The organism is Chromobacterium sp. LK1 (assembly GCF_001043555.1).
GTDB classification, from domain to species: Bacteria; Pseudomonadota; Gammaproteobacteria; order Burkholderiales; family Chromobacteriaceae; genus Chromobacterium; species Chromobacterium aquaticum.
Map to the genome: position 1 here is coordinate 55,883 of NZ_LDUI01000018.1, position 112,433 is coordinate 168,315.

General features: G+C 63.9%; 104 protein-coding genes (2 of these 104 running past the window's edge). 52 read left to right on the plus strand and 52 right to left on the minus strand.

Annotated features, from left to right (window positions below; all coding sequences use genetic code 11):
• From paaK to VI26_RS08885, 10 genes are all read left to right on the plus strand, one after another.
• Positions 1-1,121 carry the 3' portion of a phenylacetate--CoA ligase PaaK gene (gene paaK, locus VI26_RS08835; protein ID WP_048409374.1) on the plus strand. Its footprint begins 190 nt before the window's first position, so only the last 1,121 of its 1,311 coding nucleotides appear in the window; its start codon lies beyond the left edge, outside the window; the stop codon is at positions 1,119-1,121.
• A gap of 123 nt (positions 1,122-1,244) precedes the next feature.
• Positions 1,245-2,228: a 1,2-phenylacetyl-CoA epoxidase subunit PaaA gene (paaA, locus tag VI26_RS08840; protein ID WP_048409375.1), complete on the plus strand. Its 984-nt coding sequence runs from the start codon at positions 1,245-1,247 to the stop codon at positions 2,226-2,228.
• A 12-nt stretch (positions 2,229-2,240) separates the two neighbouring features.
• Complete coding sequence (locus tag VI26_RS23220; protein ID WP_053074333.1) at positions 2,241-2,744, plus strand: hypothetical protein; 504 nt, start codon at positions 2,241-2,243, stop codon at positions 2,742-2,744.
• 11 nt (positions 2,745-2,755) lie between these two features.
• Positions 2,756-3,538 (plus strand): 1,2-phenylacetyl-CoA epoxidase subunit PaaC, encoded by a 783-nt coding sequence (paaC, locus tag VI26_RS08855; RefSeq protein ID WP_048409376.1) that lies wholly within the window; start codon positions 2,756-2,758, stop codon positions 3,536-3,538.
• On the plus strand, positions 3,538-4,053 hold the full coding sequence (gene paaD / locus VI26_RS08860; protein ID WP_048409377.1) for a 1,2-phenylacetyl-CoA epoxidase subunit PaaD: 516 nt from the start codon (positions 3,538-3,540) through the stop codon (positions 4,051-4,053). Before paaC ends, paaD begins: the two co-directional genes overlap by 1 nt.
• 13 nt (positions 4,054-4,066) lie before the next feature.
• Positions 4,067-5,134 carry a 1,2-phenylacetyl-CoA epoxidase subunit PaaE gene (paaE, locus tag VI26_RS08865; protein ID WP_048409378.1) on the plus strand — a complete coding sequence of 356 codons (1,068 nt, stop codon included), beginning with the start codon at positions 4,067-4,069 and terminating at the stop codon, positions 5,132-5,134.
• Positions 5,135-5,257: 123 nt separating this feature from the next.
• Positions 5,258-5,890: a TetR/AcrR family transcriptional regulator gene (locus VI26_RS08870; RefSeq protein WP_048409379.1), complete on the plus strand. Its 633-nt coding sequence runs from the start codon at positions 5,258-5,260 to the stop codon at positions 5,888-5,890.
• Positions 5,859-6,632 (plus strand): enoyl-CoA hydratase-related protein, encoded by a 774-nt coding sequence (locus VI26_RS08875; RefSeq protein WP_048409380.1) that lies wholly within the window; start codon positions 5,859-5,861, stop codon positions 6,630-6,632. The genes VI26_RS08870 and VI26_RS08875 overlap by 32 nt, the downstream gene beginning before the upstream one ends.
• A 215-nt stretch (positions 6,633-6,847) precedes the next feature.
• Positions 6,848-8,062: a 3-oxoadipyl-CoA thiolase gene (gene pcaF / locus VI26_RS08880; RefSeq protein WP_048409381.1), complete on the plus strand. Its 1,215-nt coding sequence runs from the start codon at positions 6,848-6,850 to the stop codon at positions 8,060-8,062.
• On the plus strand, positions 8,062-8,835 hold the full coding sequence (locus tag VI26_RS08885; RefSeq protein WP_048409382.1) for an enoyl-CoA hydratase-related protein: 774 nt from the start codon (positions 8,062-8,064) through the stop codon (positions 8,833-8,835). Before pcaF ends, VI26_RS08885 begins: the two co-directional genes overlap by 1 nt.
• 226 nt (positions 8,836-9,061) lie before the next feature.
• On the opposite strand, the gene VI26_RS08890 is transcribed toward VI26_RS08885, so the two are convergent.
• From VI26_RS08890 to arsC, 5 genes are all read right to left on the minus strand, one after another.
• Complete coding sequence (locus VI26_RS08890; protein WP_048409383.1) at positions 9,062-10,594, minus strand: DHA2 family efflux MFS transporter permease subunit; 1,533 nt, start codon at positions 10,592-10,594, stop codon at positions 9,062-9,064.
• Between the two features lie 12 nt (positions 10,595-10,606).
• Complete coding sequence (locus tag VI26_RS08895) at positions 10,607-11,767, minus strand: EmrA/EmrK family multidrug efflux transporter periplasmic adaptor subunit (RefSeq protein WP_048409384.1); 1,161 nt, start codon at positions 11,765-11,767, stop codon at positions 10,607-10,609.
• A gap of 12 nt (positions 11,768-11,779) precedes the next feature.
• Positions 11,780-13,186, minus strand: a complete 1,407-nt coding sequence (locus VI26_RS08900; protein ID WP_048409385.1) for an efflux transporter outer membrane subunit — start codon at positions 13,184-13,186, stop codon at positions 11,780-11,782.
• A gap of 109 nt (positions 13,187-13,295) precedes the next feature.
• Positions 13,296-13,796, minus strand: coding sequence for a MarR family transcriptional regulator (locus tag VI26_RS08905; protein WP_048409386.1), 501 nt, complete (start codon positions 13,794-13,796; stop codon positions 13,296-13,298).
• Positions 13,797-13,932: 136 nt separating this feature from the next.
• Positions 13,933-14,280, minus strand: a complete 348-nt coding sequence (gene arsC / locus VI26_RS08910) for an arsenate reductase (glutaredoxin) (protein ID WP_048409387.1) — start codon at positions 14,278-14,280, stop codon at positions 13,933-13,935.
• A gap of 189 nt (positions 14,281-14,469) precedes the next feature.
• On the opposite strand from arsC, the gene VI26_RS08915 reads away from it, so the two are divergent.
• Positions 14,470-15,666, plus strand: a complete 1,197-nt coding sequence (locus tag VI26_RS08915; protein ID WP_048409388.1) for a multidrug effflux MFS transporter — start codon at positions 14,470-14,472, stop codon at positions 15,664-15,666.
• Here VI26_RS08915 and VI26_RS08920 read toward each other — a convergent pair.
• From VI26_RS08920 to VI26_RS08950, 7 genes are all read right to left on the minus strand, one after another.
• Complete coding sequence (locus tag VI26_RS08920; RefSeq protein WP_048409389.1) at positions 15,663-16,850, minus strand: Wzz/FepE/Etk N-terminal domain-containing protein; 1,188 nt, start codon at positions 16,848-16,850, stop codon at positions 15,663-15,665. The two genes, VI26_RS08915 and VI26_RS08920, sit on opposite strands and share 4 nt — an antisense overlap.
• A gap of 34 nt (positions 16,851-16,884) precedes the next feature.
• Positions 16,885-18,864, minus strand: coding sequence for an SLBB domain-containing protein (locus VI26_RS08925; RefSeq protein ID WP_231580984.1), 1,980 nt, complete (start codon positions 18,862-18,864; stop codon positions 16,885-16,887).
• A gap of 11 nt (positions 18,865-18,875) precedes the next feature.
• On the minus strand, positions 18,876-21,710 hold the full coding sequence (locus VI26_RS08930; protein ID WP_048409390.1) for a YjbH domain-containing protein: 2,835 nt from the start codon (positions 21,708-21,710) through the stop codon (positions 18,876-18,878).
• A 193-nt stretch (positions 21,711-21,903) separates the two neighbouring features.
• Positions 21,904-22,173: a hypothetical protein gene (locus VI26_RS24480; RefSeq protein WP_019101144.1), complete on the minus strand. Its 270-nt coding sequence runs from the start codon at positions 22,171-22,173 to the stop codon at positions 21,904-21,906.
• A 173-nt stretch (positions 22,174-22,346) separates the two neighbouring features.
• Positions 22,347-23,291 carry a homoserine kinase gene (gene thrB, locus VI26_RS08940; RefSeq protein ID WP_048409391.1) on the minus strand — a complete coding sequence of 315 codons (945 nt, stop codon included), beginning with the start codon at positions 23,289-23,291 and terminating at the stop codon, positions 22,347-22,349.
• Positions 23,292-23,302: 11 nt separating this feature from the next.
• Positions 23,303-23,650: a DUF2782 domain-containing protein gene (locus VI26_RS08945; RefSeq protein WP_231580985.1), complete on the minus strand. Its 348-nt coding sequence runs from the start codon at positions 23,648-23,650 to the stop codon at positions 23,303-23,305.
• A gap of 9 nt (positions 23,651-23,659) precedes the next feature.
• On the minus strand, positions 23,660-24,388 hold the full coding sequence (locus VI26_RS08950) for a TIGR00730 family Rossman fold protein (RefSeq protein WP_019101898.1): 729 nt from the start codon (positions 24,386-24,388) through the stop codon (positions 23,660-23,662).
• Between the two features lie 15 nt (positions 24,389-24,403).
• On the opposite strand from VI26_RS08950, the gene polA reads away from it, so the two are divergent.
• The 6 genes from polA to VI26_RS08980 all read left to right on the plus strand — a co-directional run bounded on the left by polA (position 24,404) and on the right by VI26_RS08980 (position 30,255).
• Positions 24,404-27,172: a DNA polymerase I gene (gene polA, locus VI26_RS08955; protein WP_082150969.1), complete on the plus strand. Its 2,769-nt coding sequence runs from the start codon at positions 24,404-24,406 to the stop codon at positions 27,170-27,172.
• A 172-nt stretch (positions 27,173-27,344) separates the two neighbouring features.
• Positions 27,345-27,881 carry a GspH/FimT family pseudopilin gene (locus tag VI26_RS08960; RefSeq protein WP_048409392.1) on the plus strand — a complete coding sequence of 179 codons (537 nt, stop codon included), beginning with the start codon at positions 27,345-27,347 and terminating at the stop codon, positions 27,879-27,881.
• Positions 27,865-28,302: a hypothetical protein gene (locus tag VI26_RS08965; RefSeq protein WP_048409393.1), complete on the plus strand. Its 438-nt coding sequence runs from the start codon at positions 27,865-27,867 to the stop codon at positions 28,300-28,302. The genes VI26_RS08960 and VI26_RS08965 overlap by 17 nt, the downstream gene beginning before the upstream one ends.
• 2 nt (positions 28,303-28,304) lie before the next feature.
• Positions 28,305-29,147, plus strand: a complete 843-nt coding sequence (locus VI26_RS08970; protein WP_048409394.1) for a prepilin-type N-terminal cleavage/methylation domain-containing protein — start codon at positions 28,305-28,307, stop codon at positions 29,145-29,147.
• Positions 29,144-29,830, plus strand: coding sequence for a hypothetical protein (locus tag VI26_RS08975; protein WP_048409395.1), 687 nt, complete (start codon positions 29,144-29,146; stop codon positions 29,828-29,830). The genes VI26_RS08970 and VI26_RS08975 overlap by 4 nt, the downstream gene beginning before the upstream one ends.
• Positions 29,831-29,844: 14 nt before the next feature.
• A complete protein-coding gene (locus VI26_RS08980) occupies positions 29,845-30,255 on the plus strand; it encodes a type IV pilin protein (RefSeq protein WP_231580986.1) in 411 nt (136 codons plus the stop codon).
• Between the two features lie 325 nt (positions 30,256-30,580).
• On the opposite strand, the gene VI26_RS08985 is transcribed toward VI26_RS08980, so the two are convergent.
• Genes VI26_RS08985 through VI26_RS09000 form a run of 4 tightly spaced genes read right to left on the minus strand, consistent with a single transcriptional unit; the run spans position 30,581 to position 33,998 of the window.
• Positions 30,581-30,934 (minus strand): MliC family protein, encoded by a 354-nt coding sequence (locus tag VI26_RS08985; RefSeq protein ID WP_048409397.1) that lies wholly within the window; start codon positions 30,932-30,934, stop codon positions 30,581-30,583.
• A complete protein-coding gene (locus VI26_RS08990; RefSeq protein ID WP_048409398.1) occupies positions 30,931-32,199 on the minus strand; it encodes an AmpG family muropeptide MFS transporter in 1,269 nt (422 codons plus the stop codon). The genes VI26_RS08985 and VI26_RS08990 overlap by 4 nt, the downstream gene beginning before the upstream one ends.
• 54 nt (positions 32,200-32,253) lie before the next feature.
• Positions 32,254-32,859: a methionine biosynthesis protein MetW gene (gene metW, locus VI26_RS08995; RefSeq protein WP_048409399.1), complete on the minus strand. Its 606-nt coding sequence runs from the start codon at positions 32,857-32,859 to the stop codon at positions 32,254-32,256.
• The gene (locus VI26_RS09000) at positions 32,856-33,998 is read right to left on the minus strand and encodes a homoserine O-acetyltransferase (RefSeq protein ID WP_048409400.1); all 1,143 of its coding nucleotides are present in this window, start codon (positions 33,996-33,998) and stop codon (positions 32,856-32,858) included. Before VI26_RS09000 ends, metW begins: the two co-directional genes overlap by 4 nt.
• Before the next feature lie 149 nt (positions 33,999-34,147).
• On the opposite strand from VI26_RS09000, the gene VI26_RS09005 reads away from it, so the two are divergent.
• From VI26_RS09005 to ybaK, 5 genes are all read left to right on the plus strand, one after another.
• Positions 34,148-34,414, plus strand: a complete 267-nt coding sequence (locus tag VI26_RS09005; RefSeq protein ID WP_231580987.1) for a hypothetical protein — start codon at positions 34,148-34,150, stop codon at positions 34,412-34,414.
• An 89-nt stretch (positions 34,415-34,503) separates the two neighbouring features.
• Positions 34,504-35,439: a TIGR01212 family radical SAM protein gene (locus VI26_RS09010; protein WP_048409401.1), complete on the plus strand. Its 936-nt coding sequence runs from the start codon at positions 34,504-34,506 to the stop codon at positions 35,437-35,439.
• Between the two features lie 73 nt (positions 35,440-35,512).
• Positions 35,513-36,430 carry a protein-methionine-sulfoxide reductase catalytic subunit MsrP gene (msrP, locus tag VI26_RS09015; protein WP_048409402.1) on the plus strand — a complete coding sequence of 306 codons (918 nt, stop codon included), beginning with the start codon at positions 35,513-35,515 and terminating at the stop codon, positions 36,428-36,430.
• Between the two features lie 10 nt (positions 36,431-36,440).
• Positions 36,441-37,070, plus strand: coding sequence for a sulfite oxidase heme-binding subunit YedZ (locus VI26_RS09020; protein ID WP_048409403.1), 630 nt, complete (start codon positions 36,441-36,443; stop codon positions 37,068-37,070).
• Between the two features lie 105 nt (positions 37,071-37,175).
• The gene (gene ybaK / locus VI26_RS09025; RefSeq protein WP_048409662.1) at positions 37,176-37,658 is read left to right on the plus strand and encodes a Cys-tRNA(Pro) deacylase; all 483 of its coding nucleotides are present in this window, start codon (positions 37,176-37,178) and stop codon (positions 37,656-37,658) included.
• On the opposite strand, the gene VI26_RS09030 is transcribed toward ybaK, so the two are convergent.
• From VI26_RS09030 to VI26_RS09060, 7 genes are all read right to left on the minus strand, one after another.
• Positions 37,642-38,403 carry an ABC transporter substrate-binding protein gene (locus tag VI26_RS09030; protein ID WP_048409404.1) on the minus strand — a complete coding sequence of 254 codons (762 nt, stop codon included), beginning with the start codon at positions 38,401-38,403 and terminating at the stop codon, positions 37,642-37,644. The two genes, ybaK and VI26_RS09030, sit on opposite strands and share 17 nt — an antisense overlap.
• Before the next feature lie 73 nt (positions 38,404-38,476).
• Positions 38,477-39,835, minus strand: a complete 1,359-nt coding sequence (locus VI26_RS09035) for a 4Fe-4S binding protein (protein WP_048409405.1) — start codon at positions 39,833-39,835, stop codon at positions 38,477-38,479.
• Between the two features lie 80 nt (positions 39,836-39,915).
• Entirely contained in the window at positions 39,916-40,740 is an 825-nt protein-coding gene (locus VI26_RS09040) for an FTR1 family protein (protein WP_048409406.1), read from the minus strand.
• A gap of 43 nt (positions 40,741-40,783) precedes the next feature.
• Positions 40,784-41,119 carry a cupredoxin domain-containing protein gene (locus VI26_RS09045; protein WP_048409407.1) on the minus strand — a complete coding sequence of 112 codons (336 nt, stop codon included), beginning with the start codon at positions 41,117-41,119 and terminating at the stop codon, positions 40,784-40,786.
• A gap of 125 nt (positions 41,120-41,244) precedes the next feature.
• On the minus strand, positions 41,245-41,787 hold the full coding sequence (locus VI26_RS09050; RefSeq protein WP_048409408.1) for an iron transporter: 543 nt from the start codon (positions 41,785-41,787) through the stop codon (positions 41,245-41,247).
• Positions 41,788-42,121: 334 nt separating this feature from the next.
• Positions 42,122-43,978, minus strand: coding sequence for an asparagine synthase (glutamine-hydrolyzing) (asnB, locus tag VI26_RS09055; protein ID WP_048409409.1), 1,857 nt, complete (start codon positions 43,976-43,978; stop codon positions 42,122-42,124).
• 114 nt (positions 43,979-44,092) lie between these two features.
• Entirely contained in the window at positions 44,093-45,289 is a 1,197-nt protein-coding gene (locus VI26_RS09060; RefSeq protein ID WP_082150999.1) for an MFS transporter, read from the minus strand.
• Positions 45,290-45,389: 100 nt separating this feature from the next.
• Here VI26_RS09060 and VI26_RS09065 point away from each other — a divergent pair, with 100 nt between their 5' ends.
• Positions 45,390-46,169, plus strand: a complete 780-nt coding sequence (locus VI26_RS09065) for a helix-turn-helix domain-containing protein (protein WP_048409411.1) — start codon at positions 45,390-45,392, stop codon at positions 46,167-46,169.
• Here VI26_RS09065 and wrbA read toward each other — a convergent pair.
• Positions 46,166-46,765 carry an NAD(P)H:quinone oxidoreductase gene (gene wrbA / locus VI26_RS09070; protein ID WP_048409663.1) on the minus strand — a complete coding sequence of 200 codons (600 nt, stop codon included), beginning with the start codon at positions 46,763-46,765 and terminating at the stop codon, positions 46,166-46,168. The two genes, VI26_RS09065 and wrbA, sit on opposite strands and share 4 nt — an antisense overlap.
• A gap of 126 nt (positions 46,766-46,891) precedes the next feature.
• On the opposite strand from wrbA, the gene VI26_RS09075 reads away from it, so the two are divergent.
• Positions 46,892-48,094: a YihY family inner membrane protein gene (locus VI26_RS09075; RefSeq protein ID WP_082150972.1), complete on the plus strand. Its 1,203-nt coding sequence runs from the start codon at positions 46,892-46,894 to the stop codon at positions 48,092-48,094.
• Here the strand turns inward: VI26_RS09075 and VI26_RS09080 are convergent.
• Both VI26_RS09080 and VI26_RS09085 read right to left on the minus strand, forming a co-directional pair.
• Positions 48,046-48,858, minus strand: coding sequence for a DUF3025 domain-containing protein (locus VI26_RS09080; RefSeq protein WP_048409664.1), 813 nt, complete (start codon positions 48,856-48,858; stop codon positions 48,046-48,048). The genes VI26_RS09075 and VI26_RS09080 overlap by 49 nt on opposite strands.
• Positions 48,859-48,896: 38 nt before the next feature.
• Positions 48,897-51,158, minus strand: coding sequence for a diguanylate cyclase (locus VI26_RS09085; protein ID WP_156183817.1), 2,262 nt, complete (start codon positions 51,156-51,158; stop codon positions 48,897-48,899).
• Between the two features lie 149 nt (positions 51,159-51,307).
• On the opposite strand from VI26_RS09085, the gene cysG reads away from it, so the two are divergent.
• The 10 genes from cysG (at position 51,308) to msbA (ending at position 62,778) form a co-directional block, all read left to right on the plus strand.
• Positions 51,308-52,720 carry a siroheme synthase CysG gene (gene cysG / locus VI26_RS09090; protein ID WP_048409413.1) on the plus strand — a complete coding sequence of 471 codons (1,413 nt, stop codon included), beginning with the start codon at positions 51,308-51,310 and terminating at the stop codon, positions 52,718-52,720.
• A 71-nt stretch (positions 52,721-52,791) separates the two neighbouring features.
• Positions 52,792-53,199, plus strand: a complete 408-nt coding sequence (locus VI26_RS09095; protein WP_048409414.1) for a PTS sugar transporter subunit IIA — start codon at positions 52,792-52,794, stop codon at positions 53,197-53,199.
• Positions 53,186-53,455 carry an HPr family phosphocarrier protein gene (locus tag VI26_RS09100; RefSeq protein WP_048409415.1) on the plus strand — a complete coding sequence of 90 codons (270 nt, stop codon included), beginning with the start codon at positions 53,186-53,188 and terminating at the stop codon, positions 53,453-53,455. The genes VI26_RS09095 and VI26_RS09100 overlap by 14 nt, the downstream gene beginning before the upstream one ends.
• Positions 53,456-53,476: 21 nt before the next feature.
• Entirely contained in the window at positions 53,477-55,216 is a 1,740-nt protein-coding gene (gene ptsP, locus VI26_RS09105; protein WP_048409416.1) for a phosphoenolpyruvate--protein phosphotransferase, read from the plus strand.
• An 18-nt stretch (positions 55,217-55,234) separates the two neighbouring features.
• Positions 55,235-56,317, plus strand: coding sequence for a putative lipopolysaccharide heptosyltransferase III (gene rfaQ / locus VI26_RS09110; RefSeq protein WP_048409417.1), 1,083 nt, complete (start codon positions 55,235-55,237; stop codon positions 56,315-56,317).
• Entirely contained in the window at positions 56,314-57,459 is a 1,146-nt protein-coding gene (locus VI26_RS09115; protein WP_048409418.1) for a glycosyltransferase family 4 protein, read from the plus strand. Before rfaQ ends, VI26_RS09115 begins: the two co-directional genes overlap by 4 nt.
• 23 nt (positions 57,460-57,482) lie before the next feature.
• The gene (locus VI26_RS09120; protein ID WP_053074335.1) at positions 57,483-58,601 is read left to right on the plus strand and encodes a glycosyltransferase family 9 protein; all 1,119 of its coding nucleotides are present in this window, start codon (positions 57,483-57,485) and stop codon (positions 58,599-58,601) included.
• Positions 58,594-59,865 (plus strand): O-antigen ligase, encoded by a 1,272-nt coding sequence (locus VI26_RS09125; RefSeq protein WP_048409419.1) that lies wholly within the window; start codon positions 58,594-58,596, stop codon positions 59,863-59,865. The genes VI26_RS09120 and VI26_RS09125 overlap by 8 nt, the downstream gene beginning before the upstream one ends.
• Positions 59,862-60,965, plus strand: a complete 1,104-nt coding sequence (locus VI26_RS09130; protein ID WP_048409420.1) for a glycosyltransferase family 4 protein — start codon at positions 59,862-59,864, stop codon at positions 60,963-60,965. Before VI26_RS09125 ends, VI26_RS09130 begins: the two co-directional genes overlap by 4 nt.
• A gap of 52 nt (positions 60,966-61,017) precedes the next feature.
• Positions 61,018-62,778, plus strand: a complete 1,761-nt coding sequence (gene msbA / locus VI26_RS09135) for a lipid A export permease/ATP-binding protein MsbA (RefSeq protein WP_048409421.1) — start codon at positions 61,018-61,020, stop codon at positions 62,776-62,778.
• A gap of 69 nt (positions 62,779-62,847) precedes the next feature.
• Here msbA and VI26_RS09140 read toward each other — a convergent pair whose 3' ends face one another.
• The 8 genes from VI26_RS09140 to VI26_RS09175 all read right to left on the minus strand — a co-directional run bounded on the left by VI26_RS09140 (position 62,848) and on the right by VI26_RS09175 (position 70,026).
• Positions 62,848-63,309 carry a FimV family protein gene (locus VI26_RS09140; protein WP_231580988.1) on the minus strand — a complete coding sequence of 154 codons (462 nt, stop codon included), beginning with the start codon at positions 63,307-63,309 and terminating at the stop codon, positions 62,848-62,850.
• A gap of 118 nt (positions 63,310-63,427) precedes the next feature.
• Positions 63,428-64,507, minus strand: coding sequence for a 3-dehydroquinate synthase (gene aroB / locus VI26_RS09145; protein WP_048409422.1), 1,080 nt, complete (start codon positions 64,505-64,507; stop codon positions 63,428-63,430).
• Between the two features lie 2 nt (positions 64,508-64,509).
• Positions 64,510-65,070, minus strand: a complete 561-nt coding sequence (gene aroK, locus VI26_RS09150; RefSeq protein ID WP_048409423.1) for a shikimate kinase AroK — start codon at positions 65,068-65,070, stop codon at positions 64,510-64,512.
• 70 nt (positions 65,071-65,140) lie between these two features.
• A complete protein-coding gene (pilQ, locus tag VI26_RS09155; protein ID WP_048409424.1) occupies positions 65,141-67,264 on the minus strand; it encodes a type IV pilus secretin PilQ in 2,124 nt (707 codons plus the stop codon).
• A complete protein-coding gene (locus VI26_RS09160) occupies positions 67,261-67,779 on the minus strand; it encodes a pilus assembly protein PilP (protein WP_048409425.1) in 519 nt (172 codons plus the stop codon). The genes pilQ and VI26_RS09160 overlap by 4 nt, the downstream gene beginning before the upstream one ends.
• 11 nt (positions 67,780-67,790) lie before the next feature.
• Complete coding sequence (locus VI26_RS09165; protein ID WP_048409426.1) at positions 67,791-68,402, minus strand: type 4a pilus biogenesis protein PilO; 612 nt, start codon at positions 68,400-68,402, stop codon at positions 67,791-67,793.
• Entirely contained in the window at positions 68,399-68,989 is a 591-nt protein-coding gene (locus tag VI26_RS09170) for a PilN domain-containing protein (protein ID WP_048409427.1), read from the minus strand. The genes VI26_RS09165 and VI26_RS09170 overlap by 4 nt, the downstream gene beginning before the upstream one ends.
• Positions 68,989-70,026, minus strand: a complete 1,038-nt coding sequence (locus VI26_RS09175) for a pilus assembly protein PilM (protein ID WP_231580989.1) — start codon at positions 70,024-70,026, stop codon at positions 68,989-68,991. The genes VI26_RS09170 and VI26_RS09175 overlap by 1 nt, the downstream gene beginning before the upstream one ends.
• A gap of 364 nt (positions 70,027-70,390) precedes the next feature.
• Between VI26_RS09175 and VI26_RS09180 the strand changes: the two genes are divergently transcribed.
• On the plus strand, positions 70,391-72,580 hold the full coding sequence (locus VI26_RS09180; protein ID WP_231580990.1) for a penicillin-binding protein 1A: 2,190 nt from the start codon (positions 70,391-70,393) through the stop codon (positions 72,578-72,580).
• Positions 72,581-72,790: 210 nt separating this feature from the next.
• Here the strand turns inward: VI26_RS09180 and gdhA are convergent, their stop codons facing one another.
• Positions 72,791-74,131, minus strand: a complete 1,341-nt coding sequence (gene gdhA, locus VI26_RS09185) for an NADP-specific glutamate dehydrogenase (protein ID WP_048409430.1) — start codon at positions 74,129-74,131, stop codon at positions 72,791-72,793.
• Positions 74,132-74,600: 469 nt separating this feature from the next.
• On the opposite strand from gdhA, the gene VI26_RS09190 reads away from it, so the two are divergent.
• Entirely contained in the window at positions 74,601-78,605 is a 4,005-nt protein-coding gene (locus VI26_RS09190; protein WP_053074336.1) for a PAS domain-containing hybrid sensor histidine kinase/response regulator, read from the plus strand.
• A gap of 93 nt (positions 78,606-78,698) precedes the next feature.
• A complete protein-coding gene (locus tag VI26_RS09195; protein ID WP_048409431.1) occupies positions 78,699-79,055 on the plus strand; it encodes an NADH-quinone oxidoreductase subunit A in 357 nt (118 codons plus the stop codon).
• A gap of 72 nt (positions 79,056-79,127) precedes the next feature.
• Here VI26_RS09195 and VI26_RS09200 read toward each other — a convergent pair whose 3' ends face one another.
• From VI26_RS09200 to cobA, 10 genes are all read right to left on the minus strand, one after another.
• Complete coding sequence (locus VI26_RS09200; protein ID WP_048409432.1) at positions 79,128-79,574, minus strand: type IV pilin protein; 447 nt, start codon at positions 79,572-79,574, stop codon at positions 79,128-79,130.
• Between the two features lie 22 nt (positions 79,575-79,596).
• Complete coding sequence (locus VI26_RS25240; protein WP_053074337.1) at positions 79,597-82,986, minus strand: pilus assembly protein; 3,390 nt, start codon at positions 82,984-82,986, stop codon at positions 79,597-79,599.
• A gap of 19 nt (positions 82,987-83,005) precedes the next feature.
• A complete protein-coding gene (locus VI26_RS09210) occupies positions 83,006-83,515 on the minus strand; it encodes a PilX N-terminal domain-containing pilus assembly protein (protein WP_053074338.1) in 510 nt (169 codons plus the stop codon).
• Positions 83,516-83,538: 23 nt separating this feature from the next.
• Entirely contained in the window at positions 83,539-84,321 is a 783-nt protein-coding gene (locus tag VI26_RS09215; RefSeq protein ID WP_048409434.1) for a prepilin-type N-terminal cleavage/methylation domain-containing protein, read from the minus strand.
• Positions 84,318-84,824, minus strand: a complete 507-nt coding sequence (pilV, locus tag VI26_RS09220) for a type IV pilus modification protein PilV (RefSeq protein WP_053074339.1) — start codon at positions 84,822-84,824, stop codon at positions 84,318-84,320. The genes VI26_RS09215 and pilV overlap by 4 nt, the downstream gene beginning before the upstream one ends.
• 2 nt (positions 84,825-84,826) lie before the next feature.
• Entirely contained in the window at positions 84,827-85,393 is a 567-nt protein-coding gene (locus tag VI26_RS23225; protein WP_053074340.1) for a GspH/FimT family pseudopilin, read from the minus strand.
• A gap of 270 nt (positions 85,394-85,663) precedes the next feature.
• A complete protein-coding gene (locus tag VI26_RS09230) occupies positions 85,664-86,926 on the minus strand; it encodes a hypothetical protein (RefSeq protein WP_048409436.1) in 1,263 nt (420 codons plus the stop codon).
• A gap of 70 nt (positions 86,927-86,996) precedes the next feature.
• The gene (locus VI26_RS09235; protein WP_082150978.1) at positions 86,997-87,278 is read right to left on the minus strand and encodes a DUF2249 domain-containing protein; all 282 of its coding nucleotides are present in this window, start codon (positions 87,276-87,278) and stop codon (positions 86,997-86,999) included.
• Positions 87,275-87,703: a hemerythrin domain-containing protein gene (locus tag VI26_RS09240; RefSeq protein WP_048409437.1), complete on the minus strand. Its 429-nt coding sequence runs from the start codon at positions 87,701-87,703 to the stop codon at positions 87,275-87,277. Before VI26_RS09240 ends, VI26_RS09235 begins: the two co-directional genes overlap by 4 nt.
• Positions 87,700-88,596: a uroporphyrinogen-III C-methyltransferase gene (cobA, locus tag VI26_RS09245; RefSeq protein WP_082150979.1), complete on the minus strand. Its 897-nt coding sequence runs from the start codon at positions 88,594-88,596 to the stop codon at positions 87,700-87,702. Before cobA ends, VI26_RS09240 begins: the two co-directional genes overlap by 4 nt.
• A 90-nt stretch (positions 88,597-88,686) precedes the next feature.
• Between cobA and VI26_RS09250 the strand changes: the two genes are divergently transcribed.
• The 6 genes from VI26_RS09250 (at position 88,687) to VI26_RS09275 (ending at position 94,325) form a co-directional block, all read left to right on the plus strand.
• Complete coding sequence (locus tag VI26_RS09250; protein WP_269473792.1) at positions 88,687-89,178, plus strand: cytochrome c; 492 nt, start codon at positions 88,687-88,689, stop codon at positions 89,176-89,178.
• Between the two features lie 33 nt (positions 89,179-89,211).
• Entirely contained in the window at positions 89,212-90,639 is a 1,428-nt protein-coding gene (locus VI26_RS09255; RefSeq protein WP_048409438.1) for a cbb3-type cytochrome c oxidase subunit I, read from the plus strand.
• Between the two features lie 37 nt (positions 90,640-90,676).
• Positions 90,677-91,252 (plus strand): cytochrome c oxidase subunit 3, encoded by a 576-nt coding sequence (locus tag VI26_RS09260; protein ID WP_048409439.1) that lies wholly within the window; start codon positions 90,677-90,679, stop codon positions 91,250-91,252.
• 332 nt (positions 91,253-91,584) lie between these two features.
• Positions 91,585-92,292, plus strand: a complete 708-nt coding sequence (rquA, locus tag VI26_RS09265) for a rhodoquinone biosynthesis methyltransferase RquA (RefSeq protein ID WP_048409440.1) — start codon at positions 91,585-91,587, stop codon at positions 92,290-92,292.
• 159 nt (positions 92,293-92,451) lie between these two features.
• Positions 92,452-92,985 carry a hypothetical protein gene (locus VI26_RS24985; protein ID WP_048409441.1) on the plus strand — a complete coding sequence of 178 codons (534 nt, stop codon included), beginning with the start codon at positions 92,452-92,454 and terminating at the stop codon, positions 92,983-92,985.
• A gap of 212 nt (positions 92,986-93,197) precedes the next feature.
• Positions 93,198-94,325 (plus strand): alanine--glyoxylate aminotransferase family protein, encoded by a 1,128-nt coding sequence (locus VI26_RS09275; protein WP_048409442.1) that lies wholly within the window; start codon positions 93,198-93,200, stop codon positions 94,323-94,325.
• 103 nt (positions 94,326-94,428) lie between these two features.
• On the opposite strand, the gene VI26_RS09280 is transcribed toward VI26_RS09275, so the two are convergent.
• A complete protein-coding gene (locus tag VI26_RS09280) occupies positions 94,429-95,211 on the minus strand; it encodes a ferredoxin--NADP reductase (protein ID WP_048409443.1) in 783 nt (260 codons plus the stop codon).
• A gap of 45 nt (positions 95,212-95,256) precedes the next feature.
• On the opposite strand from VI26_RS09280, the gene VI26_RS24485 reads away from it, so the two are divergent.
• Together VI26_RS24485 and VI26_RS24490 are read left to right on the plus strand one after the other, a co-directional pair.
• A complete protein-coding gene (locus VI26_RS24485; protein WP_156183819.1) occupies positions 95,257-95,427 on the plus strand; it encodes a hypothetical protein in 171 nt (56 codons plus the stop codon).
• Between the two features lie 174 nt (positions 95,428-95,601).
• Entirely contained in the window at positions 95,602-95,778 is a 177-nt protein-coding gene (locus VI26_RS24490) for a hypothetical protein (RefSeq protein WP_156183820.1), read from the plus strand.
• Between the two features lie 150 nt (positions 95,779-95,928).
• On the opposite strand, the gene VI26_RS09285 is transcribed toward VI26_RS24490, so the two are convergent.
• On the minus strand, positions 95,929-96,969 hold the full coding sequence (locus VI26_RS09285) for a glycosyltransferase family 1 protein (RefSeq protein ID WP_048409444.1): 1,041 nt from the start codon (positions 96,967-96,969) through the stop codon (positions 95,929-95,931).
• A complete protein-coding gene (locus VI26_RS09290) occupies positions 96,957-97,787 on the minus strand; it encodes a UDP-2,3-diacylglucosamine diphosphatase (protein WP_048409445.1) in 831 nt (276 codons plus the stop codon). The genes VI26_RS09285 and VI26_RS09290 overlap by 13 nt, the downstream gene beginning before the upstream one ends.
• Before the next feature lie 226 nt (positions 97,788-98,013).
• Here VI26_RS09290 and VI26_RS09295 point away from each other — a divergent pair, with 226 nt between their 5' ends.
• Complete coding sequence (locus tag VI26_RS09295; RefSeq protein ID WP_048409446.1) at positions 98,014-98,676, plus strand: response regulator; 663 nt, start codon at positions 98,014-98,016, stop codon at positions 98,674-98,676.
• Entirely contained in the window at positions 98,673-100,025 is a 1,353-nt protein-coding gene (gene qseC, locus VI26_RS09300) for a quorum sensing histidine kinase QseC (RefSeq protein WP_048409447.1), read from the plus strand. The genes VI26_RS09295 and qseC overlap by 4 nt, the downstream gene beginning before the upstream one ends.
• Before the next feature lie 273 nt (positions 100,026-100,298).
• On the opposite strand, the gene VI26_RS09305 is transcribed toward qseC, so the two are convergent.
• A complete protein-coding gene (locus VI26_RS09305; RefSeq protein WP_048409448.1) occupies positions 100,299-100,700 on the minus strand; it encodes a hypothetical protein in 402 nt (133 codons plus the stop codon).
• A 270-nt stretch (positions 100,701-100,970) separates the two neighbouring features.
• Entirely contained in the window at positions 100,971-102,947 is a 1,977-nt protein-coding gene (locus VI26_RS09310) for a TonB-dependent copper receptor (protein WP_048409449.1), read from the minus strand.
• Between the two features lie 120 nt (positions 102,948-103,067).
• Between VI26_RS09310 and VI26_RS09315 the strand changes: the two genes are divergently transcribed.
• From VI26_RS09315 to VI26_RS09330, 4 genes are all read left to right on the plus strand, one after another.
• Positions 103,068-104,345 (plus strand): ATP-binding protein, encoded by a 1,278-nt coding sequence (locus tag VI26_RS09315; RefSeq protein WP_048409673.1) that lies wholly within the window; start codon positions 103,068-103,070, stop codon positions 104,343-104,345.
• Positions 104,345-104,869 carry a response regulator transcription factor gene (locus VI26_RS09320; protein ID WP_048409450.1) on the plus strand — a complete coding sequence of 175 codons (525 nt, stop codon included), beginning with the start codon at positions 104,345-104,347 and terminating at the stop codon, positions 104,867-104,869. The genes VI26_RS09315 and VI26_RS09320 overlap by 1 nt, the downstream gene beginning before the upstream one ends.
• A gap of 205 nt (positions 104,870-105,074) precedes the next feature.
• Entirely contained in the window at positions 105,075-106,703 is a 1,629-nt protein-coding gene (locus tag VI26_RS09325; RefSeq protein WP_082150980.1) for a 3-(methylthio)propionyl-CoA ligase, read from the plus strand.
• Between the two features lie 401 nt (positions 106,704-107,104).
• The gene (locus tag VI26_RS09330; protein WP_082151001.1) at positions 107,105-108,982 is read left to right on the plus strand and encodes a methyl-accepting chemotaxis protein; all 1,878 of its coding nucleotides are present in this window, start codon (positions 107,105-107,107) and stop codon (positions 108,980-108,982) included.
• Between the two features lie 63 nt (positions 108,983-109,045).
• On the opposite strand, the gene VI26_RS09335 is transcribed toward VI26_RS09330, so the two are convergent.
• The gene (locus VI26_RS09335) at positions 109,046-109,417 is read right to left on the minus strand and encodes a CesT family type III secretion system chaperone (RefSeq protein WP_048409453.1); all 372 of its coding nucleotides are present in this window, start codon (positions 109,415-109,417) and stop codon (positions 109,046-109,048) included.
• 11 nt (positions 109,418-109,428) lie between these two features.
• Positions 109,429-111,138 (minus strand): type III secretion system effector inositol phosphate phosphatase, encoded by a 1,710-nt coding sequence (locus VI26_RS09340; protein ID WP_048409454.1) that lies wholly within the window; start codon positions 111,136-111,138, stop codon positions 109,429-109,431.
• Between the two features lie 122 nt (positions 111,139-111,260).
• On the opposite strand from VI26_RS09340, the gene VI26_RS09345 reads away from it, so the two are divergent.
• On the plus strand, positions 111,261-112,433 hold the 5' portion of the coding sequence (locus VI26_RS09345; protein ID WP_048409455.1) for a tetratricopeptide repeat protein. It continues 687 nt past the right edge of the window; the window shows 1,173 of its 1,860 coding nt (coding positions 1-1,173); it begins with the start codon at positions 111,261-111,263; its stop codon lies beyond the right edge, outside the window.

Here is a 112,433-nt window from a genome sequence, read left to right on the forward strand (position 1 = left end):
TGTCCCGTTTTCCCTTCACCAGCAAGGCGGATTTGCGCGACAACTACCCGTTCGGTCTGTTCGCGGTGCCGCGCGAGCAGGTGGCGCGCATTCACGCCAGCAGCGGCACCACCGGCCAGCCCACGGTGGTGGGCTATACCCGCGGCGATATCGATGCCTGGGCCACGGTGGTGGCGCGTTCCATCCGCGCCGCCGGCGGCCGTCGCGGCAGCATGGTGCACATCGCTTACGGCTATGGGCTGTTCACCGGCGGCCTGGGCGCGCATTACGGCGCCGAACGCCTGGGCTGCACCGTGGTGCCGATGTCCGGCGGCCAGACCGAGCGCCAGGTGCAGCTGATCCAGGATTTCCGCCCTGACATCATCATGGTCACGCCGTCCTATATGCTGAACATTCTCGATGAAATGGAACGGCGGGGCATGGACGCCGCGCTTTCCTCGCTGCAGGTCGGCATCTTCGGCGCCGAGCCGTGGACCGGACTGATGCGGCAGGAGATCGAGCGCCGCGCCGGCATCGACGCGGTGGACATCTACGGCCTGTCCGAGGTGATGGGGCCGGGCGTGGCCAGCGAGTGCGTGGAAAGCAAGGACGGCCCGGTGATCTGGGAGGATTTCTTCTACCCGGAAATCATCGATCCGCACAGCGGCGAAGTGCTGCCGGATGGCGAGGAGGGCGAATTGGTGCTGACCTCGCTGACCAAGGAAGCGATGCCGGTGATCCGCTACCGCACTCGCGACCTGACCCGGCTGCTGCCGCCCAGCAGCCGCTCGATGCGGCGCATCGGCAAGATCGTCGGCCGTTCCGACGATATGTTGATCATCCGTGGCGTCAATGTGTTTCCCACGCAGATCGAAGAGTTGATCCTGCAGCAGCCAGGCTTGGCGCCGCACTTCTATCTGGAGGTGAGCAAGGATGGCCATCTGGATCAGCTGGTGGTCTATGTCGAGCGCGAACCCAGCGGGCCGGCGCGAGACGATGCCAAACAGCTGGCGGCGCGACAGTTGCAGCACGGGATCAAGAGCCATGTCGGCGTGACGACCACAGTGCAGGTGGTGGAGCCGATGGCGATAGAGCGTTCGGTGGGCAAGGCGCGGCGGGTGGTGGACAAGCGCCCGCGCTGACAACTTCGCCGCATGGTTCGCATTTTCGCTTGTTATTTTATCGAACGGTCGGTAAATTAATTGGGAGTTGTCACCGCATGCCGGGCGGCGAGGCCTGGCGGCGTTCATCAAGGAGGATGGGCGATGTATACCCAAGCATTGGATCAGCCGGACATCAGCGCGCCGACAGCGGCGCCATCGCCGCGGCAGCAGGCGTTCGACGCCAAGCTGGACGCGGATGAAAAGATCGAAGCGCGCGACTGGATGCCGGAGGCTTACCGCAAGACCTTGCTGCGGCAGATTTCGCAGCACGCGCATTCCGAAATCGTCGGCATGCTGCCGGAGGGCAACTGGATCACGCGCGCGCCCACGCTCAAGCGCAAGGCCATCCTGCTGGCCAAGGTGCAGGACGAGGGCGGCCACGGTCTTTATCTGTACGCGGCGGCGGAAACGCTGGGCGCTTCGCGCGACGAGATGGTGGCGGCGTTGCTGTCCGGCCAGGCCAAGTATTCCAGCATCTTCAACTATCCGACGCTGTGCTGGGCCGATATCGGCACCATAGGCTGGCTGGTGGACGGCGCCGCGATCATGAACCAGATCCCGCTGTGCCGCTGCTCCTATGGTCCGTATGCCCGCGCGATGGTGCGCATCTGCAAGGAAGAAAGCTTTCACCAGCGCCAGGGTTACGACCTGCTGCTGGCGATGATGGACGGCAGCCAGGCGCAGCGCGCCATGGTGCAGCGTTCGGTGAATCGCTGGTGGTGGCCGGTGCTGATGATGTTCGGCCCGCCGGACCGGGATTCGGTGCATAGCGCCAGTAGCATGCAATGGGGCATCAAGCGCATTTCCAATGACGATCTGCGGCAGAAGTTCGTCGACGCCATTGTGCAGCAGGCCGAAGTGTTGGGCGTCAGCCTGCCGGACCCGGCGCTGGCCTGGAACGCGGAGCGCGGGCATTACGATTTCGGCGAGCCGGACTGGGAGGAGTTCAAGCGAGTGCTGGCCGGCGACGGTCCCTGCAACCGCGAACGCATGGCCGCGCGTCAGCGCGCGCATGAAGAGGGCGGCTGGGTGCGCGCCGCCGCTCGCGCCCACGCCGATAAGCAGGCGGCGCGCGCCGCCGCCTGACCAGGAGCTCGCATGTCTGATCGTTCCAGCGCCGGCTGGCCGCGTTTCGAGGTCTTCGTCCTCGGCCGGCACGCCTTGCAATACAAGCATTCCAGCAGCTTGCACGCCAGCGATGCGCGGCATGCGCTGCTGCTGGCCCGCGATGTCTATTTCCGCCGCCAGGAAGGCGTGAGCCTGTGGGTGGCGCTCAGCAGCAGCTTGCAGGAAAACGGCATGCCGGCGGTCGTGGTCCGGGAAGCGGCGGAACCGCAGCAGTTCGAGCTGTTCATCCAATTCAAGCCGGGACTGGACCACCTGCACGTCGCCAGCCTGCTGGCCGAGTCGGCGCCGCAGGCCTTGGTGCAGGCCGAGAGCGCTTTCGGCGCCTTCCCGCCCGGCGCGGTCTGGGCGCTGCCCAGCGCGGCGTTGAGCTGCAGCGAGCCGGAGCAGCGCCGGCTGTTTATCGAGCCGATGGCCAGCAAGCCTTATCGCTTGCCGACTTTCTTCCAACTGCCGGAAGCCGTGAACCATATGTGAGGAGAACGCGCATGCGCGTGCAAGCGGAGACGCCGGCAACGGCGGAGGTGAGCCAGGATTTGATCGAGTACGCATTGCGGCTGGGCGACAGCGCATTGCTGCTGGGCCAACGTCTGGGTGAATGGTGCGGCCACGCGCCGGAACTGGAGGACGATATCGCGCTGAGCAATATCGCGCTGGACCTGATAGGCCAGGCGCGGCTGTTGCTGGGCCTGGCCGGCGAATGGGAGGGGCGCGGCCGCGACGAGGACGCGCTGGCTTTTCTGCGCGATGCGCCCGAATACCGCAACCTGACCCTGGTGGAGCTGCCTAACGGCGACTTCGGCCAGACCGTGCTGCGCATCGCCTTGTTCAGCGGCTATCAAGTGGCGCTGTGGCAGGCGCTGCGCAGCGGCGGCGAAGCGCGGCTGGCGGCGATCGCCGACAAGGCGCTGGCGGAAAGCCGCTACCACCTGCGTTACGCGGCGGAATGGGTGGTGCGGCTGGGGGACGGCACCGATGAATCGCGTCGGCGCATGCAGCAGGCGCTGGCGCATTGGTGGCCATATCTGGCCGAGATGTTCGACGACGACGCGCTGGAGCGGCGTCTTGACGGCATCGCGCCGCCAGCGCGGCAGCTGCGGGCGGCGTGGGAGGCGCTGATCCTGCCGGTGCTGGCGCAAGCCACGCTGCAGCGGCCCGAGGCCAGCGCGTACCGCTCCGGCGGCAAGCGCGGCGAGCATAGCGAATTCCTCGGGCATGTGCTGGCGGAAATGCAGTTTCTGCAGCGCGCCTATCCAGGCGGAAACTGGTGATGGCCAGGCGCGAGCTGACGGTGGCGCAGGCCTGGCGGGCGCTGGAGCGGGTGCCGGATCCGGAAGTGCCGGTGGTGTCGCTGTGCGAACTGGGCATCGTGCGCCGGGTGCGCAGGGTGGACGGCGATCTGGAGGTGACGCTGACGCCGACCTATTCCGGCTGCCCGGCCACCGAGGCGATCGCAGCCTCGGTGCGCCAGGCGCTGGGCCGGGCCGGAGAAACGCGGGTGGTCTTGCGCACGCAGCTTAGCCCGCCCTGGACCACGGATTGGATCAGTGCCGCCGGCCGCGACAAGTTACGTCGCTACGGCATCGCGCCGCCGGAACCGGGCGGCGCGGCGGAGGTCGGCGGCAAGGACTGGCAGCCCCTGCGCTTTCAGCCGGCATCGCCGGCGTGTCCACGGTGCGGCAGCCGCCGCAGCCGGCGGCTGAGCCAGTTCGGGGCCACCGCCTGCAAGGCGCTGTACCGCTGCGAAGCGTGTCTGGAGCCGTTCGAGTATTTCAAACCGATCTGAACAAGGAGGCCGGATGAGACTCGCTTTTCATCGCCTGCGCATTGTCGATGTGCGCAGGGAAACCGCCGACGCCGTGGTGCTGACCCTGGAGCCGCCAGCCGAACTGCAGTCGCAATTCCACTTTACCCAGGGCCAACACCTGGTGTTTCGGGAGCATATCGACGGCGCCGAGGTGCGCCGCTCCTATTCGCTGTGCGGCGACGCCGACGAGGACGGTTTGCGGGTGGCGGTGAAGAAAGTGGACGGCGGCGTGTTTTCCAGCCATGTCCACCAATGCTGGCTGCCGGGGCGCTGGGTGGAGGCGATGCCGCCGACGGGGCGTTTTTTCACGCCGCTGGCGGAGGCGCAGCGCAAGCATTATCTGGGCATCGCCGCCGGCAGCGGCATCACGCCCTTGTTGTCCCTGATCAAGACCACGCTGCGGCGCGAATCGCACAGCCGCTTTACTTTGTTTTACGGCAATCGGCGGCGGCAGGACATTCTGTTCGCCGAGGAACTGGCGGCGCTGAAGTCCAGCTATCCGGCGCGGCTGGCGGTGCATCATTTCCTGAGTCGCGAGGCGCAACAGCCCGAGCTGTTTCATGGCCGGCTGGACCGGACGCGGCTGCAGCGGGCGTTGGCGGCGCTGCTGCCGCGAGGCCTGGTCGATGAAGCCTTCGTCTGCGGGCCCAACGATATGATAGATCAGGCCTGCGCCTGTCTGGAGATCGCCGGCCTGGCCGCGTCCCGTATCCATTGCGAGCGCTTCGGCGAACCCGTGCGCGGCGCGGCGCCGTCACCGGCGCGGGAGGAGGAGAACCCGGCGGCCAGCGTCACGGTGATCATCGACGGCCAGCAGCGGCAGCTGGCGCTGCGTGCCGGCGAGCGCATACTCGCGGCCGCGGTCGCGGCCGGGGTCGACCTACCTTACTCTTGCCAAGGTGGGGTATGCTGCACCTGCCGAGCCAAGGTGCTGTCCGGCGCGGTGTCCATGGACAAGAATTTCGCCCTGGAACCCGCCGAGGTGGAACAAGGCTTCGTGCTCGCCTGTCAGGCGCGGCCACGAACCCAGCAAGTGGTGCTCAGTTTTGATGAGCGTTGACGGTTGCTTGCCTAGAGCCGCCGGCAAAACCCGGTTAACCCCGGTTTTGCCCGGTGGTTCGTAGTCATCGGGGAGGTTCGTTGCTGCCGCGTCTGGCCTTTTCACTCAATCTGATATGCGGATATGGCCAGAACAAAATCTCCCAATTACGAGGCGCAGCAGCAAAACATATTGGAAAACGCGGCCAGGCTGTTTGCCGAGCAGAGTTTTCCCAGTGCTTCGATAGCCCAGCTGGCTGAGTTGTGCGGCATGTCCAAGCCGCTGTTGTATCACTACTATCGCGACAAATCGCATCTGCTGTTCGATATCGCCGACACCTATGTGGATAAGCTGGTCGGCATCGTCGACGCGGCGGCGCGGCAAGGCCTGCCGGCGGACGCGCATTTGCGGCTGCTGATCGAGCGTTTCATGGAAGAGTACGCGTCCTCGCGCCATTACCACATGGTGTTGGTGCAGGATGTCAAATTCCTGGGCGAGACGGAGCGGAAGCAGGTGAAGGCCAAGCAGGCCGGGGTGGTGGCGGCGTTCGCCGAGTTGATCGCCCGCCTGCGGCCGGAGCTGCCGGCGGCGCAGGTCAAGCCGGTGACGATGACCTTGTTCGGCATGATGAACTGGACGTTTACCTGGTTCCGCGCCGATGGCGCGATAGATAGGGCGGGCATGGCGCGCATTGTCAGCCAGTTGTTTCTTCACGGCGTGTATGGATGTGGAGAGGGAACTGACCATGAGCGAGTATCTGAGGGAGCACCGCGCTGAGCGGATCTGCCATCTGGAAATTCACCGGCCGGCGCGGCACAACGCGCTGAGCGCCGAACTGATGCGGGAGCTGGAGGCCGCGCTGGACGCGGCGGACGGCGACCCCGCCATCAGCGTCATTCTGCTGTCCGGCACCGAGCAGGCCTTCGCCGCCGGCGCTGACATCGGTCGCATGGCCGAATGGGACTATCAGCAGGTCTTTCTCGACGATTACGTGAGCCGGCACTGGGAGCGCGCGCGCAGCGTGCGCAAGCCGCTGATCGCGGCGGTACGCGGCCTGGCGATAGGCGGCGGCTGCGAGCTGGCGATGATGTGCGATGTGATCATCGCCGGCGAGTCCGCCCGCTTCGGCCAACCGGAAATCAAGCTGGGCACCTTGCCCGGCATGGGCGGCACCCAGCGGCTGCCGCGCGCGATCGGCAAGGCCAAGGCGATGGAGTGGTGTCTGAGCGGCGAGCTGTACAGCGCCCGCGAGGCGGAGCAGGCCGGCCTGGTGTCGCGGGTGGTGGCCGACGCCGAAGTGCTGGCGACGGCGCAGACGCTGGCCGCGCGGATGGCCGGCTATTCACTGCCGGCGCTGCTGCTGATCAAGGAGTCCTTGAACCGCGCTTTCGAATCCAGCCTGACCGAGGGCCTGCTGTTCGAGCGGCGCGCCTTCCACGCCAGTTTCGCGCTGGATGATCGGCGGGAAGGAATGCGGGCCTTTCTCGACAAGCGGCCGCCTCGTTTCCTGCACCGCTAGGCGCGCCAGGAGCGAGGTGAAGGTTTGAGGCCTAGATGCTTCGCTCGTCGTTGTTTAAGAACCTGCCCAATGCTTAGCGAGCACGCGCGAGGCAAGGCGTCATGGCTGGGAAAGCCGCGATGGCCGAGCATGCGGAACGCCTCTGGCGTGTGACGCCTGATGAAACGCGGCAGGCGCTGAATCACTTCTTAATTTGTTCAATAAGGAGTCACACCATGCCCCATGCCTATATCTGCGATGGCATCCGCACCCCATTCGGTCGCTACGGCGGCGCGCTTTCCGGCGTGCGCGCCGACGATCTGGCGGCCTTGCCGCTCGCCGATCTGATGCGGCGTCATCCGTTGCTGGACTGGTCTTGCCTGGACGAAGTGATTCTGGGCTGCGCCAATCAGGCTGGCGAGGACAACCGCAATGTGGCGCGGATGGCGGCCTTGCTGGCCGGCCTGCCGCAATCGGTGCCGGCGCTCACCGTCAACCGCTTGTGCGCGTCCGGCCTGGACGCGGTGGGCATCGCCGCGCGCGCGATCGCCGCAGGCGAGGCCGACCTGGCGCTGGCCGGCGGCGTGGAGAGCATGTCGCGCGCGCCTTTTGTGCTGGGCAAGGCCGACGGCCCGTTCGCGCGCAATGCGCGGCTGGAAGACAGCACCATAGGCTGGCGCTTTGTCAACCCGGCCTTCCAGCGCCAGTTCGGCATCGACTCGATGCCGGAAACCGCGGAAAACGTCGCGCGCCAGTTCAATATCTCCCGCGCCGATCAGGACGCGTTCGCGTTGCGCAGCCAGCAGCGTTACGCCACGGCGCGCGAGCGCGGTTTTTTCGATGCGGAAATCCTGGCGCTGGAGCTGCCGCAGCGCAAGGGCGAGCCTCTACGGGTGGCCCAGGACGAACACCCGCGGCCGACCACCACGCTGGCGGAGCTGGCGCGGCTCAAGGGCGTGGTGGCGGACGGCTCGGTCACCGCCGGCAACGCCTCCGGCGTCAACGACGGCGCGGCGGCCTTGCTGTTGGCCAGCGGCGCTGGCATCAAGCGCCACGGCCTGCGCCCCAGGGCGCGGATTCTGGGTCAGTGCTCGGTGGGGCTGGAGCCGCGCATCATGGGCATGGGGCCGGCGCCGGCGGCGGAAAAGCTGCTGCGGCGCTTGGGCCTGAGCGTGGCGGAACTGGATGTGATCGAGTTGAACGAGGCCTTCGCCTCGCAATCGCTGGCGGTATTGCGGCAATTGGGCCTGGCCGACGATGACGCCAGGGTCAATCCCAACGGCGGCGCCATCGCGCTTGGCCATCCGCTCGGCGCTTCCGGCGCGCGGCTGGTGTTGACCGCCTTGCGCCAATTGGAGGCCAGCGGCGATAAGCTGGCCTTGTGCGCGATGTGCGTCGGCGTCGGCCAGGGGGTGGCGCTGATATTGGAACGGGTGGAGGGAGAGGGCTGATGGACGAGCTGGTGTTGTTGGAATACCCGGCTCCCGGTGTGGCGCGGCTGCGTTTGAATCGTCCGCAGGCATTGAATGCCTTGAACCTGGAGATGCGACGGCAATTGGCGCGCCATTTCCACGCGGTGGCGGAACAGCGCGACATACGGGCGGTGGTGTTGTGCGGCGCCGGGCGCGCGTTCGCCGCCGGCGCCGACCTGGCGGAGCTGGCCGATTGCGGCAGCATCGAACTGATGCAGCGCCAAGTGCATAAGCTGTGGCAGGCGATAGCCGATTGCCCCCAGCCGGTGATCGCGGCGGTGGCGGGCTATGCGCTGGGCGGCGGCTGCGAATTGGCGATGCACGCCGACATCATCGTCGCCGCGGAATCGGCGCAGTTTGGGCAGCCGGAAGTCAAAGTGGGCGTGATGCCGGGCGCTGGCGGCACCCAGCGCTTGCTGCGCGCGGTGGGAAAGTTCCGCGCGCTGAAGCTGCTGCTGACCGGCGAGCGCATCGGCGCGGCTGAGGCGCTGGCGATGGGCTTGGTCAGCGAGGTGGCGGCGGACGAGGCGCTGGAGACGCGGGCGCTGGAACTGGCGATGCAGATCGCGGCCTTGCCGCCGCTGGCGGTGGCGCAGATCAAGGAGGTGGTGCTGGCCGGCGCCGACGCGCCGTTGGCGACGGCGCTGATGCTGGAGCGCAAGGCATACCAGCTGCTGTTTTCATCGCGGGATCAGCAGGAAGGAATGCGGGCGTTTCTGGACAAGCGCGCGGCGGTGTTCCGCGGCGAATAAAAAAATCGGGCGGCAATGATCTTGCCGCCCGGTCCACTTGACTTGCTTAGAACCTGTTCAAAGTCTGCTGCGCTTCGGCGATACGGCGTTGAAACCAAGCTCAAAATGCTCATGTACCACTTGTACATTCCGCTTTTTCGCTCGTTTTCGCCTTGTCTCGCTCTTGCTCGCGAGACTTTGAACAGACTCTTAGAACCTGTTTACGATCCGCATCGTAAACAGGTTCTCAATGCGCGCCGCTATCGCCGCCAGCAGCGGTGAACGGCGGCTTGGCGAACCACACCAGGCCGATCAGCAGCACGAACAACACGCCGGACAGCCAGAAAATCTCATTGGCCGCCATGATGTAGCCCTGCTTGGTGATTTGCAGCGAGGTCAGCGCCGCCTGCTGTCCGGAGGATAGGCCGGCCATGTCCAGCAGCCGGAACCAGGCGTTGGACGCCTGATCGTAGAGGCTGACATGCTCGGTCAGGCGCGCGTGGTGCATCGCCTCGCGACGGTCCCACATCGTGGTGGTGATCGAGGTGCCTATGCTGCCGGCCAGAATCCGCAGGAAGTTGGACAGGCTGGACGCGCTGGCGATCTGGCTGGGATGCAGGCCGGACAGGGTGATCGTGGTCAGCGGCATGAAGAAGCAGGCCACGCCTATGCCTTGCACCACCTGCGGCCACACCACGTAGGCGAAGTCCATCTGTGGGTTGAAGGTGCTGCGCCAGAAGAAGCAGATCGCGTACACGCTGAAGCTCACCGTCACCACCCAGCGCATGTCCAGCCGCTGCGCGTACTTGCCGATGATGGGCGACAGCACCACCGGGATCAGCCCGATGGGGGCCGCGGCCAGGCCGGCCCAGGTGGCGGTATAGCCCATCTGGGTCTGCAGCATCAGGGGCAGCAGCACCACGGTGCCGAAGTAGAGCATGAAGCCCAGGCTGATGGCGACGGTGCCGACGGTGAAGTTGCGCTGCTTGAACAGGCTCAGGTCGACGATGGGATGTTTCTCGCCCAGCTCCCAGATCACCAGATAGACCAGCGCCAGCACCGCGATCACCGCCAGGGTGACCACCTCGGTGGAGTTGAACCAATCCAGTTCCTTGCCGCGGTCCAGCACCATTTGCAGCGCGCCGACGCCGATCACCAGCAAGGCGAGGCCGATGCGGTCGATGGGCAGGTCCACGGTGTCGGTTTCGCGCGGCTTGAGGATGCGCCAGGAAATGAAGGCCGCCGCCAGTCCCACCGGCACGTTGATGAAGAAAATCCAGCCCCAGTGCCAGTTGTCGCTGATCACGCCGCCCAGAATCGGGCCGAACACCGGCGCGACGATCACCGTCATCGCCCATAGCGCCAGTGCCATGCCTTTCTTCTCCGGCGGGTAGCAGGACAACAGCAGGCTTTGCGACAGCGGAATCATCGGGCCGGCCACCGCGCCTTGCAGCACGCGGAAGAAAATCAGCATTTCCAGGCTATTGGACATGCCGCACAGCCAGGAGGTGAGCACGAACAGCAGGGTGGAGGCGGTGAACAGCTTCACCTCGCCCAGGCGCTTGGCCAGCCAGCCGGTCAGCGGCACCGCGATGGCGTTGGCCACCCCGAAGGAGGTGATCACCCAGGTGCCCTGGCTGGTGGCGGCGCCGAGGTTGCCCGAGATGGTGGGCAAGGCCACGTTGGCGATGGTGGTGTCCAGCACTTGCATGAACACCGACATCGACAGCGCCAGCGTGATCCAGACCAGCTTGGAGCCGGTCAATGGTGGATGATTCATGGTCCGGCCTCCTTATTCGGCCTTGCCTTCACCCGCGTTGGCCGCCAGCAGCGTCCGCACCAGTTCATCGGCCTGTTTCAGGTCCGGCAACTGGCCGGAGACATCCTGATGGGCGACGAAGGGCTGGGCTTCCGCCACCGCCTTGCCATCCTTGCTGGAGGTGTCCACCACCACGTCCATGGACAGGCCGACACGCAGCGGATGCGATTGCAGGTCTTTCGGGTCCAGCTGGATGCGCACCGGCACGCGTTGCACCACCTTGATCCAGTTGCCGGTGGCGTTCTGCGCCGGCAGCAGCGAGAAAGCGCTGCCGGTGCCGGCGGACAGGCCGACCACTTTGCCGTGGTAGACGATCTTGCCGCCGTAGAGGTCGGACTTCAGTTCCACCGGCTGGCCGATGCGGATCTTGGCCAGTTGGCCTTCCTTGAAGTTGGCGTCCACCCATAGGTTCTGCAGCGGAATCACCGACATCAGCGGGGTGCCGGCGGCCAGGCGCTGGCCAACCTGTACATTGCGGCGGGCGACGGCGCCGTCCAGCGGCGCCTTGATCTCGGTGCGCTGCAACGCGAGCCAGGCTTCCTTCAGCCGGCTGGCGGCGGATTTGACCGCCGGCTGCTGCGCCAGCGCGTCCTTGCCCAGCAGCGCGGCGCTGGCTTTCTGCTGTTCGCGCGCGGCCTCCAGCGCGGCCTTGGCTGTGGCGACGGCGTCATTGGCGTGGCCCAGCTCTTCCGCCGACAGCGCATCGGTGCCGGCTAGCTGCTTGCGGCGCTTCAGGTCGGCATCGGCGCGGGCCAGCTCGGTTTCGCGCAGGGTGACCTGGGCCGCCAGTTGCTGGGTATTGCTCATCAATTGGCGCGTTTGACGCACGGCTTGAGCGAACTCATTGCGGGCGCGGTCGAAGTTCAGCTGCGCGTCGTTCTTGTCCAGGCTAACCAGCAGTTGGCCGGCCTTGACGTGCTGGGTGTCGTCCACCAGCACTTTGGCGACGGTGCCGCCCACTTCCGGGGTGACTTGCACCAGGTGGCCGCTGACATAGGCGTCGTCGGTGCTTTCCTCGTGGCTGAGCACCAGCGCCCAGTAAGCGCCGTAAGCGATGGCGATGGCGGCGAACAAGGTGGTGGCGACAATCAGATTGCGCTTGCGGCCTTGCGCGGTTTTGGTTTTCTTATCCATGACGATGGTGTCCTAGTGGGTGGCGGGGGCAGCGGTGAAGCCGCCACCCAGTGCGGTGTTCAGCGAGGTCCAGGCCAGTTTGCGGCCGGCTTCGGCGTCGATGCGCGCGGATTGTTGCGCCAGCGCGCTGTCCTGAGCGTCCAGCAGGTTCAGCTTGTTGATGATGCCGGCCTTGAAGCGGGCGCCGGCGGAGTCCGCCGCGCGCAGGCTGCTGTCCTGTGCTTGATGCGCCTGTTCCAGTTGCTTGCCGCTTTGCTGCCAGCCGCTGACGGCGTCGGCGGCGTCGCGCAGCGCGTCCAGCACGGTCTGGTTGTAGCTGAGCACAGCCATGTCATAGCTGGCCCGTTGCTTGCCCAGATTGGCCTGGATCGCGCCGGAGTGGAAAATTGGCAGGCTGATCGCCGGCATGAAGCCCCAGAACGAGGAATCACCATTCATCAGCTTGTTGAATTCCAGCGAAGTCTGGCCGGCGAAGGCGGTCAGCTTGATATTGGGATAGAACTCGGCGCGCGCGGCCTTGACCGCGCCGGCCATGGCTTCCACTCGCGCGCGTTGGGCGGCGATGTCCGGGCGCTTGCCCAACAGATCGGCGTTCAGGCCATCGGCATCCATGGCAGGCACCGTCAGCGCCTTGCCCGGCTGCAGATCGCGCAAGGCGTCCGGGCCTTGGCCGGTCAGCGCCGCCAGCGCGTGGCGGGCGCGGTCGCTGTCTTGCGCCAGCGCGCTTTGCTGCTGACGCAGGCGGTGCAGCGAGACTTCATTGCCGCGCTGATTGTCGCCTGGCAGCAAGCCGGCGTTGATGCGGGCCTGGGTCAGCGTCTGGCGGCTTTCCGCCAGCTGGATGCGCTTGGCCAGCACCGCGCTTTGCGCCTGCAGCCGCTGCAATTGGGTGTATTGGGCGATGACGGCCTGGGTCAGCGTCAACCGGGTTTGCGCGCCCTCGAAGGCGATCGCGGTCTGCTGGCCGACGGCCTCGTCGATCTGGCCACGGTGCTTGCCCCAGAAGTCGAACTCCCAACTGCCCATCAGCATCGCGGTATAGGCGTTGACGTAGTCGCGCGAGATCGGCGCCGGGAACTCGTAATTCAGCTGGGTCATATTGGCGCTGAAGTCGAGTTTGGGGCCGCTATTGCCTTCGACAATACCGACGGCGGCGCGCGCCTGGCGCAGCCTGGCCTCGGCCAGCTTCAGCGACGGCGCGTCTTGCAAGGCGCTGGCCACCAACTGGTTCAAAGCGGCGTCATTCAACTGGGTCCACCAGTCGCTGGCGAGCTGTCCGCCCTGCTTGTTGGCCAGGCGCAGTTGCTCGGCATTGAGCTGGCTGGCCGGGACGCTGTCGGGGCCGAAGCTCGCGCAGCCGCCCAATAGGGCGCTGAGCAGCAGGGCGCTGACGCCGTGCTGCCATTGAGTCTTTTTCACCTTGAGGGTCTCCCCGTGTTCACTTGCTTTATTAGCAATTGATGAAGTGATTGATGATGTGATAGTCACTTAAGTTATTATTGGGACGAAAAAAACCGCGTATGCGGCCTTAACCGCCCAGGCTGCAGAGCAGCTTGCGCAATAGGCGTTCGAACTCTTGTTTTTCCGCGGCGTCGAAATCGGCCCACAGCTCGCGGTGGCATTCTCGGGAGATGGGTAGCAGCGATTCCACGAGTTGAACGCCGCCCGGTGTCAGCTCCAGCAGAATCTTGCGCCGATCTTCCGCGCTGGGCGAACGCGCGGCCCAGCCGTTTTTGACGAGTTCGTCGGCAATGCGCGTGGCGTTGGTGCGTGATGAATCCAGCGTATCGCTGATTTCAGACGGGTAGAGCGCCTGCTGCGGACAGGCGTACAGCGCCAGCAGGGCCATCCATACCGTTTCGTTGAGGCCGTGCTGCTTGAGCTTGTCGCACAGGTGAGCGGACAGGCGCGGCAGGATGTGGTACAGCAAGCGCGCCAGAATCACCTCCTGGCGCGGCACTCCTGGAAAACGCGCTTCGATCCGATTGACCGCCTGCTCTAGCGTTTGAAAAGACTTGGTTGGATTCATGAACGCTATTTTAGTAACTTAGGTTACTATTCCGCAAGTGATAATTTAGAAGGAGATGGGACGGTTGCGTTGAAAGCCGATGTGGCGGAAATAAATATGCCCAGCCGGAGGGGCTGGGCGCGGGTGGGAATGCCGGCTAGTCCAGCAACTGCAGCACGCGTTCCGGCGGCCGTCCCACCACGGCGCGCTCGCCGCGGACGGCGATGGGGCGCTCAATCAGCTTGGGATTGTCCACCATCGCGGTAATCAGGTGTCTGGGTTCCAGTGTGATGTCGTCCAGATAGAGTTCGGCGTACTCCTCCTCTTTCTGGCGCATCAGGTCGCGCGGTTCCATGTTCAGCAGCGCCAGCAGGCGCTCCAGCTCTTCATAGCTGGGCGGGTGTTTCAGGTACTCGACGACTTCGACTTCCGCGCCGGCGTTTTCCAGCAGGCTGAGCGCCTCCCTGGATTTGGAGCAGCGCGGATTATGGTAGAGGCGGATCATGGTATCTCCTTGTTATGGCTTTGCGCGGAGCGAATTGATCGTGGCACGAAATCGCGATTGGCGCCAGCGTGCGTGGCGGCTTATGGCTAGCACAATATGCACCGATGGCGTTTAATTTGAATCAGTCTTGTTTGGCAAGTTCCGGCCCAACCGTTACCATGCATTGACTCTCATTGTTATTTATTCGCCATGCACGCCTCCACACGCAGCCACTTCGGGCTGGCAATCCTATTGGCGGCCCTGTCCACGCTGGGGCCGTTTTCGATCGACACCTTCTTGCCGGCGATGAGCGCGATCGGGCAGAGCCTGGCGGTCACGCCGCTGCAGATGCAGCAGGCGCTGACGGTATATCTATTGTCTTACGCGGTGATGATGCTGTGGCATGGCTCCATCTCGGACGCGGTGGGCCGCCGTCCGGTGGTGCTGGTCACCACCTTGCTGTTCAGTCTGGCGTCAATAGGCTGCGCGTTGGCGGACAGCCTGGGCCAGCTGTTGCTGTTCCGCGCGCTGCAAGGCTTCTGCGGCGGTGCCGGCCTGGTGGTGGGGCGGGCCATCATCCGCGACAAGCTGGACGGCGCCGACGCTCAGCGGCTGATGTCGCAAGTGACGATGTTGTTTTCCCTGTCACCGGCGATCGCGCCGGTGGTGGGCGGCTGGCTGTTCGGCGCCTTTGGCTGGCATTCCATCTTCGTGTTCATGGCGTTGATCGGTCTGGCGCTGTTCCTGATGAGCTGGTTCGCCTTGCCGGAAACCCATCATGAATCGGCGCGCCAGCCCTTGAAGATCAAATACCTGCTGGCCAACTACTGGCAGGTGGGGCGCAAACGCGAGTTTCAACTGCTGACTGCGGCGGTGTCTTTCAATTTCGCCGGCTTTTTCCTTTACATACCATCGGCGCCGGTATTCCTGATGCAGCACTTGCACCTGGGGCCGGGGCAGTTCTTGTGGATGTTCGGCCCGGCGGTATCCGGCATCATGTTCGGCGCCTATCTGTCCGGCAAGATGGCGGGACGCGTGGAGCAGAAGGACATCGTGTCGCGCGGCTATGCGGTGATGTTCATCGCCGCCGGCTGGAACCTGTTGTACAACCTGCTAGCCCCGACCGCGGCGATGCCGTGGGCGGTGCTGCCGCTGGCGCTGTACACCACTGGCATGTCGATCGCCGCGCCGTCCATCACCCTGAACCTGATGGACCAGTTTCCGTCCTTGCGCGGCACCGCCTCGTCGCTGCAAGGCTTCTTCCAGACCATGATGTCCAGCGTGGTGGCCGGCCTGATCGCGCCGCTGGTCTGGGGTAGCCCGCTGAGCCTGGCGGCCTGCATGATGGTCATGCTGGTGCTGGGCTTCGTGTTCCGGATGGGGTATAGGCGGCGGGTGACGCGCTAGCGCTCTTTCAACACCCAGTTCAACTCATGCAGGCGGCCGGACTGTTGCGCGATCCGGAAACGTTCGCGCAGCAGGGCCAGCGCGATGCCGAGCACCAAGCCGCTGAATAGTCCCGTGGCGGTGATCAAAGAGCGAATTGGCTTGCTCCTGAGTTCGGGTATTGCCGCGCTGTCCAGTATCTGGATTTGAGAGGAATCCTTGGCTTCGTCGATTCTGGCCAGTTCATATTGTTTGGCCAGCAGTTCGAAAATCGTCTCCTGGTACTTTACCTCGCGCAGCCGTCTCAGGTATTCCAGCCCAGATTGCGGCATTTTGCCGGTGGGCACCATCACGTCGCCGGCGATTTCAGCTCCGTTTTCCAGTTTGGCCAATTGCGTTTTCAAACCGGCCAGTTCCTGCCGGCTGCGTTGATAGAGCGGGTTCTGTTCTGTGGCGTAGCTGCGCAGGGCCTCTAATTGCACTTCCTTGGCGGCAATGCTGGCTTTCAGCTGGGTGACGGTGTTCATAATGGCCTGCACCTGACCATCCGGCTGAATCATGCCGGTGCGCTCCTGAGTCTGGCGCAGCGCGGTTTCCGCGGCGGTCAATTGCTCCTTGGTCTGCTTTAGCTGGGTCTCGAAAAACAGCCGGCGTTTGGCCGCGTCGGTGACCGCTAGGGATTGATTGAGCCGGATCAATTGGGCGATATAGCCATTGGCCAGAGCCGCGGCGAATTGGGGGTCCTTGTCTTCCACGTTGATGCTGATCAAGCCGTCCTTGCCGCTGCTGATGGCGCTGGCGCTTTGCAAGGCTTTTCTGGTTTCGTCCATCGTTTCCGTGGCGTAGCGCTGTTTCAATTTGAACTGCTGAATCAAATTGTCCGCCACCGTGCGGCTTTGCAGCAGGCCGATATAGAGTTCGCCCGGATTTTTGAGGCCGGCAATGCCTCCGGCTGCGCCGGCCAGCCCACCCAGTTGGCCCAGCAGCATATTCATGCTCGAGTTTTGCGGCTGGGGCGGCAGGATCTTGGCGGTGGCGGTATACAACGGCGGTAGCGTCAGGCTCAGGATCAAGGCGCCGCTGCCCAGCGCGATAACGCTGCCGATGACCCAGCGCCTGTGTTTCAGCGAGGTTTTCAGCACGGTGATGAGATCAATGTCATCGGAAGGTACGGTTTGAGCTTCTGCCTTGTCGTGTGTGGACATGTCTGAATCCCGAGTTAAGTGATGAAGCCTTGTCTTATTTCAAGACTTTCAAGCCGGCGGCACCCAGCCCGAACTGATAGAGAATCGAAGTCCATTCCTTTAGCGATTGAGTCCAGCTGCTGACAACGAGCTCGTCGGGAACGACGATGGTGTCGCCCGGATTGATGCGCTTGCCGCCCAGGCTGTTGAACCAGCCCGCATTATTATTGCTGGCCACGGTGCCATCGGCGCGGATCACATAGGTCGCGGACTTGTCGCCGGTCTGGCTGATGCCGCCGGCCAGGTCCAGATAGTCTTTCACCGAGCGTTGCGGCCTGTAGATGAAGGCATTGCTCTGGTAAACCGAGCCCAGGACATTGACAGTGCCGGGCCGGCGCGGGATGGTGATGGAGTCGCCGTTCTGCAGGGGAAGATCGGGTAGGTCTTTGACTTGGGCGCCGCTGCCGCTCAGTTCCAGCACGACGCGCCCTTCCGCTTTGATGGTGCGCATTTTTTCCGCCAGCTTGCGCTGACGTTCGACTTCCGCGGTAATGGCCGCGACATTGTCTTTATCGGTCTGTTTGGACAGGCGCGCGGCGGAGGCCTGCTCCAGTTCCTTTTCAAAGCGATTGGCCACCTCATCCAGCTTGGCCTGTTGTTCTTTCTTGATGTTCTCGCGCTGTAAATTGGTGGCGAAGACATAGCCGTTTTCCGTGGAGCCGCCCAGGCGCATGACCAAATCGCGCAAGGTCTCGCCTTTTTGCAGCAGGAAGGTGCCGGTTTGCCTCACTTCTCCGCTGACGCGGACGTATTCGGTGTCTTGCTGGATGTTTACCGGCAGCGCATTGGGCGCGAACACCCGGAAAATATCGCTGGCCGCCAGCTTGAGTTGTCTTAGGGCGACGTTATCAAGACCGCTTTTTTCGTTGGGCGTCTGCCATTGCGATTCGAAGCGATTGTCTACGCTTTTCTCCAATTGCCAGGCCTTGCCTTCCGCCGCCGACTCCAGTCCGCCGGCCCAATGTAATAGGTCGGCGACGCTGTCGCCGTCGGCAAACTCATAGATGGCGGGGTGTTTGACGTCGCCCTGCAGGGCGACCCGTTTGCCCGTCGGCCGGATTTGAATCACGTCGCCGTCGCGCAGGGTTAGATCGCTGGACTTATCCCCATCTACCAGAATCTTGTAGAGATCAAGCTGACCGACGGCCTTGCCGTCGCGCATCAATTGGATATGACGCATTGATCCATTGTCGTTGGGGCCACCGGCGGCGAACAGCGCGTTCAGCAAGGTGCTCATCCCGCCCAGGGTATAGCTGCCGGGCGTGCGCGCATTGCCGACGACGTATACCTGCACGGCGCGGGTTTGCAGCAGGCTGGCGCTCAGATCGAAGTTGTGGAATACGCGTGAGACGCTTTTTTTCAACGTGTCTTGCAAATCCCTGAATTTCACGCCGGCCACCGCGATGGCGCCGACCCTGGGCAGATAGACCGTGCCGTTGCGTTCCACGGTCAGGGTCAGATCGATATCGACCATGCCCCAGCCCTTGACCTGGATCTGGTCGCCGGTGCCGATCACATAGTCCGGATTGACCTGGGCGGCGCCGCTGGGGGCAAAGGTTGACGGGGGGTTGTCGAACAAGTCCGCGCCAAAGACCGGCAGGATGTTGCCGGTGGCGACTTTCACGTATTCGACGAAGGGCGGTAACTTTTCTTCCTGCTGCTCATTTTGCAGCGGGTCGCGTTTGCCTGGTTTCGCGCCGGGAGGCGTCGGCAATCTGCGCTGCTGCTGCCATTGCGTTTGTGGCGTTTGCTGCGGCCATGGCTGCGGTTGAGCAAGCGGGGCCTGATTGTTGATGCTGGGTTGTCCGTACATCATGGGGTCCGGCTCATAGCTGGGCATCATGGTGCTGGAGAAATTGCCGGCGGCGTTTGCGGCCGCGTAGACGGGACTGGCGACGCACAGGGCGATAAGCAGCGGGATCATCTGGCGGCGGAGGCTTGGATAAGCAGTCATGGTCGCGAGCGGATGGGTCATGGGAGGTCGTTTCAATCCAGTGGTTTCGAAACTTGGATGCCGGCCTGCTTGGGGCCCAGCATCAGCGAGGTGCGATAACGGGACTCGTCCCGCTGGGCGTGCCAGAGCCAGGTGCCTGAGGCGTAGCCGAGCAGGCTGCCGGCGGCGACGTCGGACAACCAGTGGTCCTTGCCGGCGACGCGGCCGAGCGCGCCGATGGCGGCCAAGCCATACAGCCAGGGCTGGTCGTACTCCTTGGCAAACGGCGTCAGCGCGCCGAACAGCACTGCGGCGTGATTGGAGGTGAAGCTGCTTTGGAAGCGGGAACTGCCTGCCGGCTGCTGTTGCCAGGGCTTATCGCTGGCGTTTGGCCGCACGCGATTGCCCAAGCCCTTCAGCGCGACGCTGCCGGCGGCGGACAGCGCCGAGGACTCCAGCGCGATCAAGCCGGTGTTGCTCAGTCTGTCGTCGCCCAGCGCGAAAGCGCCGCCCGCCAGACCCAGCGTGGCGATAGGCAGGGTCTTGCCAATTTGCTTCCAGCCCTTGAGCAGGCGGTTGTCCTGATGCCGGCCCACCGCCTGGTTCACCGGCTTGTCCAGAGCTATCGCCGCCAGGGTCATGCCGGCGGCAATGGCCACAGCGCCTGGCTTGTCCTCCATGGACGCGAATTGCTTGGAGGAGTCGCTCAGCCGCAGACGCACCGAGGGCCAGGGATGGAAAGACGGAGCGAGCGGGTTGACTTGAGGCAGGTCTTGCTCATCCGGCCGTTCGGCGAAATTGCCCAGGCCGTCGTAGGCGTTCACATCGCTGCGCGGGTCGTTGAGCTGGTCGTAGAGGTCTCCGGGCGACAGCACCATCTGGCCGACATCTCGCGTCCATGGGGACAGGGCGAAATTGCCCACCGCCTGGGTGTCCAGCGTCAACATGCTGTTCAGCGGGATGGAAATGAACAGGCCCTTGTCCTTATAGGGCGAACTGGGCGCGCCGGGCGAGGTGATGTCGTTGCCGTTGGTGCTGGTGTACCATGCGCCGATCTCGATGCCGGAACGAAAGCGGCGTTTCAGCTCCAGACGGGCGCCGCTGTCTTTGGCGAGAAAGCGGCCCGCCCGCACCGTGGCGGTGACGTTCATCGGCAATTTATAGTGCAGTGAGGCCAGCGCGGTGACGGTCTGGTAATCGCGCTTGCCGAGCCAGCCCTTGAAGTCGCGTTGCTGCAAGGCGTCCACGGCGAGGTCTATCGCCCAGTGGCGGGTTTCGGGGTAATAGATGACCTGGCCGCCGGCGCCGCGGAACATTTCCTCGTAAATACCGGCGGAGGCGCGGGCATAGGTATTCGGTCCCAAGCTCAGATACTGGTTCAGCAGCAGGCGGTCCAGCTTGGGTGAGTTGGTTTTCTTGTATTCGGCCACGTCGGAGCGGACATGAGGCAACAGGCTGTTGGATGGCTGTTTGACGCCGGAGACCGTGTTGTAGAGATTGGTGCTGAGTGCGCTATTCAGAAACAAGCCGGTTCCCATACGTCGCGTATAGGTGGCGGCGGCGGCGATTTCATAGCGGAAGGCGCCGCTGGGGTCATTGAAGTAAACCCCGGTCTTGGGTACCAGCCGGAAGCGGTTGGCCTCGTTGTCCTCGGCGTTAAGCTGGACAATGTCGCCGTCCTTGCCCGCCAAAACCTCCAGGTTGACGCTGTCTTTGATGCTGGCGCTGAGCTGTTGCGTGTCGACTTCTTCCAACTCCAAGTTCTTGCCCGGCGTGATGCTGACGCTTTCCAGAAAGCGCTGGCGATCGATCTTGCCCAGCAGGTAGTCGTTCAAGGTGGACAGCTTGAAAAAACTATAGGTCGCGATCGGCTGTTCCTGCTTGGTGTAGACCACGCGGATGCTGCGCGTTTCAATCGGGGTAAAGTACAGCGCGGTGCGAACCGCGCGGCCCACCGCGCGGCCCACATTGGAAATGCGGCTATTGTTCAGTTCCAGCACGAACTCGTCGCCGCGCATGCTGATGCGGATGTTTTTGAAATCCTGTTTGCTCAGCGCGCTGACCAGGCCGTGGCCATAGGTGCTGTCGGCATGCCATTGTCGCAAGGTGGGGCGGAGCGGTACTTCGGGGCCGCCGCTGAAATAAGCGGGCTCGCTGATTTTGGGAACGAATTCGCGCTCATTCAAGGGGATTTCGATAGAGGCGTTCAGGCTGGCATGGTTTTTTTGCTTGGCCAATTGCAGCCCCAGCCAGCCCCATCGATATTCAAGGCCGACCGCAGGCCCTTTTTCCCTTTGCGCGGCGGAAGTGTCTTTGGCGCGGAAATCCGATGCGTAGTGATTCGCGTCGTATTCCGCGACCAGCGACCAGCGGGGGAAGCGTTCCGGGGTCCAGCGCAGGCCGCCGAAATGGCCCTTGATCCGGCCGGAGCCGCCCCCCGCCGAGACTTCTAGGTTGGGTCGGAGGCGCTTGCTGGCCACCAGATAATTACCGCGCCATAGGGCTGTGCCGAAGATATCCGTTCGGCCATAGGAGAGCGCGGGCCAAAAGTCGGACTCTTCGAGCAGACGCCATTTGGTGTCAATGGCTTTGTCTTTAAAACTGCCGTAGCCGCCGCCGTATTGCTGATCGTCAAAGCCGGCAATGCCGGCAATAGAGATATAACGCCCCGAAATCTGCAGAAAGGGAAGCGCCGTCGCCGAGACCCACAAGGTGCTGTATGGCTTGTCGGAGCTGAAACCAAAGCTTAAGGAGCCATCGCGGCCAAGGTCCGCCGACGGCATATTGATGTAGCCGGATTGGCCATTGAGCGACGGTTGCGCGTAAACCGGTAACAGCAGGCCGCAACTACCCCCGAAAACGATCCCTTTTATCAGAATGCCACGCATGGATTGCTTTATTTAGAGTTATTGATTTGGTCTTGCAAACAACAAGTGAATATCAATAAAGAACGTCAAGCTTACGCAGCGCCGGTGTCAGACGCAGGCAGAAACACAGGCAGCCTGTTGCGGGTGCAGGCAGGCTGCCTGTTCGGGACGAACGCCAGTGTCCGGTCAAGCCGCAGTGCATAGGCACGGCGGCTTAATGGTGGGTGGTGGCGGAGTGGGAGGTAGAAGAGTCGCTGTTGCTGGAAACCGCAACCGCTGCGGCAACCGCTGCGCCGATGGCGGCGATGGTGCCTACGCTCAGGCCGGCAATGCCGGCGGTGGTGCCGGCGGCGCCAGCGGCTGCCGCGGAGGTGGTGCCGGCGGCACTACTGCCCGCGGCCGAGGTCGCTGCGGCTTCCTCTGCGGCAAACACCGGAGCAGAGAGCAGGCCAGCCAAGGCAAGAATAAAGACTTTCTTCAACATGATAGTGTGCCCTTGTGTATTTGTGCTTCGAAGTTAATCTAAGTGCAACATTTAAAACAGGAAAACTATCAAAATCATAAAACCAATAATACTTGCCATCAGCATAGTGCAAGACTGTAAGTCTGCAAAGTGACAACTGGGGATTTGTCAACGCGACGGGAATGAGTGTGCCATTAATGTCGCAGCCAGCAGTCGCTGCGCGAGCGATGCGCCTCCAGCACGGTTTGGAAGACTTTGGGATCCTTGGTGTAGGTCATCTCGCCCGCCGTCGGGAAATGCAGATCCTGCAACCGCGACACCCAGAAACGCAGCGCGGCGGCGCGCAGCATCAGTGGCCAGGCTTTTTTCTCTTCCGCGGTGAGCTCGCGTTCCGACTGGTAACCGGAGAGCAGCGCGGCTGCGCGCTCGTCGTCGATGCTATGGTCGTCGTTGCGGGCCCAGTCGTTGACCGCGATGGCCAGGTCGTAGAGCAGTACGTCGTTGCAGGCATAGTAGAAGTCGATGAAGCCGGAGATGCGATCGCCGTCCAATAGCACATTGTCGCGGAACAGATCGGCGTGGATCACGCCGGAGGGTAGATGGTCGAAGCGGTGGTTGTCCTGAAACAGCACCTCTTCGCGCAGCATGGTGGCATCTTCCGCGGGCATCCGGGAGTAAAGCTGGGGCGCGGTCGCGCTCCACCAGCGCGGACCGCGCGGATTGTCCATCTTGCCGGGGAAGGTGGCGCCGGCGATATGCATTTGCGCCAACATCTCGCCGACCGCGCGGCATTGGGCCGCGCTTGGACGTTCGATATCGGCGCCTTGCAGACAACTAACCAGGCAGGCTGGCTTGCCGGCCAGCATGGAGGCGAACTGATCGGTACTATCCGCCACCGGCGCCGGGCAGGCGACGCCGTGACGCGCCAGGTGGCTCATCAGCGTCAGGTAATAGGGCAGTTCCTGTGGCTTCAGCGTTTCGAACAGCGTCAGCACATAGCGGCCATGCGTGGTGGTGACAAAGTAATTGGTATTGGTGATGCCGGAGGCAATGCCTTGCAAGTCCAGCAATTGGCCCAAGGTGTAGCGCTTGAGCCACTCCTGCATTTGGTCGTGGCCGACCGTGGTGTAAACCGACATGGCTTTCCTCGTCAGAACCGGATCAGCACCCAGCGTGGGATGATGATGCGGTTGGCGGGATCGATTTGCTTCATGGTGCCGGAGCCGTTGTCGTCCATCAGGTAGTAGGACACGCCATGCGACGGAGTCACCTTGACCATGTATAGATGGCCGTTGAGCCGGTATTCTTCGATCTTGTCCTCGCCCTTCTGGATGATGCGCACTTCCGGTTCCGCAGTGGCGGCGTTCTGCTCGCTGATGGCGGGCGGCGGCGGCACCGGGGTTTTGGCGGGAGGGGGCGTATCTGCCCAGGCGGCTGTCAGGGGCAGCAGGGCGAGGGCGGCGAGCAGGCGGCGCATGGCGTGGTCCTTGATTGTCATCAGTTTAGTTTAAAGGTGCAGCAGTTGTTCGCGCTCTTCTGGCAGCGCTTCAAAACCGCGGGTTTCGTAATGTTTGAAGATAGTTTCGACGATTTGCCGCGGGTCGTCGATCAATTGGATCAGATTCATGTCGTCGGGATTGATCATGCCTTCGCTGATCAGCCGGTCCTTGACCCAGTCCAGCAGGCCTTCCCAGAACTCGCGACAGCACAGGATGATGGGGATCTTGCGGCTCTTGCCGGTCTGGATCAGCGTCAGCGCCTCGAACATCTCATCCAGAGTGCCGAAGCCGCCGGGCATCACCACATAGGCGATCGCATGTTTGACGAACATGACCTTGCGGCTGAAGAAATGATTGAACTTGATGCTGAGGTCTTGGTATTCGTTGGGTTTCTGTTCATGCGGCAGCACGATATTCAACGCCACCGACGGGCTTCTGCCGTAGAATGCTCCCTTATTGGCGGCCTCCATGATGCCGGGGCCGCCGCCGGACACGACGGAGAAGCCTGAATCCGACAGCAGGCGCGCGACTTCTTCGGTCAATTTGTAATACTTGTGGTCGCGCGGCGTGCGCGCGCTGCCAAAGATGCTCACCGCCGGCATGATGCCTTGCAAGGCCTCGGCCGAATCGACAAACTCCGACATAATCTTCATCACATGCCAGGCTTCGCGGGAACGGAAACGCTGCATCATCGCGTGACGATCGCTGGTTTGCGGTAATTTATCGGACAAGCTCATATTCTGCCTCTTTTTATGAAAACACTGTTATTGATCGACGGCTCTTCTTATTTGTACCGCGCCTTTCACGCGATGCCCGATTTGCGTTCTCCGGATGGCCGCCCGGTGGGGGCTGTCTATGGCATGGTGAACATGCTCAGGCGGCTGGAGAAGGAAGTGCAGTTCGATTATAGCGCCTGCGTTTTCGACGCCAAAGGCAAGACGTTTCGCGACGACCTCTACCCCGAATACAAGGCCAATCGCCCGTCGATGCCGGAGGAACTCGCCTCCCAGATTACGGCGGTAAACGAGGTGGTGCAAGCATCGGGCTGGCCGATGCTGGTGGTGCCCGGGGTGGAGGCCGACGATGTGATCGGCACGCTGGCGCGGGCCGGCGCGGCCGCCGGCATGCGGGTGATCATTTCCACCGGCGACAAGGACATGGCGCAGCTGGTGAACGAGCTGGTGTCCATCGTCAACACCATGACCAATGAAACCTTCGACCGCGACGGGGTCAAGGACAAGTTCGGCGTGCCGCCGGAATTGATCGTCGACTACCTGACCCTGATCGGCGACAAGGTGGACAATGTGCCGGGCGTCGACAAGTGCGGCCCCAAGACCGCGGTCAAGTGGCTGGAGCAGTACGGCAGCCTGGACGCCGTCATCGCCCAGGCCGCGGAAGTGGGCGGCAAGGTGGGTGAGAACCTGCGCGCGGCGCTGGACTGGCTGCCCAAGGGCCGCGAACTGATCACCATCAAATGCGATGTGGACCTGAGCACCGACATGCCCTATGGCCTGGACAGCCTGCAGCATGGCCTCAAGGACAAGCCGCGGCTGGCCGAGCTCTACCAGGGTTTGGGCTTCCGCACCTTCTACCGCGAAGTGACCGAGGGCGAGGAAATGCCGGCGGTGGCGCAGACCGCGCCCGGCGTGCAGGGCGATGACTTGTTCGCCATCGAAGCCGCGCAACACAGCCCGGCCCTGCCGGAGGCGGTGGCGGAGCGACGCTATGAAACCATTTTGGAGCCCGCGCAGCTGGATGCCTGGCTGGTCAAGCTGGCGGCGGCGGAAGTGGTGTCGCTGGACACGGAAACCACCAGCCTGGATCAGATGCAGGCGCGCATCATCGGCGTCAGCTTCTCGGTGCGCTCCGGCGAAGCCGCCTATCTGCCGCTAGGCCATCACTATGCCGGCGCGCCCGAGCAGCTGGACCTGGAGCAGTGCCTGGCCAAGCTCAAGCCCTGGCTGGAGGACGCCGCCAAGAAGAAGTGCGGCCAGAACCTGAAGTATGATCGTCATGTGTTCGCCAACCACGGCATCCGGCTGGCCGGCGTGGTCGATGATTCCCTGCTGGCGTCCTATGTGGTGGAAAGCCATGAGCGCCACAATATGGACGATTTGGCGCGCCGCCACCTGGGCGAAACCACGGTCAGTTACGAGGAAATCTGCGGCAAGGGCGCCAAACAGATCGGTTTTGGCGAGGTGGACGTGGATACCGCGTCCAATTATGCGGCGGAGGATGCCGATATCACCTTGCGCCTGAACCAATACTTCGCCGGCCAGTTGAGCGGGCGCTTGCGCGAGGTCTACCGCGACATCGAACTGCCGGTGGCTGAAGTATTGTTCGCGATGGAACGCAACGGGGTATTGATAGACCGCGACAGGCTGATGGCGCAGAGCCATCAATTGGGCACCGAGATGCTGCGCCTGGAAAGCGAGGCTTACGAACTGGCCGGTCAGCCGTTCAACCTGAATTCTCCCAAGCAATTGCAGGAAATCCTGTTTGGCAAGCTGGGTATTCCCACCAAGGGCGTGAAGAAAACGCCTTCCGGTGGCTATTCCACCGATGAATCGGTGCTGGAGGCGCTGGCGCTGGATTATCCGTTGCCCAAGTGCATCCTGCAGTACCGCGGCCTGGCCAAGCTCAAGTCCACCTATACCGACAAGCTGCCGCAGCTGATCAATGCCGATACCGGCCGCGTGCACACCAATTACGCGCAGGCGGTGGCGATCACCGGCCGGCTGGCCAGCTCCGATCCCAATCTGCAGAACATCCCGGTGCGCACGCCGGAAGGCCGCCGCGTGCGCGAGGCCTTCATCGCGCCGCCGGGGCATGTGATCGTCAGCGCCGACTACTCACAGATTGAACTGCGCATCATGGCGCATCTGTCCGACGACGCCGGCATGCTGCAAGCCTTCGCCAGCGGCGAGGACATTCACCGCGCCACCGCCGCCGAGGTGTTTGGCGTGGCGCTGGACCAGGTTAGCGCCGATCAGCGCCGCGCCGCCAAGGCGATCAACTTCGGCCTGATCTACGGCATGAGCGCGTTTGGTCTGGCCGCGCAACTGGATATAGAACGCAGCGCCGCCCAGCAATACATAGATCGTTACTTCATGCGCTATCCCGGCGTGGCCGAGTATATGCAGACCACGCGCGAAACCGCGCGCGAGCAAGGCTATGTCGAAACCGTGTTCGGCCGCCGGCTATACCTGCCGGAGATCAAGCTGTCCAATCCGACGCGTCGCGCCGGCGCCGAGCGCGCGGCGATCAACGCGCCGATGCAGGGCACGGCGGCGGACCTGATCAAGCTGGCGATGATCGCGACGCAGGACTGGCTGCAGCGCGAAGCCCTGGGCAGCAAGCAGATCATGCAGGTGCATGACGAACTGGTGCTGGAAGTGCCGGCAGCCGAGCTGGAGCAGGTCAAACGCCGCCTGCCCGAAATCATGGCCGGCGTGGCCAGGCTCAAGGTGCCGCTGCTGGCGGAAGTGGGCGCCGGAGATAGTTGGGAAGCCGCGCACTGAGTCGTCGCGCTCATCTGACGCAAGCCAGCCTCCGGGCTGGCTTTTTTATTGGCCGCCGGCCCGCCTGGCCTTAATGCCTGGCGTAGCGCGGGCGAACGGGGACAAGATCGATTTCATCGTCGCCGCTTGGTGAATATATTAGCCATATTCCAGCCCAGGCGGAGATTCTGCCATGCGCAGCCAGAGCGGTTTCACCCTGATCGAAGCGATGACGGCGCTGGCCGTCATGCTGCTGTGCCTGGCCTTGGCCGCTCCGGGGCTGAGCCGCTTTTTGCTGGCGCAGCAACTGCGCAGCCATGCGCAGGCAGTGGCCGGCGTGCTGCATTATGCTCGCGGCGAGGCCTTGCGCGGCAACCGCCCGGTCTATCTATGCGCGGCCAATCTGAAACGGAATCTGCAATTGCAAGGCTGTGCCCGGCAGCGGCAAGTCTGGGACGCCGGCATCCTCGCGTATGCGGATGGAGGGGGTGGCGGCACGGGCGCCTACGATAGTCAGGAGCGCTTGCATTTGCTGGTGTTCGCGGCGGGCAAGCTGCGGATGCGGGTAGGGCGAGATCAGTTGCAATTCATGGCCAATGGTCGGCTGGAACGCGGCCAGGGCGCGCGCCTGCTGCTGGAGAGTCCGCTTTCCGGCCAGTGTCTGACATTGACGGTCAGCGGTCATGGCCGGCCGGACATAGGCGAGGTCCGCGGTGATTGCCCGGCATAAATCCGCGTCCGGCGGCGCTTTGCTGGAAACCATGCTGGCCTTGTTCGTGCTCATGGTGGCGATGCTGGCGCTGTCTTCGGTGCAACTGCGGGCCTTGCTGCAAGGACGCGATGCATTGTTGCGGGCGGAAGTGATCGCGGAGGCGCTGGCGCTGGGCGAGGCCGCCTTGCTGTGGCCAGAGCCGGACGCCGCGGCGCAACGGGGAGAAGATTGGGAGCGCGGGCAGCAGCGGTTGGCGCAGCTGGCGGGAGACGGACTGCTCGAGGCCCGCTTGTGCCGTGGCGCGGCGGATGACTTGACTGGCCGCTGCGCGCAGCTGGGGACCGGTTCCTTTTTGTCGCTGGCCTGGCGCGGTGCGGCCGCCGGGGAGGGCGCCGCTCGTTTCGAGTACCGCTACGCCTTGGTCATGGAGGCTCCCTAGCCATGGTGCCCGCTGTGCGTCCTCGGGGCTTCTCCCTGGTGGAGATGATGGTGGCGCTGAGTCTTGGGCTGCTGGTGCTGGCCTTGGCCTTGCAGGGCGCGTTGACGATGCAGAACAGCCTGTACGCGATAGAGCGCCGGCTGCGCCTGCACCAGGATGGGCAGTTCGCGTTGCTGCAATTGGCCGATAGCTGGCGCAAGCATGGCCGCTTCGCCTGTGCGCAACTGGGCTCGTCGCCCGGAGCCGGATTTGAGACGTCGGAAGGCATGCGCTTTCGCTACGGGGTCAGGCCCGCGGTAGTGACACGGAGGGAAGGCGGGGTCGTCATCCGTTGGTCGGGCAGCGCGGATTTGGCGGAGGCGGCGCTGGCCAGTTGCGCCAGCCTGCTCATTGTGCGGCGCGGGGACGGCGCTTGGCAGTGGCGGCGGGAATCCGGAGACCAACTGCTGATCTTGCCGGGGAGCGCGGAGGAGTCTTGGCCTGATGCCGACCCCGCGTCGCTGGAGGCCATGGCCATAAAATGGCAGCGTTATTTCCTTCGCCAGAACGGCAACGACAGCATGCTGTGGTTGGAGCAAGGCCTGCCCGGTCAGGCGACGGAGGCGCCGCAGCTGTTGGCGGCAGGGGTGACCGCGCTGCGGCAGCGCTTCGGCGTGCGCAGCGCTTGCCGGCCGCTGACACTGAAATGGCGGGAGCAGGCCGGCCAATTGAGCACGGAGGATTGGCGACGCCTGTTGCGGGTGGAACTGACGCTGGAAATGCGCTTGGGCCAGGAGCGTTGGGCATGGAGCACGATGGTGGCGTTGACGCCGGCCCTGCCGTGCGCTCTGGAGCCGGGAGAATGAAGGCCAGGCCATGCGGCGCGGTATTGTGGCTTATTCTGCCGCTGCTCAGCCTGCTGACGGTGCTGGCAGTGGGCGCATCGCGCTCGCTGGCGGTGGAGCAGCGCGCCACGCGCAACCTGGCCGAACAGCGGGCTTTGTGGCTGGCGGCGATGCAAGCCTTGCAGGCGGCGGAGCGACGGGTATTGGCGTTGAACGCGTATTTCGACGGTGAATTGGCGAATGGTCGCGGCAAGCCCTGGCAGGGAGATGGCCGTGTGCCGGGCTGGTTCATGCCGGATTGTCTGTCCGCCGGCGGCGGTCTTGGGGACGGCTTGTGCGCAACGGCCCCCGCGTTGTGGCGGCGCAGCGCGGTGGTGCAGGGAAGACGCTGGCCGCTGCTGCACCCCTGCGGGGCCAGCCGCTCTTTGGCCGCGGAAAACGGGCGCGTGGCTGGCGTCTGTGTCCCGCCGCGACCGCGCGCCGGTCAGCCGTGGAGCGCGCCGCGTTATCTGGTCGAGTTGTTGAATCCGGCGTTCCGCCCCGCCGACGGCGCCAACGGTCGTCTGTACCGGATCAGCTTGCGAGTCTGGGGGGACAACGAGGGTAGAGCGTTGACGCTGCAAAGCTGGTTCTGGGCTGGCGCCGGCGCGCGGGCACAGCAGGGCGGGCGTTTGAACTGGCGGCAGGCGGAGGAGGAGGAATGAGGACTGCGCGGGGGATGACGCTCTTGGAGTTGCTGATGACGCTGGCGCTGGCGGCAATCTTGGCTGGCATGGCCTGGCCGGCGTATCAGCAGCAGATGTTGCGCGCGCAATTGGCGGAAGCGCGGGCCGCCTTGCTGGAAAACCTGCACTTCGTCCAACGCTGGCGGCTGGAGAGCCGTCTGCGGAAAGCGGAATGGCCGGGCTTGCCGCGGCAGGGTACTCGTGATTTTGACATCCAGCTCGGCAGCGCAAGCCCGGGCACGGATAGCGCAGGGCAAGCGAGTTTCCGTTTGCTGGCCCGACCCAAGACCGGGCATCGTCTGGCTGGGCGCCTGTTGTTGAGTGTGGATCAGGATGGCAATCTGTTGCAATGCGGGCCGGACGAGGGGGCCGTCCCAGCGCCATGCCGCGCCTGGGGAGATTGAACTTGGGTTATGACCGCGTCCGGCTTGCCTCTTAGAACCTGTTCAAAGTCTGCTGCGCTGCGGCGATACGGCGTTGAAACCGAGCTCAAAATGCTCATGTACCACGTGTACATTCCGCTTTTTCGCTCGTTTTCGCCTTGTCTCGCTCTTGCTCGCGAGACTTTGAACAGGCTCTTAGAATCTGTTCAAAGTCTGCTGCGCTTCGGCGGGCTAGTTAGACAGGCGCGTTGAAAACGGCTGAAGAAGCGGAATGTACATACGGTACATGAGCATTCTGAAGCCGTTTTCGCCTTGTCTCGCCCTTGCTCGCGAGACTTTGAACTGGCTAAGAACCCGACGCTGGCAGCTGCATCTCGCGGCAGTCTTGAGCCAACACCCGACCGCCGCGGGTGGTCAGCCGCGCCTGCTCATCCCGCAGAGACCAGATCAGCTGCTGGCTGACGTAACGCTCGCCCTGCGCGACCTTGGCCGGCGTCAGCCGGTAGTGATGGTTGTTCCAGTTCAGGCGTATGGCGGCGGAGCTGTCCTGCTCCGGCTTCGGGTATTCGACCACCACCATCTTGCTGCCGTTGCAGCGGTATTTGATGGTGTGCATGACTTCGCCGACGGGCTCCGCAACGGCTGCCATGGCCGTTCCCAGCAGCGCGGCGCCCAGCAGCGCCGGTTTCCATGCCTTCATGCTCCCTCCTTTTCCCTCCATGGGGCGACTTTCAGCAACAACACCATGCCGGGCAGCGCCAGCGCGGTGCACAGCAGGAAAAAACGGGTCCAGCCTATGCTGTCGACGATATAGCCGGTGGCGGCATTGGCCAGGGTGCGCGGCACCGCCGCCAGGCTGGTGAACAGCGCGAACTGGGTGGCGGTATAGGCCGGGTGAGTGCTTTTGGCGATGAAGGCGACGAAGGCGGCGGTGCCAAGACCCACGCCCAGCGCCTCGAAGCCGATGACCACGGCCAGCATGCTCAGCTCATGCGCGCCGATGGCGGAGAAGCGGCCATAGCTGGCCAGCCAGGCGAAGCCGAGGATGGACAGTACCTGCACCACGCCGAAGGCCCACAACGCGCGGTTGATGCCCAGCTTGATCATCCACAGGCCGCCGAGCAGGCCGCCTGTCACCGCCGGCCACAGCGCCGCGTGCTTGGCCACCAGGCCGATCTGGGATTTGGCGTAGCCCATGTCCAGATAGAACGGAGTGGCCAGCGAGGTGGCCATGCTGTCGCCCAGCTTGTACAGAAAGATGAAGCCCAGAATCCAGGCCGCGCCCTGCCAGCCCTGGCGGGTGATGAATTCATGGAAGGGTTCGACCACGGCTTCGCGCAGGGTCTTGGGCGCCTGGCCGGCGAGCTTGGGCTCGCTGACTCGCAGCGTCATCAACAGGCCGGGAATCATGAACAGCGCGGTGATCAGGAAGACCTGGTCCCAGGGGATGTGATCGGCCAGGATCAGCGACAGCGAGCCCGGCACCAGGCCGGCCAAGCGGTAGGCGTTGATGTGCACGGTATTGCCCAGGCCCAGTTCGCTGTCGCTGAGGATCTCGCGGCGGTAGGCGTCGAGCACGATGTCCTGGCTGGCGGAGAAGAAGGCCACGCCCACCGCCAGCGCGGCGATGCTCCAGATGTGCTGAGCCGGGTTGAACAGGCCGAAGCCGGCCATGGTCGCGATCAGCGCCAACTGGGTCAAGAGCATCCAACCGCGGCGGCGGCCGAGCAGCGGCGGCACATAGCGATCCATCAGCGGCGACCACAGGAATTTCCAGGTGTAGGGCAGGCCGATCAGCGCGAACAGGCCTATGGCCTTGAGGTCCACGCCTTCGCTGCGCAGCCAGGCCGGCAGCAGATTGATCAGGGTGTACAGCGGAAGACCGGAGGCGAAACCGGTGAAGACGCAAATCAGCATGGTGCGCGAAAAGACGTCGCGCCGCCAATCGATGGTTGTATTGCTCATGGGCAGGCTATGTTTCTACGGATCGCGCGGCGGGGCCGCCCCCGCCGCTTGTTGTTATTGGCGCGCCACCCGGTAGAAGGCCAGGCTGCCGCGCAGATTGGGCATGAAAGTCACCCGTTTGACCCCGTTCATCACCACGCGTTCCAGCACGCGCAGCCGATTCTTGGCGCACAGCGCCTCGAAGTCGCCGAGCATGCACCAGTGGATATTGGGCGTATCGTACCACTGGTAGGGAATGGTGTCGGACACCGGCATATGGCCTTGCAGGATCTGCCAGCGGTTTTCCCAGTAGCCGAAGTTGGGAAAGGTGACGATGGCTTCGCGGCCGACGCGCAGCATTTCATTCAGGATCTGCTCGGTTTCGCGCATCGCCTGTATGGTTTGCGACAGCACCACGTGGTCGAAGGCGCCGCTGTCGAATTCGGCCAGGCCGGTTTCCAGGTCGCCCTGCAGCACATTGACGCCGGAGGTCACGCATTTGACCACATTGCCCACATCCAGATCGACGCCGTAGCCGGTGGTGTTCTTGTTGCCCTGCAGCCAGGATAGCAGCGCGCCATCGCCGCAGCCCAGGTCCAGCACCCGGCTGTCGGGGGCGATCCAGTCGGCGATCAATTGCAGGTCGGCGCGCAGCGGCGCCGTGGTTTGCGGGGTGTTCATGCTCGCACCTCCCGCGCCACGCGGTCGAGGTAGGCGCGCATCAGTTGGACATAGGGCTCGTCGGTCATCAGGAAGGCGTCATGGCCATGGGCGGATTCTATTTCGGCATAAGCAACCGGCCGGTTGGCGGCCACCAGCGCCTTGACGGTTTCGCGTGAGCGCTCCGGCGAAAAGCGCCAGTCGCTGGTGAAGCTGGCCACCAGGAATTGGGCGCTGGCCTTTTTCAGCGCGGCAACCAGGTCGCCGCCAAAACTCTTGGCCGGATCGAAGTAATCCAGCGCCTTGGTCATCAGCAAATAGGTGTTGGCGTCGAAGGCGTCGGAGAATTTGTCGCCCTGGTAGCGCAGATAGGATTCGATCTCGAATTCCACGTCATAGCCGAAGCGATAGTCGCCGGAGCGCAGCATGCGGCCGAATTTCTCGCCCATGCCGTCGTCGGACAGATAGGTGATGTGGCCGAGCATGCGCGCCAGCCGCAGGCCGCGCCGCGGCAGCACCTCGTGGGCGTAGAAGTCGCCGCCATGGAATTCGGGATCGGTGATGATGGCCTGGCGCGCCACGTCGTTGAAGGCGATGTTCTGCGCCGACAGCTTGGGCGCGGAGGCGATCACCAGCGCGTGAGCGATGCGTTCCGGGTAGTCTATGCTCCACTGCAAGGCCTGCATGCCGCCCAGGCTGCCGCCTATCACCGCAGCCCAGCGTTCCACGCCCAGCCGGTCCGCCAGCCGCGCTTGGCTGGCGACCCAGTCGGACACGGTGACGACGGGAAAGGCGGAGCCCCAGGGCTGGCCGGTGGCCGGATTGATGCTGGACGGGCCGGTGCTGCCGTGACAGCCGCCCAGATTATTGACGCCGACCACGAAGAAGCGGCGGGTGTCTATGGGCTTGCCGGGGCCGACCATATTGTCCCACCAGCCGGCGGCCTTATCGTCCGCCTGGTGGCGGCCGGCCACGTGGTGATGGCCGGACAGCGCGTGACAGATCAGGATGGCGTTGCTTTTGGCGGCGTTGAGTTCGCCATAGGTTTCGAAGCGCAGCTGGTAGTCATGCAGCGTGGCGCCACAGTTCAGCGGCAAGGGGGCATCGAAGACTGCGGTCTGGGCCGTGACGATGCCGACGGAGTCGTGAGGATCGGACATGGGGGTTGAGTGCCTCTATTGCTGTTTTCGACATGCGTCGGGCGCGCCGGCTGGGCCGCGCGTCGGGCATGTCCGCTCCGCCGGCGGCCGGTCCATGCCGGCCATTCTCTGTCGCGGAGCCTCCTGTAGGCTACAGTCAGGACTTTAGCATGCCTTGCGCCGCCTGCGACAGCCGTCTTGCCAGCCAGGGCGGCGCGCTGGATAATCGGGCGACTTTCCTCCGTTGGCCCGCCATGTTCGGTCGTCTTTTCAAGTTTTTCGTGTTGTGCGGCGTCTTGCTGATGCTGGCGCGCTGGCTGCTCAACCGTCGTCAGCGGCAGAGCCTGCACGAGTTGTTCAGCACCTTGGCATTGGCCTTGCTGCTCAGCGCCGGCTTGTTTTCGGCGTTGTATCTATTGGGCTGGCATCGTTTGTGAGCCGCGCCCGCCACGCCCATCCTTGATCCCGCTCAGCGCCGCCGGCGGCTCCGTTTGCTAGACTGCCCGGCTTTGGGCGTTGTTTGGCGATGGACCTGACCCGGCATCTGCATACCTTTGGTTATTATCTGAAACGCCGCTTCGGCGAGGCCGTGCACAAATTATCGCTGGCTGGCGATTTCACCTGTCCCAACCGCGACGGCACGCTGGGGCGCGGTGGCTGCACGTTTTGCAATGTGCGCAGCTTCGGCCGCGATCCGGCGGCTTTGTCTATCAGCGAGCAACTGGCGCGGGAGAAGGAGAAGACCGATCGCGCGCGGCGCTACCTCGCCTATTTCCAGGCTTATACCAGCACTTATGCCGAAACCGAACTGCTGCGCCGCTTGTACGACGAGGCGCTGGCCGGCGCCGACGTGGCGGGGCTGTGCGTCGGCACCCGGCCGGACTGCGTGCCGGACGCCACCTTGGCCTTGCTGGCGGAATACCAGGACCAAGGCAGCGAAGTATGGCTGGAACTGGGCTTGCAAACCGCGCATGACCAGACTCAGGCCTTGATCCGGCGCGGTCACGGCCTGGCCGAATACCGCGACGCGGTGCGACGCGCGCATGGCCACGGGCTTAAGGTCTGCACCCATCTGATCGCCGGCCTGCCCGGCGAGGATGCCGCCGCCGTCCACGCCTCCTTGGCCACGGTGCTGGACATCGGCGTCGAGGGGTTGAAGCTGCACCCGCTGATGGTGGTGCGCGGCTCGCGGATGGCGGCGCAATACCGGCGCGGAGAAGTGATGCCGTGGAGCCTGGACGACTATGCCGAGGTGGCCGCCAGCCTGATTCGCCACACTCCAACGCAAGTGGTGTATCACCGGGTGTCGGCCACGGCGCAGGCGCCCACGCTGATCGCGCCGGATTGGTGCGCTCCGCGCTGGACCGCCTTGCAGGCGATAGGCCGGCTGCTGGCGCGGGACGGCGGCCAGGGGAGCGCGCTGGGACAATCTTGGCGGCCGGACACGGAACGGCTTGCGTAAATTATCCGCGTGGTCGATTGTCAGATTCAGGAGCCGCTCCCGACTCATGGGAGTAGAGACTGGAGACACCGCCATGCTGATCAAGAAACCCGCCGACATTCCCTCGTCGGACATCACGCCGGAAGGCGTGTACCTGAATCGCCGCCACTTCATGCTGGGCAGCGCCGGCCTGCTGCTGTCCACGGAGACGCTGGCGGCGCTGGCCGCCAAGAAAAGCCCCTTGTCGACGCTGGCCGGAAATGACAAGGCCAATAGTCTGAAAGAGATTGCCGGCTACAATAATTTCTACGAGTTCGGCACCGACAAGGCCGACCCGGCGGCGAATGCCGGCGGGCTGAAAACCCGTCCCTGGAATGTGCTGGTGGACGGGGAGGTGGCCAAGCCGCGCAGCTTCGGCATTGAGCAATTGCTGAAAATGCCGCTGGAGGAGCGCATCTACCGGCTGCGCTGTGTCGAGGGCTGGAGCATGGTGATTCCGTGGGTGGGCTTTCCGCTGGCCAGCCTGCTCAAGCAGATGAATCCAACCTCGCGCGCCAAGTACGTGGCCTTCGAAACCCTACAGCGGCCGGCGGAAATGCCCGGCCAGCGCGGTCGGGTGCTGGACTGGCCCTATCGCGAGGGCCTGCGCATCGACGAAGCGATGCACCCGCTGACCATTCTGGCCGTCGGCTTGTACAACGATGTGCTGCCCAATCAGAATGGCGCGCCCATCCGCCTGGTGGTGCCGTGGAAATACGGCTTCAAGAGCATCAAGTCCATCGTGCGCATTCATTTGCAGGAAACCATGCCGGCCACCAGTTGGAATAGGGCCAATGCGCGCGAGTACGGCTTCTATTCCAATGTGAACCCGGAAGTGGATCATCCGCGCTGGAGCCAGGCCAGCGAGCGCCGCATCGGCGAATTCTTCAAGCGCAAGACGTTGATGTTCAACGGCTATGCCGAGCAGGTGGCGGGCTTGTACCGCGGCCTGGATCTGCGCAAGAACTATTGATGGGGCGGAGATGACGACATTGCGCCTTAAATCCGTTTCCGCTCGTCCGGCTGATCGCGCGCTGACCTGGTTCAAATGCCTGCTGTTTGTGGTCTGTCTGTTGCCGCTGGCGCGCGCCGCCTGGATCGTGCTGTCTGGAGAGGCGGTGAATCCGGTGGAATTCATTACCCGCTCCACCGGCACCTGGACCCTGGTCTGGCTGCTGGCGACGCTGGCGATGACGCCCTTGCGGCGCTTGGGCACCGGCAACTGGCCGCTCAAGTGCCGGCGCATGCTGGGCTTGTTCGCCTTTTTCTACTTGAGCCTGCATTTCCTCACCTATTTGTGGCTGGACCAGTTTTTTGATTGGGCCGGCATCGTCAGGGACATCTACAAGCGGCCATTCATCACCGTCGGCTTCGCCGCGCTCTTGCTGATGGCGCCGCTGGCGCTGACCTCTACCCAGGGCTGGATGCGCCGGCTCAAGCGCAACTGGGGACGCTTGCACCGGCTGGTCTACCCGGTGGCGCTGCTGGCGGTCATCCATTACTGGTGGCTGGTGAAAAAGGACTTGAGCCAGCCCTTGATCTACGCGGCGGTGTTGGCTGTGCTGCTGGGGCTGCGGCTGTGGTGGCGGCTGCGCCGGACGGGCGGCGCTTGAGCTGGGACAAACCTGTCGACTCCGGGGCGGCAAGGCGGCGGCTTGGGGTTTGCCAGCCGGCGCTCAACCTTCTACAGTGGCGTTTTGTTTTTCACCGTGAAGATCATGTCCAAGGAGAAAGCCCCGGTCACTCAGGCGATCCGGGTATTGCGCGAGCATCAGGTCAGCTATAGCGAGCATCTGTACAAGTACGAGGAAAAGGGCGGCACCACGGTGTCGGCGCGGGAGTTGGGCGTGGATGAGCACTGCGTGATCAAGACCCTGATCATGGAGGACGAGAACAAGCGTCCCTTGATCGTGCTGATGCACGGCGACCGCGAAGTGGGCACCGGCATGCTGGCCAAGCAGATCGGCGTCAAGAAGGTCCATCCCTGCGATCCCAAGACCGCCGACAAGCACAGCGGCTACCAGGTGGGTGGCACCAGCCCTTTCGGCACCCGCCATCAGATGCCGGTGTATATGGAAGCCAGCATCGTCGAGCTGGAGCGCATCTATATCAACGGCGGCAAGCGCGGCTTTCTGATAGGAATGGACCCGAAAGAGGCGCAGCGGGTGTTGCGGCCCGTCCTGGTCAGCGCCGCTGCTTGAGTTCGGGGAAGTTGCGCTGGTAAATGGCTTGCAGGCTGCCGTCGGCCTGCATCGCTTGCAAGGTCCGATCGATTGCGCGCCGTAGTTTGGCGATGTCCGGATAGCTGCGCGAATACATCAGTCCCAGCGGCGTGGCCTTGTCCAGCGGCGTGGGAATGTAGGCGAATTCGCCTTCGTGGCCAGTGGCTTGGGTGCGAATCAGGAACAGGCCGCGCTCCAGCGTCAGCGGCGCCAGGTCCAGATGGCCGGCGCGCAGCAGCCTGATCGCGTTTTCCTCGTCGTTGGTGTTCAGGGTGTTCAAGCGGTATTGCTTGAATAGCGGCTGGTACCAATAGCCCAGCTGCACGCCGATGCGGTAGGAACGCAAATCGGTCAGGCTGCGGAAGTCGCCGGGAGGGTTGACGAGTCGGGGCTTGTAGTAGAAGAAGTAGCTGCTGCTGTGGATCAGCGGCGGGGAAAAGTCGAAGTCGCGCTGGCGCTCCTGCGTCGGTCGGTAGGGAAAAGCGGCGGCGGCGCGGCCGGCCTTGACCTCGGCCTCCGCGCGCGGCCAACTCATATAGTGAAAGCGCGCGTTATAGCCGGCGCGCCGGCAGGCTTGCCGCACCATGTCGGCGAATACGCCGTCGGCGGTGAAACTGCGCGACACATAGGGCGGCCACTCGCCGGTGGCGAAGTCTATCGCCGGCGCTTCCGCGCGCGCGGACGCGGCCAGGCAATAGAGGATAAGCAGCAGCGGACGCCACATGGCGCGACTCCAGGATCAGGGTGGGGGCATGCTTTGTTATCGCACAGCGCCCACCCCGCCGCCAGCCGGGCGGCTACCACCACCAGAACATGAAGCCCCAGGCTGCATCCACCAGAGCCAGCGCCGCCAGCAAGGGAAGCAAGGCCAGCGCCTGGCGCCAGCCGCTGCTCCAGCGTGCGAGAATGGCACGCCCCAGCCACAACGACCACAGATTGGCGCCGGCCAGCAAGAGCAGCCGCGCGTCGTTGGCCCAGAACATCGGCACCCCTTCCGCCTTCAGCAAGGTCACCGTCAGCGCCGACAGGCCCAGGAACACGCCGCAGCCAGCCAGCGGAATCAGGCTCTGGGCCAGGTGGTGCAGGCGCTGCAGCCGCCAGGGACCGGCAATGCGCACGCCGGCGGCCAGGCACAGCAGCAGGCCGCTGCCCAGCGCCAGCGCGGTGGCCAGCACGTAGCTGATCAGCGCCGCGCCGTCCAGCCAGGAGAACACGTCGTTATGCTGCGGGTAATGGGTCAGCAGCCACCACGGCGCCTCGGTGTCCAGCGGCCACAGGATGTCGCGGTCCACCAGCCATTCCGCCGCCGCCTGTTTCATGGCGACGAACCAGGGGCTCATGGTCCAGTGGAAGGCGCCCATCGCTACGCCCAAGAGGCCGTAAACGATCAGCGCGGTCTGCCAGCCGTCGGCTTCCTTGGCGGCGACCTTGACCACTTCTTCGGTGGGTGAGCGCAGGCTCAGTTCGATGGCGCCGCGATGGCCGCTGCAACGGCCGCACATATGGCAGCCGCTGCCGCCTTGCATATGGCGCAGCGGTTGCAGCGGCGCGCAGTCCACCGCTTGAATCGGGATGGTTTTGTCCTGAGACGCCGCCTTCCAGGCGGCCTCGTCCACGCGGTAATACATCGGCGCCAGCTTGGACAGCAGGCCGAACACGCCGTTGACCGGGCACAGGTGGCGACACCAGGCGCGTTTGCCGCGGGTGTAGATGAAGCCGATGATCACCGCGGCCACGGTGGAGCCGCCCAGCACCAGCAGCGCCGCCTTGGGGTATTGGTAGACGCTGACCAGTTGTCCGTAGATGGTGGTCAGCGCGAAGGCGACGAAGGGCCAGCCGCCCCAGCGCATCCAGCGCGGGATGGGCCGGCCCAGGCCTTTCTTGGCCGCCCATTCCGACAGCGCGCCTTCCGGGCACAACACGCCGCACCACAGCCGGCCGAACAACACCATGGACAAGAGCACGAAGGGCCACCAAATGCCCCAGAACACGAATTGGGCGAAGATGGTCAGATTGTTCCAGATCCGGGCGGTATCTCCGGGAAGGTCCAGGCAGGCCGGCACGATCAGCAGCGCGGCGTAGACCAGCACCACCCCCCATTGCAGCGCGCGCAGCAGGCCGGCGTGATCGCGCAGCCACAGGCCGACGGCGGCCATGAATCCTGGGGCCGTCGGCTGACTACAGGAAACGCCGGCGCAAGCGTCGGCGGAATGGGGAAGGGGCGGGCGGGCGGATTTCATACGGCCAGCGCTTGCTTGCGGTTGCGCCATTGGAACAGCGCCCAGATCGTCGCCCAGAACAGCGCGTAGGCGATCAGGCTCATCAGGGCGGGATGGGCGCGGTAGCCGGTGAGCGAGGCGATGACGCCGCCGGCGGGGCTCATGTCGTCCAGCAGCGCGGAGCTATCCCACAGCGGATCGACCAGCGCCGGCAGGATGTCCATCGAGATCAGCTTTTCCACGCCGCTGAGGAAGAGCGAGGCGCCGAGCAGCAGCAGCATGATTTCGGTGATGCGGAAGAACAAGCGCCAGGACAGGTATTTGCCGCCCAGTTGCAATAAATAGAAGGTCAGGAAGGCCAGGCCCAGGCCGATCACGGCGGCGAAGCTCATGCTGGCCAGCGTGGAACCGTCTGCCTCGGCCAGCATGCCGTAGAGGAAGACCACGGTCTCGCTGCCTTCGCGGGCGATGGCGATGGCGGCCAGCAAGGTGACGCCCCACCAGTTGGCGCTGCTGGCGTTCTCGCGGAGGCCGGCCTCCAGTTCTTTCTTCAGTGTGCGGCCATGCTCACGCATCCACAGCACCATGTGCACGATCAACGCCGCTGCGGTGAACACCATGACCGTCTGGAAGATATCCTGCGCGCCGGCCATCAGGCTGCTGGCGGCGAACAGAGCCACGGCCAGGCCAACGGCGGCGAGCAGGCCCAGCGCCACGCCGGCCCACAAATAGCGTTTGCCGGCGGCGCCGGCCGGGTTCTGGTTCATCCAGGCATTGAGAATGCCGACGACCAGCAAGGCTTCGACGCTTTCGCGCCAGACGATGAATAGGACTTGTCCCATGAGGTCTACTCCTGAATACGGCTAAACAGCGGATGAGCCGCGTTTATTTGGCGACGATGACGCCTTGGCCGGTCTTCATGTGAAATTCGTCAAAAAACTTGTATTCGCCGGGGGACAGCGGCTGGAACACCAGGAAGGACTCCGCGCCGGGGCCGAGGACCTTTTCCTTGCGCAGCGGCGTGCTTTCAAATTCGGCCGGGGTCTTGCCTGCATTGATCACTTCAACCTTGAATTTCTTGCCGGCGGGCACCACCAGGCGGGCGGGAGTGAACACGCCGTCCTTCATCACCAGTTTGAATACCGGCATCTCGTCGGCGATGGCCGACATGGACAACAGGCAGGCCGTGACGGCGGCCAGGGTCAAGGGCGCGAACTTCATCGGAATGGGTCTCCGGATTGAAAACAGCGCAGGCGAAGGCATGCGCTGTCTTATTTTAACGCATGAGAATGGCTTGCGTTTACATTCTCATTCGCATTAATCCTGTTTTTACAAGAACAACGGGATTAATAGCCGCCTTTTTTGCCGATGCCGGCATAAGTGAATTCGTAGTTCAGCTCAAACGGCTTGAACCATGGGCCCACGCCGGTTTCCTTGTCGATGTGGCGGCCGAAGTGGGCGTGCTGGTTGGCGGACGGCGGCATGATGGTGTATTTCAGCTTGTACTTGCCCGGACCCTGCAGCTTGATGTTGTCGCCGTAGTGCGGGCCGTCGTTGGCCACCATCGGCATCAGATCGCCCTTGAGCACTTCCTTGCCGCCTACTTTGCTCAACTCGTACTTGACCACCAGATAGGGCATCCATGCGCCTTCTTCGAAGCCGTTCGGATTGTTCTTGGTGGCGTGGATGTCCGCTTCCAGATGGATGTCGGATTGCTCGGCCTTGCGCATCATGCCTTCCGGTTCCATCTTGGTCGGCTGCAGGTAGACCGCGCCGATCTCCATGCCATTCTTCAGGGCCGGCTTGCCGATCGGGTATTCCTTGGCCATGGCGGCGGTGGACGCGGCTAGTGCGGCGGTGGCGAGAGCCAGTTGGACAAAGCGACGCATATTGTTTCCTTTTGGTTTCAATTGAGTAGGGCACTGCTTGGCCCGAGCGGGCCGCTTGCTGGCGAAAGACGCCAGCCTGGCGGGTGAGCGCTTTATTGTTATGTGCTTGGCCTGCCTAAAAATACTAATGCTAATCATTATCGTTTTCAAACGAAAATGTGTTGTCGAATGTAGCAGATGCGACGCCGGGCGGCGCTGGCCATAGGTATGGCATGCGCCGAGGCGGGCGCGGGGCTGTCCGCGAGTGAGCGCGCGTTGGCGAGGCCACCTTGAAAAGCGTCTTCAGCCCATTGAGCATTCAGCTTCCGCCGCCAGTGCGGATGCCGAGCGGTCCTCAGTCCCGCGCGGCCAGCCGGCTGAGCTGGGTCAGGCTTTCGTCCAGGATCAGCAGTTGCAGCATCTGCTCGGCCAGGTGCTCGGCGCCATCCCTGTAGGCGGCGGCGAAGGCGTCCACCGCTGCGGCGTCGATTTGGCCTTTGCTGAGCTGTGCCAGGCGCTGGCCCAGGCCGTCCATGCGCGGGGCCAGGCTGGTTTTCAGCCAGCCGGACAGCGGCGGGTTGAAGCCGCGCTTTTTGCGCTGGAAGAAGTCCGCCGGCAGCGCCGGGTGGATGGCGCGGCGGAAGATCAGCTTGGCCGGCTGGGTGAAGCGCTGCTTGCCGTCCAGCGCCAGCAAGGTTTGGTAGAAGCGGTGATCCACCAGCGGGGCGCGGCCCTCCAGGCCGTGGGCCATGGTGCACAGGTCCGACTTCTGCAGGATGTAGTCCGGCAGATAGTTGGCGAAGTCTATCGCCAGCAAATGATGCAGGCCGGCCGGCGCATTGGCCGGCGGCGGACCGATATCGTCCGGCGCGCGCCAGTGGCACAGCCGCGTCAGCGGCCGGTTGCCTTGCAGGAACAGGCGCTGGCCGGGGGTGAAGCCGGAAAAGCGCAGTGAGTAAGCGTCCTGCCAGCTCATCGCCAGCTCGGTGGCGAGCTTGCCGGCGCCCTTGCCATCCAGCGACGGCTTGATCGTCAGCGGCAGCTTGAGCAGGCTGCGCCAGCGGGTGCGCAAATGCTTGTTGATCCGCTTGTAGCCGGCCAGCAGCTCATCGCCGCCGTCGCCCACCAGCACCACCTTGACGTGACGGCTGACTTCGCGCGACAGATACCAGGTGGGGAAGCTGGATGGATCGGCGAAGGGCTGGTCGAGGTCGGCGACGATGCGTTCAAAATCCGCCGCCAGATTGTCCGGCATCTGCACCGCCAGGTTGGCGAGGCCCATTCTTTGCGCGGAGTCGGCGGCGTCGGCGGCCTCGTCCAGCTTGGAGCCGGGGAAGGCGGCGGTGAAGCTACTGAATTGTGTCAGTTGCTGGGTGGCCAGCCGGCTGGCGATCACGGTGGAGTCTATGCCGCCGGACAAGAGCACGCCCAGCGGACGGTCGGCGACGGTGCGCATCGCCACCGCGCGGTCCAGTTCCTGCAGCCAGTCGCCATTGTCCTTGACCGGCTGCCAGTAGCGCTGTTTGCGCAGCGAGCGGGTGTCCAGGTCGAACTCCAGCCGGTGCCCGTTTTCCAGGCGCTGGATATGGCTGAACAAGGTGGCGGGCGACGGAATATAGCGGTGCGCCAGATAGGCGTCGATGGCGTCGGCGGAGAAATCGCGCTGTTGTGGCGGCAGGAAGGGCAGCACCGAGCGCACCAGCGAGCCGAAGGCGAAGTCGCCGTCCAGCAGCGAGTAGACCAGCGGTTTCTCACCCATGCGGTCGCGCGCCAGGTGCACCTTGCGTTGCTTCAAGTCCAGGATGGCGAAGGCGAACATGCCGCGTAGCCGCTGCAGCAGGGTTTCAATGCCCCAGGCCTGGTAGCCGCGCAGGATGAATTCGGTGTCGGAGTGGGTGCTGAAGCGCGCGCCACCGGCTTCCAGTTCGGCCTTGTCGGTCTCCCAGTCGTAGACCTCGCCGTTGTAGCAGATCCAGACTTGGCCGTCGTCGCTGGCCATGGGCTGGTCGGCAATGGGCCGCGGATCGATGATGGACAGCCGCGCGTGCAGCAGCGCGTTGTGGATGTCGCCGTCAGCCGCCGGCTGCCAGTCGGTGTTCAATAATAACTGATGGGCGGCGTCGGGCCCGCGCCGGCCCAGTTCCGTCAACATGGCCTGGGCGGTGGCCGCGGCGGTGGGGCGTTGAGAGAAGAAGCCGGCGATTCCACACATGATTTTCTGTCCGAATGGGCAAGGCGCCCGGCAAGCCGCCGAGCGCTCAGACGGCGCCGCAGGCGCGTTGGAAAAATTGAATGGCGGAAGTATCCGGGCAGGGCGGCGCCAGTGTCAAACCTTGTCGCCGCGCAGATCCGGCAACAGGGCGGCCACCAGGCCCAGCAGCGGCAGGAAGGCGCAGAGCTGATAGACGAATTCGATGCCATGGCTGTCGGCCAGCTGGCCCAGCACCGCGGCGCCGATGCCGCCGATGCCGAAGGCGAAGCCGTAGAACATGCCGGACACCATGCCCACCCGGCCCGGCATCAGTTCCTGAGCGTAGATGATGATGGCGGGAAAGGCGGAGGCCAGAACAAAGCCTATGCCCAGCGACAGCACGCTGGTCCAGAACAGATTGACGTAGGGCAGCAGCAGGGTCAGCGGTGCGATGCCGAGGATGGAGAACCAGATCACCCGTTTGCGGCCGATGGCGTCGCCTATCGGGCCGCCGAAGATGGTGCCGAGCGCGACCGCGAGCAGGAACAGGAACAAATGCAGCTGCGCCGCTTGCACGCCCAGGCCGAAATGCTTGATCAGATAGAAGGTGAAGTAGCTGGTGATGCTGGCGGTGTAGAAGTATTTGGAGAACAGCAGCACCAGCAAGGCGAACAGCGTCAGCTTCACGCGCGCCGGAGACAGCGGCGGCGGCGTAACGGCGGCGGCGGCTTTGGCCTTGCGCTGTTGATGGCTGTACCACTGGCCGATTTTGAACAAGACCGCCATCGCCAGCAAGGCGGCGAGACCGAACCAGGCGATGCTGCCCTGGCCCAGGGGGATGACGATCAAGGCCGCCAGCAGCGGCCCGCTGGCGCTGCCGGCGTTGCCGCCGACCTGGAAGATGGACTGCGCCAGACCGGGACGGCCGCCGGAGGCCATGCGCGCCACCCGCGACGATTCCGGATGGAACACCGAGGAGCCGGTGCCGACCAGCGCCGCGGCCAGCAGCAATAGCGGGAAGCTGCCGGCGCTGGACAGCAGCAGCAGGCCGCATAGGGTGGCGCCCATGCCCAGCACCAGCGAATACGGCATCGGCTTCTTGTCGGTATAGAGCCCGACCAGCGGCTGCAGCAGCGAGGCGGTGCACTGATAGGTCAAGGTCATCAGGCCGATCTCGGCGAAGCTGAGCTGGTAATTGCCCTTGAGCAAAGGATAGATCGCCAGCAGCAGCGATTGCAGCATGTCGTTGAGAAAATGGGAGAAACTGATGGCGCCCAGCACCCGGAAACGGGTGCTGTCTTGATCTGGCGCGGAGGCGGCGGCGGTAGTCATGGGCTTGAGAATCATTCAGCTAGTGGGTGAAGTCATACTAGCGAGCAAAGCAACGCCCGTCCTGCGAAAATAGGGCAGGCATCTTTGTAAAAGAGGCGTTATGGCTGATTTTGATCATTTGCATGACTACGACGGCGGCGCGGCGCCTGTGGTGGGCAAGGCGCGCGATTACGCGGCCGGCGGCGTTTCGCCGCGCCATGCCCATCCAACCGCCCAACTGCTGTACGCGGTGGAGGGCGTGATGATGGTCACCACCGATCAGGGGCGCTGGATCGTGCCGCCGACGCGCGGCATCTGGCTGCCCATCGCCACCTGGCACCAGGTAAACATGTTGAGCCGGGTGCGGATGCGCACGGTGTATGTGCGCGGCGACGCCTTGAGCGGCCTGCCGGCGGAGTGCTGCGTGCTGGCGGTGTCGCCCTTGTTGCGCGAGCTGATCCTGGCGGCGACCGGCATTACGGTGCCTTATCCGCCGGATAGCCGAGCGGAGCGGGTGATGGGCTTGATTCTGGATGAAATCCGCAGCCTGCCCAGCCTGGCCTTGTCCTTGCCGCAGCCGGCGTCGCCGGTGTTGGACCAACTATGCCGGCAGTTGCTCGACCAACCCGGCGACGCGCGTGGCGTTGCCGAGTGGGCGGCGCTGGCGGCGATGGATCCGCGCACGCTGCAGCGCCGTTTCCAGCGCGAGACCGGGCTAAGCTTCGGACAGTGGCGGCGGCAGGCGCGGCTGGTCGCGGCCCTGGAACGTCTGGCACGCGGCGCTAGCGTGCTGGAGGTGGCGCTGGACCTGGGTTATGCCAGTCCCAGCGCCTTCGCGACGATGTTCAAGCGCGAGCTGGGCGCGTCGCCCAGCGCTTTCTTCGACGCGTCGCAGATTTAAACCGGTGCAGCCAGTTTCAGCGCAATCTCCGCCAGCCGGCGGCCCTGGGCCAGCGCCAGCTGTTTCTCATCGTCGCTGATTGGCTGCTCGTTGCGCACGCCGGCGACATGGCTAACGCCATAGGGGGTGCCGCCGGAGCGAGTCTGAGTCAGCGCGGTTTCCGAATAGGGCAGGCCCACCATCACCATGCCGTGGTGCAATAAGGGCACCATCATGGTCAACAGCGTCGATTCCTGGCCGCCATGCAGCGAGGCGCTGCTGGTGAACACGCAAGCGGGCTTGCCGGCCAGCGCGCCTTGCATCCATTCCGGGCTGGTGCCGTCCAGGAAATACTTCAGCGCCGCCGCCATATTGCCGAAGCGGGTGGGGCTGCCCAGCGCCAGGCCTATGCATTCGGTCAGATCCGATGTTTCGACATAGGGCGCGCCGGCGTCGGGAATCGCGGCTTCGGTCGCTTCGCAGACCGTGGACACCTTGGGCACGGTGCGCAGCCGTGCCTGGCAGCCGGGCACGCTTTCTATGCCGCGGGCGATCAGGCGAGCCAGTTCTCGGGTGGCGCCGTGCTGGCTGTAGTAAAGCACCAGGAGGTCTTGCATGGGGTCGTGGTCTTCCATCTGAGGTAAATTGCTAAGTCGCGCGCCGCAGCGCAAGCGGGTGCATGATAATGCAACTCTCCGCGGCTTGCCTGATCCGCGCTTTGCCATTATTTTGCCGGGATGCAAATGAGTCGAATCGAACCGTACCTGGGCTTTGCGCGCTTTCTGGCCCGCCGCATGGGCAGCCATCGCGTCGCGCAAGTGTCCGGCAGCCTGACCTTCACCACTCTGTTGGCGCTGGTGCCTCTATTCACCATCGCCTTGACGGTGATTTCCGCATTTCCGGTGTTCTCCGATCTGAGCACCCGTTTCAAGATCATGTTGTTGTCGACGCTGGTGCCGGAATTCGCCGGCAAGGTGATCACCGTCTACATGCGTCAGTTCGCCGACAACGCGGAGAAACTGACCGCGGCGGGCATCGTGATGCTGGGCGTGACCGCGCTGATGCTGATGTCCACCATAGACCGCACTTTCAATGCCATCTGGGGCGTGCGCCGTGGACGACCGCTATTGCAGCAGAGCATGGTGTACTGGACGGTGCTGACCCTGGGGCCGCTGGTATTGGGAGGCAGCTTGCTGGCCTGGCGCAGCCTGTTCAAGGTCAGCAAGTTCGACCATGCGCTGCCGGTGCTGGCCAATATGGTGGAGGCCGGCGGTTCCATCCTGCTGACCGCGCTGGTGCTGTCCTTGCTATACCGCATCGTGCCCAATCGCTTCGTGCCGATCAAGCACGCCAGCGTCGGCGCCTTGCTGACCGCCATCCTGCTGGAAGCCACTCGCGCCTTGTTCGGCTTCTACATCGGCCAGGTGGCCAATTACCAGTTGGTCTACGGCGCTTTCGCCAGTATTCCGATTTTCCTGCTATGGGTGTACTGCCTGTGGATGGTGGTGCTCAGCGGCGCGGTATTCACCGCCTCGCTGTCTTACTGGGAGGGCGATGCCTGGCGGCGCCGCTTCGAGCCGCGGCGGCGTTTTCTCGACGCGGTGGAGGTGTTGCTGCTACTGGACGAGGCACAGAGCCGTGGCGAACTGCTGAGCCCGGTGCAACTGCGCAGCCAGGTGAAAGTGGGCTACGACGAGCTGGGCGGCGTGCTGGACATGCTGATGTCGCGCGGCTTTGTGCAGAAAAGCCAGCGCGACGGCTGGGTGCTGGGCAAGCGGCTGTCGGCGATCTGCATGGTGGAGCTGTTCGAGCTATTCGTTTATCGCAGCGACAACTACCGCGACGATGACGTCGGCGTCGGGGTGGAAAATCTGCTGGGGCCGATGACGGCTGAACTTCAGTCGGTGACGCTGGAGGATTTCGCTCGCCGCGTCGGCCGGAAATAATCGCGATTTTCGTAAAAGGCCGGGCTTTCATTGTCCGGCCACCAGCCTGGAATGCCCAGCAGCGGCAGCGGCCACAGCGCGCGCGGCGCCGGCATGAAGTCGTCGTTGTCCAGCAGGCGCGCCAGTGCCTCGTCCAAGTACGCGAGGCGGCGCGCCTCTTCCCAAGCAAAGAATTCCGTCGGCACCTGCAGCGGCAAGGCCTTGCCGCACCAGCCTATATGCGGCCGCAGGCCGACTTCGAACAGCGCGTGACCGATGGCGTGGACGTCGATGCGCTGGCCCCAGTCGCCGCGGTGTTCCAGGAATAGGCGCTGCCATTCCAGATCGTCCAGCATCCGGCTGAAGGCGGAATCGGCGACGGCGATGATGATGCCGCATTCGTCCAGCAGCGTGGCGGCGTCGCGCAGTGGTCCGCGCTTGGTTTCGCCGCGGGCGATGGCGCGCAGGTGGCGGCGGTTCAGCGCCTGTTTGCTCAGCGGCCAGGCCAGCCAGGCCAAGGCGTTGAACCAGTCGTGCCAATTGCCGCGGCGGGTTGGAACCTCGCCGGTGTGGCCGATGTGCATCTCGTAATAGGCTTCCGGTTCCAGATCGCAAGCGAAGCGCAGCTGGGGCGGTAGCGCGTCAGGGCGCTGCCGGCGATAGCGCCGCAGCAACTGGTCGTAATCCGCTTGCTCCGGCCAGGTGGTGGGAGCGATCAGCGCGGCGGCGTCGCGGACGGGCAGATACAGCGGATGGGAGAGGTAGTCGGTTTGCCAGGCGCTCACGGTGGACATCTTGGGAAAAAAGGGTTCAAGCCGGCATTTTAGCGCAATAGCAGCAATTCCTCGCCGCTGATGCAGTTGCGGCCGCTATGCTTGGCTTGGTATAGCTGGCGGTCCGCCCGGATCAGCACCTCGTCTATATCGCTCTCGTCGGCGCGCAGCACGGCGACGCCGATGCTGACCGTGTATTGCAGCGGGCCGGTCTCGTCGCCGGGCAGGCGCGCTTCGGCGACCGCGCGGCGCAAGCGCTCCGCCGCCAGCAGCGCGTCCTCCATCTTGGTGTCCGGCAGCACCGCGGCGAACTCCTCGCCGCCCAGGCGGCCGCAGATATCCGTGCTGCGCAATACATTTCGGCAGTTTTGGGCGAAATGGACGATCACTTCATCGCCCTTGGCGTGACCATGACGGTCGTTGATGCTCTTGAAGTGGTCCAGGTCCATCATCAGTACCGCCAGCGATAGCTGGTAGCGGCGGTTGCGTTCGATCTCGCGACCAGCCAGCGCGATGAACTGGCGGCGATTGCACAAACCGGTCAGTTCATCCAGGGTGGCGAGCTGATACAGTTTTTTCTCATGGGCGTCGCGTTGCAGCGCGATGGCGATCAAGTGGGTGCTGCGCTGCGCCAGCTGCAGCTCCTCCGGCTCCGGCTGGTGCGGTTCCGGATGGTAGATGGCGAAAGCGCCGAGCAGACGACGGTCGCTGGAGAAAATGGGCGTGGACCAGCAGGCTTGCAAGCCGAATGGCGCGATCTGTTCGCGATAGCCGGCCCATAGCGGGCTGAACGCGATGTCTTCGACGATGACCAGGCTTTTGCGGTGGACGGCGGTGCCGCAGGAGCCCGCTTCGGGGCCGACCGGCACCTGCTCCAGCAACTGACGGTAGCCCGGCGGCAGGCTCTGGCCGGCGGCCAGCCGCAGCGTGTCTCCGGCGGCGTTCAACAACATGATGGAGCAGGCGCCGCGATTCAGCTGCGATTCCATCATCCGGCAGACCTGGTTCAGCGCGTCCTGCAGCGGCGCGTTGCCGGCGATCATCTCCATCACCGCGTTTTCCTCGGCCAGCAAGCGCTCGCTCTGACGGCTGTGGGTGATTTCACGCTCCACCGCCAGAATGCTTCTGAGGCCGCCACTGAGGTCGAACTCGGGAAACAGCCTGACTTCAAAGATCACGCGCCGGGCGGCTAGGTTCAGTTCCAGCTCAAAGCGGCGCGCTTCCCCGCTGGTGAGCAGCTTCGCGCATTCTTCGGCGAAGCCGGCGCGCGCGCTGTCCGGCCAGTCCTTGTCGTGGACGCCGCGGCCCAGATGTTCTTCGCGCGTCAGCGCCGAATAGCGGCCTACGCTGCGGTTGATGAACTGGCAGCGCAGCTCCAGGTCGTAGCGGGCGATGACGTCTTCCGAGTTCTCCACCAGGGTGCGGAATTCCTGCTCCCGCCGCAGCATCGCGGCTTCGGCGGATTTGCGCGCGGTGACGATCTGGCATAGCGCATGGATATGACTGATGCGGCCTTGTTCATCCTTGCGGAACTGGGTGCGCTGTTCCAGCCATTCCCAGTGGCCGTGTGGATGGCGCACGCGGAATTCCATGCCGCTGGCGCTTTCCTGGCGCTGTTCCGGGTGTTTGAGCAGGGCGGAGAACAAGGAGCGGTCCTCGGGGTGCAGCAATTCCAGCCAATGCGAGAATGCCAGTCTTTCCGCGTCGGCCGGCAAGCCCAGCAACGCGTGCAGCGCCTGGGGGGAGCCTTGCACGGTGCGGGCATCCAGATCGAACTCCAGTAAGCCCAGCCGCGCTTCTTGCAGCGCCAGCCGCCATGAGGCCAGTTCGTCGCCTGGCGCGTGGCCGGCGTGCTGCGTTTGTACTCGCAGCAATAGCAGGCCGGGCATGGCGCAGGGCAGCGGGAAGGCCTGCAGCTCGGCATGGGCCGCCAGCAGGCCGTCGCGGTGGCCGGGGTGGGTCGGGTCGAGCAGCAGCGCCAGATCATGAGCGCTGAAACCGCAGTCGGACAGCGGGCCGCCCTCGCGCGCCGACACCGGCGCATGCGCTGAGATCGCGAGCAAGCGACCGCCGGCATCCGCCAGCAACAGGGCTTGCGGGCTTTGCCGCACATGGCGATACAAGGCGGCGCGCCGCCTGCGTGCGAACCACAGACAGCCCAGCGCGGCGAGCAAGACCAGTAGGGGGACGGCCAGCGCCAGCTCCTGCATCCACCCCGGCGTCGCGGCCCGGGCGCTGTCGGCGGCAAGCAGGCATGGCAGGCCTGCCGCTGCGCGCAAGAGGCGGGATGGGCGGCGGGGGGCTGGGTTCAAATAGTTCTCCGGAGCGTGGCTGCGCGCAAAACCGCAATGATGGCATTCGTGCCAAGCCGCGCGCGTTTCGTCATATCGATAGCATCCGCCAGCGTCGTTTTTATGCAACAAATGCAGTATGCTGCAAACATCATCGCGGAGCTGGCCAAATGGATTACTTCCCTATCTTCCTTAAATTGCAAGGCGCATCCTGTTTACTGGTAGGGGGCGGCGAAGTGGCGCTGCGCAAGGCGCGCTTATTGATGTCCGCCGGCGCGGAACTGACGGTGGCCGCGCCGGAACTGGTGCCGGAACTGGCCGAGATGGCGCGGCGGGGGCAGCTGGAGCATTTGTGTTCCTGTTTCGAGCCGGCCCAGGTGCAAGGCCGTCGCCTGGTGGTGGCGGCAACCGATCAACGCGAGGTCAATCGCCAAGTGTCCACCGCCTGTCAGGCCTTGAATATTCCGGTCAATGTGGTGGACGACCCAGAACTGTCCAGCTATATCACCCCGGCCATCGTCGACCGTTCGCCGCTGGTGATCGCGGTGTCCACCGGCGGCGGCGTGCCGGTGCTGGCGCGTTTGATCCGAGGCCGGCTGGAGAGCCTGATTCCCAGCGGCTTTGGCCGGTTGGCGCGCTTTGCCGCCGGCTTCCGCGACCGGGTCAAGGCCGGCATTCCCGATGTCGAGCGCCGGCGCGCGTTCTGGGAGTCGGTGCTGGAGGGCCCGCTGGCGGAGGCGGTGATCAATGGCGACGAGGCCACTGCCGAGCAGGCGATGGCGCGGCGGCTGGAAGAGGCCGGCGCGCAGGCGCCTCGGGGCGCGGTCTATCTGGTGGGCGCGGGGCCGGGCAACCCCGACCTGCTGACTTTTCGCGCATTGCGACTGATGCAGCAGGCCGATGTGGTCCTGCACGACAATCTGGTGGCGCCGGAGCTGCTGGAACTGGTGCGGCGCGACGCCGAGCGCATCTATGTGGGCAAGGCCAGGGCCAATCACGCCTTGCCGCAAGGCGATATCAATCTGTTGATGGTCGAATTGGCGCAGCAGGGCAAGCGGGTGTTGCGGCTCAAGGGCGGCGATCCGTTCACCTTCGGGCGCGGCGGCGAGGAGATCGAGACGCTGGCCGCGCACGGCATCGCCTTCGAAGTGGTGCCCGGGGTCACTTCCGCCAGCGGCGCGGCCGCGTACGCCGGCATACCGTTGACTCATCGCGACCATGCGCAGTCGGTGACTTTCGTCACCGGCCACAAGCAAGATGGCAGCATTCACCTTGACTGGCCTGCGCTGACCCGGCCGGCCCAGACCGTAGTAGTCTACATGGGTGTGTCCACCGCGCAGGAGCTGTGCCGCGCCTTCATTGAGCATGGCAAGCCGGAGACGACGCCGGCCGCCGCCGTTGAATGGGCGACCACCGAGCGTCAACGCACGGTGACGGGCACGCTTGGGAATCTGCCGGAACTGATGTCCAGGCATAATATCGCGTCGCCCGCCTTGATCATTGTCGGCGAGGTGGTGGGATTGGCGGATAAGCTGGGATGGTTCCGACGAATAGAGAATACTGCTGATACAATGGCAGACTGACGTGTTGATCAACCTTTTTGCTGTAGCGGCCGGTTCGATATCGGCGGCGCTGCCAACATGAAGAATCAGGCATGGTAGGTGTATTGATAATCGCGCATGGCGACCTGGGGCGCAGCCTGGCGGATTGCGCCAGGCATATCCTGGGCCGAGAGCCGGAAAATCTGGCGGTGATGGCGGTCGACAAGACCGACGACCCGGAAAGCAAGCAAGCCGAGGCCCAGCTCCTGGTGGACCGATTGGACACGGGCGAGGGCGTGGTGATCCTGACCGATATGTATGGCGGCACGCCGTCCAATATCGCCAGCCGGCTGATCCGGCCGGGGCGGGTGGAGGCGGTGGCCGGCGCCAGCCTGCCCATGGTGGTCAGGGCCTTGTGCTATAGCAGCCAGCCGTTGGAAATCGTGGTCAGCAAGGCGATTACCGGTGGTCTGGAGGGTGTGCTTTATATCATTCCGGGGGAAGGCAATGCTGCGAACTGAAGTCGAAATCATCAACAAGCTTGGCCTGCATGCCCGCGCTTCCAGCAAGTTCACCCAGCTGGCCAGCCGTTTCAAGAGCGATATCTTCATCGCGCGCAATAATCGCCGCGTCAACGGCAAGAGCATCATGGGCGTGATGATGCTGGCCGCGGCGAAGGGCGCGACGGTGGAGCTGGAGGTGAACGGAGAGGATGAGCAACTGGCGATGGATGCCCTGGTGGCGCTGATCAACAACCGGTTCGACGAAGCCGAATAAGCGGAGCCTAAGGACGGGACGATGAGCATCATCCTGCACGGGGTGGCCATAGGCGGCGGCATCGCCATCGGTCGCGCCCATCTGATTTCGCGCAGCATGGACGATGTTGCGCACTATCTGCTGGAAGACGAAGAAGTCCCGGCGGAGTTGGCGCGCTTCGACGAAGCCATCCGCGATACCCGCAAAGAGCTGGAAATGCTGTGGGGCAGCATTCCGGAGAACGCGCCGGCGGAACTGGGCGCCTTCTTGTCGCTGCACATCATGCTGCTGGGCGACGTCACCATCTCGCGCGAACCGCGCGAAATCATAGAAAAACAGCATTGCAACGCCGAATGGGCGCTGAAGCTGCAATGCGAATCCCTGGTCGAGCAGTTCGATGCGATCGAGGAAGACTATCTGCGCGAGCGCAAGAACGATGTGCTGCAAGTGGTCGAGCGCATCTTCAAGAATCTGGACGGCGATGTGCCGCAGCTGCCGGCGCCGGAAGACCTGGTCGACGACCATATCCTGGTGGCGCACGACCTGTCGCCGGCCGACATGGTTTATTTCAAAGACTCGAACTTCGCCGCCTTCATCACCGATGTCGGCGGCGCCACCTCGCATACCGCTATCCTGGGCCGCAGCCTGGACCTGCCGTCGGTAATCGCGCTGCACCACTCGCGCGAGTTGATCCGCGAAGACGAGTTGATCGTCGTCGATGGCCTGCAGGGCGTGGTGATCATCAATCCGGACGATCTGGTGCTGGCCGAGTATCGGCGGCGACTGCGCGCCTGGCGCGACGCCCGCCGCAAGCTATCGTCGATCCGCAAGTCCAACGCCAAGACCCAGGACGGCACCGCGATCGAATTGCTGGCCAATATCGAGTTGCCGCAGGATGTGGAGGACGTGCGCAAGTCCGGGGCGGCCGGGGTCGGCCTGTTCCGCAGCGAGTTCCTGTTCCTGGGACGCGACACCCTGCCGGACGAGGACGAGCAGTACGAGGCTTATCGGCACGTGGCGGAAACCATGAAGGGGTTGCCGGTAACCATACGCACCATGGACCTGGGCGCGGACAAGAATCCCAAGTGGTTGAACCACGCGGTGGCGGACAATCCGGCGCTGGGGCTGACCGGCATCCGTCTGTGCCTGGCCGAACCCTTGATGTTCCGCGCGCAATTGCGGGCGCTGCTGCGCGCCTCGGTGCATGGCAAGATCAAGATCTTGTTCCCCATGGTCAATTCCTTGCCGGAGCTGAAGCAGGCGCTGGCGCAACTGGAGTACGCCAAGCAGGAACTGCGCGAGGAAAACATCGCCTACGCCGAGGACATCGAGGCGGGCGCGATGATAGAAATTCCGTCGGCGGCGCTGGTGGTGGGCAGCTTTCTCAAACACATCGACTTCCTGTCGGTGGGCACCAACGATTTGATCCAGTACACGCTGGCGATCGACCGCAACGACGACTCGGTCAGCCATTTGTACGATCCCATCCATCCAGCGGTGCTGAAGCTGATCCTGCACACCATCAAGTCGGGCATCAAGGGCGGGGTGCCGGTATCGGTGTGCGGCGAGATGGCGGGCGACGCCAGGCTGACGCGGCTGCTGCTGGGCATGGGTTTGCGCAAGTTTTCCATGCATCCGGCCAATCTGCTGGCGGTCAAGCAACAGGTGCTCAACACCCACCTGGACCAGATCGCACCGATTACGGCGCGCATGCTTAGAAGCGAAGACCCTGATAAAATCGCCGATCTTTTGCAACAACTGAATGCAGAGCCGGGTGTCTGATCCGGCTTTTTCCTTTTTATGCTGAACGATCCCATCGACCTGAACGCCGTGCGGCGCGTGCTTGTCATCAAGCTGCGCCACCATGGCGACGTGCTGCTGACTTCTCCGCTGTTCGCCGCGCTGCAGCAGCAGGCGCCGCATCTGGAGATCGACGCGCTGGTCTACCACGACACCCGGGAAATGCTGAGCCTGCACCCGGCCATGGGTCAGCTGCACACCATAGACCGCAATTGGAAAAAACTGGGCGTGCTGGGCCAGTGCCGCGCCGAACTGGGCCTGCTGAGCCGCTTGCGCGCTCGCCGTTACGACCTGGTGATCACGCTGACCGAGCATAATCGCGGCGCCTGGCTGGCGCGCCTGCTCGCGCCGCGTTGGTCGGTGGGGCCGGACGGCGATTATGGCCGTTTCTTCAAGAAGAGTTTCAGCCACCGCTATTTGCAGGTGCCGGGCAATCGCCGTCACACCATAGAAATCCACCTGGATGCGTTGCGGCGCATCGGCGTCTACCCAGACGCGGACCAGCGCGGCCTGGTCTTGGTGCCTGGGCATAACGCCGAGGCGACGCTGGCGGCCAAGCTGGCCGAGCGTGGTTTGCGGTCCGGTGAGTACATCCTGGTGCACCCGACCTCGCGCTGGTCGTTCAAGAGCTGGCCGGCGGAGAAAATGAGCGCTCTGATCGACGCCTTGAGCGCGCGTGGCGAACAACTGGTGCTGTCGGCTGCGCCCAGCGCGGAAGAGATGGCGATGATCGCCGAGATCGAAGCGCGCTTGCAACGGCCGGTGGCCAGCCTGGCCGGTCAGCTGAGCCTGAAAGAGCTGGCGGCGGCGATAGACCAGGCGCGCTTGTATATCGGCGTGGATTCGGTGCCCATGCATATCGCCTCGGCGATGAAGACGCCTTGCGTCGCGCTGTTCGGCCCGTCCGGCGATGTCGAATGGGGTCCGTGGCAGGTGCCGCACCGGGTGGTGTCGGAGCCCATGCCCTGTCGTCCTTGCGGCAACGCCGGCTGCGGCGGTGGCTGGCAAAGCGAATGCCTGCAGCGCATCGAAGTGGGGACGGTGCTGGCGGCGGTGGACGCGGTATTGAGGGAAAGCGTGTGAAGCGACTGGCGATTATCCGGCAGAAATACAATCCGGCTGGGGGCGCGGAGCGCATCGTCAGCGCCATCGTCAAGCAATTGCAAGCCGGCGGCGAGCTCAGCCCGCTGTTGATCAGCCGCAATTGGGAAAGCCTGCCAGGCGTGGAGGCGCTGCGGGTCAAACCGTTCTACGTGGGCAGCGTCTGGCGCGACTGGGGCTTTGCCCGCGCCGCGCGTGCCGCGTGGCGACAGGCGGGCGCCGACCTGGTGCAATCGCACGAGCGCATCCCCGGCTGCCATGTGTTTCGCGCCGGCGACGGCGTGCACGCGGCCTGGCTGGACGCGCGCCTGGAAGGGCGGCCATGGTGGCGACGGCTGAGCACTTTCTGCAACCCTTATCATCATTACATGCTGCGCACCGAGCGCGCGATGTTCCGGCATTCGGCGCTGCGCGCGGTGATCTGCAATTCGGCCTTGGTGCGCGACGACGTGGTCGGCCGTTTCGGCGTGGACCCACGGCGCTGCGCGGTGATTCACAACGGGGTGGACAGCGATTTCTTCAATCCGGCCGCCGCGCGCGAGCAGCGCGCCGTGCTGCGCGAGCAATACGGCATTCCACCGCAGGCGCCGGTGCTGGTCTATGTCGGCTCCGGCTTCGAACGCAAGGGCGTGGCCCAGGCGCTGCGCGCCATTGCGCCGCACGCGGCCGTACATCTGGTAGTGGTCGGTGGCGACAAGAAGCTGGCGCATTATCAGCATCTGGCGGCGCAGCTGGGGGTGTCCGAGCGCGCGCATTTCACCGGCCCGCAGCGCGATGTGCGCAGCCACTATGGGCTGGCGGACGGCTTTATTCTGCCCACCGTGTACGAGCCCTTCGGCTCGGTGGTGGGTGAGGCGATGGCCTGCGGATTGCCGGTGCTGACCAGTACTCGCTGCGGCGGCGCGGAGCTGCTGGAACCTGGACTGACTGGTTGGCTGGCCGCGGCGCGTGACGACGAGGCCTGGCGGCGCAATGTGGCGGCCTGGCTGGCCGTGCGCGACGATTGGCAGCGTCGAGGCGAACTGGCGCGCGAGCGCGTGCGCGGTTTGAGTGAGGCGCATATGGTGGCGCAGATGTTGGCGCTGTATCGCGATTTGCTGTCCGCCGAAGAGGCATCGAGATGAGGCCGGGACGTTTTCCCGGACGCTTGCTGATTTTCGCGGCGCTATTGCTGCGTCTGCCCTTGCAGTGGCTGCGCCGCAAGCCGAGCGCTGCGCGCACACGCCGAGTGCTGATCCTGCATCAATTCCTGTTGGGCGATGCTTTGATGGCGACCAGCCTGTTGGCCAAGGCGCGTGAGCAGTTCCCCGGGGCGGAGATCGTGCTGGCTTGCCCGCCGGGGCAGGCGCCCTTGTATGCGACGCGGCCATACGGTATCCGTGCCTTGGCCTGGCAGCCGCGCGATTTCGCCTCAATCCGGCGACTGTTCGCCGAAGCGCGTTTCGACATCGTTTACTTGATGGGCGAGAACCGGCTCAGCTTCCTCGCCCGCGCCATCGGTGCGCGTTGGGTGGTTGGCTTTGCTGGTGAAACACCACGCTACAAGAACTGGCTGCTGGACGAGGCGGTGGCGTATGCGGATCAGCCGGAAGCCTGGACCGATACCGCCGCGCGCTTGATTGACGGCCCCGAGCCCCAGCCGTTTCGTTTGCAGGATTGGCCGGTAGCAGTTGAAGGGTTGCCGCCCGTGCCGCCGCGCTTCGTCGTGCTGCATGTTGGCGCGAGTTCGGCGACCCGCTTCTGGCCCGCGGCCAGTTGGAACCGGGTCGCGGCCACGGTCCGGGCTTGCGGCTGCGTGGTGCTATGGTCATGCGGACCGGGAGAGCTGCATTTGCTGTCGGCCGTCGAGGCGGGGCCGGACGATATCGTGATGGCCGGCACGCTGAGCCTGGCGCAATTGCGCGCGGTGTTGAGCCGCGCCCGCGCCTGCGTGTGTCCGGACACCGGCATTGCGCATCTGGCCAAAGTGGCGGGCGCGCCTTTGCTGATGCTGTTTGGGCCGGGCAGTGAGACTTTGTTCGGCGCAAGCCGGTTTTTCGCCGGCTTCACCTGCGTAGGCGTTGGCCCGGCGTGGTTTCCCTGTCGCAATCAGCGCAGCGTGCATTATCGCGATGTCGATTGGGCCTTGCGCTGCTCGCGCCAGGCTGGAACCGAGGCCGGTCGTTGTCCGGATGCTCAATGCATGAGGGCGATTCCTGTGCAGGCGGTGCAGATGGCGCTTGCTGGTTTATTGGATGGGAAAGTCGTGGGGAATAATAATGACTGAGTTTGACTTGAAGCCGGCGCAGCCGCGCTGGCGTAGCGTGCATTGCTTGTTGCTGGGCTGCGTATTTCTATTCTTCGCCACGGGCATGACGGTCAAGGGCGGCACCAATATCTTTCTGTTTCTGGCGACCTTGCTCTCCCTGCCCTTATTGAAGGATGGAGTCTATAACCGCTGGAGCTGGAGCCTGCTGCTGGTATTCGCGCTGCCGCTGGCGTTTACGGCGGCCCAGCTGGTGTTAGGTATGCCCATGGTTGAGCACAAGGCGATGGATGCGCCGTCGCGCTTCTTCTTGGCTGCCATCTGTCTGTTCGCATTGGCTCGTTTAAGTGGCAGGAAGCTGGCTCTAGCTTGTTGGGGAGCCTTGTTCGGTGCCTTGGGTACGATGGTATGGGGTTATGTTAGCACCCATATCCCTGAATATTATTGGGCGGATGGAAGTCGGGCGTGGAATCAGTTCAGTAATCCCATTCCCTTCGGTGTCTTGTCGGTGATGCTGGGCTTCATCGCCTTGGCTTTGCCGTTGTCGCCGCAATGGGCCAAGTGGAAAAGCCTGCTGTGGGCGGCCAAGTTACTGGGTTTGCTTGCCGGCCTGGTCGCCGCTTATTGCTCCGGTTCGCGGGCTCCGTTTCTGATCGCGCCACCACTACTGTTGGTTGCCTTGTTGGGCATGTCGCACTGGCGCGCGGGTCGGGTTCTGGGGGTACTGGTTGTGATACTACTGTTAGCGGGTGGGCTGGTGATGTCGACGCCGAATCGCCTGCATGAGCGTATTAATGAAGGTATCCACGATTTGAGTGTCTATCAGCAGAGTCCAGATTCCTCAATGGGGACGCGGCTGGTGATGTGGCAGCAGGCAATCGACATTATCCGCAAACATCCGTTAGCTGGGGTCGGCAAGCAAGGCTATTTCAACGAGGTCAACGCTAGGATCAAGCAGGGCACGGCTCCGGACCTCATTCGCAAAGCTCCGCATCCGCATAATGAGATCTTGAACATGGGGGTGGAAATGGGCGTGCCTGGAGTCGCTGTGGGGTTGTTACTGTTCTTACTGCCTGCTGCCTTGTTCTTCCCCCGGTTGCGTGCAAACGACGAATGGACCCGCTTCGCGGCAACGGGCGGCAGCATGGTGGTGGCGGGCCAGTTCACAGCAGGCCTGATGGATACTTATTTCTGGATCGTGTCGCAGACCGCGTTCTATGGCATGTTGGTGGCGGTGTTCGCCGCCATCATCCTGGCGCGGCGGCGGGAGTTGGCGGCAGCATGAGTGTTAGCGTGCTGTTCACCGAGTCTTCCTCCAATGTCGGCGGCCAGGAACTGCAGCTGATGCAGCAGATGCGCGAGCTGGGGGAGCGAGGGTTCAGGCCGATGCTGGCCTGCCGGCCGCAGAGCCGGGTGATGGAGGTCGCGTGTCAGCGCGGACTTGAGGTGTTGCCGCTGCGTTTTCGCAACAGCCTGCACCTGCCATCCATTCTCGCGCTACATGGTTGGATGCGACGTCATCGTCCGCGACTGGCCATCTGCCATAGCGGTCACGACAGCAATAATCTGGCCATTGCCGCGCGGCTGATGGGGCGTGGCCGGCCTTTCCTGCTGCGCTCGCGCACCTATCAGCCGGGCAAGGCCTCGGCCTGGAGCTATAACCAGCTGGTGGACGCGACCATGTTGCCCAGCGCTTATTTGAAGCGTTGCTTGTTGGAGAATCCGGCGATACGGGCCGACAAACTGCATGTGGTCTACCCCGGCATCGATTTCGCCGCCCTGGATCAGGCCGCCGCGCAGCCCTTGCCGGCAGCGTTGGAGCAATGGTTGTCCCGTTCTTCCGGTCCTCTGCTGGTGCAGGCGGCGATGCTGCGCGGCGAAAAGGGACATAGGACGGTGTTGGCGGCCTTGGCCTTGTTGAAGGACAAGTGGCCCGATGTGCGTTATCTGATCGCTGGAGAAGGGCCGGAGCAGCAGGCGATCGCCGAACTGGCGCGGCAGTTGGGCTTGCAGGATAGAGTCTTGCTCGCCGGCGTGGTCAGCCCGGTGGCGGCCTTGTTGGCGCGCGCCGACCTGGTCTTGATGCCATCCAGCTACGAGCCCTTAGGCATGTCGCAGATCGAGGCGCTGGGCTTGGGTGTTCCGGTGCTTGCCAGCGACACCGGAGGCATTCCGGAAACCATGCGCCACGGTGAAACCGGAATGCTGGTGGCTCCGGAGGATAGCGCCGCCTGGGCGGCGGCTATCGATCAAGCTCTGACCCAGCCGGCGCTGATGAAAGCCTGGGCGCAAGCCGGACGCGACGATGTGCGTTCGCGCTTCGCCCCTGAGCGGAATTTGCGGCAGATCCTGACCTTGAGCGGATTGGACGCGATGGGCGTTTGATGCCCATGTTGATGACCGCCCGCGCATGCGGGCATTGTGATGATGGAAACGGATGAAGCATTCTTTGCAAAGCAATTGGGCGATCTATCGTCGCTTGCTGGGGTATTTGGGCCGCTACTGGAAGGTATTCCTGATCTCGCTGGTGTCGATGACGGTGGCGGCGCTGACCGAGCCGGCCTTCGCTCGACTGATGAAGCCGCTCATCGACAGCGGCTTCGTCAATCGCGATCCAGAAGCCATCGCCTGGGTGCCCTTGGCCATCATCGGCGTATTCGCGGTGCGTGGCGTCACCAGCTTCATCAATGAATACACCTCAAGCTGGCTGACCGGCCACTTGGTGCAGACGCTGCGAGAGCAGATGTTCGCCAAGATGCTGCGTCTGCCGGTGCAGTACTACGCCGACAATCAATCGGGCCGCTTAGTGTCGCGGGTTTCCTACGATGTCAATCAGGTCACCGAGGCCGGCTTCAGCGTGATCACGGTCACGGTCAAGGATGGCGTCACCGCGGTCAGCCTGCTGGCCTGGCTGCTGTATATAGATTGGCAGCTGACCTTGATCTGCCTGCTGGTGTTGCCGGTGGTGTCCTTGTGCATGCGGGTGGTGGGCAAGCGCTTGCGCAATCTGTCGCGCGAGAATCAGCAGAACATGGCCTTGCTGACCCAGGTGCTGGGCGAAGGCATCGATTGTCAGCGCGTGATCAAGGTTTATGGCGGCGAGGCGCGCGAGAGCCGGCGTTTCCACCAGGCGGCGGCCGCGATTCGGCGCAACGCGGTCAAGCAGAGCGCGGCCACCTCGGCCAATACCGGCCTGACCCAATTGATGATAGCTTGCGCGCTGGCGGCCATTCTGTATTTCGCCACGCTGCGTGCCCAGGGCGGGGCTTTCACCGCCGGCGATTTCATGTCCTTTCTGACCGCGATGATGCTGTTGTTCGCACCGGTCAAGCGTATCACCGGCATTGCCCAGGCGATGCAGCGCGGCTTGGCCGCGGCGGAGTCGGTATTTGAATTCCTCGATCTGCCGGAAGAGCCGGATCATGGTCATACCGCCTTACCGAGCACACGCGCCAAGCTTTCCCTGTCTCAGGTGGGCTTTCGCTACCCATCGGCGGAGCGCCAGATCTTGCGCGACATCAATCTGCAGGTGCAGCCTGGAGAGACCGTGGCCTTGGTGGGCTCGTCCGGCAGCGGCAAGACCACGCTGGTCAGCCTGATTCCACGTTTTTACGACCCGGATCATGGCGAGATCCGCCTGGATGATGTGCGGCTGCAGGATATTCCCTTGCATGAACTGCGTCGGCATATCGCGTTGGTCAGCCAGGACGTGGTGCTATTCAACGACAGTGTCGCCGCCAATATCGCCTACGGTGTTGACGAAGTCAGCCGTGAGGCCTTGGTGGAAGCCGCGCGCGCGGCCAATGCGCTGGAGTTCATCGAGGCGATGCCGGAAGGCTTCGACACCTTGATCGGCGAAAACGGCGTGCGCCTGTCCGGTGGCCAGCGCCAGCGGCTGGCGATCGCCCGCGCCTTGTTGAAGAACGCGCCGCTGTTGATTCTGGATGAGGCGACATCGGCCTTGGATACCCAATCCGAGCGCCTGGTGCAGAACGCGCTGGAAAACCTGATGAAGAACCGCACCACCATCGTGATCGCCCACCGTTTGTCTACGATCGAGAGCGCCGACCGCATCGTGGTGATGCACCAAGGCGAGATCGCCGAAGAGGGCACGCATGCGCAGCTGATCGCGCGCGCGGGACTCTACGCCAAGCTGCATAGCTTGCAGTTCAAGGATGAGGATGCGGCGGAGGACTGAGCATTTGCGACGGCGATAATAAAACGGCCAAGGCATCCGCCTTGGCTGTTTTGTATTGAGGAATACGGTTCAGAGCTTGACTTCGAACAGCGGATCTTGCGGCGCTAGGCGGCGGCCGTTTTCCTGTATGGTGTGCCAGACCGGCTGGCCTTGGACTTGCGCTTGAACATCGCGCGCCAGCAAGCAGTAGGCCTCGCGGTTGCATTCGCTGGAATAGGCTCGCAGCAGCGTGACTTTTGCCGGCAGGTCATCCGGATTGTCGCGCAGCGAGTCTTTCAGCACCCGCACCGCATCGCTGGTGCGGCCATAGGCGAGAAAGACCTCGGCTTCTCCCACCGGGTCAATGCCGCGCTGACGCGGCTTGGTGTAGCGTAATTTCTTCCATAAGAATCGCAGGGCGTAGTAACTTGCCATCAGTCCGAAGCTGGCGGCAAACGCGCTCAACGCAACCATGTGGTCTCCCCTTCCGCTTTGCGGCGAATTGATTCCGCTGGCAAACCCCGTCGCGTTGTGCGCTATGGCCTCAATCACGATGCCGGATATTGCCCGCAGTCGTTCTCATCTCCAGTAGATTCATTATTCTGATGAAGTGGCGCGAGCGGCAATCCGTAAAAATCCTTATCGAATCTGTACTTATATTGTTTTCGCTCTAACTGTTTTCATTCAGTATTTTTTCGAGTATCGCAGAGGATAAGCCTGGCTGGATAGCGGCTTGGCCCAATTGTTGCAATAGCACAAAGCGGATGGTGCCTGCCTCGACCTTCTTGTCATGGCTCATCAACTCCAGCCAGCGCGCCAGCGGCATGGCCGGGCTCTTCACCGGCAGGCCAGCCGCGGCGATCAGCGCGCGCACGCGCTCAAGCTCCGCCGGCGTGAGCCAGCCCAGCTCGGCGGAGGCGGCCGCTGCCAGCACCATGCCGGCGCCGACGGCCTCGCCATGCAACCAGACGCCGTAGCCCAGGCCGGCCTCGATGGCGTGGCCGAAGGTGTGGCCGAGGTTGAGCAAGGCGCGCACGCCTTGTTCTTTTTCATCCTGGCCGACGATGTCCGCCTTCATTTCGCAGCTGCGCTTGACCGCGTATTGCAGCGCGTCGGGGTCGCGCGCGCGCAACCGCGGCATATTGTCTTCCAGCCAGCTGAGAAAGGCGGCGTCTCCGAGCAGGCCGTATTTGATCACTTCGGCGAGACCGGCGGACAGTTCACGCTCAGGCAGGGTATCCAGCAGCGACATATCGGCGATCACCGCTTGTGGCTGATAGAAGGCGCCTATCATATTCTTGCCCTGCGGGTGGTTGATCGCGGTCTTGCCGCCAACGGAGGAATCGACTTGCGCCAGCAGGGTGGTGGGGATCTGGATGAAGGGCGCTCCGCGCTGATAGCAGGCGGCGGCGAAGCCGGTCATGTCGCCGATGACGCCGCCGCCCAGCGCGATCAGGGTGGTCTTGCGCTCGGCATTGCGCGACAGCAATGCGTCGAAAATCAGATTCAGCGTGTTCCAGTCCTTGTGCCGCTCGCCGTCCGGCAGCACGATGGAGAAGGATTCTATCTGGTGCTGGGTCAGCGCTTGTTGCAGCCGGGCCAGATACAGCGGCGCCACGGTCTCGTTGCTGACGATGGCGACCTTGGGCAAGGGTAGATGCGGTAGCAGCAATTCGACCTGTTCCAGCAAGTCCCGGCCAATGTGAATAGGGTAACGGGTATCAGGCAGGATCAGGTCTAGGCTTATCACAATCAGCTTCCTTGTGCGGGGCGGTGTTTGGGGGGGAGACCAGCCAGTTGCTCCATTAGGCGCGCAACCAACAGGCTGACATTCTGTTGCGTGGTGTCGACGACGATGTCGGCCACTTCGCGGTAGAGCGGGTCGCGCTCCTGGAACAGGCTTTCCAGTTTGGCGCGTGGATCGGCGATCTGCAGCAGTGGGCGGTTTTTGTCGTGCAGGGTGCGGGCGAGCAGATCGTCTATCGTCGCGCGCAGATAGATCACGGTGCCGTGGGCCGACAGGCAGGCGCGGTTTTGCGGACGGATGACGGCGCCGCCGCCGGTGGCCAGCACGATATTGTCCAGGCGGGCTAGGTCGGCGATGACCGAGGTTTCCCGGTCGCGGAAGCGCAACTCGCCTTCGATGTCGAAGATGGTGGCCACGCGCACGCCGGTTCTGGCCTCGATCTCGTGGTCAGAATCGTAAAAGGTTCTGTCGGTGCGACGTGCCAGTGCGCGGCCCACCGTGGTCTTGCCCGCGCCCATCAAGCCGACCAGAAAAAAATTGCCTGCCAGTTTCTCCATGGCAGGCATTGTAGCCGAGCTTGGCCGCTCTGTCTTTCGGCGTCGCAGCAGCGTGAAAACGGCGGCAGGCGCCGCCGTTTTACTGATTGTTGCCGCTCAGATCGTCGACCACCCTGGGGGTGATGAAGACCAGCAACTCGGTACGGTTATCGTATTTTTGTGAACTGCGGAACAAGGCGCCCAGGATGGGAATATCACCCAGCAGCGGCACTTTGTTGACGATGTCGCTGATCTGTTGCTGGTAGATGCCGCCAATCACTACCGTGCCGCCATTTTCCACCAGTACCTGGGTGTTGACCTTCTTGGTGTCCAGCGCCGGTGTGCCACCGACGGTCAGCGTGGGGCTGACGCTGTCCTTGTTGACCTTGATGTCCAGCATCACGTGATTGTCCGGTGTGATCTGCGGTTTCACATTCAGGCTGAGCACCGCTTTTTTGAACGAGGTCGAGGTCGCGCCGCTGGACGAGGCTTCCTGGTAGGGGATCTCGGTGCCTTGTTCTATCGTGGCTTCCTGCCGGTCCGCGGTCATGATGCGCGGACTGGAGATTACCCGTCCCTTGTTCTCGGTCTGCAGCGCCTGTAGTTCAAGGCCGATGATGGCGGACTTGCCCACGCTGTAGAGCGCGGTCAGCGAGCCGGCGGGGTTGGTGATGGGCAGGTTGACGCCGGGGGCAATGACATAGGGCGTCTGCGTGGCATTGCCGACGATGCCCATCCTCCCGTTGGCGTTGGTGATGGCGTTGGTGAGGCCGCCGCCGGAAATGATGCCGTTGCTGGTTACCCGGTCGTAGGACAGTTTGACGCCCAGATTGCGGCTCCAGTTGTCGGTGGCCTCAACGATGCGCGCCTCGATCAGCACCTGTTTCACTGGCACATCGGTCTTGCCTATGATGTCGCGGATCTTGTCTATGGTGCTGCCGGTGTCGTTGATGATCAGCGTATTGGTTTTGGGGTCGATCAGCGCGCTGCCGCGCTCGGTCAGGATGCTTTCCTTCTTGCCGGTGGTATTCGTGCCGTCCAGCACCTTCTTGAAGTCCTCGGCCGAGCGGTAGCGCAGCACGAAGGTTTCCGAGCGCACCGGCTCCAGCGTGGCCAGTTGCTGTCTGGCTTCCTGCACTTGCTTGTCGCGCGCCAGCAATTCCTCGCGCGGCGCGATCTGGATGATGTTGCCGGCGCGACGTTGATCCAGGCCCTTGGTTTGCAGGATCAGGTCCAAGGCCTGGTCCCAGGGCACGTCCTTCAATCGCAGCGTGATATTGCCGCTCACCGTGTCGCTGGTGACGATATTGAGGCCGGTGAATTCGGCGATCACCTGCAAGACGGTGCGCACTTCTATGTTCTGGAAATTCAGCGACAGCTTGTCGCCCTTATATTGCGGCTTTTGATTGTTGTCGGCGGCGCTGGCGGATTCGGGCGTCGGCCGTCTTACTTCCACCACCAATTGGCCATCGGTCTGGTAGGAGGAGAAGTCCCAATCGCCCTGGGGCTGAATCTGGATGCGGCTGTTGCCGCCCTGGTTGCGGGCATCGATCTTGGCCACCGGGGTGCCGAAGTCGGCAACATCCAGCCGGCGCTGGTTCTGCCTATCCAGTTGCGCGCCCAGCACGTCGACCAGCAGCTGCTTGCCTTCGCGACGGATATCGACCGGGGTGCTGGCGGAGGGCAACTTGATTTCCACCCGGCCCTCGCCATTCTTGCCGCGACGGAAGTCCAGCGCCAGGGCTGGAGCATTGGCGGCCAGCGGCTGGCTGGGGCGCGCGGCGACTTGGGCGCCGACGGCGGGTCGTTCCACCGGTGTCGCGGATTGGGCGGCGCTGCCCAGGTTCGGATTCAGCGTGACCAGCAGCATATTGCCGGACACGGTGCTGCTGTACAGCGCATTGCGGCTCAGGCTCAGCACCAGCCGCGAGCGGCCGTTGGCCTCCACCGCCACCGCCGATTTGACCAGCGAGCCGCCCAGGTCCTGTTGCGGCTTGGCCATTTTGACGCTGGCGCCGGCGAAATCGAAGGCGATGCGCGGGGGATTGGCGATCGCGAAACTATTGGGCTGAACCGCGGGACCATCGAAGCTGATTTTCAGCACTTGCTGATCGCCGTCGCCGTTCGCCAGCTGGATGGCGGTAATCGCGGGCCCGGCGGCGGCGCAGCTGAACAGCAGGGACAGGCCCAGCCCCGACAACAGTTTGATGGAGTGCTTGCTCATTTGTTCTGCCCTTGTTCGTCCAGGTACAGGCTGGTGTTGCGCTGCACCCATTCTCCGTTCAAATCTTCCACGGTTTCAGTCAGTTCGATTTCGGTGTCGCCGATCTTCTTGATCCGGCCGAAATTGGGTCCGACGAAGTTGCCTGCCTGTACCCGGTAGACCGCGCCTTCCGGCGTGCGCACCAGGCCGTAGTTGGTGCCGCTGCGGCGGATGACGCCCACCACCGCCAGCTTGTCCAGATCATAGCTTTCCAGCGCCTCGCGCGGCCGCTTCATATCCGGCGCGTTGGCCTGGTTCTGATTCTTGGCCGCGGCCAGTTTTTGCGCGTTGAACGGGTCGAGCAAGTCGAAAGCCTGGTAGGCGAAGGGCTGATAAGACTGTGCCTGCGGCAGCGGCTCAATCTGGCCGCGCAAGCCTTGGGTGCTGGTCTGCATCCATAATCGCAGGTCGTCGGTATCGCCGCTGCCGCAGGCGGCGAGCAAGAAGGACAGTACGCAAGCGAGAGTTCTTTTCATGGTGTTGGGACTCACTTGTGGGCGACCGCCTGCGCAGACCGCTCTTCGGGCTCCAGCGCGCGGAAGGTTTTGGCGGTGGCATCCATGGTCAGGCGGGCGCCTTTGGTGTCCGGAGTCAGGCTGATGTCGGAAATGGTGACGATGCGCGACAGCTGCGCCACATCGCTGACGAAGGCGGCGAGGTCGTTATAGCTGCCGGTCAGGCGGATGGTGATCGGCACTTCCGCCATCTCGGCCGTCTTGATTTCGGGATTGGGCCGGAACAGCTCGAACTGTAGCCCGCGGCCGAGACCGGCCTGGTTGATCTCGGTCAATAGCGTGTCCATATTCGACTTGGTCGGCAACTGCTTCAACAACACGCCGAAGGAGGCGTCGATTTCCTTCAACTGCTGTTGCAGCGCGTCCAGGTTGACCGCCTGGCGTTTCTTGTCGAGATAGGTCTGCTTGAGCTGCTCCTCTTGCTGCTTGGCGGCGTTGAGCCGGTCCAGTTCGTCTCCCAGCACGAAGAAATAGCCGAGGCCGATAAAGCAGGCGACCAGTAGCGCCAAGGCGATGGCCTGACCTTGCGCCGGCCAGTTGGCGATATCCTTGGGGTCCAGCGTGCGCAGTTCGTCCAGCGTCATGGCTTGGCTCCCGGTGTGGCGGCGGGCTGGCCGCTCTTGGCCGGAGCGGGTTCGCGCAGGCTGCTGTTCAGGGTGAATTCGTTGACGCGCTGATTATTGATGCTGGAGGCTTTCACCTCGATCAACACCGGGGCGTCGAAGACATTGGACTGCGCCAGGCTGCGCATATAGTTGGAGACGCGGGCGCCGGACAGCGCGTAGCCAGACAGCGTGAACTGGTTGCCGGTCTGCTTGAAGCTTTTCAAGTAGACGCCGTCCGGGGTTTGCCGCACCAGTTGGTCGAATACGTGCACGCCTTCATTGCGGCCCTGTTCCAACCGTTCCACCAATTGCTTGCGCGATAGCAGATCATCGCGCTGCTTCTTCAGCGTGCCGATATTCTTGATCTGATTGTCCAATTGGGCGATTTCGCCTTGCAGGAAGTCATTGCGCTGCTGCTGATGGGACAGCCGGCTGCCGATGATCAGGTAGCTGAGCACCACCAGCGCCAGAGATGCGACCAGGGTTAGGCCCAGCAGCACCTGGAAGCGCAATCTATGCGCGGCTTTCTTTTGTTCGCGGTGCGGAAGCAGGTTGATGCGTATCATCAGTCGAACCTCCGCATGGCCAGTCCACAGGCCACCAGCAACGCGGGCGCGTCCATCAGCAACTCCTTCAGGCGGATATTGCCGGACTGCACCATGGTGCTGAACGGATTGGCTATCATGGTGCTGATCTGGGTGCGGCCGGCGACGGCGTCGTCCAGCCCGGGCAGCATGCTGCAGCCGCCGGCCAGCAGGATGTAGTCGACGCGCAGATATTGCGACACGCTGACCGTGGTGTAGAAGAATTGCAGCGCGCGCTGGATTTCCTGGGCCAGGGAGTCGACGAAGGGGTGCATCAGCTCGGATTCGTAACCGTCCGGCAGGCTCATGCCGCGCTTGCCGCTTTCAGCCTCTTCGTAGCTGATGCCGTAGCGGCGCTGGATGTCGCGCGTCAATTGCTGGCCGCCGAACACCTGTTCGCGGTAATAGACCTGCTGATTATTGCGGATGATATTGCAATGGATGCGGCTGGCGCCGATGTCGAACAAGGCGAAGGTCTGGTTCATGCCCTGTTCCGGCAATTGCTGCTCGATCTGCTCGAAGGCGGTCATCATGGCGAAGGACTCGACGTCCACTACCTGGGCGCGCAGGCCGGCCATTTCCACCACCGCCACGCGCTCCTCCACTTTTTCCTTGCGGGCGGCGCACAGCAGCACTTCCAGGTCATCTATGCTGGCCGGCGCCGGGCCCAGCACCTGATGATCCAGATTCACTTCTTCCAGCGGGAAGGGAATGCTCTGATTGGCTTCTGCTTCGATCAGTTCGGACAGATTGTCGGTCTGGCTGACCGGCACCAGCAGTTTTTTGTAAATCGCCATCGAGGTCGGGATGGCGATAGCGACGTGGCGGGTGGGGCTGCCCAAGCGTTTCCAGGCGCGACGCAGGGTTTCGGCAATGCCTTCTATCTCCACCAGATTACCGTCGCTGATCGCATCCTTGGGCAAGGCTTCGATCACATAGCGCTCGACTTGGCAGTTCTTTCCTGCGCGGGACAGCTCCACCAATTTGATCGCGGTGCTGCTGATATCCAGCCCGAGCATGGGAACGTTCTTGGCTTTCCCCAATCCAAGAGGTTCTAGCCAGGACGGGGCGATTTTAAGTTTGTCGATAAGCATCAGGTGCCTCGATTGGTCCTATGCGACAGTTTTTTGGCGTGTCGCTGCCATTGTTTGTCTTGCGCGCTTTCACAAGACGTTATAATCCGGTTTCCAGTGAAAGCCCATTGTAAATATGCTAAGACGAATCCTCGCAATACTTGCAGGTCTGTTTCTAGGTGGAGCCGTATTGGTTGCTGGCGCAGGCGCCATTGCAATCATCATAACCTACCCTCGCTTGCCGAGTCTTGATGTACTGACGGACTATCGTCCAAAAATCCCGCTTCGCGTTTATTCGGCCGACAATCAATTGATAGGGGAATTTGGCGAGGAGCGTCGTTCGTTTTCCCGCATCCATGAAGTGCCGCAACTGATGAAACAGGCGGTGATGGCGGCCGAGGACGAGCGCTTCTACCAGCACAGCGGCGTCGATTACGTCGGCGTGGTGCGCGCCGCGGTCGGCAATCTGGTGTCCGGCCATGCCCGTTCCGGCGCCAGCACCATCACCATGCAAGTGGCCAAGAATTTCTTCCTGTCCAGCGAAAAAACCTTTACCCGCAAATTCAACGAAGCGCTGCTGGCCTTCAAGATCGAGCACACGCTGACCAAGGACCAGATCCTGGAGTTGTATTTCAACCAGATCTATCTGGGGCAGCGCGCCTATGGCTTCTCCGCCGCGGCCCAGGCCTATTACGGCAAGCCGCTGGCGGATCTGTCTGTGGCTGAAATGGCGATGCTGGCCGGCCTGCCCAAGGCGCCGTCCGCCTACAACCCCATCGTCAATCCGGACCGTGCCCGCCTGCGCCAGCAATACGTGCTGCGCCGGATGCGCGAGCTTAATTTCATCACTCAGGAACAATACGACGCCGCGGTGGCCGAGCCGATGAAGCTTGCTAGCCAGAGCGCGGACAGCAGCAGCCAGCCGGCGCAATATGTGGCGGAAATGGTGCGGCAGGCGATGTACGAGCGTTACAAGGAGTCCGCCTACACCGAGGGCTTCAAGGTCTACACCACGCTGGACAGCCGCCATCAGAAGTGGGCTTACGACGCCTTGCGCGCCGGCCTGGTCGATTACGACCGCAAGATGGGCTATCGCGGCCCGGAAAGCGTGGTGGAGTTGTCCGGCGTGGAAGGCGAGCAGCAGACCGAGGCGCTGGACGACGCGATCAGCGAATTGCGCGACAGCGGCGATATGCTGCCGGCCATCGTGCTGTCCGCCAGCCCGGCGGAAGTTCGTGCTTATATGCGCGGCGGCAAGGTGGCGGTGATCAAGGGCAGCGGCCTGGATTTCGCGCGACGCGCGTTGGGCGGCAAGGTCAGCGCAGCGCAGCAGATCCGTCGCGGTTCGGTGATCCGCATCCGCGCGCATGAAAAAGGCTATTGGGAAATCGTGCAGATGCCGGAGGTGGAAGGCGCTTTCGTGTCGATGGATACCCGCAGCGGCGCGATCCGCTCGCTGGTGGGCGGCTTCGATTTCAACCGCCGCAGCTTCAACCACGTGACCCAGGCCTGGCGTCAGCCCGGTTCCACCTTCAAGCCCTTCATCTACTCCGCCGGCATCGAGCGTGGCCTGACGCCGTCGACGATGATCAACGACGCGCCGTTGTCGGTGGTGGGCGCTGATGGTCAGCGCTGGGAGCCCAAGAACGACAACGGCAAGTTCGCCGGCATGATCACCATGCGCAGCGGCCTGACTCAGTCCAAGAACCTGGTGTCGGTGCGGGTGCTGATGGCGACCGGCACCGATTACGCCCAGCAGTACATCCAGCGTTTCGGCTTTGCCGCCAAACAGCACCCGGCCTACCTGACCATGGCGCTGGGCGCGGGCGCGGTGACGCCGCTGCAAATGGTGGAAGGCTACTCGGTGTTCGCGAATGGCGGCTACCGCAGCAAGGGCTATTTCATTGACCGCATTGAAGACCAGTCCGGCCGCGTGCTGGCCAAGACCGTGCCCACCATCGCCGGCCAGAACGCGCCGCAAGCCATCGATCCGCGCAACGCCTTCATCATGAGTTCCATGCTCAAGGATGTGGTGCGCTACGGCACCGGCTATCGCGCGATGAGCCTGGGTCGCACCGATCTGGCCGGTAAGACCGGTACCACCTCGGACTGGAAGGATGCCTGGTTCGTCGGTTACAACCCCAATCTGGTGGCGGCCGCCTGGGTGGGCTTCGATCAGCCGCGTTCGCTGGGCCGCTACGGCTATGGCGGCACCGCGGCGCTGCCGGTGTGGATCAACTATATGGCCAATGCGCTCAAGGGCCAGCCGGAGGTGGACATGCCGGTGCCGCAGGGCATCGTGGTCAAGGCCGGCGCCGGTCAGCGCGGTGGCGACGAGTACTACTACGAGGAATTCCAGAAGACCAATCCGGAATTGAAAGTGGACAACCACGGCGCGGTGCCGGGCGCCGGCGGCGATGCCAGCGGCGGCACCAGCGAGCCGCAGGACAAGCCCGCCGCGCAGGATGCGGTGGAAAACGTCAAAGATCAGTTGTTCTAGAGGCGTTTTCTATTCGATGTTAGAGCCTGTTGAAAGTCTCGCGAGCTAAGGCGAGACAGGGCGTTGCGGCTGAGAAAACGGAATGTACGCGTGGTACATGAGCATTTCGAAGACGTACTCACCGTGTGACGTCTCGCGACGCGCAGCAAATCGTAAACAGGTTCTTACACAGCCCCGCCATCCGGCGGGGCTTTTACATGAGCGTCCGGCTCAGATCACGCCTTGGGCCAACATCGCCGCGGCCACCTTGCCGAAGGCCGCGACATTGGCGCCCAGCGCGTAATCGATGCCGCCGTCCGCCAGCTTTCCATGCTGGACGCAGGCCGCATGGATGTCCTCCATGATGCGGCGTAGTCTGGCGTCCACCTCTTGCGCGCTCCAGGGTAGGTGGGAGGCGTTCTGGCTCATCTCCAGGCCCGACACCGCCACGCCGCCGGCATTGGAGGCCTTGCCCGGCGCATAGAGCGCGCCGGCCTGCTGGAAGCGCAGCGTCGCTTGCGGCGAACACGGCATATTGGCGCCTTCCGCCACGCAAAAGCAGCCATTGGCCAGCAGCGCTTCCGCGTCGTCGGCGTCCAGCTCGTTCTGGGTGGCGCAGGGCAGCGCGATGTCGCAGGGCTGACGCCATGGCCGCTGCCCGACGAGAAAGTCCAGGCTGTGGCTGGCGGCGAAAGCGGCCAGACGTCCACGGCGCTGGTGTTTGTGCTCCATCAGCGCGTCCAGTTGGGCCGGGCTCAGACCCGCCGGCAGGCTGAGCGTGCCCTCCGAATCCGACAGACTGACGACCTTGACGTCCAGCGCCAGCAGCTTTTCCGCCGCGTACAAGGCGACATTTCCCGAACCGGACAGCGCCGCGCGCTTGCCGGCCAGCGTTTGGCCGCGGGTGGCCAGCATGCGCTCGACGAAATACACCAGGCCGTAGCCGGTGGCTTCCGGCCGCATCAGGCTGCCGCCGTAGCTAGGCCCCTTGCCGGTGAACACGCCGGAAAACTGATTGCACAGACGTTTGTGCTGGCCGAACAGATAGCCGATTTCACGTGCGCCGACGCCGATGTCGCCGGCCGGCACATCGGTCTCGGCGCCGATGTGGCGGAACAGCTCGCAGGCGAAAGCCTGGCAGAAGCGCATCACCTCGCCGTCGCTCTTGCCCTTGGGGTCGAAATCGGCGCCGCCCTTGGCGCCCCCCAGCGGCAAGCCGGTCAACGCGTTCTTGAACGTCTGTTCGAAGGCCAGGAATTTCAGCGTGCCCAGCGTCACCGCCGGGTGGAAACGCAACCCTCCCTTGTACGGGCCTATCGCGCTGTTCATCTGCACCCGGTAACCGCGGTTGACCTGGACCCGGCCGTGATCGTCGACCCAAGAGACGCGGAACTGGATCACGCGCTCAGGCTCTAGCAGGCGTTCCAGCAAGCCGTGGTCGAAATAGTGCGGATGGCGGCTTAGCAGCCCGTCCAGGCTGTGCAGCACTTCAGCCGCCGCCTGGTGGAATTCCAGCTGCTCCGGGTCGCGTTGACGGACCCGGGTCAGTAAGGTTTGCAGGGCAAGATGCATGGTTGATACCTCTATTTTGTTATTGAACGGCCGGGCGCGGGCCTCCGTCGGCGTGCTCTGCCCTTGCTGTTTCTTGGGCATGGTCGGGCATGTCTGTCGCGCCGGAATGGAATGATGTTGTGAGCGAGGTGTCCGGCGAGCAGGCTGCGGGCCCGATACGGCTATTCCTGCACGCGGCTTGCCCAAGGGGTGGGGAGGCAAGGCGAAACTGGCGTCGGGGTTGGGGCCAGGGCCGGAACGGCGCGGGCATCGAGGATAGGGATGCCGTTGGCTTAATAGTGTAACCGATATTTTCCGTCGTTTCGTCGGCGTCCGGCGGTCCGCCGCGCTTTCTATACTGTTGGAACGGGGCGTCGGCGGTGGCACGTCCTTGGGGGGAGAGAGGGGCTCTCCGTGTCGGCGGCGCCCGGCTTGACGGATGTGCAAGGCTGAGCGCCGCGCCGGATTCGGTACCTTCAGTGATGAAAACATGAAGCAGACCAAGGAATGGAACGCTGGCATCGTCGAGGGCCTGAGCCGAGGCGGCGCCGCCAGCGTGGTGCTGACTTACGCGGTGGTGGCTTCGCTATGGGTGGCGCTGTCCGATCGCGTCGTCAGTTCCCTGTTTGCCGATCCGCTGCAGTGGCTGCTGGTCAGTACTTTGAAAGGCTGGCTGTTCATCGTCGTGACTTCTCTGCTGCTCTATGTCTTGTTGGCGCGGCTGACGCGCTCCGCCGACGGCGCGGCCGTTCAGGCCGGTTGGCGCCAGCACCGCTGGTCAGGCTTGATCGCGCTGCTGCTGTTGATTTGCACCGTGGTCGGCGTGTCTCAGACCGTGCGCAAGCACCAGGCGCGCGCGGCGGAACAACTACGTTCGGTGGCCACGGCGAAGAGCAAGGAATTGGCCAACTGGTTCCGTGAACAGCAACGACATGCCGATACCGTGCGCGCCAGCATAGCGTTCGCCTGGCCGGACGGGGCGTTGGGCGCTGTGTCGTCCACCGATTTCAAGCGGCGGTTGGAAGGCCTGAGTCAAAGCGAGGGTTTCGGCGGCGCTTGTCTGCTGGATGCGGCGGGCAAGACGCAATGGTGTTCCGCCAAGGTTCTGCCCGAGCCCGGCGCGCCGATGAAAGCGTCTGTGGCCCTGGCGTCCCGGGAAGGAACCTTGGCCCGCATCGGCCCCTATTTCAGCGGCGCGGACCGCCTGCGGCTGGATTTCCTGGTGCCGCTGAAGGGCCCTGGGTCATCGTTGTTGGTATTACAGTCCGAGGCCACTTGGGTGCATGCCCTGCTGTTCAGCGGCTCGGGAGAGGGTCATAGCGAGCAGACTGTGTTGGCGCGCCGGGAGGGCGACCAGGTAGTGTTTCTGAATCAGCTGGAGCCTGGAGATGCGAAGCACGGCGCACGGCGCGCGCCATTGAATGATCCACGGCTATTGATCGCCCGGGTCTTGCGCGGTGAAAGCGAGCAGGGCATCGCCATCTGGGCGCGTGATCATCGCGGAGTGCCGGTGGTGGGCGTGGTGCGTCAGATCGCCGGCACCGATTGGTTTTTATTGGTTAAACAGGACCAGTCCGAGCTCTATGCCAGCATGCTGGGCGATGCGGTCGGTACCGCTCTATTCGGCTTGTTTGGCCTGTTCATGCTGGGCGCGGTGAGCCTGTTGTTGAGCCAGCGCGAGCAATTGGCTCGCGAGCAGGGCATGCGTCAGGAGCAGGAGGCGCACCTGAATACTCTGCAATTGCTGGAGGCGCTGGTGGACAGCTCGGATGACGCTATTTTCGCCAAGGACCGGCAAGGCCGCTACTTGCTGTTCAATCAGGCCGCGGGAAGGTTTGTCGGCAAGAGCGGAGAGGAAATGCTGGGCAAGGACGACCGGGCCTTATTCCCAGCGGAGCAGGCCGAGATGCTGATGGCCATCGGCTGTCAGGTGCTGGCCGATGACTGCGTGCAAAGCTGCGAGGAGGTGCTGGACACGACCTTGGGACGGCGGGTGTTCTTGGCCACCAAGGGGCCGTTGCGCAATAACAAGGGCGAGGTGATAGGCATTTTCGGCATTTCCCGCGACGTGACCGAGCAGAAGCTGGCGCAAGAGGCGCTGCGCGACAGCGAACAGCGCTTGCGCCTGGCCCAGGATGGCGCGCATATCGGGCTGTGGGACTGGGATGCCGGCAGCAAGCGCATTTATTTCTCGCCGGAGTGCGAGCGCCTGTATGGCGCGGCCCCCGGCGCGCTGCAGAGCCGCGACGACTGGCAACGCCGGGTGCTGCCCGAGGATTGGCTGGAAATCGAAAAGCAATGGCGGCCGCCGTTAGGCAGCGATGCCGCCTTCGAGGCGGAATACCGCGTTTTCCACGAGAGCGGCGAGCTGCGTTGGCTGTGCGCCAAGGGGCGTTTCCTCCTGGATGCGGAGGGTGGCGTGGAGCGCCTGTCCGGCATTTGCATGGACATCACGGAACGCAAGCTGGCGGAAGAGCAATTGCGCAAGCTGTCGCTGGCGGTGGAGCAAAGCCCGGAGAGCGTCATCATCACCGATGTGCAGGCCAATATCGAGTATGTCAACGAAGCCTTTGTCCAGTCCACCGGCTATAGCCGAGAGGAAGTGCTGGGCCGCAATCCGCGCTTGCTGCAGTCTGGCCTGACGCCGCGCGCCACCTACCAGGCATTGTGGAATGCCTTGCGGCAGGGGCAGCCCTGGCATGGCGAGATGATCAACCGCCGCAAGAACGGCGAGCTCTATCATGAGTTCGCCGCTATTTCCCCGATCCGGCAGCAGGACGGCCACATCAGCCACTTTGTCGCGGTGAAGGAGGATGTCACCGAGAAAAAACGCTTGCATGAGGAGTTGGAGCGTCACCGCAGCCATCTGGAGGAACTGGTGACTGAACGCACTTTGCAGCTGGCCGACGCGCGTGAGCGCGCTGAAGCCGCCAGCCGCGCCAAGAGCGCCTTCCTGGCCAATATGAGCCATGAAATCCGCACGCCGATGAATGCGATTCTCGGGCTGAGCCATCTGCTGCGTCGGGATGGTGCCACCACGCTGCAGCAGGAGCGTCTGGGCAAGATAGATGCCGCCGCTCAGCACCTGCTTTCCATCATCAACGACATTCTCGACCTGTCCAAGATCGAGGCTGGCCGACTGCAGTTGGAAGATCAGGATTTGACCTTGGGCGCGGTAGTCGAGCATGTGCGCAATCTGATCCAGGACAGCGCGCGCAGCAAGGGGCTCAGCGTGGAACTGGAGTGCGATGAGGGAGATTTGTGGCTGCGCGGGGATCTGACGCGCTTGCGCCAGGCCCTGCTCAACTACGCGGGCAATGCCGTCAAGTTCACCGCCCGCGGTGGCATCGTGCTGCGGGCCAAGGTGCTGCAGGCCGACGCGCGGCAAGTGCAGGTGCGTTTTGAAGTGGAAGACAGCGGCATAGGCATCGCCCCGGAGCAATTGCCGCGCTTGTTTCAAGCCTTTGAGCAGGAAGACGCGGCCACGACCCGACGTTATGGCGGCACCGGCCTGGGCCTGGCCATCACCCGGCATCTGGCGCAGGCGATGGGCGGCGATTCCGGCGTCAGCAGCGTACCCGGGCAGGGCAGTTTGTTCTGGTTCAGCGCCTGCCTGGAGCGTGGCATGCTGTCGGCGGCGTCGCCGATATCGGCCGAAGCCGGCGTTGAGGATGGTCTGCGCCAGCGCAGTGGCGGAGCCTTACTCTTGCTGGTGGAAGACAATGTGATCAACCGCGAGGTAGCGTTGGAGCTGCTACAGGATGTCGGAATGCGGGTGGACACCGCGGAGAACGGGCGTGAGGCCGTGGCCATGGTGCAGGCTCAAGCCTATGCCTTGGTGTTGATGGATGTGCAGATGCCGGTGATGGATGGCTTGGAGGCCACGCGGCAGATTCGTCGGCTGCCGGGTTGCGAGTTGTTGCCGGTGCTGGCGATGACCGCCAATGTCTTCGCCGAGGACAGGCAGGCCTGTCTGCAGGCGGGCATGAATGATTTTGTCGCCAAGCCGGTGGACCCGGCGCTGTTGTTCGCCGCCCTGCTCAAATGGTTGCCGGCGAGCGGTGTCAGCGCGGATGCCACAGCATCGGTTCCGGCAGTGGAAGCGGGACCGAGGGAGCAGGCCTGCCTGCAGGCGCTGGCGGATACCTGCGGCGTGGACATCGCTTGCGGCCTGGCCTTGATGCGTGGCCGCGCCGACAAGTATCTGGATCTGCTGCGCCGTTTTATCGTATCCCACTCCAATGACATGTTTGAGCTGGAGGTGGCCTTGAAAGCCGGCGACCACAGCGCGGCGCTGCGCTTGCCGCATACCTTGAAGGGCACCGCAGCCACGCTGGGCCTGGGGCAACTGGCCGCCGTCGCCGCCAGGCTGGAGGAAAGCCTGCATCAGGCCGAGTTGCCGCCACTGGACTCGATCCAAGCGGTGCGAGCCGAGGTCGAGGCCCATCTGGCGGCGCTGAGCGCCCTGTTGGCGGATGTGGCTGGCGAGCCGTGATGGGCTTCCCGCCGGGATATTTTCTCTGGCGGTAAACTTGTGGTTTCAGGATGGTCTATCTCCTTTTATTCACAATTCGGAGGAGCAGGCCCCATGTTGCAGAATTACTTTCCCATCCTGTTATTCATCGTCGTCGGGCTGCTGGTAGGTGTGGTGCCGCTGCTGATGGGCAAGTTGCTGGGGCCGAACCGGCCGGACCCGGAAAAGCTGTCGCCGTACGAATGCGGCTTCGAGGCCTTCGAAGACGCGCGCATGCGCTTTGACGTGCGCTACTACCTGGTGGCCATCCTGTTCATTCTGTTCGATCTGGAAGTCGCCTTCATGATTCCCTGGGCGGTGACGCTGAAAGAACTGGGCGGTTTCGGCCTGGGGGCGATGGCGGTATTCCTGGGCGTGCTGACGGTGGGCTTTATTTATGAATGGAAGAAAGGCGCGCTGCAGTGGGATTGAGCCGCTGTCCATGACGGCGCCGCGGCGGTGAAACGTTCATCCGGCGGCCGGGCGAGCATGGCCATGGCCCGCTCACCAGCAACCGCTGGTGGTGACGGCGCTGCCGGAGGCGTTGACATTGGTCTTGTTGCCCAGATTGTCCACCTGGTAGACCTGGCAGGCGTCGGTGGCTTGCACGCTGCCGACCACCGGCGTGGCCTGCAGCGTGTAGCCGGGCGGCGTGCCGCTGCTGACCGCGGCCACGCTCAGCGTGTAGTAGTTCTGGGTGGCGCTGGGGATGGCGATATTGGAATTGCTGGAATAGCCCATGCTGGCCATCTGCGTGGTGTAGGCATTGTTCAGCGAGTAATAGCTTTCCTGGCGCGAGGCCAGGTCCAGCAGCGCGGTTTTCGCCGCGGCCCGGTTGCCCTTTTGCACATAGGTGTTGTAGCTGGGCACGGCGATGGCGATCAGGATGCCGACGATGGCGACGGCGACCACCAGTTCGATCAGGGTGAAACCTTGCTGCGGCTGCTTCATTTCATCTCCTAAGGGCGCGGCTTCAGCGCAGTTCTATCCAGGTCAGGCGGTTGCCCTGGCCGGCCGCGCCGGGGTTGACGCCGATGATGTTGCCAGTGACGTAGCCGGACGAGGTCTGATACACCAGGTAGCGGCTGCCGTTATAGCCGACGGACTGGAAGGAACCCACCGCGCTGGCCTGGATGGCGTTGATCATGAAATTGCTGACACCGGAAAAATTCCCCGAGCTGTTGGCGAAGAAGGACTTGGGGAAATTGCCGCCGTTTACCGGATTCAGCGCATAAGACCAGCCGGTGTCCACGCTGCTGGTGCAGGAGGTCACGTTGTTGGCGGCGGGAATCGTGGTGTTGAACACGATGGCGCCGAGTTGGCTTTGCGGATTGTAGATCAATTGTTCGTTGGAACTGCTGTTGGGAAACACCAGTTTCCAGCCGTACTGGGTGTTGCCGGAGGAGCAGGCCGAGGTGCCGGCCCAGCAGACAGCGTTATTGCTGGTGCCGGCATAGTTGGTCACCGTGGTGCTGGACGATGTGGAGGTGCCGGCTATGGTCTGGGCCACCAGGCTGCTGGTGGTGAGCGTGCCGCTGGGCGTGGTGCTGCTGGCGTACTGGGCCGACGATACGCCGTTCCAGCCGGCCATATTCCAGTCCCAGACACCATAAAAGCCCTGGTTGCCGCTGGCGTAGGTATTGCCCGAGGTGGTGGTCATCGGAATCTTCTGGCCGGTGCCGAAATACACCATCAGCCGCGGTTGGGTCGCGGAAGCGCTGATCGAGCCCACGATCAGCTTGGTGGTGATGGGCTGCAGGCTCTTGCTGGTGCCGGAGCCGTTGGTGGGGGTGGAAAACAGCGGCTGCTTGGTGCCGGCGTAGGAGGACACCGCCCACTTGGTGGGATCGGTGTTGGTGACATCGAAGCGCCAGACGTTGCCGAACAGGTCGCCGGCGTAGATGTAGTCGGTGATGTTGTCTCCATCCAGATCCGTGGCGGTGGTGTAGTAAATGCCGTTGTTGCTGCTGTTGCTGGTGGGGTCCTTGCTGGGGCCGTAGCCGGTCGAGTACTCGTAGAAGGTTTTGGCGCCGGTACTCGGGTCCACCATCATCACGAAGATGGCGGCGACGCCGGTGGAGCTGTTGTAGCCGTTGCCGAAGATCACCCCCCACTTGCCATTGTGAAAGCGAGCCACCACCGGGGTGCCATAGGTATAGCCCAGGTCGCTGCCGCAACTGCCGTTGGTATAGGTACAACTGATATTGGACGCGTTCCACTCGCCTACCACCTGGCTGGCCGCCGTGGTTTCGCTGGCATTGCCGCTGCTGGTGGAGGTGGTGGTGGCCGGGTTGGTCACATCCAGCGCGTAGATCGCCTGGCCGCCTGCGCCCAGGCCGCCCACCAGCCAGGTATGCCAATTGTTGGAGTAGAACAGATCGCCGGTGCCGGGAGTGGCGTCGACGAAATACTGGTGGGAGTAAATGATGTTGCTGTAGCTGGCCAGGTTGGAGATCGCCGCGGCCGGCACATAGCCCATCACCTCGTAGCCGTCGTTGGCCACGGTGCTGGTGGAGTAGGCGCCGGCGCTGGTGTAGGAGCCGGTGCGGAAGCCGTGCATGATGCCGTCGTTGGAGCCGGAATAGACCACATTGGGCCGAGTGGCGTAAGTCGAGGTGAAGCTGGGGTAACTGGTGGCGGAACTGCCGTTCTCCGGCTGCGTGGTGGAGGTGTTCAGGTAGTCGCTCCAGGTGGCGGCATAGCCTTGCGCCGGCGGTCCTATCCATACCGGGCTGGCATTGATCACATCGCCCATCACGCTGGTGCGGCTGCGGTAAGCCTGGGTGCCGGAGCCGCCCACTTCATTGCTGCGGTCGCCGCGCAGGAATTGCAGCACATTGGAGCTGCCCAGACTGGTCTGTTGAGCGGAGGTCAGGTTGGCCCATTCGAACGGCGCGCCGGCGCTGCCGTTCCAGGTGACCAGGGTGCGATTGGCTGGAGAGTTCAGATCGGTGCTGGGAATGGGCGAGGCCACCGGCGTGGTGCCGGTGGTGGTGCAGGCGCCGCCGGTCAGGTTGCAGGAGCTGTCCCAACTGGCCGTGCTCGACACCGAAACCACCCCGGTGGTGGAGTTGGCCACGATGGAGTTGGAGGTGACGCCGCCAAACCAGTTGTTGGCGTTGTAATAGGCGAAGTAGGCCTGGGTGCCGGTTTGCACCTGGGCGGTCTGCTGGTTGTTGGAGCCGGCGGAGCTGGCCGATGTCGTCAACGGCGCGGCCTGGAAGCAGGTGATTTCGTGATAGTTGGTGGAACCGCCGGTGGACGCGGCGAAGCCGAAGCTCAGATAAGACGGCAGCGCGCCGCTGATGCTGGTGATGTTGACCGCCGGGTTGGTGACCGTGGTCCAGGCGCCGCCGTTATAGCTGTACTTCAGCGTCAGCAGATTATTGGTGGTGATCTGCAACTGATAACTGATGGGCTTGGCCGTGGCCCGGGTGGTGGCGCTGGTGTATAGCGGTGCGCTGGACGGCAGCACATAGGTGCCGTTGCTGGTACCGTTCAAGCGATAGAAGGGGTAATCATTAACCGAGCTGCCACTGGATGAGCCACTACTGCAAATACTGGAAATTGTGGACGGGGAGTATGTGTTGAATGGATTGGTGTCGTTACTGATATCACCTTGTCCCCGAATCACGATGGCGTTCGGCGTACCGCCGTTATTGCCGCTTGCCGTCGCATCATTTTTGTTGGAGAAGTTGCCGTACTCGTCCATGCCGATGGCGAGGAAGCCGTTGTGAATGCCGGTCATGCCCCTGCCGGTGACGGTTTTGTCGGTCGGGTTGGAGCCGTTCTGCGAGCAGGAGTAGCCTAGTGAGCCGCCGTTGGCGCCCAGCCGGCTGGGTTGATTGCCGGTGAACAGCTGCTGCGGCGAGGACAGCAGGAAGAAGGTCATGCCGTCCGCGCCGCTGCCGCCGTAGCTGTAACTGGTCCAGGTGACGTTGATGCCGGTATTGGCCGGGAAAGCGTTGCCGCTGCTGTCGCCGGCGTAGATGATGCCGCCGGTCTGGTGGGCGCTGTTATTGGTCAGCCGCAATGCGCCACTGCCGGTGGCGTCCGGAATGGTGCCGGTGGCGCCGCCGGAACCGGAACCGCACATCGGGATCTGGCCGGCATTGCTGGGGCTGGCCGCTCCGCTGCTGGAGCTGGAAGTGGTGCCGGCGGTCAGGCAGGCGCCTGCACTGGCGATGCCCAGCGTCGAGTTGGCCGCCGACAGCGCGCCGTAGGCGTACCAGTTCACGGTATTGGTGGCGCCGGTGAAGTTGTCGACGACGTTCAGGGTCGAGGCCCAGGTCGAGGACACCCACAGTGCGCCGGCCAGCGCCCAGAGGCTGTTGCGGCAAGCTTGTCTGTTTGAATGGTCCATGGCGCGACTCCTTCGGCTGCTAGCGGCCCCGGTTGGTGAAAGACGATGCCACCACATAGGTGGATTGCAGCACGGTGGCCGCCTGGGCGTTGCCGCCGTAGCCTACCGAAGTGATTCGGTAGACATTGCCGCCGTTGACGGCGTTGACGCCCAGATACTGGATGTAGAACTGCGGATTGGTGGAGAAGCCGCTGCCGCCGCCGCTGGTGCTCATGCCGCTGGGGGTGTAGTTGACGCCGACGGTCCATGGCAGCGTGGTGGGATTGGAAATGGCGTTGGAGCAGACCGTGGCGCTGGATACCAGGCTGGAGCAGGACAGCGCGGTGGGCACATTGCCCTGAGACAGCCACCACTCCGCGTATTGCAGCGCGGCTTGCGCCGATTCGAAGGAACGGCCCTTCTCGCGGAAATTGCCGGCCATGCGACCCTGCAGACCATAGTTGCGCATCAGCGCGACGCCCAGCAGGGTCACGATGATCAGGAATAGCAGGCCGGTGATCAGGGCTATGCCTTTGGGCGATCGTTTCATGGCAGCCTCCCTTCGCGGTCCGTTCATATCTGGTTGGGCAGGAAAATGAAGCGGGGAAAGGAAATCGTCACCGGGGCCGCGCCGATTTGCCCGCAGTACTGCATGGAGAGAGTGGCGCGTAGCGAGCGCACATTCAACCAGTTGGTGACCGAGCCGGCGGTTACATATTGGGTGACCGAGCCGGTATTGCCCGGGTCCACTCCATACAGGAACTGGATATTGCTGATGCCGCGATAGCCTATGCTGGGGCAGGTGGTCACCGGACTGGCCAGTCCGCCGACGATGGGCTGGGCGGCGGCGCCGTTGATGCCGCAAGTGAGCTGCAGGGTGGACGAGGCCACCGCCAACTGATTGATATAGGTGACGGTGCCGGCGCTGGCGGTATTGGTATTGCCCAGGCAGTTGAGCACGCCGTCGTTCTGCAGGCTTTGGAAACGGATGTAGAGGGTGTCAGGCGCTGTTGCCGAGCCGCTGTCCGTGCCAAAAAGGGCCTGGCCGGCGCTGAAGCTGACGCCGCTGACGGTGCTGTTGTCGGCCAACAGCGCGGTATTCACCAACTGGGTCTGCACATTGCCGAAATAGCCGGCCGACTGCGCGATCTGCGACAGGATGGTCATCGACATCCTCTGGTCGTCCTGCATCTGGGCCAGGCCGTTCTGAGACTGGCTGGTCAGCTTGAAGGACACGAAGATCGCGTACATCGCCAGCAGCAGGAACAGGCCGACGGTGATGGCCACCATCAATTCGATCAAGGTCATGCCGCGGTTGTGGCGCCGCGAGGCGAGGGTTCTGCGCTGGGTGTTCATGGCTGCACCACCATTTGATAAGACGCGGTGCTGATCGCGGAACTGGCGGTGGAGCTCAGCGAATTCACATTCACCGTTTTCTCCGACCAACTGATGGTGATGGTACAAGTCACCGGTCCGCTGGCATTGGCCGGCGTGCATTGGAAGCCGCCGCTGGCCGAGGGGATCGCCAGGCTGGCCAGGTCGTTGGTCCAGGTCGCCACATCGTAGCCGGCCACTTGCGAGGCGGTGCAGGCGGAACTGGCGCAGGATCCGGAGGCCGGGATGTTCGCCACTGTGGTGGACGCGGTGATGTTTTGCCAATAGGCAGGGTTGGCGTGCATGGCGGCGGCCAGGCTGCCGGCCTGTATCGCCGCCAGCCCGCGGACGCGGGAGGTATTGGTGTTGTTGATCGCCGCCACTTGCAGGCCGGCCAGGCCGAGCAGGCCGATGGAAACGATCAGCAACGCCACCAGCACTTCCAGCAGGGTAAAACCTTGGATGCCGCGCTTGAGATGTCCCACGCTCAACAACTCCCGACAGAATCGCTGATGCCGTAAGCCACGGTATGCGGCAGGCCCACCGCGGTGACGAACAGGCATTGCTTGTTCAACTGGTTTGGCGCAGTGGCGGCGGTGGCGGTGGCCAGGGTGAATTTGCCGGTGCTGCCGCTGCCTATCCTGGAAAAACAGATGCCCTGGTTGGTGTTGCTGCCCGATGGCGCAAAAGCCACGCTGTCGCCGGAACTGAGCGCGCGGCGCACCCGCAGCAGGCCGCCGGTCTGCGCGGTCAGGCCGGCGCTGACGGTGCAGCCGCCGCCGGTCGGCAGCATCACGATCCAGCCATTGGCCCAGTTGGACGAGGCGCTGCAGGTCTGGCCGTCGCTGGAGCTGCAGATCAGCACATTGAGTCCTTGGCGGGTGGCTTCGCTGCGTGCGTACATGACATCGTTTTTCAAATCACTGAGCTCCGCGACGATATTGCTGCTGTCTATAGTGAAACGGTAGGACGGCACGGCAATACCCAGCACGATGGCCACGATGGCGATGGTGATCACCAGTTCGAACAGAGTGAATCCCTTGGCGCGGTACACGAGGTCGACGCTCCTGAAAAATGCCCAGATTATGCCTATGTTTTTTACCATGTTCTGTGGTCGGGCAAGAACAGGCCGATAATCGGCGGCGCCAAGGGGCTGAGCGGTTGTCCGCGTGAATGGCTTAGAACCTGTTCAAAGTCCGCTGCGCTTCGTGAGTGGTGACACAGAGAGGACAGCGTCAAAATGCTTATGTACCGTGTGTAGATTCCGCTTTTTCTCTTGTTTTCAACGCCGTATCGCCGACACGCACAGATCGTAAACAGATTCTTAGTGAGTGACGCGAAGGCTGCCACGGTGCCGGGATAGCAAGGCGACGGCCAATCCGGCCCAGTACAGCCCCAGCCATAGCGTTGCGGTGAACAGCGGCAGGCGATAGCCGCCGACGATCCAGGCCAGGCCGCAGCCGACCCAGACGCCGTGCAGGCGCAGCAGCCGGCGGTGGGAGGCCTCGCCCAGCAATTCATGGGTGGCCGGCAATTGCCGCCTGGGCAGGCCGCGCTGTTTCAGGTCCAGCCAGGCGAGGAAGGGCAAGATTTTGCCCTGCATGGAGAGCACCGCTCCCAGGCCGAAGCCGCCTAGCCAGAGCCAGCCGGCCAGCATGGGCGGCGCTTCCGACAGCGGCAGCAAGCGCGCGGCGAACGCGCACGGCGTGGCCGTCATCATCCAGACCACGCTGGCTCGCCAGCCGCGGCGCAAGGGGTCGGCGCGGCGTTGGCTGCGCCGCAGCGCGTCCAATTGCCGCAGGCCCTGCCACAGCACGAACAGCGCCAAGGCGGCCAGCAGGCCGGAGACGGTGGCGGGCGCGTCCCAGGTCAGCGCGACGCCGCCCAGGCACAGCAGGCCGAACAACAGCGTCTCCCGCGGCAGCCGTCCCGTCGCCGGCGGCTGCGTGACCAGAAACATCGGGATCACCGTGCGCGCCACCGACAGCAGCAGCAATAAGAGCCAGCCCAGCGCCGCCCACAGCACATGGTTGTCCAGCAAGGGGCCCAAGGGCAGCGCGACGCGGCCGCCCAGCAACAAGACCAGGGCCGCGCCAAAGCCGACGGCGACGGCCAGCGCACATAGCGCCAGCCGCAGGCCCCGGCTGCCGGCGTCCCGCGCCGGGCTGCGCAGCAAGCCGCGCAGGCCGAACAGCGCCGGCGTCAGCAAGGCCGGCGTCAGCAGCGCGGCGCCCGCCTGCAGCCACGGCGGCGACAGGCCCTGCTGGAAACCGGCTACCAGGAGCGCGCAGCCGGCCTGCAAGGGCAGGAAACAAGCCAGCAGCAACCGGCGCGGATGCGGAATCGACACCCCCGCCGTCACCGCCAGCAACTGCCACAAGGACCCCAGCATCGCATTGCCGAGCACCCCCAGCGCCAGCGCGTGGGTCAGTGCCAGCACCTCGGGCTGGAAACGCGAGGGCGCGCCGTCCGGCAGCGCCGCCAGCAAGGCTGCCAGGGCCAGCAGCCAGCCGGGGGCGGCCAGCATATGGGCCAGCGGCAGCCACAGTGGCGGCGCCTGCTGGTAGTCTAGCCAGGCCTGGCTCATAGCCGGCTCAGAGCCTGTTCAAAGTCTGCTGCGCTTCGGCGATACGGCGTTAAAAACGCTTTCAGAATGCTCATGTACCACCTGTACATTCCGCTTCTTCAACCGTTTTCGCCTTGTTTCGCTCTTGCTCGCGAGACTTTGAACCGGCACTAAGAATCAGCACGACGCCGCCGTCTCCCGACAGTTCAAAGCGATAAAGCAGGCCGGCTTTTTCCAGCATGGGCAGCAGCGGAGTGGGATGGTGGGGTAGCACCCAGGCGAGGCTGTCGCCGGGCCGCATCTGTTCGGCGGCGTCCAGGATGATCTCCATAGGTTCGGGCGGCGCCAGGTGGCGCAGGTCTTGCGGGGTCATGGCTGCGCGCCCTCCGCAATCAACTCCGCCATTTCCGGCAGCGCTTGCGCGCACATGGGGTAGAGCACGTTTTCTTCCTTCATATTGTGTTGCTGCATCAGGATGAGCAGGGTGTCGTTCAGGCCCAGGAAAGCTTGCAGATGCTGCGCGGCCAGCGCCTCGTCCATGTCCTCCAGCAAATCCCGCATGTCCTGATGCTCCATGCGCATGATGCGGGTCGGCCCCATGCTGCTGCCGCTGGCGGCTTCGAAAGCCGGGAACAGCGCGTCTTCTTCAACGGCGAAATGCGCTTCCATCTCCCGGCGGAAAGCCTGGAAATGGCTCAGGGCCAAGGCCCAGTCCTGCGCGCGGGCCGCGGTTTCGCAATCGGCGAAGCGCGCGTCGCAGGCGCGGTGTTGCTCAACAAGGGTGTCGATGGCGCTCATGGCGTGTACTCGTGGGATGGAGCGCGCAGTATGGCCGCGGCGGCGGGGGCGGCAGAATGACCGGGATCAAGGAATCCCAAACCATGGCCCAGCGCCGCGCGCAGCGCCGCCAGCTCCTGATGCAGACGCACCACGCCGCCTATGATCAACAGCGCCGGCGCGCGCAGCCGGTATTGCTCCGCCAGCCGGCCCAGCTCGGACAAGCGGCCGCAGACGCAGCGCTCGCCCGGCATGCAGGCTTGTTCGACGATGGCCACCGGCGTGTCCGGCGCGCGGCCGTGGCTCAGCAACTGCTCGGCGATATGGGCGGCCTCGCCCAAGCCCATATAGACCACCACGGTTTCGTCCGGCCCGCTGTCCGCGGTCCAGGCCAGCGCCGACGCGCCTTCGCGGCGGTGGCCGGTGACGAAGCGGCAGCCCTGGGCGTAGTCGCGGTGGGTCAGAGGCAGCGCCAGGCTGGCCGCCGCGCCCAGCGCGGCGCTGACGCCCGGCACCGCCTCGCAGCGGATGCCGGCGGCCAGCAGCGCGCGCATCTCCTCGCCGCCGCGGCCGAACATGAAGGGATCGCCACCCTTCAGCCGCGCCACGCGCAGGCCCTGGCGCGCCAGCGCGATCATCAACTGGTTGATTTCGGCCTGCGGCAAGGTGTGGCGGCTGGCGCGCTTGCCGACGCAGACGCGCCGGGCCGAGGGTGGTGCCAATCGCAGGATCTCGGCGTCTATCAGGTGGTCGTACAGCACCGCGTCGGCCTGGGCCAGGCGCTGCGCGGCGCGCACGGTGAGCAGATCGGCGCAGCCGGGGCCGGCGCCCAAGAGCGCGACGCTGCCGGGCGGAAAGGGCGGGGCGGCGGCGCTCAGTCCGGCGCGGGGAAGAAGGGTGACGGGGCGGATCATGGCGGCCTCCTTGCGGTTGGCGATGACGGATGGCGCCAGTGTAGGAAGGCGGACGGCCGGAAATCGTTGATTCGAATCAATGCTCCCGGGATGCCCGAATCCGTACAGTTCGGCCCGAGTACCGCGCCGGCGGTGCAAGCATTCGAGGAGGACATGATGAGCGCGAGCTTCACCAAATCGACCGCCCGCAATATTTTTTACGGCGGCTCGGTTTTCTTTTTTCTGTTGTTCCTGGGGCTGACCCTGGACACCACCCTGGCCCTGCCCAGCCATAACGCCAAGGCCCAGCTCACCGAGCAGGCGGTGCGCGGCAAGAAGATCTGGGAGACGCGCAGTTGCGGCGGCTGCCACACCTTGCTGGGCGAGGGCGCTTACTTTGGGCCCGAGCTGGGCAACGTCTACGTGCGCCGCGGCCCGGAATTCATCAAGGGCTGGATGCAGGCGATGCCGACCAACGCGCCGGGCCGCCGCCAGATGCCGCAGTTCCATCTGAACCCGGCCGAGCTGGACGACCTGGTGGCCTTCCTGAAGTACGCGTCGCAGATCAACACCAATAACTGGCCGCCCAATATCGAGGGCTGATCCCGTCCCATCCCTTTATCTTTGGAGAACACAATGAGCAACGCTACCGTGGCCACGCCGCCGCGCGGCGCGACCGCAGCCGTCGCGCAGGTGCGCTACCGCTCGCAGGCCGTGGCCAAACCCTATTTCATCGCCGCCATCGGCCTGTTCATCGGCCAGATCGTGTTTGGCCTGATCATCGGCCTGCAATACGTGATCGGCGATTTCCTGTTTCCCGCCGTGCCCTTCGGCACCGCCCGCATGGTGCACACCAACCTGCTGATCGTCTGGCTGCTGTTCGGCTTCATGGGCGCCGGCTACTACCTGATCCCGGAGGAGAGCGAGCGCGAACTGCACAGCCCGCGGCTGGCCATCATCACCTTCTGGGTGTTCCTGGTGGCCGGCGCGCTGACCATACTCGGCTACCTGGGCCTGCCTTACCATGAACTGGCCCGGCTCACCGGCAACGATCTGCTGCCCACCATGGGCCGCGGCTATCTGGAGCAGCCGCTGATCACCAAGGTGGGCATCGTGCTGGTGGCGCTGTCCTTCCTCTACAATCTGTCCATGACCCTGCTGGCTGGCCGCAAGACCAGCATCAGCATCGTGATGATGCTGGGCCTGTGGGGCCTGGCCGTGTTCTTCCTGTTCTCCTTCGTCAATCCCAACAACCTGGTGCTGGACAAGTACTACTGGTGGTGGGTGGTGCACCTATGGGTGGAAGGCGTGTGGGAACTGATCATGGGCGCGATGCTGGCCTTCGTGCTGGTGAAAGTGACCGGGGTGGACCGCGAGGTGATCGAAAAATGGCTGTACCTGATCATCGCCATGACGCTGATCACCGGCATCATCGGCACCGGCCACCATTATTTCTGGATAGGCGTGCCGGCCTACTGGCAGCTGTGGGGCTCCATCTTCTCCGCGCTGGAACCGGTGCCCTTCTTCATGATGACCCTGTTCGCCTTCAATATGGTCAAACGCCGCCGCCGCGAACACCCCAACCAGGCCGCCACGCTGTGGGCGCTGGGTACCGGGGTGATGTCCTTCCTCGGCGCCGGGGTGTGGGGCTTCATCGGCACGCTGTCGGTGGTCAACTACTACACCCATGGCACCCAGGTGACCGCCTCCCACGGCCACATGGCCTTCTACGGCGCTTACGTGATGGTGGTGCTGACCATGATCTCCTACACCATGCCGCTGCTGCGCGGACGCGAGGCCAATTGCGCGCAGGCGCAGAAGGTGGAAAAAACCGCGTTCTGGGTGATGACCCTGTCCATCGTGGCCATCACCTTGTGCCTGACCGCCGCCGGCGCGGTCCAGGTATGGTTGCAGCGCATGTCCGCCACGCCGCTGTCCTTCATGGAGACGCAGGAACGGATCATGCCCATCTATTGGGGACGTTGGGTGTTCGGTATCAGCTTCTTCTGCGGGCTGGTGTTGTATGTGATCAGCTTCTTCGTCACTGGCAAGCGCGAGGATTGACGGTGGCTGGAGCGGCGGCAGGGAGAGGGCTGTCCATATGGAACTGAGCGCGCCGCAGCAGCGCCGCGTGCCGGGCGATCTGGCGATGTGGTGTTTCATTCTGGCTGAGCTGGCGGTGTTCGGCGTGTTCTTCCTGGTCTATGCCTGGGCGCGTCGGCAACAGCCGGCGTTGTTCACTGCAGGGCAGGGCGGGCTGGAGCTGGGCCTGCCCACGCTCAACACTCTGTTGCTGCTGGCCGGCAGCGCCGCCATGCTGGCCGCGCTCAGCGCTTTTTCCGCCGGCAGGCAGCGCGCCGGACGGCGCTGGCTGGCGCTGACCCTGCTGGCTGGCGGCGGCTTTCTCGCGTTGAAAGGCTATGAGCTGGTAGGCAAGGCGGTGCAGGGCATCACCTTGTCCAGCAATGAGTTCTGGATGTTCTACCTGTCGTTGACGGTGTTTCATTTCCTGCACGTGGTGCTGGGCATGGTGATCGTGGCGGCGGTATGGTGGCTGGCCCGCGACGGCCGTTACCAGCCGGGGGCGATGGACGAGGTGGAAACCGCCGCCGCCTACTGGCATATGGTGGATCTGGTGTGGCTGCTGTTGTTCGCCCTGGTGTATGTGGCGCGTTAGAGCCTGTTCAAAGTCTCGCGAGAAAGGGCGAGACAAGGCGAAAACGAGCGAAAAAGCGGAATGTACTCGTGGTACATGAGCATTTTGAGCTTGTTTTCAACGCCGTATCGCCGCAGCGCAGCAGACTTTGAACAGGTTCTTAGAACTTGTTCCTGCGGGCTCGCAAGAGCGTGAGCCGGCCGCTGGGCGAACTGGCTAGCCTGCCCCCAGAAATGGCCAGGACGAAAGGCGGGCTGCCGCCGGCCTATCCGCCAGCTTCTTGGCTTGCCTCAAAAAATCCGCCGGCCGGTTTTGCTAGTCTGGAAACTCTCCTGTTTGCAGATGGCTGTGCGATGACTCAAAACCACCCCAAACTGCCGGTCGACCCGTATTACGAGGGCGTGCCGGAATACATGACCCAGGTATACGACTGGGCTTACGTCAACCCGCGCAAGGCCGGCTGGCTGGATCGCAATCTGGTGGTACGCGTCTTGTTGTTCTTCAACGATCAAAGGCTGATGCGCGCCTATCTGGAGCAGATCCGTCCCGGCGACAAAGTGTGGCAGGTAGCCCATGTCTATGGCGACCTGGTGCAGCGCGCGGCGGATCGGGTGGGCGAGGACGGGCGTTTCGTGCTTACCGACATTACCCCGGTGCAGATCGAGCACGCCGAGCGCAAGCTGCGCGACCGGCCGCAGGCCGCGGTGGTGCGCGCCAATGCCGGCGATTACCGGCTGGAAGCGGACGACTTCAATTTGATCTGCAGCTTCTTCCTGCTGCACGAGGTGCCGGATCATCTGAAGCGCGCCATCATTGACAATATGCTGGCGCAAGTGCCGGCCGGCGGCCGCGCGGTGTTCGTCGATTACCACAGGCCCAAGCCATGGCAGCCGATAGGCTGGCTGCTCAAATGGGTGAACCGCGTGCTGGAACCGTTCGCCGAGGCGCTGTGGACGCACGAGATCCGCGATTACGCGCAAGCGGCCGACGATTTCGACTGGCACAAGCGCACCTTGTTCGGCGGGGTGTACCAGGTGACGACCGCGCAGAGGAAGCGTTGAGAACATGCCGTACTTGACGTTACACGGGCTTACAAGCGACTAACAGACCCGGGCAGGGGGCAGGACTAGGATACGTCTCAAGGAAGCGCCAAACCCGGCGCGATGTGATCGGTGAACGGGAGCTCGAGGCTCCCAAGACTGAAACTGGAGAGATGCATCATGAACAAACTGACTCTGCTTGCCCTGACCGCCGCTTTCGGCCTGAGCTCCGCCGCTGGTTTCGCCGCCGAAACCGCCAAGCCGGTTGCTTCCGCCCCGGTCGCCAAAATGGCACCGGCCGCCAAGAAAGCTGAAAAGCACCCGGCCAAGATTCACCACGCCAAGAAAGGCGAAAAGGTAGCCGCTTCCGCTCCGGCGCAAAAAGCCCAGGCCGCCAAGGCTGAAGCGTCCGCTCCGGCCAAGGCCAAGCACGCCGCCAAGAAGCCGCACGCCAAGCATGCGAAGAAGGCCGCTTCCGCCGCCGCCCAGAAAGCCCAGGCCGCCAAGTCCGAAGCTTCCGCTCCGGCCAAGAAGCACGCCGCTAAAAAGCCGCACGCCAAGCAGGCCAAGAAAGTAGCCTCCGCTCCGGCGCAGAAAGCCCAGGCCGCCAAGGCCGAGGCCTCCGCTCCGGCCAAGAAAGTGGAAAAGAAAGCCGCTTCGCACAAGAAGCACGCCGGCAAGGCCAAGAAGGCCGCTGCATCGGCTGCCAAATAAACCGGACCTCGCGTCTGGCTCGCTAAAAAAAACAGGCCCCTCAGGGAGGCCAGGATTCAAAGGAGGCTTCGGCCTCCTTTTCTTTTGGCCGGCCGCCGGGCGGACAGGCGCGCGCGGCGGCGGGATGCTGTTACACTCAGACGCTCGATGCCGACCGCATGCCCCGGCATCGTCATCGCTTGATCCGTTCATTTCGCGCTTAAGGAGCCGCCATGCTAGTCGCCCCGCAAGTTTCCGCTTTCCATCCGCCGCGCCGCATCCTGATGGGGCCGGGCCCATCTGATGTCTACCCGGAAGTGCTGGCCGCCCAGGCTCGCCCCACCATTGGCCATCTGGACCCCTTGTTCGTTGGCATGATGGACGAGGTGAAAAGCCTGCTGCAATACGCGTTCCAGACCTCAAACACGATGACGGTGGCGCTGTCGGCTCCGGGTTCGGCCGGCATGGAAGCCTGCTTCGTCAATTTGGTGGAGCCGGGCGAGAAGGTCATCGTTTGCCGCAACGGCGTGTTCGGCGAGCGCATGCGTCAGAACGTGGTGCGCCTGGGCGCGGTGCCGGTGCTGGTGGACAGCCTCTGGGGACAGCCGGTGGACCCGGACGCGGTGGAGAGCGCCTTGAAAGCCAATCCGGACGCACGCTTCCTGGCCTTCGTTCATGCCGAGACTTCCACCGGCGCGCTGTCCGACGCCAAGACGCTGTGCGCGCTGGCCAAACGCCACGGCTGCCTCAGCATCGTCGACGCGGTGACCTCGCTGGGCGGGGTGGAGCTGCGGGTGGACGAATGGGGCGTGGACGCGGTGTATTCCGGCAGCCAGAAATGCTTGTCCTGCGTGCCCGGTCTGTCGCCGCTGTCGTTTTCGCCGGCGGCGGTGGAAAAATTGCAGGCACGGCAAAGCGCGGTGCCCAGCTGGTTTCTGGATCAGACCCTGGTCATGGCCTATTGGGGCGGCGGCAAGCGCAGCTATCACCACACCGCGCCGGTGAACGCCTTGTACGCGTTGCATGAGTCGCTGCGCCAGTTGGCCGGCGAGGGGCTGGAAGCCGCCTGGCAGCGCCACCGCGACATGCATCTGCTCTTGCGCGACGGCCTGGAGAAGCTGGGCCTGAAGTTCGTGGTCGACGCCGCCGCGCGCTTGCCGCAGCTGAACGCGGTGTATATTCCCGAGGGCATAGACGACGCGGCCACGCGCAATCGTCTGTTGCAGGAGTACAACCTGGAAATAGGCGGCGGCCTGGGGGATCTGGCCGGCAAGGCCTGGCGCATCGGCCTAATGGGCTACGGCGCGCGCCGCGAGAACGTGGCCTTGTGCCTGAAGGCACTGGAAAGCGTGCTGAAGTAAGCACGCTTTCCCTGTCCGGTGGGCGCGGGATAACGCGCGTCGCCGGAACATGAAAAACGCCATCCGTGAAGGATGGCGTTTTTGCTGCGAGCCAGGCTCGGGCTTATTTTTCGACGAAGGCGCGTTCGATCGCGTAGTCGGCCGGCTCGCCCATGCGCGGCGACTCCTTGAAGCCCATGCCGTTCAGGATTTCGCACAGATCGTGCAGCATGGACGGGCTGCCGCAGATCAGCGCGCGGTCGTGTTCCGGGTTCAGCTGCGGCAGGCCGATATCGGCGCACAGCTTGCCGTTGGTGATCAGGTCGGTCAGCCGGCCCTGATTGCGGAACGGTTCGCGGGTGACCGTCGGATAATAGATCAGCTTTTCACGCACCATTTCACCGAAGAATTCGTTTTCCGGCAGTTCCTTGGTGATGTAGTCGTGGTAGCCCAGTTCGCTGACCCAGCGCACGCCGTGGGTCAGGATCACTTTGTCGTAGCGCTCGTACACGTCCGGGTCCTTGATGATGGACATGAACGGGGCCAGGCCGGTGCCGGTGGACAGCAGATAGAGGTTTTTGCCGGGCAGCAGATTGTCCTGCACCAGCGTGCCGGTGGGCTTCTTGCTGATCATCACGGTGTCGCCCACCTTCAGGTGCTGCAGGCGGGAGGTCAGCGGACCATCCTGTACCTTGATGCTGTAGAACTCCATGTGTTCTTCGTAGTTGGAACTGACGATGGAGTAGGCGCGCATCAGCGGCTTGCCGTTGACTTCCAGGCCTATCATCACGAACTGGCCGTTGATGAAGCGCAGGCCGGCGTCGCGGGTGCAGGTGAAGCTGAACAGGGTGTCGTTCCAGTGATGGACGGACAGGACCTTTTCGGAGGTCAGGTTGGGAGAGGACATAAGGTTTGCTGCTCGCTAAATTTATGAAGTAGAAGCTCGAAAAGTATGGGGCCGATTTTAACCGGTTTGTCGCATCGCCGCTTGTTCTTGCTGGGCAAGCGCGGCGAGGTCGACGTTAAATTCAATTGGAACAGCATGTTAACCGACATTGTCGCCGCCGCCGAACGATTGTTTTCTGATGTGTTTATCGCTGTGCGTTATTTGCCGGCGATGTAACGAAAGAGGGCGTCACCATGGCGGGACGCCCTCTCAGACAACATCATAGAGAAATACTGTGCGCTTTACCCTTGCCGGCCTTAACTACCACAACCTAGCCGCAAGACCGTTACCAAAGAACGGGCTGTCAAAGACAGCGCAACGACGATGCCGTATCGTGGCGGAGCCGTCATCATGACTGACCACCGCGCTTGTGTCCTTGATGGACATCACAGAAAGACCAACCGCTTCTTTCTTATTGGCAAATCGACAAACGGTAATTTCAAGTTTGCTAACTCTGAATTTGGCGGACCGGCCGGGCCGGGACTGCTGCTGCTCCGTCTTGGAGGCTGGCTTGGCGTTGCGGACTGAGCCGATTTGGCTGGCCGTGTTTATTGGCCGATGCTCAACGCGTGGATCACTGGATGGCCGCCGGCATTCTGCCATGAAAGCATTCGGAACCCTCCCTGTCGTGTTGACCATTTCACTATACGACTCGGCCACGGCCAATGCAAGCCGGCCTCAGCCGGCCTTTGGGTCCGGCAGCGGCGCGCCCAGCGCGAGCCGGGCAGGACGCAAGTGCTGCTCGAACTGGCGGCTGGCGGCCTGCCAGGAATAGCGCTCGGCGATGGCGCGAACATGGCCGCGGTCCAGTTCCAGCGCCTTCAGGCAGGCGGTGCGCAGGTCGGCGTCCAGCACGCCGGCTCCGCTGTCGCCGACCACGTCCAGCGGCCCGGCCACCGGGTAGGCGGCCACCGGCGTGCCGCAGGCCATCGCCTCCAGCAGCACCAGGCCGAAGGTATCGGTCAGGCTGGGAAACACGAAAACGTCGGCGGCGCGGTAGAAGCGCGCCAGCTCCTGTTGCGGGAAGATGCCGGCGAAGTGGACGTCTTGATACTGCTGTTTCAGCCGCGTCAGCTGCGGGCCGTCGCCCACCACCCATTTGCTGCCCGGCAGCTCCAGCTTGAGAAAGGCTTCGATGTTCTTTTCCACCGCCACCCGGCCTATGTAGACGAAGCGCGGCGGTGCGGTGCCGTCCAGCCGTTCGCGAGGGCCGGGGCTGAACAGCGCGGTGTCCACGCCGCGGCTCCACAGCTTGACGTTCTGGAAGCCGCGGGCGCTCAAATCGTCGGCGATGGACTGGGTGGGCACCATCACGCAATGGGCGGCGTTGTGGAAGCGGCGCATCCAGGCGTAGCTGAGCGCCAGCGGCAGCCGGCAGCGGGCGTGCACGTATTCCGGAAAGCGAGTGTGATAGGCGGTGGAAAAGGCCAGGTCGTGACGCAGGCAATAGCGGCGCGCGGCCAGACCCAATGGGCCCTCTGTCGCGATGTGGATGGCGTCCGGCGCGAAGGCGGCGATGCGGTCGGCCACTTTGCGGTAGGGAAACAGCGACAGACGGATGTCGGGGTAGGTGGGGCAAGGCAGGGTGTGGAAGGCCTGCGGCGTGATCATTTCCACCTGGTGTCCGAAGCCGCTCAGCTCGCGCGCGGTTTCGGTCAGCGAGCGAACCACGCCGTTGACCTGGGGCAGCCAGGCGTCGGTGACAATCAGGATGCGCATGTCGTCTCCTTGTGGTCGGCTTGCGCCGTTTGGGCTTGCAAGGTGGCGGCCGGCTGTCCCATTTGGGTCCAGTACAGCACTTCCAGCCGTCCGTCCGGATGCTCCACCAGCGCGGACAGGCTTTCCACCCAGTCGCCGCTATTGCCGTAGAGAATGCCGTCGATGTCGCGGACCTCGGCCTTGTGGATATGGCCGCAGACCACGCCGTCGAAGCCGCGCCGGCGCGCTTCGCCGGCGAGAATGGTTTCGAAATTGCTGATGAAGTTGACCGCGTTTTTGACCTTGTGCTTCAGGTATTGCGACAGCGACCAATAAGGCAGGCCCAGCTTCAGCCGCGCCCAATTGAATCCGCGGTTCAGCTCCAGGATCAGGGTGTAGAGGCTGTCGCCGACATAGGCCAGCCATTTGGCGTACTGGATCACGCCGTCGAATTCGTCGCCGTGCAGCACCAGCAGCCGCTTGCCGTCGGCGGTGCGGTGTTCCGCTTCCTGGCGGATGGCGATGCCGCCGAAGTCCAGGCCGGCGTATTGGCGCGCCGCCTCGTCGTGATTGCCGGGAACGTAGATCACCTTGGTGCCCTTGCGCGCCTTGCGCAGCACTTTCTGCACCACATCGTTGTGGCTTTGCTTCCAGTACCAGGATTTCTTCAACTGCCAGCCGTCGACGATGTCGCCGACCAGGTACAGGTATTCGGATTCGTGGCAGCGCAGGAAGTCCAGCAGATGGTCGGCGCGGCAGCCGGAGGTGCCGAGGTGGACGTCGGAAATCCAGATGGCGCGCAGTTGTCTGGCGCTGTCGGGGGCGGGGTCTGGCTGCATGGCGGCTCCGTCGTCCTGAGAACTGCAGGCGATGCTGCCTGCGGCAAGTGACAGCCGCGTGAGATTTCGGTGACGGCGCGATGAAATTTCTTCCGTGTCTAGGGTTTAAGATTGTCTTAAGAGGCGCGTGTTGCAATCGGGTCCAAGGAGGGCGCGGTTGTTCCGGCGGCGAGAGCGCGCTAGGCTTCGGCAAGAGAATGAACGCCCGGCGACGGAGAGGCAGAAAATGCGGGTTTTGGTGGTGGAGGACGATGCCCAGATCGGCGACGGGCTGAAAATGGGCCTGGAGCAGCTGGGCTTTGTCGCGGACTGGTTTCGCGACGGCAAGCAGGGGCTGGCGGCGCTGAGCGCCGCGCCCTACGACGCGGTGGTGCTGGACCTGGGGCTGCCGGGCATGGACGGCATGGACATCCTGTCGGCGTGGCGGCGCGGCGGCCAGGATGTGCCGGTGCTGGTGTTGACCGCGCGCGACGCGCTGGCTGACCGCGTCGGCGGCTTGGACGCCGGCGCTGACGACTACCTGGTCAAGCCTTTCGCGCTGGCCGAGGTGGCTGCGCGGCTGCGCGCGCTGCATAGGCGCCGCCATGGCCAGAGCCATCCGGAATTGCGGCATGGCCGTCTTTGTCTGGATCCGGTGGCGCGCGCGGCGACGCTGGACGGCGCGCCGCTGGAGTTGACCGCGCGCGAACTGGCGCTGCTCGAGCTGCTGCTCAGCCACAAGGGGCGGGTGCTGCCGCGTGAGCTGATCGAGGACAAGCTTTACGGCTGGGGCCAGGAGTTGGAGAGCAATGCGGTGGAAGTGCATGTGCATCATTTGCGCAAGAAACTGGGCAGCGCCTTCATCCGCACCCTGCGCGGCGTGGGTTACACCTTGGGAGAGCCAGCATGAGAAGGCCGCGCAGCCTGCAGGCGCGCTTGCTGCTGCTGTTGTTGCTGATCGTGCCGCTTATCTGGCTGGTGGCGTCGGCCACCGCCGCCTGGCTGGCGCACGAGGAGGTGGACGAACTGTTCGATACCCAGATGGGGCAGTTCGCCCGCCAACTGCTGTTAGTGGAGGTCAGCGAGAACTCCCTGGTCGATCTGCCCAAGCTCAAGCACCTGCTCAAGCACGCCGACAAGGGGCAGATGGACAATGACGATTTCGGCCTGGCGGTGTGGGACCGCCACGGCAATCTGCTACTCAGCGACGGCCGTGGCCGCCGTTTCGATTATGAACCGGAACGGCGCGGCTTCCACGATTATCGCGGCAAGGACAGCGATCACAACTGGCGGCTGATTTATCTGGCCGCGCCGGATGGTTCGCGGCTGGTGGCGGTAGGGCAGAAGCAGGGCCTGCGCCACGATATGGTACTGAAAGTGGTGTCCGCCCAGCTGCTGCCATGGCTGATCGGCTTGCCGGTGATGCTGTTGCTGATCCTGATGGCGGTGCGTCGCGAGCTGGGACCGCTGAAGCGCCTGGCCGCCGGCATCGCCCGGCGCGCGCCGGACGATAGCGAGCCGGTGCCGCGCGAGGTGCCGCAGGAGGTGTTGCCACTGGTGGACGCGCTCAATGCGCTGTTCGCCCGTATCGCCGCCACGCTGGAGCACGAGCGGCGCTTCACCGCCGACGCCGCCCACGAGCTGCGCACGCCGCTGGCGGCGCTGAGGGTGCAGGCCGAGGTGCTGGAGCTGCTGCCGGATGAAGCCAAGCGCCGGCATGCGCTGCGACAGTTGATGCTGGGCATAGATCGCGCCACGCGCTTGGTGGAGCAGTTGCTGGCATTGTCGCGCCTGGATCCCTTGAGCCAGCCGCGGCAAGGCGAGCCCATCGCCTGGGCGGCGCTGGTGGAGCGTCTGCTGGCGGAACTGGCGGCGGAGGCGGCGGGCAAGAAGGTGAGCCTGGAGACGGAGTGGCGATGTGCGCCGGAGCGGGTCTTGCCCTTGAGCGGCGATGAAACCCTGGTGACGCTGATGTTGCGCAATCTATTGGAAAACGCGGTTCGCTACGGCGCGACAGGCGGCACGGCGCGGCTGGTGTTGGACGAGGACAGCGTGACGGTGCAGGACCGCGGTCCGGGCGTGGCGCCGGAGTGGCTGGAGCGGATACGCGAGCGCTTCTTCCGGCCGCCGGGCCAGGATGTGGCCGGCAGCGGCCTGGGCCTGTCCATTGTCGAGCGGGTGGCGGAGCTGCATGGTTTGCGGCTCAGCCTGGCCAACCGCGATGGCGGCGGGCTGGAGGCCGGATTGAGACGGCGCTGAGAAACTGTTCCAAGTCCGCTGCGCTTCGTGAGGCGTGGCACGGGGAGTGCGCCCTCGAAATGCTCGTGTACCACGCGTACATTCCGCTCTCCCAGTCGTTTTCGCCTTGTCTCGCTCTTGCTCGCGAGACTTTGAACAGACGCTGGCACTGCGGCAATTCGCCGCATGGGAGCGGCGGGGGATTCCGGCTATGCTGGTGGTGCTGGCCCTGACGCAGCCAGCTCTCTAAACAATTGGTTGCAGCCCGCCGGTTTCGGCGGGCTTTCTTTTTGTCTAGCTCGGGCGTTTAGGCGCGCCGAAGCGCATCAGCCAGAACAGCGCGTTGCAGACGCCGCCGGCCATGGCGCCGAGGTAGAGGTTCATGATGTCGTTGTAGAGCAGCGGTTCGGCCAGCCGGGCGTAGACAAAGGTGATCACGCTGCCGCTGAAGGCGCCGGGCAGGAAGGCGACCAGGGCCAGCAGCCAGCGCGGCCAGCTTTGCTGCCAGCCGGCGATGGGCCGGGCCAGCAGCATGCGCAGCAGGCAGAGCAGCAGCCCGAAACCCAGCGCCGGGATCGCGCCCATCAAATAAGCCATCATCGGCATCACGCCGCTGGCCAGCAGCGCCACCAGCGGACCGAGCAGGATGAACAGGGTCAGGCCGCAGGCGAGTATTTTCAGATAGGGCGTTTTCATCCGGCGGGAGCGGGCGGTGGCAAAAGGCCTCCAGCCTAGCAGACTGGGGGCCTGGCGGCGAGAGGGCGCGGGCTCAGAACCTGTTTACGCTCTGCTGCGCTGCGGCGATACGGCGTTGAAAACACCTTCAAAATGCTCATGTACCGCTGGTACATTCCGCTTTCTCAACCGCAACGCCTTGGCTCGCTCTTGCTCGCGAGATCGTAAACATGTTCTCAGAGCCGGCTCAATGCCGTATTGCGCGACGCGCGGCAGGCATTGAGCAGGTTCTCAGAACTGCAGCTGCACGCGGCTCCACACGGTGCGGCCCGGCTCGTTGACCTGGTCCACTCGCTCGTAGCCGGCCACCATCGCGCCGCCCTTGCTGACGCTTTCGGCATAGGCCTTGTTGAACAGGTTGTCGACGCCGAACAAGAGCTTGGCGTGCTTGTTCAAGCGCACGCCGCCGTCCAGCGACACCACGCCGAAGCCCGGCGTCACGCCGATATCGGTGCCAACGATATTGCCCTGGCCCGGCGCCACGCGATCCTGGCGCTGCACGCCGCGCACGGTGAGGCCGGCCGCGTACTTGCCGTTGTCCCATTTCAGCGCCGCCTTGGCATCCAGCGGCGGGGTCTGGCCCAGCGGGCGGTGTTCATCGAGGTTGGCGGCCCAGACCCAGGCCAGGCTGCCGGACAGCGTCCATTCCGGCGCGAAGCGCCAGCTGAGATCGCCTTCGAAACCGTAGCGGCGCGCGTCGATATTGCGGGCGCTGCCACCGACGAGGCCGGGCTTGCCCTCCACCAGGATGAAGTTCCGCACGCGGCTGGCGTAGGCGGACAGCGAGCCTTGCAGCTTGTCGCCGCGATAGAGCAGGCCGGCGTCCAACTGGCGGTTGATCTCGCTGTTCAGGCTGTCGCTCTTGTTGCGCTCCCAGAAGTCCGGCGCGCGTTCCGCCTGGCCAAAGCCAAGGTAGCGGGTCCAGTTGCCGGCGCTGTGTTCGTAACGCAGGAAGCCGGCGTTGAGTTGGTACTGGCTTTCCTGGCGTGCTTGGGCCGGCTTGCCCATGGCCGCGGCCTTGGGCTCGAACACCGCCTGGGTCTGGTCGCGGCGCAGGCCGGCGATCAGCTTGCCGCCATCGCCCAGCGGGTGGCTGGCCTCGGCGTAGACACCGTGGCTGTCGAAGCTTTGATTGGGGGTACGCGGCTGGTCCACGTAGGCGCCGGTGTTGGGACCTTTGCCCATGCGGCTGCGATGGCGGTCGCGCAGCCAGTCGAAGCCGGCGCTGACTTCCCAGTCGCCGAAGGCCATGTCGGCGCCCAGGCGACCGGTATCGGTGGCGCGGTCCGGATTCATCGCCGAGCGATCGGCCAGCGTGGTTTGCGGGCGCAATGAGTAGTTGTCCATCACATGGTCGACCTCGCTGTGGCCCAGCTGCAGGCGCAGCGCGTCCAGCCAGCCGCTGAGATTGCGGCGCTCGGCCTTGAAGCTCCAGGCGTCGCGGTCGAACTTGCTGCCGTCCATGCCGCGGTCGGCGTAGGCGGCCTGGCCGCGGCTGCGGTCCAGCGCCAGTTCCAGCGTGGTGTCCCGGTCCGGGGTCAGGCCGGCGATCAGGGTCTGGCTGTCGCGATCGAAGCTGGAGTGGATCTTGCGGCCATTGCCGTCCTTGTAATCGCCGCCGTGGTTGTGGCTGGCGATGGCGCGCACATAGCCCAGGCTGGAGCCGAAGGCGGCGTCGGCATAGGCGTCGTTGCGGTCGGCGTTGCCGCCGGTCAGGCTGCCGTTGAAACGCACGCCGGCCTCGTCGAAGCGCTTGGTCTTGCGCTCAAAGTTGACGCCGCCGCTGATCAGGCCGGGGCCGAGCTTGACGCTTTGCGGGCCCTTGACCACGTTCACCTCGTCGTAAGCGTCCGGATAGAGATAGGCGGTGGGCGGGTCCATGCGGCCGCCGCAGCCGCCGAACACGAAGTTGCCGTCGGCGAGGATGGCCAGGCGCGAGCCGCCCAGGCCGCGCAGCAGCGGATCGCCGGAGGCGCCACCCTTGCGGATCACATTGAAGCCGGGCAGGCCCTTGAGCAGGCCGGCGCCGTCTGCGGATGGCAGCGGCTGGCGCGGTGCGCGCGGGTCCACCGACATTTTCAGCGGCTGTTCCGCCTTGGTGGCGGTGACCAGAACCTCCTCGCCGCGGAATTCCGGCAATTGCTGGGCAAAGGCTTGGCTGACGGCGAGCACCAGCGGAATCGGCAGCAAATAGTGTTTTTTAGGCATTTTTTAGAAACTAACGTTAACAAATTTGAGAGTGACAATTCTAAATTGCATGATGTGGCGGCCCAATGCGGCAAAGTGTCGCAGCGCCGTGCGTTGCCGCATGGTGATAAAGTGTCGGCCATGATTGCCGGACTCCCTGTTTCCTCCCCCCGCCTGGGCCTGACCGCGGACATCGCGCGCTCGGCGCGGCTGATAGGCTGGCTGCGCTGGCTGATGCTGTTGCTGGGTTCCAGCGTGGCTTTGGCCTGTTGGTGGCAGCATGTCTATCTGCCCTGGCCGTTGTTGATCCAGGCGCTGCTGACGCTGGCCGCGGTCAACGTCTGCCTGCCGTGGTGGCTGCGTCGCGGCGGCGACCCCTTGCTGGCCTTGCGTTTGGGCTTGTCCGCCGATGTGCTGGTGCTAACCGAGCTGCTGGCCTTCACCGGCGGCGCCGCCAATCCGTTGGCCTCGCTGTTTTTGCCGCCGGTGCTGTTCGCCGCGCTGCTGTCGCCGGGCCTGTTCGCCTGGGCGTTGGCGCTGGCCAGCGTCGTGGCCTACGGCCTGCTGTTCGAATGGCATTTGTCCTGGCCGGTGGACCACGTCAACGCGCTGCACATCTTCTCCATGCACCTGACCGGCATGTGGCTGAGCTTCGCCTTGTCGGCGTTGCTTATCGCCGGCTTCGTGTCCTGGCTGGCGCAGCAGCTGGCCTTGCGCGAGGCGGCGCTGGCGGCGGCGCGTGAAACCCAGCTGCGCGACGAACAACTGCTGGCGGTGGGCATGCAAGCGGCCGGCGCCGCCCATTCCCTGTCCACGCCGCTGAATACCATGACCTTGCTGGTGGACGAGTTGTTGGCCACGCGGCAGCCGGACGCCGAGCTGATGGCGGATCTGCGACTGATGAAGGCGCAGCTGGCCAATTGCGGCAATGCCTTGGCGCGCTTGAAGCTGGGCTCTGAGTCGACGCCGGGCGAGAGCGCATTGTTCGCCGCGCTGACCGAGCGCCTGGCCGGCTGGCGTTCCTTGCGGCCGGACGTGAGGCTGGACTGGCGGGCGCCGCAGGGGCCGGACCCGCTGGTGGCGCTGGACCCGGCGTTCTGGCCGGCCTTCTTCAATCTGATCAATAACGCGGCCGAAGCCGGCGGCGGAGAGTTGACGGTGGCGGCGCGGCTGGAAGAGGGCGTGCTGCTGCTGGACATCAGCAATAGCCAGGGCTGCCTGACCGAGGAACAGCTGGAACGCGCCGGCCTGACGCCGCTGCCGTCCAGCAAGCCGGTGGGCATGGGGCTGGGCGTGATGCTGAGCCACGCGACGCTGGCGCGGCTGGGCGGTTCGCTGCGGCTGTTGAACCGGCCGGAAGGCGGCGTGCACGCGCAAGTGCGGCTGCCGCTGCTGGTGGACGACAAGGACGGAGCCTGATGCTGGATTTTCTATTGGTGGACGACGACGAGGCCTTCGTCGCCATTCTGGCGCGCTCCTTGAGCCGGCGCGGCTACCAGGTGAGCGCGGCGCAGACCGCGGCGCAGGCGCTGGAGCTGGCCGGCGACACGCCGGCGCGCATCGTGCTGGACCTGAACCTGGACGGGGATAGCGGCCTGCGCCTGTTGCCGGCGCTGCACGCCGCCTGCCCGCGCAGCGCCATTTTGATTTTGACCGGCTACGCCAGCATCGCCACCGCGGTGGAGGCCACCAAGCTGGGCGCGGTGCAATACCTGGCCAAGCCGGCGACGGTGGACGAGATCCTGGCCGCTTTCGAGCAGCAGCAGGCCAATCCGGAGCTGCCGCTGACGCCGCAGCCTATGTCGCTGCGGCGCGTGACCTGGGAGCATCTGCAACGGGTGCTCAGTGAGAACGACGGCAATATCTCCGCCACCGCGCGCGCCTTGAACATGCACAGACGCACTTTGCAACGGATGCTGGCCAAGAAACCGGTAAAGAGTTAGTCGCGGTTGTTGTATTGCTACAGCATTTTAATTGCGGTTATGACTGGCCGAATCAGGATTGTGGCGAGCTTTGTTTTTTAATTACCTAATAATGATAAGGGTATAAATTTGGCTTGGCCGCGCCATCAGAAAAATTGATTGGAGCCTTGACTCTAGCCTGCCGTATGGTGAATTCCCAAAACCATGCCAATAGAGGGGTGACACCATGCTTCACGGACAGATGATGGACCGGCCGCTGTTGATTTCCGATCTGCTGCGCCACGCGGAAACCTATCATGGCGATACCGCCATCGTGTCGCGCACGGTGGAAGGCCCGATCCATCGCTACACCTACCGTGAAGCGGCCAAGCGCGCGCGGCAGCTGGCCAATGCGCTGGCGGCGCTGGGCGTGCGCCAGGGCGATTGCGTCGGCACCCTGGCGTGGAACGGCTATCGCCATTACGAGAGCTATTTCGCGGTGTCTGGCTATGGCGCGGTGTGCCATACGGTGAATCCGCGCTTGTTCGCCGAGCAGATCGCCTGGATCGTCAACCACGCGGAAGACCGCGTGCTGATGTTCGATCTGAGCTTCCTGCCGCTGGTGGAGCAGATCGCCCCGCAACTGGGCACGGTGGAAAACTTCGTATTGATGACGGACAAGGCGCATATGCCGGCGCAAACGCCGCTGTCCAATCTGCTGTGTTACGAAGACCTGGTCAACAGCCACAGCGATCAATATCAATGGCCGCTGCTGGATGAAAACGCCGCCTCCAGCCTGTGCTACACCTCCGGCACCACCGGCAATCCCAAGGGCGTGCTGTTCTCGCATCGTTCCACCGTGCTGCACGCCTACGGCAGCGCCTTGCCGGACAGCTTCGACATCTCGGCGCGCGCCTGCGTGATGCCGGTGGTGCCGATGTTCCATGTCAACGCCTGGGGCCTGCCCTATAGCTGCACCATGAACGGCAGCAAGCTGGTGCTGCCCGGACCCAAGCTGGACGGCGTCAATCTGTACGAGCTGATCGAGGCCGAGCAGGTGACGGTCACCGCCGGGGTGCCGACGGTGTGGATGATGCTGTTGCAGCATTGCCAGAAAAACCATCTGAAGCTGCGCTCGCTGAAGAGAGTGATCGCCGGCGGCTCGGCGGTGCCGGAAAGCATGATCGAGCAATTGGCCGAACACGGCGTGGAAATGCGCCAGTTGTGGGGCATGACCGAGCTGTCGCCCTGCGGCACCACCGGCACGCCCAAGCTCAAGCACGAGGGCTTGGACCAGGCCGGACTCAACGCCTTGCTCAGCAAACAGGGGCGGCCTATCTATGGCATCGAGCTGCGCATCGTCGACGATGTCGGCAAGCCGTTGCCGCATGACGGCGTCGCTTTCGGCAATCTGCAGGTGCGCGGCTTGTGGGTGCTGTCGCAATACTTCCGCCGCGAACTGGACGCCAGCCACAGCGCCGATGGCTGGTTCAATACCGGCGACGTGGTGACCATAGACGCCGACGGCTTCATGCGCATCACCGACCGCACCAAGGACGTGATCAAGTCCGGCGGCGAGTGGATCAGCTCCATCGAACTGGAAAACATCCTGGTCGGCCATCCTGCGGTGGCGGAGGCGGCCGCCATCGGCATTCCGCACCCCAAATGGGACGAACGGCCGCTGATGGTGGTGGTGCTCAAGCCCGGCGCCAGCGCCGCGGTGGAGGAGTTGCTGGGTTTTTACGAAGGCAAGATCGCCAAGTGGTGGACGCCGGACGATGTGGTCTTCGTCGACGAGCTGCCGCACACCGCCACCGGCAAATTGCAGAAAGTGCGGCTGCGCGAGCAGTTCCGCGATTATCGCTGGCGTTCCTGAGCCTGGCCGCGGAGAATGGGCTGGACTGAATAGAGTAATTACGCTACAGTGGCGGCTGCACTGAAAACCGCATGGTTTTGAGGTGTTAGCCCCTCGAAATGTCGGCCGGCGTGCCGGGCGACGTTTCTTCCTCGTGTTGGCCCCTGCCGTTGTCAAACCGCAGGGGGTTTTTTTTGCCCGCCGCGCGCGCCAGTCTTCCCGCCTTCCTGTGTTTGATCAAACAAAATCATAATCTGTCACAACGGTACCCATATTTGATATTTATAAGGGGTGACTTCCGTTAAACTGGCTGGATATAAATCAACAATAACAATTGGCTGCCAACGGTATCGGGGAGTGTCGCCGGAAACGCGCGACAGCGGAGCCATGGTTGTCAATCACGCGAGAAAAAGGACTTGTTCATGAAATCTCTTCGTAGTCGGCTGATCGCCCTGAACGCGCTGCTGATGGCGGTGTTCGGGCTGGTGCTCGTCGTCATCGTGTTCGTGCAGATGCGCACGGAAATATTGCAGGGCCTGGACCAGGAATTCGAAGCCAGCCTCAAGGGGCAGAGCTCGGTGGTGACCACCTGGCTGGGAGAGAAGAAACAGCAGATCGTCGCGCAGAGCACGATGGCGGCGGAATCCGACGCTATCCGCTTCCTCAAGACCGGCGCCAAGGCCGGCGGTTTCAATGTCAATTACGCCGGCTACGCCGACGGCCGCTCGCTGTTTTCCGACGACTGGGTGGCGCCGGCCGATTACAAGGTGGCTGACCGCGACTGGTACAAGCGCGCCAAGGATAGCGGCCAGGCGGTGGTGACCGATCCCTATCTGGACGAAGCCACTAAGAAGCTGACGGTGACCATTTCCGCGCCGTTCAGCCACAACGGCGCCTTCGCCGGCGTGGTGGGCGGCGACGTGATGGTGGAGGCGCTGGTGAAATCGGTGCTGGGTCTGAAAGTGCGCGGCAATGGCTACGCCTTCATCATGGACAAGAAGGGCACGGTGATCGCCCACCCGCAAACCGACCTGGCTTTGAAGCCGATCACCTCGGTGGCGCCGGAATTGACGCCGGAGCGGCTGGCCGACATCGTCAGCCACGACCAGGCGTCGGAAGTGCAGATCGGCGGCCAGAGCATGCTGCTGTCGGCGCAGGAAATCCCAGGCACCAACTGGGTGATGGCCCTGGTGGCTGACCGCGCCACCGTGCTGGCGCCGCTGACCACGCTGCTGTACACCATCGCCGGCCTGACCGCGCTGGTGTTCGTGCTGATGATTCCGCTGGCGAGCTGGGTGATAGGCCGCATGTTGGCCGGCCTGGTGCGCTTGAAGAACGCGATGGAAGACATCTCTCATGGCGAAGGCGATCTGACCTTGCGCCTGAAGGATGACGGCCAGGATGAGATCGCCGCCACCGCGCGCGCCTTCAACACCTTCGTCGCGCAATTGGCCCAGCTGTTCCGCGGCCTGAAGCAGGATGCCGCCGGCGTGGTCAGCGGGGTGCAGGACGCCAGCCAGCTGGTGGCCGGCGTCGCCGACAGCTCGCGCCATATTTCCGATGTGTCCTCGTCCAACGCGGCCACGCTGGAGCAGATCACGGTATCCATCTCCCACATCGCCGACAGCGCGCGCCAGGCCGATGAACTGACCAGCCTGACCGGCGCCAGCCTGGAGGCCAGCGCCAGCAATATGCAGCGTCTGTCCAGCGGCATGGAGGGCACGGTGCAGTCGGTGCGCGGCCTGGAAACCATGTTGTCCTCGCTGGACAAGCGCTCGCAGGAAATCTCCGGCATCACCAATGTGATCCGCGACATCGCCGATCAGACCAATCTCTTGGCCTTGAACGCGGCGATTGAAGCCGCGCGCGCAGGCGAACAAGGCCGCGGCTTCGCGGTGGTGGCGGACGAAGTGCGCAAGCTGGCCGAACGCACCGCCCAGGCCACGCTGGAAATCTCCAATATGGTCAGCGCGATTCGCGACGAAACCGGCCGCGCGGTCAGCGATGTCAACCAGACCGTGGCCGCGGTGGACGAGGGCGTGGAACTGACGCGCGAAGCGGTGGCCAAGATCGAGGAAATCCGTGCGTCGATGCTGGACGTGGTGGCCAAGATGAACGAGATTTCCGATTCGACCAGCGAGCAACACAAGGCAACCACCTTGATCGCGCAAAGCTCGGAGGCGATCAATGGCCATGTGCTGGAAAACGACGATGCCTTGCAGAATGTCAGCAGCACCTTGACCGGCTTGTCGCTCAATGCCGGCAAGATGAACGCCGAGTTCGACAAATTCCGTTTATAAAAGGCGAGCGCAGCAAAACACGGCCGGGGAGCATGCTCCCCGGCCGTTGTCACGTGTGGCGGATCAGCCGGCTTGCGCATCCAACCGGCCACCCAGCCCCAGTTCGGCCTGCAGGCCGCGGGCGGCGCCAACCAGGAACTCCAGCCCGGCTTGCAGCTCGGCGCCGCTACTGTCGTCCGGCAGCCGCAGCAGCGCCAGCAGCAGTTCGCCGTCGGCGTCCGCCGCCAGCGTGACCCGATTGGCGAAGTTGTGCTGCAGCAGGCGCTGCAGCGTGCCGGCGTCGGCGGGCAGCGCGCCCAGCGGGCACACCATTTCCAGCCCGGAGGCGCTTTCCTCGAAGTGCACCGCGAAGTCGTCGCCGAAGAACAGCACCGGCTCCTCGTCGTCCAGTGCCAGCCCCAAGGTGTCGTACAAACTGAGCAAGAGCGTATTCATCGCGCGCCTCCTCAGGATTTGAGCAGGGTGGACAAGCCCTGCGCCTGCTGCCAGGCCGCAGCGTCGCCGACGCGCTGGGCGTAGGACAGATTGAGCAGCGAGCCGAGGGGTAGTTGCTTCATCACCTTGTTGCCGGGTGCGCCGGTGTTGTAGGCCTGCACTTCCAAATTGCCGCCCTGGGTCAGCACCTTGCCGAATAGTTCGCGCATGCCCGCATCCAGCGCGGCCTCGGGCCGGCTGGGCGCGTGTCCCTGATGCTGGGCGATCGCCTCGCGCTTGATCTCGGCATCCAGCATGCCGGTGCGATCCTTGCCGCTCTTGCAGTTCCAGCACGGCACCGCGCCGATCTCGAAGGCCAGCATCGCCACCCGCTGCGCCGCCTTGTAAGGCTCGCCGCCATCGCGGCGATGGGATTGCCGCGCCCAGATATCCTTTAATTGTTGGGCCATCTGCCAGACTCGGCCGCTATTGTCCGGGTTTTGCGCCAAGTAGTCGCCGACCCAGCCGCCCGGGTCCGTGCCCGGCTTCAGGTCCGGGCCCAACAGTTGTTGCAGCGCCGTCAGATTGAGCTTGTCGGATTCGCCATGGCCCATGCCCAGCTTGAGCGCCAGCTCATTGACGCCGAAATTGAAGGCGGCCACCTCCAGCTTCACCTGAACGGCTTGCAGCTCGCCATCGGCGTTTTTGACTTGCAGCGTCAGCGGCTGCGGCGCCGAGCTCAGCGCGCGCCAGGCGCCGATCTGATCGCGCAGCATGCCGCCTTCACCGCCCAGGCCCGGCGTGACCAGCGCGGTCGAGGTCAGCCGCAGGGTGACAGTATCGCCGGCCAGCGCTTGTCGCAGCGTGTCCGGCTGCGAAAACAGCGCGGCGGTGGCGACCTCGGTCGCGCGTTGGCGCGCGCCGTCCTGACGCCGCGTGGCGTCTTCCACGCCATAGGGCGACAGAATGCCGTGGCGAATCCCCTTGAACAGGGTCCGCTGCGCGTCGTCCGCGTCCGGACTATGCAGTTCGGACAGCCACAGATTGGCGGCGTGGCTGGTCTCGGTGGTGGAGGCCGAGCAGACGCCCTTGTCGTGGTAGCCGTTGGGGAAGATATCGCCGGCGCCGCCCAGCTTCATTTGCCCGGCCGGAGTCAGGGTGCAGCTGTATTCGCGCCCATTGTGTTGCAGGCGGGTTTCCACCGTCTGCCACGGGCGCTGGTTCAACAAGCGGGTGCTGGCCTGCTGCAATGAGGCTTTGGCTTCGCGCTGCGCCAGCTTGGCCGGCAGGCCGGCCCGGGTCAGCGCCGTGGCGATCACTGTCCTCACATCGCGGCTCAGCTGTGAATTGGAGGCCATTTCCCGCGGCTGCACCGCGCGGTCTGGCTTGAAGCGGGCGGCCTGCAATTGCTCGGCCATCGCGTGCAAGGTCTTGGCCTCGGCGCTGTCCCCCAGGCCGAATCCATGCAAGGCCAGGTGGGCGGCTTCCAGTTTGTGGCTTTGCAGCGCGTACAAGCCGTGCAGCGAACGCGAGGACGCCTGGGGCGCTTGCGCGTGCTGGCTCAGGTGGCTGAGCCAGCCGCCGTCGGGGGCCACGCGCTGGATGTCGGCGGCGCTGAGCTTGCGCGGCGCCGGCGCGCTGCCGGCGACGGGGCCGTCATGGGCGGTGGCGCTTGGGCGCGCGTCGGAGCTGCGCATCCAGTTGGACGGCCGCAGGGCTTGGAGCAGATTCAGGCTAGGCATGGCGGATGGCATTTCATGAAGAGAGAATGCTGGTTACTATGCGGGAGACGATATTTCGCTGATTTCAAAAAGCGCTTATCAGGATGTGTCCGGCCCGGATGCGTTCCGGGCGCCGAGAGCTTATGACCGATTTGACCCCCGACGCCTTGCGCGCCGGCGCCTTGCTGGCCGCCGGCGATGTCAGCGGCGCGCTATTGGCCGCGCAAAGCGGCCTGCAAGCCCAGCCGGACAATGCCGAGCTGTGGAATCTGCTGGGCGTTTGCGCCGCGCGGCTGGAGCAATTGGCGCTGGCCGAGCAATGCTGGCGCCAGGCGCTGCACTGCGATCCGCGTACGCCGGACGCCAACTACAATCTGGGGCGCTGCCTGATGAGCCAGGGCCAGGCGGCGCAGGCGGAGGCGCATTACCGCGCCGAACTGGAGCAGCGTCCGGAACACGCCGCCTGCCATGGCAATCTGGGCGTGCTGCTGGAGGAGGCGGAACGACTGGACGAGGCCGAGGCGCAATATCGGCAGGCCTTGCGGCTGCAGCCGCAATCCGCCGCCCACAGCTTCAATCTGGGGCGTTTGTTGTACCAGCGGCAGCCGGAGCAGGCCGAGGTTTGGCTGCGCCGCGCATTGGCGCTCGCGCCGGATGATGTCGACACGCTCAATCTGCTGGGACAGCGGCTGGCCGAGCGCGGCGAGCACGCCGAGGCGGAGACGCTGTTGCGTCGCGCCTTGACTCAGGATGCCGACCATGTCGGCGTCTTGAGCAATCTGGGCTTGCTGTTGCAGCTGCAGCGGCGTTGGGCCGAGGCCGAGGCTTGTCTGGGCGCGGCGGCGGAGCGGGCGCCGCGGCAGGCGCAGGTGCTGGGCAATCTGGCCCTGTGTTTGTGGCGGCAGGGGCGCAGCGCGGAGGCGGAGCCGCTGGCGCGCCGTGAGCTGTCGCTGGCGCCCGCCGACGCCGACGCGCATCAGCACCTGGCCTTGATCCTGGCGCAGCAAGGCGGCTGGGAAGAGGCCGAGGTGACGCTGCGCGCCGGGCTGGACGCTCAGCCGCTGCACGCCGGACTGCGCCGCAATCTGGGCTATTTGCTGCTGACCCAGGGACGTTGGGACGAGGGCTGGCCGCTGCACGAGGCGCGGCTGGAGACGATGCCGCTGCCCACGCCACCATCGCCGTGCTGGCTCGGGGAGGGACTGGCCGGCCGCAGCCTGCTGCTGTGCTTGGAGCAAGGCTATGGCGACGCGCTGCAAATGGCGCGCTATTTGCCGGAACTGCTGCGACGCGGCCCCGGACGCATGATCGCCGCC

Excerpts from the sequence above, each read along its gene's own strand:
- paaA (WP_048409375.1), top strand. The coding sequence starts at position 1,245 with ATGTATACCCAAGCATTGGATCAGCCGGACATCAGCGCGCCGACAGCG.
- VI26_RS23220 (WP_053074333.1), top strand. The coding sequence starts at position 2,241 with ATGTCTGATCGTTCCAGCGCCGGCTGGCCGCGTTTCGAGGTCTTCGTC.
- paaC (WP_048409376.1), top strand. The coding sequence starts at position 2,756 with ATGCGCGTGCAAGCGGAGACGCCGGCAACGGCGGAGGTGAGCCAGGAT.
- paaD (WP_048409377.1), top strand. The coding sequence starts at position 3,538 with ATGGCCAGGCGCGAGCTGACGGTGGCGCAGGCCTGGCGGGCGCTGGAG.
- paaE (WP_048409378.1), top strand. The coding sequence starts at position 4,067 with ATGAGACTCGCTTTTCATCGCCTGCGCATTGTCGATGTGCGCAGGGAA.
- VI26_RS08870 (WP_048409379.1), top strand. The coding sequence starts at position 5,258 with ATGGCCAGAACAAAATCTCCCAATTACGAGGCGCAGCAGCAAAACATA.
- VI26_RS08875 (WP_048409380.1), top strand. The coding sequence starts at position 5,859 with ATGAGCGAGTATCTGAGGGAGCACCGCGCTGAGCGGATCTGCCATCTG.
- pcaF (WP_048409381.1), top strand. The coding sequence starts at position 6,848 with ATGCCCCATGCCTATATCTGCGATGGCATCCGCACCCCATTCGGTCGC.
- VI26_RS08885 (WP_048409382.1), top strand. The coding sequence starts at position 8,062 with ATGGACGAGCTGGTGTTGTTGGAATACCCGGCTCCCGGTGTGGCGCGG.
- VI26_RS08890 (WP_048409383.1), bottom strand. The coding sequence starts at position 10,594 with ATGAATCATCCACCATTGACCGGCTCCAAGCTGGTCTGGATCACGCTG.
- VI26_RS08895 (WP_048409384.1), bottom strand. The coding sequence starts at position 11,767 with ATGGATAAGAAAACCAAAACCGCGCAAGGCCGCAAGCGCAATCTGATT.
- VI26_RS08905 (WP_048409386.1), bottom strand. The coding sequence starts at position 13,796 with ATGAATCCAACCAAGTCTTTTCAAACGCTAGAGCAGGCGGTCAATCGG.
- arsC (WP_048409387.1), bottom strand. The coding sequence starts at position 14,280 with ATGATCCGCCTCTACCATAATCCGCGCTGCTCCAAATCCAGGGAGGCG.
- VI26_RS08915 (WP_048409388.1), top strand. The coding sequence starts at position 14,470 with ATGCACGCCTCCACACGCAGCCACTTCGGGCTGGCAATCCTATTGGCG.
- VI26_RS08920 (WP_048409389.1), bottom strand. The coding sequence starts at position 16,850 with ATGTCCACACACGACAAGGCAGAAGCTCAAACCGTACCTTCCGATGAC.
- VI26_RS08925 (WP_231580984.1), bottom strand. The coding sequence starts at position 18,864 with ATGACCCATCCGCTCGCGACCATGACTGCTTATCCAAGCCTCCGCCGC.
- VI26_RS08930 (WP_048409390.1), bottom strand. The coding sequence starts at position 21,710 with ATGCGTGGCATTCTGATAAAAGGGATCGTTTTCGGGGGTAGTTGCGGC.
- VI26_RS24480 (WP_019101144.1), bottom strand. The coding sequence starts at position 22,173 with ATGTTGAAGAAAGTCTTTATTCTTGCCTTGGCTGGCCTGCTCTCTGCT.
- thrB (WP_048409391.1), bottom strand. The coding sequence starts at position 23,291 with ATGTCGGTTTACACCACGGTCGGCCACGACCAAATGCAGGAGTGGCTC.
- VI26_RS08945 (WP_231580985.1), bottom strand. The coding sequence starts at position 23,650 with ATGACAATCAAGGACCACGCCATGCGCCGCCTGCTCGCCGCCCTCGCC.
- VI26_RS08950 (WP_019101898.1), bottom strand. The coding sequence starts at position 24,388 with ATGAGCTTGTCCGATAAATTACCGCAAACCAGCGATCGTCACGCGATG.
- polA (WP_082150969.1), top strand. The coding sequence starts at position 24,404 with ATGAAAACACTGTTATTGATCGACGGCTCTTCTTATTTGTACCGCGCC.
- VI26_RS08960 (WP_048409392.1), top strand. The coding sequence starts at position 27,345 with ATGCGCAGCCAGAGCGGTTTCACCCTGATCGAAGCGATGACGGCGCTG.
- VI26_RS08970 (WP_048409394.1), top strand. The coding sequence starts at position 28,305 with ATGGTGCCCGCTGTGCGTCCTCGGGGCTTCTCCCTGGTGGAGATGATG.
- VI26_RS08975 (WP_048409395.1), top strand. The coding sequence starts at position 29,144 with ATGAAGGCCAGGCCATGCGGCGCGGTATTGTGGCTTATTCTGCCGCTG.
- VI26_RS08980 (WP_231580986.1), top strand. The coding sequence starts at position 29,845 with ATGACGCTCTTGGAGTTGCTGATGACGCTGGCGCTGGCGGCAATCTTG.
- VI26_RS08985 (WP_048409397.1), bottom strand. The coding sequence starts at position 30,934 with ATGAAGGCATGGAAACCGGCGCTGCTGGGCGCCGCGCTGCTGGGAACG.
- VI26_RS08990 (WP_048409398.1), bottom strand. The coding sequence starts at position 32,199 with ATGAGCAATACAACCATCGATTGGCGGCGCGACGTCTTTTCGCGCACC.
- metW (WP_048409399.1), bottom strand. The coding sequence starts at position 32,859 with ATGAACACCCCGCAAACCACGGCGCCGCTGCGCGCCGACCTGCAATTG.
- VI26_RS09000 (WP_048409400.1), bottom strand. The coding sequence starts at position 33,998 with ATGTCCGATCCTCACGACTCCGTCGGCATCGTCACGGCCCAGACCGCA.
- VI26_RS09005 (WP_231580987.1), top strand. The coding sequence starts at position 34,148 with ATGCCTTGCGCCGCCTGCGACAGCCGTCTTGCCAGCCAGGGCGGCGCG.
- VI26_RS09010 (WP_048409401.1), top strand. The coding sequence starts at position 34,504 with ATGGACCTGACCCGGCATCTGCATACCTTTGGTTATTATCTGAAACGC.
- msrP (WP_048409402.1), top strand. The coding sequence starts at position 35,513 with ATGCTGATCAAGAAACCCGCCGACATTCCCTCGTCGGACATCACGCCG.
- VI26_RS09020 (WP_048409403.1), top strand. The coding sequence starts at position 36,441 with ATGACGACATTGCGCCTTAAATCCGTTTCCGCTCGTCCGGCTGATCGC.
- ybaK (WP_048409662.1), top strand. The coding sequence starts at position 37,176 with ATGTCCAAGGAGAAAGCCCCGGTCACTCAGGCGATCCGGGTATTGCGC.
- VI26_RS09030 (WP_048409404.1), bottom strand. The coding sequence starts at position 38,403 with ATGTGGCGTCCGCTGCTGCTTATCCTCTATTGCCTGGCCGCGTCCGCG.
- VI26_RS09035 (WP_048409405.1), bottom strand. The coding sequence starts at position 39,835 with ATGGCCGCCGTCGGCCTGTGGCTGCGCGATCACGCCGGCCTGCTGCGC.
- VI26_RS09040 (WP_048409406.1), bottom strand. The coding sequence starts at position 40,740 with ATGGGACAAGTCCTATTCATCGTCTGGCGCGAAAGCGTCGAAGCCTTG.
- VI26_RS09045 (WP_048409407.1), bottom strand. The coding sequence starts at position 41,119 with ATGAAGTTCGCGCCCTTGACCCTGGCCGCCGTCACGGCCTGCCTGTTG.
- VI26_RS09050 (WP_048409408.1), bottom strand. The coding sequence starts at position 41,787 with ATGCGTCGCTTTGTCCAACTGGCTCTCGCCACCGCCGCACTAGCCGCG.
- asnB (WP_048409409.1), bottom strand. The coding sequence starts at position 43,978 with ATGTGTGGAATCGCCGGCTTCTTCTCTCAACGCCCCACCGCCGCGGCC.
- VI26_RS09060 (WP_082150999.1), bottom strand. The coding sequence starts at position 45,289 with ATGACTACCGCCGCCGCCTCCGCGCCAGATCAAGACAGCACCCGTTTC.
- VI26_RS09065 (WP_048409411.1), top strand. The coding sequence starts at position 45,390 with ATGGCTGATTTTGATCATTTGCATGACTACGACGGCGGCGCGGCGCCT.
- wrbA (WP_048409663.1), bottom strand. The coding sequence starts at position 46,765 with ATGCAAGACCTCCTGGTGCTTTACTACAGCCAGCACGGCGCCACCCGA.
- VI26_RS09075 (WP_082150972.1), top strand. The coding sequence starts at position 46,892 with ATGAGTCGAATCGAACCGTACCTGGGCTTTGCGCGCTTTCTGGCCCGC.
- cysG (WP_048409413.1), top strand. The coding sequence starts at position 51,308 with ATGGATTACTTCCCTATCTTCCTTAAATTGCAAGGCGCATCCTGTTTA.
- VI26_RS09095 (WP_048409414.1), top strand. The coding sequence starts at position 52,792 with ATGGTAGGTGTATTGATAATCGCGCATGGCGACCTGGGGCGCAGCCTG.
- VI26_RS09100 (WP_048409415.1), top strand. The coding sequence starts at position 53,186 with ATGCTGCGAACTGAAGTCGAAATCATCAACAAGCTTGGCCTGCATGCC.
- ptsP (WP_048409416.1), top strand. The coding sequence starts at position 53,477 with ATGAGCATCATCCTGCACGGGGTGGCCATAGGCGGCGGCATCGCCATC.
- rfaQ (WP_048409417.1), top strand. The coding sequence starts at position 55,235 with ATGCTGAACGATCCCATCGACCTGAACGCCGTGCGGCGCGTGCTTGTC.
- VI26_RS09125 (WP_048409419.1), top strand. The coding sequence starts at position 58,594 with ATGACTGAGTTTGACTTGAAGCCGGCGCAGCCGCGCTGGCGTAGCGTG.
- VI26_RS09130 (WP_048409420.1), top strand. The coding sequence starts at position 59,862 with ATGAGTGTTAGCGTGCTGTTCACCGAGTCTTCCTCCAATGTCGGCGGC.
- msbA (WP_048409421.1), top strand. The coding sequence starts at position 61,018 with ATGAAGCATTCTTTGCAAAGCAATTGGGCGATCTATCGTCGCTTGCTG.
- aroK (WP_048409423.1), bottom strand. The coding sequence starts at position 65,070 with ATGCCTGCCATGGAGAAACTGGCAGGCAATTTTTTTCTGGTCGGCTTG.
- pilQ (WP_048409424.1), bottom strand. The coding sequence starts at position 67,264 with ATGAGCAAGCACTCCATCAAACTGTTGTCGGGGCTGGGCCTGTCCCTG.
- VI26_RS09160 (WP_048409425.1), bottom strand. The coding sequence starts at position 67,779 with ATGAAAAGAACTCTCGCTTGCGTACTGTCCTTCTTGCTCGCCGCCTGC.
- VI26_RS09165 (WP_048409426.1), bottom strand. The coding sequence starts at position 68,402 with ATGACGCTGGACGAACTGCGCACGCTGGACCCCAAGGATATCGCCAAC.
- VI26_RS09170 (WP_048409427.1), bottom strand. The coding sequence starts at position 68,989 with ATGATACGCATCAACCTGCTTCCGCACCGCGAACAAAAGAAAGCCGCG.
- VI26_RS09175 (WP_231580989.1), bottom strand. The coding sequence starts at position 70,026 with ATGCTCGGGCTGGATATCAGCAGCACCGCGATCAAATTGGTGGAGCTG.
- gdhA (WP_048409430.1), bottom strand. The coding sequence starts at position 74,131 with ATGCATCTTGCCCTGCAAACCTTACTGACCCGGGTCCGTCAACGCGAC.
- VI26_RS09190 (WP_053074336.1), top strand. The coding sequence starts at position 74,601 with ATGAAGCAGACCAAGGAATGGAACGCTGGCATCGTCGAGGGCCTGAGC.
- VI26_RS09195 (WP_048409431.1), top strand. The coding sequence starts at position 78,699 with ATGTTGCAGAATTACTTTCCCATCCTGTTATTCATCGTCGTCGGGCTG.
- VI26_RS09200 (WP_048409432.1), bottom strand. The coding sequence starts at position 79,574 with ATGAAGCAGCCGCAGCAAGGTTTCACCCTGATCGAACTGGTGGTCGCC.
- VI26_RS25240 (WP_053074337.1), bottom strand. The coding sequence starts at position 82,986 with ATGGACCATTCAAACAGACAAGCTTGCCGCAACAGCCTCTGGGCGCTG.
- VI26_RS09210 (WP_053074338.1), bottom strand. The coding sequence starts at position 83,515 with ATGAAACGATCGCCCAAAGGCATAGCCCTGATCACCGGCCTGCTATTC.
- VI26_RS09215 (WP_048409434.1), bottom strand. The coding sequence starts at position 84,321 with ATGAACACCCAGCGCAGAACCCTCGCCTCGCGGCGCCACAACCGCGGC.
- VI26_RS09230 (WP_048409436.1), bottom strand. The coding sequence starts at position 86,926 with ATGAGCCAGGCCTGGCTAGACTACCAGCAGGCGCCGCCACTGTGGCTG.
- VI26_RS09235 (WP_082150978.1), bottom strand. The coding sequence starts at position 87,278 with ATGACCCCGCAAGACCTGCGCCACCTGGCGCCGCCCGAACCTATGGAG.
- VI26_RS09240 (WP_048409437.1), bottom strand. The coding sequence starts at position 87,703 with ATGAGCGCCATCGACACCCTTGTTGAGCAACACCGCGCCTGCGACGCG.
- cobA (WP_082150979.1), bottom strand. The coding sequence starts at position 88,596 with ATGATCCGCCCCGTCACCCTTCTTCCCCGCGCCGGACTGAGCGCCGCC.
- VI26_RS09250 (WP_269473792.1), top strand. The coding sequence starts at position 88,687 with ATGCCCGAATCCGTACAGTTCGGCCCGAGTACCGCGCCGGCGGTGCAA.
- VI26_RS09255 (WP_048409438.1), top strand. The coding sequence starts at position 89,212 with ATGAGCAACGCTACCGTGGCCACGCCGCCGCGCGGCGCGACCGCAGCC.
- VI26_RS09260 (WP_048409439.1), top strand. The coding sequence starts at position 90,677 with ATGGAACTGAGCGCGCCGCAGCAGCGCCGCGTGCCGGGCGATCTGGCG.
- rquA (WP_048409440.1), top strand. The coding sequence starts at position 91,585 with ATGACTCAAAACCACCCCAAACTGCCGGTCGACCCGTATTACGAGGGC.
- VI26_RS24985 (WP_048409441.1), top strand. The coding sequence starts at position 92,452 with ATGAACAAACTGACTCTGCTTGCCCTGACCGCCGCTTTCGGCCTGAGC.
- VI26_RS09275 (WP_048409442.1), top strand. The coding sequence starts at position 93,198 with ATGCTAGTCGCCCCGCAAGTTTCCGCTTTCCATCCGCCGCGCCGCATC.
- VI26_RS09280 (WP_048409443.1), bottom strand. The coding sequence starts at position 95,211 with ATGTCCTCTCCCAACCTGACCTCCGAAAAGGTCCTGTCCGTCCATCAC.
- VI26_RS24485 (WP_156183819.1), top strand. The coding sequence starts at position 95,257 with ATGGGGCCGATTTTAACCGGTTTGTCGCATCGCCGCTTGTTCTTGCTG.
- VI26_RS24490 (WP_156183820.1), top strand. The coding sequence starts at position 95,602 with ATGACTGACCACCGCGCTTGTGTCCTTGATGGACATCACAGAAAGACC.
- VI26_RS09285 (WP_048409444.1), bottom strand. The coding sequence starts at position 96,969 with ATGCGCATCCTGATTGTCACCGACGCCTGGCTGCCCCAGGTCAACGGC.
- VI26_RS09290 (WP_048409445.1), bottom strand. The coding sequence starts at position 97,787 with ATGCAGCCAGACCCCGCCCCCGACAGCGCCAGACAACTGCGCGCCATC.
- VI26_RS09295 (WP_048409446.1), top strand. The coding sequence starts at position 98,014 with ATGCGGGTTTTGGTGGTGGAGGACGATGCCCAGATCGGCGACGGGCTG.
- qseC (WP_048409447.1), top strand. The coding sequence starts at position 98,673 with ATGAGAAGGCCGCGCAGCCTGCAGGCGCGCTTGCTGCTGCTGTTGTTG.
- VI26_RS09305 (WP_048409448.1), bottom strand. The coding sequence starts at position 100,700 with ATGAAAACGCCCTATCTGAAAATACTCGCCTGCGGCCTGACCCTGTTC.
- VI26_RS09310 (WP_048409449.1), bottom strand. The coding sequence starts at position 102,947 with ATGCCTAAAAAACACTATTTGCTGCCGATTCCGCTGGTGCTCGCCGTC.
- VI26_RS09315 (WP_048409673.1), top strand. The coding sequence starts at position 103,068 with ATGATTGCCGGACTCCCTGTTTCCTCCCCCCGCCTGGGCCTGACCGCG.
- VI26_RS09320 (WP_048409450.1), top strand. The coding sequence starts at position 104,345 with ATGCTGGATTTTCTATTGGTGGACGACGACGAGGCCTTCGTCGCCATT.
- VI26_RS09325 (WP_082150980.1), top strand. The coding sequence starts at position 105,075 with ATGCTTCACGGACAGATGATGGACCGGCCGCTGTTGATTTCCGATCTG.
- VI26_RS09330 (WP_082151001.1), top strand. The coding sequence starts at position 107,105 with ATGAAATCTCTTCGTAGTCGGCTGATCGCCCTGAACGCGCTGCTGATG.
- VI26_RS09335 (WP_048409453.1), bottom strand. The coding sequence starts at position 109,417 with ATGAATACGCTCTTGCTCAGTTTGTACGACACCTTGGGGCTGGCACTG.
- VI26_RS09340 (WP_048409454.1), bottom strand. The coding sequence starts at position 111,138 with ATGCCTAGCCTGAATCTGCTCCAAGCCCTGCGGCCGTCCAACTGGATG.